This is a genomic window from Streptomyces sp. NPDC059850, from assembly GCF_042731515.1.
Taxonomy (GTDB): domain Bacteria; phylum Actinomycetota; class Actinomycetes; order Streptomycetales; family Streptomycetaceae; genus Streptomyces.
The window spans coordinates 1-103,291 of sequence record NZ_JBHWJI010000032.1 but is presented as its reverse complement, the minus strand read 5'-3'; the positions used below and the strand labels follow the sequence as shown (position 1 = coordinate 103,291).

The 103,291-nt window shown below is 72.8% G+C and carries 31 protein-coding genes and 1 pseudogene; 13 read left to right on the top strand and 19 right to left on the bottom strand.

Annotated features, from left to right (window positions below; all coding sequences use genetic code 11):
- A pseudogene (locus ACFV9T_RS25220) lies at positions 1 to 525 on the top strand (transposase); the annotation flags it as partial.
- Between the two features lie 18 nt (positions 526 to 543).
- Here ACFV9T_RS25220 and ACFV9T_RS25215 read toward each other — a convergent pair.
- Positions 544 to 777 (bottom strand): hypothetical protein, encoded by a 234-nt coding sequence (locus tag ACFV9T_RS25215; RefSeq protein ID WP_385444125.1) that lies wholly within the window; start codon positions 775 to 777, stop codon positions 544 to 546.
- Positions 778 to 1,091: 314 nt separating this feature from the next.
- Between ACFV9T_RS25215 and ACFV9T_RS25210 the strand changes: the two genes are divergently transcribed.
- The 7 genes from ACFV9T_RS25210 (at position 1,092) to ACFV9T_RS25180 (ending at position 6,679) form a co-directional block, all read left to right on the top strand.
- A complete protein-coding gene (locus tag ACFV9T_RS25210; RefSeq protein WP_385444124.1) occupies positions 1,092 to 1,787 on the top strand; it encodes a thioesterase II family protein in 696 nt (231 codons plus the stop codon).
- Between the two features lie 341 nt (positions 1,788 to 2,128).
- Positions 2,129 to 3,034 (top strand): thiamine pyrophosphate-dependent dehydrogenase E1 component subunit alpha, encoded by a 906-nt coding sequence (locus tag ACFV9T_RS25205; protein ID WP_385444122.1) that lies wholly within the window; start codon positions 2,129 to 2,131, stop codon positions 3,032 to 3,034.
- Entirely contained in the window at positions 3,034 to 4,014 is a 981-nt protein-coding gene (locus tag ACFV9T_RS25200) for an alpha-ketoacid dehydrogenase subunit beta (RefSeq protein WP_385444120.1), read from the top strand. Before ACFV9T_RS25205 ends, ACFV9T_RS25200 begins: the two co-directional genes overlap by 1 nt.
- A gap of 2 nt (positions 4,015 to 4,016) precedes the next feature.
- A complete protein-coding gene (locus ACFV9T_RS25195) occupies positions 4,017 to 4,259 on the top strand; it encodes a biotin/lipoyl-containing protein (RefSeq protein ID WP_385444118.1) in 243 nt (80 codons plus the stop codon).
- Between the two features lie 30 nt (positions 4,260 to 4,289).
- A complete protein-coding gene (locus ACFV9T_RS25190; protein WP_385444117.1) occupies positions 4,290 to 4,535 on the top strand; it encodes a phosphopantetheine-binding protein in 246 nt (81 codons plus the stop codon).
- Positions 4,532 to 5,467 (top strand): ketoacyl-ACP synthase III, encoded by a 936-nt coding sequence (locus ACFV9T_RS25185; RefSeq protein ID WP_385444116.1) that lies wholly within the window; start codon positions 4,532 to 4,534, stop codon positions 5,465 to 5,467. The genes ACFV9T_RS25190 and ACFV9T_RS25185 overlap by 4 nt, the downstream gene beginning before the upstream one ends.
- Positions 5,468 to 5,524: 57 nt before the next feature.
- Positions 5,525 to 6,679: a zinc-binding alcohol dehydrogenase family protein gene (locus ACFV9T_RS25180; RefSeq protein ID WP_385444114.1), complete on the top strand. Its 1,155-nt coding sequence runs from the start codon at positions 5,525 to 5,527 to the stop codon at positions 6,677 to 6,679.
- A gap of 81 nt (positions 6,680 to 6,760) precedes the next feature.
- Here ACFV9T_RS25180 and ACFV9T_RS25175 read toward each other — a convergent pair whose 3' ends face one another.
- From ACFV9T_RS25175 to ACFV9T_RS25150, 6 genes are all read right to left on the bottom strand, one after another.
- Complete coding sequence (locus ACFV9T_RS25175) at positions 6,761 to 12,931, bottom strand: type I polyketide synthase (RefSeq protein ID WP_385444112.1); 6,171 nt, start codon at positions 12,929 to 12,931, stop codon at positions 6,761 to 6,763.
- A gap of 47 nt (positions 12,932 to 12,978) precedes the next feature.
- Positions 12,979 to 33,009 (bottom strand): type I polyketide synthase, encoded by a 20,031-nt coding sequence (locus ACFV9T_RS25170; protein ID WP_385444110.1) that lies wholly within the window; start codon positions 33,007 to 33,009, stop codon positions 12,979 to 12,981.
- Positions 33,010 to 33,119: 110 nt separating this feature from the next.
- Positions 33,120 to 48,716 (bottom strand): type I polyketide synthase, encoded by a 15,597-nt coding sequence (locus tag ACFV9T_RS25165; protein ID WP_385444108.1) that lies wholly within the window; start codon positions 48,714 to 48,716, stop codon positions 33,120 to 33,122.
- A 56-nt stretch (positions 48,717 to 48,772) separates the two neighbouring features.
- The gene (locus ACFV9T_RS25160; protein ID WP_385444126.1) at positions 48,773 to 64,852 is read right to left on the bottom strand and encodes an SDR family NAD(P)-dependent oxidoreductase; all 16,080 of its coding nucleotides are present in this window, start codon (positions 64,850 to 64,852) and stop codon (positions 48,773 to 48,775) included.
- A gap of 71 nt (positions 64,853 to 64,923) precedes the next feature.
- Positions 64,924 to 81,336: a type I polyketide synthase gene (locus tag ACFV9T_RS25155; RefSeq protein ID WP_385444106.1), complete on the bottom strand. Its 16,413-nt coding sequence runs from the start codon at positions 81,334 to 81,336 to the stop codon at positions 64,924 to 64,926.
- Positions 81,337 to 81,791: 455 nt separating this feature from the next.
- On the bottom strand, positions 81,792 to 82,079 hold the full coding sequence (locus ACFV9T_RS25150) for a YiaA/YiaB family inner membrane protein (protein WP_385444104.1): 288 nt from the start codon (positions 82,077 to 82,079) through the stop codon (positions 81,792 to 81,794).
- Positions 82,080 to 82,414: 335 nt separating this feature from the next.
- Here ACFV9T_RS25150 and ACFV9T_RS25145 point away from each other — a divergent pair, with 335 nt between their 5' ends.
- Positions 82,415 to 82,969: a hypothetical protein gene (locus ACFV9T_RS25145; protein ID WP_385444102.1), complete on the top strand. Its 555-nt coding sequence runs from the start codon at positions 82,415 to 82,417 to the stop codon at positions 82,967 to 82,969.
- Positions 82,970 to 83,020: 51 nt separating this feature from the next.
- Here ACFV9T_RS25145 and ACFV9T_RS25140 read toward each other — a convergent pair whose 3' ends face one another.
- Positions 83,021 to 84,226: a PucR family transcriptional regulator gene (locus tag ACFV9T_RS25140; RefSeq protein ID WP_385444101.1), complete on the bottom strand. Its 1,206-nt coding sequence runs from the start codon at positions 84,224 to 84,226 to the stop codon at positions 83,021 to 83,023.
- A gap of 165 nt (positions 84,227 to 84,391) precedes the next feature.
- On the bottom strand, positions 84,392 to 85,801 hold the full coding sequence (locus tag ACFV9T_RS25135) for an MFS transporter (protein WP_385444099.1): 1,410 nt from the start codon (positions 85,799 to 85,801) through the stop codon (positions 84,392 to 84,394).
- Positions 85,802 to 85,955: 154 nt separating this feature from the next.
- Here ACFV9T_RS25135 and ACFV9T_RS25130 point away from each other — a divergent pair, with 154 nt between their 5' ends.
- Positions 85,956 to 86,825, top strand: a complete 870-nt coding sequence (locus ACFV9T_RS25130; RefSeq protein ID WP_385444097.1) for a helix-turn-helix transcriptional regulator — start codon at positions 85,956 to 85,958, stop codon at positions 86,823 to 86,825.
- A 27-nt stretch (positions 86,826 to 86,852) separates the two neighbouring features.
- On the opposite strand, the gene ACFV9T_RS25125 is transcribed toward ACFV9T_RS25130, so the two are convergent.
- The 3 genes from ACFV9T_RS25125 to ACFV9T_RS25115 form a co-directional block, all read right to left on the bottom strand.
- Positions 86,853 to 87,179, bottom strand: a complete 327-nt coding sequence (locus ACFV9T_RS25125) for a nitroreductase family protein (protein WP_385444096.1) — start codon at positions 87,177 to 87,179, stop codon at positions 86,853 to 86,855.
- Positions 87,180 to 87,300: 121 nt separating this feature from the next.
- Entirely contained in the window at positions 87,301 to 88,173 is an 873-nt protein-coding gene (locus ACFV9T_RS25120) for an ABC transporter permease (RefSeq protein ID WP_385444094.1), read from the bottom strand.
- Entirely contained in the window at positions 88,170 to 88,778 is a 609-nt protein-coding gene (locus ACFV9T_RS25115; RefSeq protein ID WP_385444093.1) for an ATP-binding cassette domain-containing protein, read from the bottom strand. The genes ACFV9T_RS25120 and ACFV9T_RS25115 overlap by 4 nt, the downstream gene beginning before the upstream one ends.
- Before the next feature lie 151 nt (positions 88,779 to 88,929).
- On the opposite strand from ACFV9T_RS25115, the gene ACFV9T_RS25110 reads away from it, so the two are divergent.
- On the top strand, positions 88,930 to 91,245 hold the full coding sequence (locus tag ACFV9T_RS25110) for a polyprenyl synthetase family protein (RefSeq protein WP_385444091.1): 2,316 nt from the start codon (positions 88,930 to 88,932) through the stop codon (positions 91,243 to 91,245).
- 229 nt (positions 91,246 to 91,474) lie between these two features.
- Here ACFV9T_RS25110 and ACFV9T_RS25105 read toward each other — a convergent pair whose 3' ends face one another.
- Positions 91,475 to 91,915, bottom strand: a complete 441-nt coding sequence (locus tag ACFV9T_RS25105) for a hypothetical protein (RefSeq protein WP_385444089.1) — start codon at positions 91,913 to 91,915, stop codon at positions 91,475 to 91,477.
- Positions 91,916 to 92,465: 550 nt separating this feature from the next.
- On the opposite strand from ACFV9T_RS25105, the gene ACFV9T_RS25100 reads away from it, so the two are divergent.
- Entirely contained in the window at positions 92,466 to 93,350 is an 885-nt protein-coding gene (locus ACFV9T_RS25100; protein WP_385444087.1) for a DNA/RNA non-specific endonuclease, read from the top strand.
- Between the two features lie 147 nt (positions 93,351 to 93,497).
- Positions 93,498 to 93,989 (top strand): hypothetical protein, encoded by a 492-nt coding sequence (locus ACFV9T_RS25095; protein ID WP_385444085.1) that lies wholly within the window; start codon positions 93,498 to 93,500, stop codon positions 93,987 to 93,989.
- A gap of 37 nt (positions 93,990 to 94,026) precedes the next feature.
- Here ACFV9T_RS25095 and ACFV9T_RS25090 read toward each other — a convergent pair whose 3' ends face one another.
- From ACFV9T_RS25090 to ACFV9T_RS25065, 6 genes are all read right to left on the bottom strand, one after another.
- A complete protein-coding gene (locus ACFV9T_RS25090; protein WP_385444083.1) occupies positions 94,027 to 94,794 on the bottom strand; it encodes an SDR family NAD(P)-dependent oxidoreductase in 768 nt (255 codons plus the stop codon).
- 20 nt (positions 94,795 to 94,814) lie between these two features.
- Entirely contained in the window at positions 94,815 to 95,843 is a 1,029-nt protein-coding gene (locus ACFV9T_RS25085; RefSeq protein ID WP_385444081.1) for an NADP-dependent oxidoreductase, read from the bottom strand.
- 65 nt (positions 95,844 to 95,908) lie between these two features.
- On the bottom strand, positions 95,909 to 97,885 hold the full coding sequence (locus tag ACFV9T_RS25080) for an NAD(P)-binding protein (RefSeq protein ID WP_385444079.1): 1,977 nt from the start codon (positions 97,883 to 97,885) through the stop codon (positions 95,909 to 95,911).
- A 29-nt stretch (positions 97,886 to 97,914) separates the two neighbouring features.
- Positions 97,915 to 99,555 (bottom strand): GMC family oxidoreductase, encoded by a 1,641-nt coding sequence (locus ACFV9T_RS25075; RefSeq protein WP_385444078.1) that lies wholly within the window; start codon positions 99,553 to 99,555, stop codon positions 97,915 to 97,917.
- Between the two features lie 135 nt (positions 99,556 to 99,690).
- Positions 99,691 to 102,942 (bottom strand): fused isobutyryl-CoA mutase/GTPase IcmF, encoded by a 3,252-nt coding sequence (icmF, locus tag ACFV9T_RS25070; protein WP_385444076.1) that lies wholly within the window; start codon positions 102,940 to 102,942, stop codon positions 99,691 to 99,693.
- A gap of 145 nt (positions 102,943 to 103,087) precedes the next feature.
- Positions 103,088 to 103,291, bottom strand: a 204-nt coding sequence (locus ACFV9T_RS25065) for an electron transfer flavoprotein subunit alpha/FixB family protein (protein WP_385444075.1), incomplete at its 5' end; no start/stop codon positions are given.

The window sequence follows — 103,291 nt, the reverse complement described above, 5'->3', positions numbered from 1 at the left end:
CCAGCGCGGTGGCCTGTAATGCCGTATCGGAGGCCGCTTCCGCACCTACGCCGTGGCTTTGGTCGCTGACGGCCCCGGCGAGGGCAACGCCGAGGATGGCTGAGAGGCTGGTCGAGGAACTGCTGGAGGCTCACCCTCTTTCGAAAGTCCTGACGTCCATGCCCGGCATCGGCGTCAGGACCGGAGCCCGCATCCTGATCGAGGTCGGCGACGGCAGCACCTTCCCGACCGCAGGCCACCTCGCCACCTACGCTGGTCTCGCCCCGGCAACCCGCAGTTCCGGTCCTCCATCTGCGGCGAACAACCCTCCAGGAGAGAAACAAGCAGCTCAAACGAGCCTTCTTCCTCTCCGCATTCGCCGCCCTGGGCGACCCGGCATCCTGGGGCTACTACGAGAAGAAAATCGCCCAGGGATAGCACCACACCCAAGCCCTGCTCTGCCTCGCCAGGCGCCGCGCCGACGTCCTCTTCGCGATGCTCCGCGACGGAACCTTCTACGAGTCCCAACCCGCCGTGGCCAGGTGAGGAGTTCAGACCGATCAGTCAGTCCACCGGCCGAAGCCGCCGACGAGCGGCCTCAAGCCGCTGGTCATAGTCAGGCGCGAACAGCTCAGGAAGCGCTTTGTCCAGCGTTCCGGCAATCCGATGGATCGGTGTCCAGACCGCCGGATCGTCGACAACGCGACTGAGGTCCGTCATCTGCAGCTTCTCCAGCCAGTGCGACAGCACCAGCGCTTCGTCACTCGTGAGCTTGATCGTGACCTGGCTATCACCCATGCACACCCCTACAGCTCGGCTCGGCCCCCACCCTCAACCACACGAACCTACTGGTCTTCGACCTTGACCAAACCGAGAGGGGCCCCCGCCGACCGGGTGACGCGCCACGTCCCGCATCGAAAGCCCTCTTCTCGTGACCGCCTTGAGTGAGACGGGCACGCTCACAGCGGACGCGCAGGGAAAAGTTGTGGATCATTATGGTCGGTGTGAGGCAACCTCAGGAACCGAGGAGTGACATGACCGCGGCCAGCAGTACCCCCAACTCCCCTTGGATTCGACGGTACTCGCCCGCGCCTGACGCACCGGTTCGGTTGGTGTGCCTCCCGCACGCGGGCGGTTCGGCGTCCTTCTACGCCGGGCTGGCCAAGGCGCTCGGCCCACGGATCGACACCCTCGCCGTGCAGTACCCGGGGCGGATGGACCGCCTGCACGAGCGGCTGCTGACTCGGATCGACGATCTCGCCGAGGGGCTGGTCGCCGAGCTGACGCCATGGAGCGACCGAGGGATCGCCGTATTCGGGCACAGTCTGGGAGCGGTGCTGGGGTTCGAGGTGGCGCGGCGCCTCCAGGCCATGGGCCGTCCGCCGGTCGCGCTGTTCGTGTCCGGGCGGGGCGCTCCGTCCCGCCATCGGCGGGAGTTCAGCGAGCGCCCGGATGACCGGACGCTCATCGAGCAGGTGCGGCAACTGGGCGGCACCGACCCGCGCGTCTTCGACAACGAGGAACTGGTCCAGCTCGCGCTGCCGGTGATCCGCGCCGACTACGAGGTCGTGGAGAGCTATCAGTACCGTCCGGGTCCGCCACTGAGCTGCCCCGTGATCGCGCTGAACGGCGAGGACGACCCCAAGGTGCCGGACGGGGACGCCACCGCGTGGGCCGAGCACACCACTGGCGCGTTCGAGGAGTTCACCATGCCGGGTGGCCACTTCTATCTTCTGGACCGGCGGGCCGAGGTGACCGGCATCGTCGCCGACCGGCTGGCGCGGCTGACTCCCACCCAGCCTGTCTGAGCAACATCTTCGGGCGACCCTCGCTACGTCACCCGGCACAGTTTAGGTAGTGTGCGGTACAGCGTGGGCGCGAGTTGCCCATGCGACGGGGGAGGAATTCGCGTGACTGTTCAGTGCTTGGTGTCTGGCCGATCCGTGCCGCCGATGACGGGCCGTGTGCCCGCCCGGCCGCCCAGACAGCCGTAACGCGACTTCGGCAGTCGTCCTCACCACACGACACACACCAGCGCCGGGTTCTGACGCGCGTTCGCCCACTCCCCCGTCGAGGGTCCGATCGCGACATCGGCCGAAGCCACCCACTGACCGGCAACGCACCCAAGAGACACGGGGGTTCGAACGTGATGACCTTAAGATCGCAACCCGAGCAGGGGCTGGACGACGGTACGAAACGGTCCCTGCTGCACCACATGCTGGTGGCACGGGGCATCGACGAGGAGGCCCAGCAGCTCCAGAAACAAGGAGCGCTCGACCTCTGGCTGTCCTGTCAGGGCCAGGAGGCCGCGCAGGTGGGCTCCGCCCTGGCCGTGGGAGCGGAACCCGCCATCTTTCCCAGCTACCGTGAACACGCGGTGGCTCTCCTGAGGGGTGTGGCCCCGAACGAACTGCTGGCGCAGTGGGCCGGGCGCACGTTTTGCGGCTGGGAACCGTGGCAGCGGCGCTTCTTCCCCTACACGCTGGTGCTGGCGGCGCAAACCCTGCACGCCGTCGGCTACTCGCTGGGGCAACGGCTCCAGGGACGGGACGACTTCGTCGTCGTCTACGTCGGTGACGGAGCCACCAGCGAGGGCGACATGTCCGAGGCGATGAACCTGGCCGCCGTCGAATCCGCCGCCGTGCTGTTCGTCTGCCAGAACAACGGCTGGGCCATCTCCAAACCCGCCGGCGAGCAGATGCGCACCTCCGTCGCCGAACGCGCCCGGGGCTTCGGCATCGAGTCCGCCGCGTTGTCCGGCCGGGACCCGGAGGCCGTCTTCACCGCCTGCTCCCGCGCCGCCCGGCACATACGTGAGTCCAAGTCGCCGTATCTGGTGGAGATCTCGGTGGGACGCGTCCACGGCCATTCGACGTCCGACGCCCAGGAGCTGTACCGCAGCCGGGACGACATCGCGAGGACCCGGGAGTCGGACCCCGTGACCGCCTACGCGGACCGGCTGACCACCGAGGGCGTGGTGGACGCCGCCTGGCGGGAGTCCGTCGACGCTGAGGTGCGGGAGCTGCGGAGCCAGCTGATGAAGGGGTACGCGTGATGGCTCTGGAACGGCCCGCCAGCATGGCGGAGACGATCAACGCGACCCTCGCCGACCTGATGGAGCGGGACCCGAAGGTACTGCTGCTCGGCGAGGACATCGGACGGCTGGGCGGGGTCTTCCGGGTCACCCGGGGCCTCCAGCAGCGGTTCGGCAAGGACCGGGTGCGGGACTCGCTGCTGGCGGAGTCCACCATTGTCGGCCAGGCCGTCGGGATGGCGATCAGCGGGCTGGTACCGGTGTGCGAGATCCAGTTCGGCGGGTTCGTCTATCCCGCAGTGAACCAGCTGATCACGCAGGCGGCCCGGATCGGCCACCGCTGGAACGGGCAGATCAGCCCGAGTCTGGTGGTGCGCATACCGTCCGGTGGCGGCATTCGCGGCGTCGAGCACCACAGCGAGTCCAACGAGGCGCTGTTCGCGCCCGCCTCCGGTATCTCGGTGGCGTATCCGTCCACAGGCGAGGACGCCGACCAGATCCTGCGGTACGCGGTGGGGCTGGGGTCGCCCGTGGTGATGTACGAGCCGATCCGGCTCTACTGGCGCCGGACCGCGCCCCCGCGCAGCGACCCGCCGGCGACGTCGCCGACGGCCGCCCGGATCGTCCGGCCGGGCACGGACGTGACCGTGGTGACCTTCGGCGCGGTCACGAACGAGGTCCTGGAGGCGGCGCACGCGCTCAGCCCGACGGTGGACGTCGAGGTGGTGGACCTGCGCTGGGTGGCGCCGGTGGATATGGACACGGTCCTTCGGTCCGTGGCCCGGACCGGGCGGCTGCTGATCGTGCACGAGGCGACGAAATACGCGGGCATCGGTGCGGAGGTCGCCGCCGCGGTGGCCGAGCACGGCTTCGACTCGCTGCGCTGCCCGATCCGGCGGCTGGCCCCCGACCGCCGCGCGTATCCGCCGGCGGATTTCGAGAACGACTACCTGATAGGCGTGCGGGAGATCACGGATGAGGTTCTGGTGATGATGAAGTGAGCGTGGAGCACATTGACTTCCGGGTCCCCGGCTTCGGGCACGGCCTCGCCGAGGCGCTGCTGGTCGAGTGGGTCGTCGCCGTCGGCGACCGCGTCGAGCGGGGGGACGTGGTCGCGGTGATGGAGACCGACAAGGCGAGCACCGAGATCGTGGCGGAGCGCGGAGGCCGTGTCGCCGCGCTGTCCGCGACGGTCGGCACCGTTCTCCAATCCGGTGACGTGCTCTACCAGTTGGCGGCCTACTAGCCACCGCCCCAGGGCTTTCAAGGAGAAAAAATGAACGACATCGAACACCGGATAGCGGACATCATGCTCACCAAGCTGAGGGAGCGGGACCCGTCCCTGGGTTACGACGACCTGGAGCGGCCGGTGGGCGACCTCGACCTGGACTCGCTCGACATCGTCGAGCTGACCCAGCTGATGGAGCGGGAGTTGCAGGTCAAGGCCGATCTGGCGGAGACGGCGGGCTTCGGTCTGCTCCAGGACTTCACCGCCTACTTCGTGAAGCTGGCCGACCAGTGACGAGTGCGGGCATCGTCGATCTCGCCACCGCGAAACCGGGCCGGACCATCGACAACGCGCACTTCGACGCGATCGGCCTCACCGACGAGTGGATCAGGCGCCGCAGCGGGATCGCGTCCCGCGGCTGGCTCGACGACGACATCCCGCTGGCGGAGGTGGCGGCGGAGGCCTGCGCGCCGGTCGTGGGCCGGATGGCCGACCCGTCGTCCGTCGGCGCCCTCGTCCTGGTCTCCACGTCCGTACGCCAGCGCGTCCCGGGCATCGCGCAGAAGGTGGCCGAGCTGGCCGGGCTGCCCTCGTCGGTGCTGGGCTTCGATATGAACGCGGCCTGCTGCGGCTTCGTCTACGGGCTGGTCACCGGGCTGTCGCTCTGTGACGCCGGGCAGGCGTCGTCGGTCCTGGTGTGCTCGGTGGAGGCCATGTCCCGGCTGGTGGACCGGACCGACCGGCAGACCGCCTGCCTCTTCGCCGACGGGGCCGCCGCCGTCCTGCTGGAGCGGCGCGAGGAGTTCGCGCGCTTCCACCATGTCGCCGGGAGCGACGGCTCCGGCGAGGGGCTCATGCGGGAGACCGACGCCGGCGGCATCCATCTCGACGGGATGCAGGTGTACGACCGTGCGGTGCGCCGGATGTCGGAGTCGGCCCGGTATCTCGCCGAGCGGGAGCCCGCGCCGACGGTGCTGGTCGGCCACCAGGCCAACGGCCGCATTCTGGAGCAGGTCCGTACGTTCACCGCCGACCTCGGCGTGCCCTTCGTGAACCGTATCGCGCACTTCGGCAACACCTCCTCGGCGTCGGTCCCGCTCGCGTTCGCCGACGAGCTGGACTCGGGCTCCCTGCCCGCCGAGGGCCGTCTCGGGGCCGTCGCCTACGGCGCGGGTGAGGCTTGGGGCGGGGTGTCGGTGAACTACCGGGTACCGGTGGCCCGGTAGCCGGGCATGGGGAAGTCCTGACTTTAGGAGGTTGTCATCTATTCGCCAGAAGCCTGGGTGCTTCGCTCTGGTTCGCTGGTCGGCACGCCCGACGGCGGCCCGGGCGGCGCACTGCGACGTGATCTGTTCACCTTCGGTCCGCTGGAGGAGGGTGAGGCACTGGTGGAGCCGATCCTCGGTTCCTGGGAGGCCAATGTCGATCACGCGCTGGCCCGTTCGCCGATCGATGTGTGCAGCAGCCGCGGTGAGGACTCCGTGGTCCTCGGCAACCTGGGGGTGGTACGCGTCCTCAAGGTGAACGCGGCCGACCGGGATGTCCAGGTCCGCGAGGGGGACCTGTGTCTGCTGCTGCCGTTCGGCAAGTGCGACCGGTACGGCTACGCCGAACTCGCCTACGCCTACGACGCCCCGAACACCATCGGTCTGCTGACCAAGCGGTCGAAGATGGACACCCGGGTGCTGCTGCCCATCCCGGCCGACACCGCCTACTCCCTGCCCCAGTGGGCCACCTACGGCCGGTACTTCACGGCATGGGACAACTGGCAGAAGGCGTACGGCTGCTGGCGGACGCAGATCGCCGACGACGACCCGTCCAGCCATCTGGTCTTCGGCTGGGGCGGCGGGGTCGCGTTCGCCGAGCTGATGCTGGCCCGGCGTGCCGGGTTCCGGGTGGCGATGACGGCGGGCTCGGACGAGCGTATCGCCTTCCTGCGCGAACACGGCATCGTCCCGGTGGACCGCCGGCTCTACCCTGATCTCTCTCTTCCGCCCCGCCAGGCCAGGGCGGACCGGGAACGTCAAGCCCGCCGACGGCAGTCGGTGTCCGACTTCCTCGGAGTGGTAGACGAGCTGAGCGACGGCCAGGGCGCCGCGATCTTCGTGGACAACATCGGCGAACCGCTGTACGACGTCACCGTGAAGGCCCTCGCCCGGGAGGGCGTCGTCACCACCTGCGGCTGGAAGGCGGGCATGCGGCTGTCCCATCTGCGGGGCGCCGAGTGCATCAGCAGGCACATCCATGTGAATACGCATGTGTGGCGGCTGCCGGACTCGCCGGTCATCCGGGACTTCCAGGAGGCGGGCGGCTGGATGGCTCCCGAGGGGTCGACCGTCACCTACGACTTCGACGAGGTGCCGAAGCTGGCCGACGACTACGCCGCGGGCCGGATCGCGTCGTACTTCCCGCTGTACAGCGTGAACCCGCTCTCGTGAGCTGAGCCGGTCAGAGCGCGTGGGCTCCGCCCCGACGTCCGTACGGCGTCGGGGCGGAGCCTTGTCGTGGTGCCCGGGGCGTCAGTCCGGAGCCCGGTCGAGCCAGTCCACGACCGGCCGGGCCGTGGCGGCGGACTGTCCCTCCATCATGCTCCAGTGGTTCCCCGGCACCTCGACCTCGGTGTGCGGCAGCCGCCAGAAGGCCTGCGGGGCAGGGGCACCGGACCCCTCGCCCGGGGCGATCCGCTCACCGGCGCGGACGAAGAGGGTGGGGGCCGCGATCTCGGCCGGTTCCCAGTCCGCGAAGAGCCGGAAGTAGCCGCCCATCGCGGTCAGCCGGGTGAAGTTCACGCCGTCCACCAGCCCCTCCCGGTCGAACATGCTGTCCATGAAGACCGAGGCGAAGCCGTCGACGACGTCGTTTCCGGGCAGATAGGTGTCCAGCAGCACCACACCGGCGGGCACCACGCCGACGCTCTCCAGGTGTGCGGCCACAGCGTGCGCGAGCCATCCGCCGGAGGAGTGCCCGACCAGCACCACCGGTCCCCCGTCGGCGCAGGCCAGTGCCGCGTCCGCCTGGGCGGCGACGGCCGCCTCGACCGACCGTGGCAGCGCCTGGCCGTCGGAGAAGCCGGTCGGCACCAGCACCGACACGTCCCTGACGTCGTGGAAGGCCGTCGCGAACCGCGCGTACTGGTGGGCGCTGGACAGCGCCACCGGGGCGGCGAAGCAGACCAGCGACGGCCGCCTCGGTCCGTGGGAGAGGCGCACCGGCTTCGGCGCGAGCGTGGCCGCGTCCGCCGCGTCGAAGGCGGGACGGACCCGGGAGGCCACCATCAGCAGCTCCACGCCGTCCTTGTACTGGCCGCTCTCGCACGCCTGCCGGAACAGCGCCTCCACGGAACCGGCCGGTGAGGGCGCGCCGACGGGCAGCGCGGTCTGCGGTACGGCGTCCTCGGCGACGGCCGTCGCCAGCAGCCCGCGCAGCTGCGCGGCGACCGCGGCCGGTGTCGGATGATCGAAGATCAGCGTGGCGGGCAGCGGGACGCCGCCCGCGGCGGTGAGCCGGTTGCGCAGTTCGATGGCGCCGAGCGAGTCGAAGCCCATGTCCGTGAACGGCTGGCCGGCGTCGATCACCGCTCCGGAGGAGTGGCCGAGCACCGCCGCGACCTGGTCGCGCACCGCCGTGTCGAGGAACTGCTCCCACGCGTCCTGCGGCACCTGAGCGAGTGCCCGCCGCAGACCGCCGGTCTCGGTGGCGGGCCGCGTCCGGCGTGTCGGGGCCTGGACGAGGTCCCGCAGCAGCGGAGGCAGCAGATCACCCGACGACTCCCCACCGAGGCCGCTGGGGTCGAGCCGCATGGGGACGAGCGTGGCGTCCTCGCCGGTGCTCGCCGCGTCGAAGAGCGCCAGCCCCTCCTGGTCCGACAGGGCGCCCAGGCCCGCCCGGTGCAGCCGCTGCAACTCCGCCTCGCCCAGTCCCCCGGTCATTCCGCTGAGCCGCGCCCACATGCCCCACGCCAGGGAGACCGCGGGGCGGCCGCTCGCCCGCCGGTGCACGGCCAGCGCGTCCAGGAAGGCGTTCGCCGCGGCGTAGTTGCCCTGCCCGGCGCCGCCCAGCGTGCCGGCCAGCGACGAGAACAGCACGAACAGGGAGAGGTCCGCGTCGGCGGTCAGTTCGTGCAGATGCCAGGCGCCGTCCACCTTGGGCCGGAGCACGGAGGCCAGCCGCTCCGGGGTCTGCGAGCCGATCACGCCGTCCGCGACCACACCGGCCGTATGCACCACACCGGTCAGGGGATGTTCCCGTGGTACGGCTGCCAGTACCTTGCCCAGCGCCTCCCGGTCGGCGACATCGACCGCGGCGACGGTCACGGACGCGCCCAGTTCGCGCAGCTTCGCGACCAGATCGGCGGCTCCCGGGGCAGCCTCGCCCTGCCTGCTGGTGAGCAGGAGCCGCCGTACGCCACGTTCGGCTACCAGATGTCGCGCCACCAGGGCACCCAACGCTCCGGTGCCTCCGGTGACGAGGACCGTGCCGTGCGCCCGGGGCGCGGCCTCGACCGGGCCGGTGACCGCCGCCCGCGCGAACCGGGCCGCCGACACCGTGCCCTGACGGATGATCAGCTGTGGTTCGTCCGTGCCGAGGGCGGCGAGCGCCGCGGCGCCGGACTCCTCGGCGCCGTCGAGGTCCAGCAGGACGAATCGGCCGGGGTGCTCGGCCTGCGCGGAGCGCACCAGTCCCCAGACGGTCGCCGCCGCCGGATCCGCGAGGGGCGGTGCCGCCGCGCCCCTGGTGACCACCGCCAGCCGGGCTGAGGCGAACCGCTCGTCCGCCAGCCACGACTGGAGCAGGCCGAGGATGTCCCGCGCCAGCCGGTGCGCGCGCTCCACCGAGCTCTCGTCACCCGCAGGCTCCGGTACGCCGACCAGGACCAGGTCCGGAACCACCGCGCCGGGCTCCCGCAGCCGGGCCCCGAGCGCCGTGAGGTCCGAGTGCGCCTCCACGGCACCGCCCGCGTCCGTGAGCGCGCGGCGCAACCCGGTGTCGTCGGTGCCCAGCAGGGCGCAGCGGGCGGCGCGGGCCTCCCCGACCGCGAGCGGCGTCCACTCCAGCCGGAACAGCGACCTCCGGTAGGCCCCGGCCCGCAGCTGCTCGGCGCTGACCGGCCGCAGTACCAAGGCGTCCACGGACGCCACCGGGGCGCCCGAGGCTTCGACGGCCGCGAACGACACGGTGTCCGGCCCCGCCGGGGCCAGCCGTACCCGCAGTGTGGTCGCGCTCGCGCGGTGCAGCCGCACCCCGTTCCAGGAGAACGGCAGCCGCCCCCGGCCGTCGTCCGCCAGCAGTCCTCCGAGGTTCAGTCCGTGCATCGCCGTGTCCAGCAGCGCCGGGTGAAGCCCGAAGCCCTCGACGGAGTCCCCCACCGACTGTGGCGCCTCCACCTCCGCGTACACCTCGTCGCCGAGCATCCAGGCGGTCCGCAGCCCCTGGAAGGCGGGTCCGTACTCCAGTCCGCCGTCGGCCAGCCGCTCGTACAGCCCGTCCACCCGCAGCGGCTCGGCCCCGGGCGGCGGCCACTCCCCAGGTGTCCACGGGAACGCGGCGTCGGGGGAGGCGGAGAGCAGGCCCTCCGCGTTGAGCGTCCACTCGGCCTCACCGTCGGCGCCCGCCGCACGCGAGTACACCCTGACGAGTCGGGAGCCGCGCTCGTCCGGAGCGCCCACGACCAGCTGGAGGATGACCGCCCCCTGCTCAGCGGGGAGGGCCAGTGGCACTCGCAGCGTCAGCTCGCTCAGCTCGCCACAGCCCAGGCTCTCCCCGGCCCGCAGCGCCATATCCACCAGAGCCGTACCGGGCAGCAGTACGACACCGGCCACGGCGTGGTCGGCCAGCCAGGGGTGGGCCTCGGCCGAGAGCCGGCCGGTGAACAACAGCCCACCGGTGTCGGGCAGTTCCACCGCCGCGCCCAGCAGCGGATGGTCCGCTGTGCCCAGACCGGCGAATTCCACGTCCCCGGTCAGGAGTCCGTTGTCCAGCCAGTAGCGTTCGCGCTGGAAGGCGTACGTGGGCAGCTCGACCGCCCTGGCACCGCGCCCGGTGAAGAACGCCGCCCAGTCGACGGGGACTCCCCGGACATGCGCCTGGGCGACTGCGGATGTGAGGGTCTGCGCCTCCGGGCGGTCCCTGCGCAGGGCGGGCACGAAGAGGGCGTCGGTGCTCTCCTGGCCCATCGCGGACAGGACACCGTCCGGGCCCAGCTCGATCAGGGTCCGTACGCCCAGCTCGTCCAGGGACATGAGCCCGTCCGCGAACCGGACCGCTTCACGGACATGCCGCACCCAGTACTCCGGAGTACACAACTCCTCGGCGGTAGCCACCCCACCGGTCAGGTTCGAGACCACAGGGATGCGCGGCGCATCGTAGGACAGCTTCTCGGCCACCTGACGGAACTCCGCCAGCATCGGCTCCATACGCGGGGAATGGAAGGCGTGCGAGACCGTCAGACGCTTGGTCTTACGACCCTGCTCCGTGAATACGGCCGCGACCTCCAGCACGGCGTCCTCGTCACCGGATACAACGACGGACGCCGGTCCGTTGACGGCGGCGATCGATACCGTGTCCAGGCCGGTCAGGGCCTCGGCGACCTCGGTCTCGCTCGCCTGCACCGCCACCATGGCGCCCCCGGAGGGCAGCGCCTGCATCAAACGCCCGCGCGCCGCCACCAGCGCACACGCGTCCTCAAGCGACCACACTCCCGCCACATACGCGGCGGCCAGCTCACCGATGGAGTGTCCGAGCAGGACATCCGGTGCCAGGCCCCACGACTCCAGCAGCCGGAACAGCGCCACTTCCACAGCGAACAGACCGGTTTGTGTGTAGACGGTTCGGCCCAGTGCGGCAGCGTCCTCGAAGACCACCTCCTTCAGCGGCCGGTCCAACTCCCCCTGGAATCCGGCGCACACCGTGTCGAAGGCCTCGGCGAACACGGGGAACGCCGCGTACAGCTCACGGCCCATTCCGGCGTGCTGCGCCCCCTGCCCCGTGAACAGGAACGCGGACTTGCCCCGGCGGGAGACCACCCCTCGCACCACGCCCGGCGCCTCCCCGCCCTCGGCGAGTGCGGTCAGACCGGCGGCGAAGGTGTCCCGGTCCGCGGCCACGACGGCGGCGCGGTGGTCCATGGGCGTGCGGGAGGTGGTCAGGGACAGGCCGATGTCCTGAGGTGTGCTCTCCGGGTGGGTGTCGAGGTGGGTGCGCAGGCGGGTGGCCTGGGCGCGCAGCGCTTCCTCGGACTTGGCGGTCAGTACCCAGGGCACCGTGGTGGTGCGGACGGTGGGCTGGGCGAGGTCGGCGGGGTCGGCGGCGGGTGCCTGTTCGACGACGGCGTGCGCGTTGGTGCCGCTGATGCCGAAGGAGGACACGGCGAAGCGCCGCGCGTGCCCGGTCTCCGGCCACTTCCGCGCCTCGGTCAGCAGCTCCACCGCGCCCTCGGACCAGTCCACCTGCTGTGAGGGCTCGTCCACGTGCAGAGTGCGCGGCAGTACGCCGTGCCGCATCGCCATCACCATCTTGATGACGCCGGCGACACCGGCGGCCGACTGGGTGTGGCCGATGTTGGACTTCACCGAGCCCAGCCACAGCGGCCGGTCCTCGGGCCGGTCCTGGCCGTAGGTGGCCAGCAGGGCCTGGGCCTCGATGGGGTCGCCCAGCCGGGTGCCGGTGCCGTGGGCCTCGACCGCGTCGATCTCGTCGGTGGAGAGCCGGGCGTCGGCAAGGGCCTGTCGGATGACGCGCTGCTGGGAGGGGCCGTTGGGGGCCGTCATACCGTTGGAGGCGCCGTCCTGGTTGACGGCGGTGCCGCGTACGACGGCCAGGATGGGGCGGCCGTTGCGCCGGGCGTCGGAGAGCCGTTCCAGCAGCAGCATGCCGACGCCCTCGCCGAGTCCGGTGCCGTCGGCGGCGGCGGCGAATGCCTTCACCCGGCCGTCCGGTGCGAGGCCGCGCTGCCGGGAGAACTCCAGCAGGGTCACCGGGGAGGACATCACGCAGACACCGCCGGCCAGGGCCATGGTGCACTCCCCGGAACGCAGTGCCTGCACGGCGAGGTGGAGGGCGACCAGCGAGGACGAGCAGGCGGTGTCGAGGGTGACCGCGGGGCCTTCCAGCCCGTAGGTGTACGCCAGCCGTCCCGAGGCGATGCTGCCCGAGTTGCCGTTGCCGATGTACCCGGCGACATCGTCGGGTACGGAGCGCAGCCGGGCGGCGTAGTCGTGGTACATCACTCCGGCGAATACGCCGGTGCGGCTGCCCTTCAGCGCGGACGGGGCGATTCCGGCCCGTTCGAACGCCTCCCATGAGGTCTCCAGCAGCAGGCGGTGCTGGGGGTCGGTGGCCAGCGCCTCGCGCGGGGAGATACCGAACGGGGCGGGGTCGAAGTCCGCGGCGTCGTACAGGAAGGCGCCTTCGCGGGCGTACGCGGTGCCGATGTGGTCCGGGTCGGGGTCGTAGAGGCTGTCCACGTCCCAGCCACGGTCCTCGGGAAGGCCGGACACGGTGTCGGTGCCCTCGGAGACCAGCCGCCACAGGCCCTCCGGGGACCTGACGCCGCCGGGGTAGCGGCAGGCCATGCCCACGATGGCGATCGGTTCCCGGCTGCCGGACTCCAGCTCGCGCACGCGCAGCTTCGCCTCCTGCAGGTCGGCGGTCACACGGCGGAGATATCCGAGGAGCTTTTCCTCATTCATCACGTACTCGTCGCTCCTCGCGAATCGTCGTCAAGGGTGCAGGGCATCTGTCACAGCTCCCCGAGCTCGCCGTCGATGAAGTCGAACAGCTCGTCGGCGGTGGCCTTCTCCAGGCTGCGCGTGGTCTGCGCGGGCTCCGGCTCGGTGCGGAAGCGGCTCCACTTGGCGAGCAGTGTCTGAAGCCGCACGGTGACCTCCTCGTAGGCGGTGTCGTCCGGGACGGCCTCGGCGAAGGCGTCCGGGGTGATCGTGGAGAGGGCCGACTCCATCCGGGCCAGCTCGGCGAGCAGCGGTGCCGCCGCCGTGGGCTCTTCCAGGTCCAGGTCGGCGAGGAGCTGGTCCGCGAGCCGGTGGGGGCTGGGATGGTCGAAGACCACGGTCGGGGTGAGCCGCAGCCCGGTGACCTGGTTGAGCCGGTTGCGCAGTTCCACGGCGGTCAGCGAGTCGAAGCCGAGTTCGCTGAAGGCCTGGTCGGGCTCGACGGCGTCCGCGGAGGTGTGTCCGAGGACGTCGGCGACCTGGCCGCGGACCACGTCGAGCAGCACCCGGGCACGGTCCTCGGCGGGTACGCCCAGCAGCCGGTCGCGCAGCGCGGTGCCGTCCGTGTCGGCCTGTTCCTGTGGGGTGGGCCGGGTCCGGCCGCGGACCAGGTCGCGCAGCAGCGGCGGTACGGCGCCCGCGCCGCCCGGCGCACGGTCGAGGCGGGTCGGCACCAGCAGGGCCTCGTCCAGGGTGTCGGCGAGGTCCAGCAGGGCCAGGCCCTCCGGCGCGGACAGGCCGGTCATACCGGAGCGGGTCATACGGCGTATGTCGACGTCTCCGATGGTGTCGGCCATGCCGCTGTTGACGCCGGTCTCGTCGGCCCACAGGCCCCAGGCGAGGGAGGTGGCCGCCAGCCCGAGGGCCCGGCGGTGGTGGGCCAGGGCGTCCAGGTAGGCGTTGGCCGCCGCGTAGTTGCCCTGGCCGGGGCCGCCGAAGACGCCGGCCGCGGAGGAGAAGAGGACGAACGCCGACAGCTCCAGGTCCCGGGTGAGGGTGTGGAGGTGCCAGGCGGCGTCCACCTTGGGGCGCAGCACCCGGTCCACCCGCTCGGGGGTGAGGGAGCCGATCACGCCGTCGTCGAGCACACCGGCGGCGTGCACCACGGCGGTCAGCGGATGCTCCTCGGGAATGCCGGCCAGCAGTGTGGCCAGCGCCTCCGGGTCGGCGGTGTCGCAGGCCGCGATCGTCACGCGGGCGCCCAGCTCGGTGAGTTCCGCCGCCAGTTCGGCGGCGCCGTTGGCGTTCGGGCCGCGCCTGCTGGTGAGTAGCAGGTCGCGGACGCCGCGGGCGGTGACCAGGTGGCGGGCGACCAGGCTACCGAGGGCGCCGGTGCCGCCGGTGATCAGGACGGTGCCGTCGCGGCGGGCGGCGAGGCCGGTTTCGGTGCCGTCCGCCGGGGTGTGCGCCCCGGCCGGGTCCGGCGGCGAGGCGGTGACCCGGGTGAGGCGGGCGGCGTGCGCGGTGCCGTCCCGCAGGGCGAGTTGGGGTTCGCCGGTGGCGACGGCGGCGGGCAGGGCTCGCCAGGAGGGTTCCCGGTCGTCGAGGTCGACGAGGACGAACCGGTCCGGGTTCTCGGTCTGTGCCGACCGGATGAGTCCCCACACGGCGGCTCCGGCGAGGTCCGGCACGCTGTCGTCGGGGTGCGCGGCGACGGCGCCGCGGGTCACCACGACCAGCCGGGCGGTGGCCAGGCGCGGGTCGGCGAGCCAGGTCTGGGCGAGGTCCAGCGCGTCGTGCGCGGCGCTGTGCACCGCGTCCGGCTGCTGGGCCTCCCGCGCGTCCGCCTGTTGCGGTGTCCGTGCACCTCCGGCGCCCACCAGGATCACCTCCGGCACCGGGGCGCCCGCGCCGATGGCTTCGGCGAGCGCGGCCAGGTCGGGGTAGGCGCCGGGCGGGGTGCCCACGGCCTTGAGGTTCTCGGCGAGGCGCAGCTCGTCGGTGCCGAGGACCGCCCAGGCGCCCGGCGTCACGGCGGGGAGGGCGGTCGGCTCGGGTACGGCCGCCCAGCCGAGCCGGAACAGGTTGTCGTGGTGCCCGGCGCGTGCGCCCGCGAACGTCTCGGCCGTCACTGGGCGCAGCACCAGCGACTCGACTGCGGCGACCGGTGCGCCGGAGGCGTCGGCGACGGTGAGGGACACGGTGTCCGGGCCGGCCGGTGACAGCCGGACGCGCAGCGCTCCCGCGCCGGTCCTGTGCAGCGACACGCCGGCCCAGGAGAACGGCAGCCGGATGCTGTCCTGGTCGGTGAGGAGTCCGCCGGGGCCGATCGCGTGGAGGGCGGCGTCCAGCAGTGCCGGGTGCAGCCCGAAGTGTGCCGCGTCGGCGCTGGTCGGCTGGTCGAGGGCGACTTCGGCGAGTACGTCCGTACCGTCCTGCCAGACGGCCCGCAGGCCCTGGAACGCCGGGCCGTAGTCGACGCCGTCGACCGCCAGCCGCTCGTACAGGCCGTCCACGGGGACGGGCACGGCACCGGCGGGCGGCCAGATTCCCGTCCCGGCGGGGGCGGGCGCGCCGCCGGTGGCGAGCAGACCGGCGGCGTGGCGGGTCCAGGGTTCGCCGGTCGCGGTGTCCTGGTTGCCCGCCGCGCGGGAGTGGACGGTCAGCGGGCGGCGGCCGGTGGTGTCGGTCTCGCCGACGGTCAGCCGGACCTGGACGGCGCCGTGTTCGGGCAGCACCAGCGGGGCTTCGATGGTGAGTTCGTCCAGCCGGTCGCAGCCCACGTGGTGTCCTGCGCGGACGGCCAGCTCGACGAAGGCGGTGCCGGGTACCAGCACCACTCCGGCGACGGCGTGGTCGGCGAGCCACGGGTGGGTGTCGAGCGACAGCCGTCCGGTGAACAGCAGGCCGCCGGAGTCGGGCAGTTCCACGGTGGCGCCGAGCAGCGGATGGTCGGCGGCGGCCAGCCCGGCCGCGGTGACGTCACCGGCGGTCTGCCGCGGCAGCCTGGGCCAGTAGGACTGGTGCTGGAAGGCGTACGTGGGCAGGGGCACCCGGCGGGCGCCCCTGCCCGCGAAGACCGGCTGCCAGTCGACCGGCAGGGCCGCGACATGCGCCTCGCCCAGGGAGGCGAGGAAGCGGTCCAGGCCGCCCTCCCGGCGGCGGATCGTGCTGATCACGGTCGCGTCGCCGTCGATCTGCTGGACCGCGATCGTCAGCATCGGGTGCGGGGAGCTCTCCAGGAACGTGCCGTACCCGTCCGCCAGGAGGCGGCGGACGACGGGCTCGAACAGCACCGTGCCGCGCATGTTGCGGTACCAGTACTCGGCGGTCAGCTCGGCGGTGTCGACGATCCCGCCGGTCACCGTCGAGTAGAACGGGATGTCCGTCGACCGGGCGATCACCGGGGCGAGCTGTGCCAGCAGGGGTTCGCGCAGTGGCTCGACCTGCGGGCAGTGGCTGGGCACCGAGGCGGGGATGGACCGTACCCGGATGCCGTCCGCCTCGCATTCGGCGACCAGCTCGGCCAGCGCCTGCTCGTCTCCGGCGATGGTGACCGCCTTGGGGCCGTTGACGCCGGCCACGGAGAGGGCTCGGCCCCAGCGGGCGACGCGGCGGGCCGCCTCCTCGCTGGAGATCATCACGGAGGCGACACCGCCCCGGCCGGCCAGGTTCTCGGCCAGCATGCGGCTGCGCAGCGCGACCACGCGGGCCGCGTCCGTCAAGGACAGCGCGCCCACGAAGCAGGCGGCGGCGATCTCGCCCTGCGAGTAGCCGACCACGGCGGAGGGCCGCACGCCGTGCGCGCGCCACAGTTCTGCGAGCGACACCATCACCGCGAACAGCACCGGCTGGACCACGTCCACCCGGTCGAGGTCCGGTGCCCCGGGCACGCCGCGCAGGACGTCCATCAGGGACCAGTCGAGGAACGGGGCGAACGCGGCGGCGCATTCCGCCATCCGCTCGGCGAACACCGGGGAGGCGTCGAGCAGTTCGAGCCCCATGCCCGGCCACTGGGTGCCCTGGCCGGGGAAGACGAACACCGGGCCGTTGCGGGTTCCGGCGCCGGGCCCGCCCCGGACCACGCCGAGCGGCTCCCGGCCGTCGGCGAGGGCGGCCAGCCGTTCCAGGAACTCGGCGGGTTCCGTGCCCACCACGACCGCGCGGTGGTCGAACACGGTACGTCCGGTGAGCAGCGAGTGGCCCACGTCCAGCGGGCGCAGCCGAGGGTGCCGCTCCAGGTGGGCCCGCAGCCGGGCGGCTTGGGCACGTACTCCCGCCGCGGTCCTGGCGGACAGCGGCCAGGGCACGACGGGTGCCGTGTCCTCGGCGGGCCCGTGGTCGGCGGGGTGCCGGGCCACGGGGGCGGGTTCCTCCAGGATGATGTGGGCGTTGGTGCCGCTGACGCCGAAGGACGACACGGCCGCCCGGCGCGGCCGGTCCAGGGCGGGCCAGTCGCGTGCCTCGGTGAGCAGTTCCACCGCCCCGGATTCCCAGTCGACCTGCGAGGTCGGCGCGCCGATGTGCAGGGTGCGCGGCAGCGCTCCGTGGCGCAGCGCCATCACCATCTTGATGATTCCGGCGGCGCCCGCGGCGGCCTGGGCGTGGCCGATGTTGGACTTGATGGAGCCGAGATACAGCGGTTCGGCGTCCGCCTCGCGCCGCCCGTAGGTGGCGAGCAATGCCTGTGCCTCGATGGGGTCGCCCAGCTTGGTGCCGGTGCCGTGCGCCTCCACGGCGTCGACGTCCGCCACGGACAGACCGGCGCTGTCCAGCGCCTGACGGATCACCCGCTGCTGGGCCGGTCCGTTCGGCGCGGTGAGCCCGTTGGACGCGCCGTCCTGGTTGACGGCGCTGCCGCGCACGATCGCCAGGACCGGGTGTCCGTTGCGGCGGGCGTCGGAGAGCCGCTCCACGAGCAGCATGCCGACGCCCTCGCCCCAGCCGGTGCCGTCGGCGTCGTCCGAGAAGGACTTGCTGCGCCCGTCCGGGGAGAGCGCACGCTGCCGGGAGAATTCGACGAAGGTGCGCGGGGTGGACATGACGGTCACGCCACCGGCGAGGGCCATCGAGCACTCCCCCGACCGCAGCGCCTGAGCGGCCAGGTGCAGGGTGACCAGCGACGAGGAGCAGGCGGTGTCGATGGTGACCGCCGGGCCTTCGAGGCCGAGGGTGTACGACACCCGGCCGGAGGCGACGCTTCCGGAGCTGCCTGCGCCGCCGACGTCGCCTTCGGTGTCCTCGTCGGAGCCCTGTGCCAGGAGCACACCGTAGTCGTGGTACATCACCCCGGCGAACACTCCGGTACGGCTGCCCTTGAGGGATGTGGGGTCGATACCCGCGTGTTCGATGGCTTCCCACGAGGTTTCCAGCAGCAGCCGCTGGTGCGGGTCCATCATCAGGGCCTCGCGCGGGCTGATGCCGAAGAAGGCCGGGTCGAACTCGGCGGCGCCGTAGAGGAATCCGCCCTCGTTGGTGTACGAGGTGGCGGGGCGGGACAGCTCCGGGTCGTACAGCGACTCGACGTCCCAGCCGCGGTCGGCGGGGAAGACGTCCACGCCGTCGGCGCCGGTGGCGACCAGCTGCCACAGTTCGTCCGGGGAGGTCACCCCGCCCGGGTAGCGGCAGGCCATGCCGACGATCGCGATGGGCTCGTCGGCGGCCGGCGCGGCGACGCCGGTGGGCGGCGCGGTCTCGGTCCGCGCGCCGACGAGTTCGTCGCGCAGCATTCGGGCCAGCGCCAGCGGCGTCGGGTAGTCGAAGACGAGGGTCGCGGGCAGTCGCATTCCGGCGGCCTTGGTGAGCCGGTTGCGCAGCTCCACGGCGGTCAGCGAGTCGAACCCCGCGTCCCGGAAGGCCTGTTCGGCTTCGACGGCGGCCGCCGAGTCGTGGCCCAGTACCGCGGCCACCTGGGTACGGACCAGTTCCAGCAGCCGGTGCTCCTGCTCCGCCGGGTCGAGTCCGGCGAGCCCCTGGGCCAGTGCCGAGCCGGTGGCGGACTCCTCTGCGGCGAGCCGCCGCCGGGCGGGCCCGCGCACCAGGCCCCGCAGCAGGGCGGGTACGTCGGCGGTTTCCGCGGCGGTGCCCGGGTCGCCGAGGCCGAGGTGCATGGGCACCAGGACGGGCTCGTCGACGGCGGCCGCGCGGTCGAACAGCGTGGTGCCCTGCCGGGCGGACAGCGGGTGCAGGCCCGAGCGGGCCATCCGCTGCCGGTCGCTGTCGGTCAGCGCGTCCGCCATGCCTCCGGTCTCGTCCCACGGTCCCCAGGCCAGGGACCGGCCGGGCAGGCCGGAGGCGGTACGGAGCTGGGCGAGCGCGTCCAGGAAGGCGTTCGCCGCCGCGTAGTTGGCCTGTCCGGCGCCGCCCATGACGCCCGCCACGGACGAGAACAGCACGAAGGAGGTGAGGGGCGCGTCGCGGGTCAGCTCGTGCAGGTTCCACGCGCCGTCCACCTTGGGGCGCAGCACGGCCGCCATCCGCTGCGGGGTCAGCGCGCCGACCACTCCGTCGTCGGTGACACCGGCGGCGTGCACCACTGCGGTCAGCGGGTGCTCGGCGGGTATCCCGGCGAGCACCTGGGCCAGCGCGTCGCGGTCCGCAACGTCGACGGCGGCGACCTGTACGGAGGCGCCCAGCCCGGCGAGTTCGGCCACCAGCTCGGCCACGCCCGGCGCGGCATCGCCGCGCCGGCTGGTCAGCAGCAGCCGGCGTACGCCGCGCTCGGTCACCAGATGCCGTGCGAGCACCGCGCCGAGGGCGCCCGTACCACCGGTCACCAGTACCGTGCCGGCGCTCTCCGCGGCGGCCGGGGCGGTGTCGGCGGGGGCCGTCACCCGGGCCAGCCTCGGCACCACGACCCTGCCCTCACGGACGGCCAGCTGGGGTTCGTCCCCATTGAGCGCCCCGCTCAGGGGCCCGGCGGGGACGGCGTCCTCGTCCAGGTCGAGGAGGACGAGACGGCCGGGGTTCTCCGACTGCGCCGAGCGCACCAGGCCCCATACGGCCGCGCCCGCCAGGTCGGACAGTTGGTCCCCGACGGCGCCCCGGGTCACCAGGACCAGCCGCGAGGACGCGAACCGCTCCTCGGCCAGCCACGACTGCACCAGCGTCAGGGCGACGGCGGCGCCCTCGTGCACGCCGCCGGCCGTGGCCTCGCCGCCGGTGACGCAGGCGAACACCACGTCGGGCAGCGGCCCGTCGAGCGCGTCCAGATCCGGACGGACATCGAGACCGGGCCCGTCCGGATCGAACGCGGCGGCGACACCGTACGTATCGTCGCCCACGACGGCCCAGGAGCGGGCCGCGTCCTCCACCGGCTGCTGCCGCTCGGGCAGCGGCACCCACTCGACCCGGAACAGGGACTCCCGGCCGCTGCCCCGGGCGGTCTCCAGCTGACCGGCCCGCACCGGGCGCAGGGACAGCGTGTCGACGCTCGCCACGGGGACACCGGCCCGGTCGGTGACCGTCAGGGCCACCGTGTCGGCGCCGACCCGGGACAGCCGCACCCGCACCGCCCGCGCGCCCTCGGCGTACAGGCTCACACCCGACCAGGCGAAGGGCAGCCGGGCCTGGCCAGCCGCCTCGACCAGTTCACCCAGCCCGACCGCGTGCAGCGCCGCGTCCAGCAGAGCCGGATGCAGCCCGAACTCACCGGCCGCGTCCGCGACCCCGTCGTCCAGGGCGACCTCGGCGAACACCTCGCCGGGTCGCGTCCACACCGCGCGCACGCCCTGGAACGCGGGCCCGTACTCCAGCCCCGCGGCGGCGAACGCGTCGTACAGTCCCTCGATCGCCACGGGAACGGCGTCCGCCGGTGGCCACACGCCCGGCTCGGCCGATGGCACCGGCCCGGCCGGTGCCAGCCGTCCACTGGCGTGCCGCGTCCAGGCCCGGCCCTCGTGACGGGAGTGGATGCTCAAGCCCCGGGCGCCGGAGCCATCCGGTCCGCCGACGACCAACTGCACCTGCACCGAGCCGCGTTCGGGCAGCAGCAGCGGCGCCTCAAGGGTCAGCTCCTCCAGACGGCCGCAGTCGACCTGGTCGCCGGCCCGGATGGCCAGCTCCACGAAGGCGGTGCCGGGCAGCAGCACCGAGCCCATGACGGAGTGGTCCGCGAGCCACGGATGTGTGTCCAGCGACAGCCGGCCGGTGAACAGCAGCCCACCGGTGGCGGGCGTCTCCACGGCGGCACCCAGCAGCGGATGGTCCGCGGCGCTCAGGCCCGCCAGCTCGACGTTGCTCGCCAAGACCCCGGCCTCCAGCCAGTACCGCTGGTGCTGGAAGGCGTAGGCCGGCAGCTCCACCTGCCTGGCCCCCCGGCCCGCGAAGAGCGCCGCCCAGTCCACGGCGGCGCCCCCGAGGTGTGCCCGCGCGACGGCCGAGGTCAGCGTGTGCGCCTCGGGGCGGTCGGCACGGAGGACGGGAACGAAGAGAGCGTCGGCGCTGTCCTGCCCCATCGCCGAGAGGACACCGTCCGGCCCCAGCTCGACCAGGGTGCGGATGCCCTGCTCGGCGAGCGTCCCGACACCGTCCGCGAAACGGACGGCCTCACGGACGTGCCGCACCCAGTACTCCGGGCCGCACAGCTCCTCGGCGGTGGCCGGACGACCGGTCACATTCGAGACCACCGCGATACGCGGCGCGCTGTACGACAGTCCCTGCGCGACCCGGCGGAACTCCGCCAGCATCGGCTCCATACGAGGCGAGTGGAAGGCGTGGGAGACCGTCAGCCGCTTGGTCTTACGGCCCCGCTGAGCGAACCGCTCCGCGATTTCCAGTACCCCGGTTTCGTCACCCGAGATCACCACCGACTCGGGCCCGTTGACGGCAGCGATCGACACGGCGCCGGTCACCATCTCGGCGACCTCGGCCTCGGTCGCCCGCACGGCCACCATCGCGCCGCCGGGCGGCAGCGCCCGCATCAGACGGCCGCGCGCGGCAACCAGCGTGCACGCGTCCTCAAGCGACCAGACACCCGCCACATGCGCGGCGGCCAGCTCACCGATCGAATGGCCCAGCAGAACGTCAGGCGTGACGCCCCACGACTCCAGCAGTCGGAAGAGGGAAACCTCCAACGCGAACAGACCAGCCTGCGTGTAGACGGTCTCGTCCAGCGCGGCCGCGTCTCCGAAGACGACCTCCCGCAGCGGACGGTCCAGCTCCGCGTCGAACCGTGCGCACACCGCGTCGAACGCCTCCGCGAACACCGGGAACGCCGCGTACAGCTCCCGGCCCATCCCGACCCGCTGCGAGCCCTGACCCGTGAACAGGAACCCGACGCGCCCGTCCTCACCGGCGACGCCCTCGAACAGTGTCGCCGAACTCCCCTCCTCGGCCAGCGCGTTCAGGGCGGCGAGAAGTTCATCCCGGTCCGTGGCGACCACGGCGGCCCGGTGTTCCAGGGCCATCCGGGAGGTGGCCAGGGTCAGCGCCACGTCGAGCTGCCGCAGCTCGGGCCTCTCCACCAGGTGCGCGTGCAGGCGCGCGGCCTGGGCGCGCAGGGCCGTGGCGGTCTTGCCGGACAGGACCCAGGGGATCACCGGGGAGCTGACAGTGGCCGTGTCCGGCTCGTCGGCGGGCTCGCTCGGCGGTGCCTGTTCCAGAACGACGTGGGCGTTGGTACCGCTGATGCCGAAGGAGGAGACACCCGCGCGGCGCGCGTGCCCGGTCTCCGGCCACTCCCGCGCCTCGGTCAGCAACTCCACGGCGCCCGCGGACCAGTCGACCTGGTGGGACGGCTCGTCCACGTGCAGGGTGCGCGGCAGCACACCGTGCCGCATCGCCATCACCATCTTGATCACACCAGCCACACCGGCGGCGGCCTGGGCGTGTCCGATGTTGGACTTCACCGAGCCGAGCCACAGCGGCTGTTCCCGCTCCTGGCCGTAGGTCGCGAGCAGCGCCTGCGCCTCGATCGGGTCGCCGAGGGTGGTGCCGGTGCCGTGTGCCTCGACGGCGTCGACATCGGCGGTCGTAAGCCGCGCGTTGGCGAGCGCCTGGCGGATCACCCGCTGCTGGGACGGGCCGTTCGGGGCCGTGAGGCCGTTGGACGCGCCGTCCTGGTTGACCGCGCTGCCCCGTACGACCGCCAGCACCCGGTGGCCGTTGCGCTCGGCGTCCGACAGCCGCTCGACCAGCACGACGCCGACGCCTTCGCCCCAGCCGGTGCCGTCGGCGGTGTCCGCGAAGGATTTGCACCGGCCGTCGGCGGCGAGGCCGCGCTGACGGGAGAACTGGACGAAGGTACCCGCGGTCGGCATGACCGTGACGCCGCCCGCGAGGGCGAGGGCGCACTCCCCCGAGCGCAGTGCCTGCACCGCCAGGTGCAGGGCGACGAGGGAGGAGGAGCAGGCGGTGTCGACGGTGACCGCCGGGCCCTCCAGACCGAAGGTGTACGCCACGCGGCCGGACACCACGCTGGCCGAGGCGCCGGTCATGGCGTAGCCCTCGACGCTCTCCGCGGCGGTGTCGAATCCGGCGCCGTATCCCTGGTAGCCGCATCCGGCGAACACTCCGGTCCGGCTGCCGCGCAGGCCGACGGGGTTGATCCCGGCATTCTCGAAGACCTCCCAGGAGGCCTCCAGCAGCAGCCGCTGCTGCGGGTCCATCGCCAGCGCTTCACGCGGGCTGATGCCGAACAGACCGGGGTCGAAGTCGCCCGCCTGGTAGAGGAAGCCGCCTTCGCGGACGTACGAGGCCCCGGGCCGGTCGGGGTCCGGGTCGTACAGCTTCTCCAGGTCCCAGCCACGGTCGGCGGGGAACTCCCCGATGCCGTCCATGCCGTCGGCGACCAGCCGCCACAGTTCCTCCGGGGAGGACACGCCGCCGGGGTAGCGGCAGGCCATGCCGACGATCGCGATCGGATCGTCGGTGGTCCCGACCGCGGCGGCGGGGGTGTCGGACGCGGGCTCCGCGCCCACGCCGCGCAGTTCGCGGCCCAGGTGCTCGGCCAGGACCGCCGCGGTGGGGAAGTCGTACACGAGTGTGGAGGGCAGGGTGAGCCCGGTCGCGGCATTCAGCCGGTTGCGGAACTCGACGGCGGTCAGCGAGTCGAAGCCCAGCTCCTTGAACGGACGTTCGGCCGCCACATCGTCCGGCGCGGCGTGGCCCAGTACCCCCGCCACCTCGGTACGGACCAGTTCCAGCAGCGCCCGCCCGCGCTCCGCCTCGGAGAGGCCGCGCAGTCGGCGCGCGAGCGCGGAGTCCGCGAGGTCCGCGTCGTGCGGGCGTTCCTCGTCCAGCACCGCTCGGACGGCCGGCAGGTCGCCGATGAGCGGGCGGGGCCGGGCGACGGCGAAGCCGGGCAGGAACTGCTCCCACTCCACGTCGGCGACGGTCAGGGCGGTGTCGTCGGCGTCCATGGCCTGCTGGAGGGCGGCGATGGCCGACTCCGGCGCCAGCGGCAGCAGACCGCCCCGGCGCAGCTGTGCCTCACCCGTGGCGTCCGCTGCTGCCAGGCCGACCTCGGCCCAGGGTCCCCAGGCGAGCGCGGTCGCGGGCAGTCCGGCGTCCCGGCGCTGCTGGGCGAGGGCGTCGAGGTAGGCGTTGGCCGCGGCGTAGGCTCCCTGACCGCCGCTGCCCCAGATGCCGGAGACGGACGAGAACAGGACGAACGCGTCCAGGGGCGTGTCGAGGAGCAGTTCGTGCAGATGTCGGGCGCCGGCGACCTTGCCGGTCACCACGCGCGTGAACTCCTCGGCGTCCATGTCGGCGAGCGGGGTGTACTGGCCGACGCCCGCGGCGTGCACCACCGCCCGGAGCGGCCGCTCCGGGGGCAGGGCCGCCAGCAGGTCCACCAGCGCCTCCCGGTCCGCGATGTCGCAGGCCGCCACCGTCACCTCGGCGCCGAGCCCGGTCAGCTCCTGGCGCAGTTCCCCGGCGCCGGGAGCCTCGAGGCCCCGGCGGCTGGTGAGGATCAGGTGCTCGGCGCCGTTGCGGGCGAGCCAGCGGGCGACTTCACCGCCCAGCGCACCCGTACCGCCGGTCACCAGCACGGTGCCGCGCGGGCGCCACGGGGCACTGTCCGCCGTACGGCGAGGAGCGTGGGCGAGCCGTCGGACGAACACGCCCGAGGCCCGCACCGCGATCTGGTCCTCGTCGCCGCTCCCGGCCAGTACCGCGAGCAGCCGCCGCAGCGCCTGCTCGTCGGCCGTCTCCGGTACGTCGACCAGACCGCCCCACCGGTCGGGGTGCTCCAGCCCCACCACCCGGCCAAGGCCCCAGGCCTGCGCCTGGGCGGGGCTGGCCAGCCGGTCGGACCGGCCCACCGACACCGCGCCCCGTGTCAGGCACCACAGTGGTGCCGTGACCTCCGCGTCGCCGAGGGCCCGTACGAGTTCCAGGGTGGACCCCAGGCCCTCGGTCACTCCGGGGTGCTGAGAGCGAACGGTCTCGTCCAGCGCGAGGAACGACAGCACGCCGTTGACGGGCCCCTCCTCCTCAGCCAGTTCGGACAGCCGCCGGGCCAGCCGCGCGCGGTGGTCCCCGTCCGCGCCGACGGTCAGGAGGACGGTCCGTGCCCCCCGTCCGTCCATCGCGGACAGGACGGCGTCGGCCCATTCGTCGCCGCGCCGCCCCTCGGGCACGACCACGAGCCAGGTCCCGGTCGGAGCGACGGCGCCGCTCTCCGGCACCGGCTTCCACGTCACCCGGTAGCGCCACGAGTCGGCGACCGACTCCGTGCGGTGCCGCTTGCGCCAGGCCGCCAGCACCGGCAGCGCCGCGCTCAGCGCATCCCGCTCGGCCGCACCGACCCGCAAGGTCTCGGCGACTCGCGCCACATCGGCCCGCTCCACGGCCTCCCAGAACGCCCGGTCCACCGGATCGACCCTGTCCGTGGCCCCCACCGGTTCCGACACCGTCCAGTAGCGCTCCCGCTGGAAGGCATACGTCGGCAACTCCACCGGGCGCGTGCCCCAGCCCGCGAAGAACGCCGCCCAGTCGACAGTGGCTCCGCGGACGTGGGCCTGGGTGACGGCCGTGGTCACGGTCTGCGCTTCGGGCCGGTCGGCGCGGAGGGTGGTCGCGAAGAGGGCGTCGGTGCTGTCCTGGCCCATCGCGGAGAGCACACCGTCCGGGCCCAGCTCGATCAGGGTGCGTACACCCTGATCGTCCAGGGCCTTGACCCCGTCCGCGAAGCGCACCGCCTCACGGACGTGCCGCACCCAGTAGTCCGGATCGCACAACTCTTCGGCGGTCGCGAGCCGTCCGGTCAGATTCGAGACGACGGCGATACGCGGCGCTTCATACGACAGGCCGTCCGCGACCTGGCGGAACTCCGTCAGCATCGGCTCCATACGCGGCGAATGGAAAGCATGCGAAACCGTGAGCCGCTTGGTCTTACGACCCTGCTGAGCAAACCGCTCGGCCATCTCCTGTACGGCGTCCTCGTCGCCGGAAACAACGACGGAGGTGGGTCCGTTGACGGCGGCAATCGAGATCGTGTCCAGGCCGGTCAGGGCCTCGGCGACCTCGGCCTCGCTCTCCTGCACCGCCACCATCGCACCACCAGCGGGCAGCGCCTGCATCAACCGACCGCGTGCCGCCACGAGTGTGCACGCGTCCTCCAGCGACCACACCCCCGCCACATACGCGGCGGCCAGCTCACCGATGGAGTGTCCGAGCAGGACATCCGGTGCCAGACCCCACGACTCCAGCAGCCGGAACAGCGCCACTTCCACAGCGAACAAACCCGCCTGCGTGTAGACGGTCCGGTCGAGCGCGGCCGCGTCCTCGAAGACGACCTCCCGCAGCGGGCGGTCCAACTCCGCGTCAAACCAAGCGCATACGGTGTCGAACGCCTCAGCGAACACCGGAAACGCCGCGTACAGCTCACGGCCCATCCCGACCCGCTGCGAGCCCTGACCGGTGAATAGGAATCCGACCCTGCCACCGTCACCGGCCGACCCGTGCACGAGCCCCGGCAGGCGCTCGCCCTCGGCCAAAGCCGCCAGTACGGCCAGGAATTCGTCCCGGTCTCCGGACACGAGCCCTGCGCGGTCCTCCAGCGCCGCTCGCGAGGTGGCCAGCGCGTGGCCGACATCGACGAGGGAGGACTCGGGGTGCGCTTCCAGCCAGTCCTTCAGTCGCCGTGCCTGGCCGCGCAGGGCGGCTTCGGTACGTCCGGACAGCACCCAGGGCACGACCGGCGATGCCACGACCGGTGTCCGCGGCGTGGTCGTCGGGGTGTCGGGGGCCTGCTCGATGATGGTGTGGACGTTGGTGCCGCTGATACCGAAGGAGGACACGGCGGCCCGGCGCGGTCGCCCCGACTCAGGCCACTCCCGCGCCTCGGTCAGCAGCTCCACCGCGCCCTCGGACCAGTCCACCTGCTGTGAGGGCTGATCCACGTGCAGGGTCCGCGGCAGCACACCGTGCCGCATCGCCATCACCATCTTGATCACACCAGCCACACCCGCGGCCGCCTGCGTATGCCCGATGTTCGACTTCACCGACCCCAGCCACAAGGGCTGTTCGCGGTCCTGCCCGTAGGTGGCGAGGAGAGCCTGCGCCTCGATCGGGTCACCCAACGTCGTCCCCGTACCGTGCGCCTCCAGCGCATCCACGTCGGCCGCCGTCAGCTGTGCGTTCGCCAGCGCCTGCCGGATCACCCGCTGCTGCGACGGACCATTCGGCGCCGTCAACCCATTCGACGCACCGTCCTGATTCACCGCACTGCCGCGCACCACCGCCAACACCCGGTGACCATTGCGCTCCGCGTCCGACAGCCGCTCCACCAGCAGCACACCGACGCCCTCACCCCAGCCGGTGCCGTCCGCCGCGTCCGCGAAGGACTTGCAGCGACCGTCGGCGGCGAGCCCGCGCTGCCGGGAGAACTCCACGAACGTACTGGCGGTCGGCATCACGGCGACGCCACCGGCCAGCGCGAGCGAGCACTCCCCCGAGCGCAACGCCTGCGCGGCGAGATGCAAGGCGACGAGGGAGGACGAACAGGCGGTGTCGACGGTCACCGCCGGGCCCTCCAGGCCGAGGGCATAGGCGATACGGCCGGAGGCGACGCTGGTGGAGATGTCGGTGAGGGAGTATTCGGCCGGGTCGTCGCCCTGGCCGCCGCCGACGCCGTAGCCCTGGTAGCTGGAGCCGACGAACACGCCGCAGGGGTGGCCCCGGAGTGCGGTCGGGTCGATGCCCGCCCGCTCCACGGCCTCCCAGGAGGCCTCGAGGAGGAGTCGCTGCTGCGGGTCCATCGTGAGGGCCTCACGCGGCGAGATGCCGAACATCCCGGCGTCGAAGTGGCCGGCGTCGTAGAGGAATCCGCCTTCACGGGTGTACGAGGTCCCGGGGTGCTCGGGGTCGGGGTGGTAGACCGCGTCCGGGTCCCAGCCACGGTCGGTGGGGAACTCCCCGATGCCGTCACCGTCAGCGGCCACCAGCCGCCACAGTTCCTCCGGCGACGAGACGCCTCCGGGGTAGCGGCAGGCCATGCCGACGATCGCGATCGGATCGTCGGTGGGCGCGGTGCTCGCGGGGAGCGCCGTGTGGACCCGGCCCGCGGCGCCGACCAGTGCGTCGCGGAGGTGTCCGGCCAGGTCGACGGGGGTGGGGTGGTCGAAGACGAGGGTGGCCGGGAGGACCAGCCCGGTGTGGGTGTTGAGCCGGTTGCGGAGTTCCACCGCGGTGAGCGAGTCGAAGCCGAGTTCCCGGAAGGCACGGCCCGCTTCCACCACGTCCTGGGAGGCGTGGCCCAGTACGGCGGCGGTCTCGGTGCGTACCAGGTCCAGGAGCAGGCGCTGCTGCTCGGCTTCGGAGAGCGCGGCGAGGCGGCGCGGCAGTTCCGCGTCGGCGTCGTCGTCGGGCGCCTCGGTGACCAGGGCGCTGCGCACCTCGGGCAGATCACCGAGGAGCGGGCTGGGGCGTACGGCGGTGAAGCCCGCGACGAAGCGGTCCCAGCCGACGTCGGCGACGGACACGGCCACGTCGTCGTGCTCGACGGCCTGCCGGAGTGCGACGACGCCCAGTTCGGGGGCGAGCGGGCTCAGGCCGCGGCGGCGCAGATGCCCCTCGGCCTCGCCGTCGGCCATGCCGCCGCCGCTCCACGGGCCCCAGGCCACCGAGGTGGCGGCCAGTCCCCGGTCGCGGCGCTGTTCGGCGAGGGCGTCGAGGTAGGCGTTGGCGGCCGCGTACGCGCCCTGGCCGCCGCTGCCCCAGACGGCGGAGATGGAGGAGTAGAGGACGAAGGCGTCCAGAGGGGTGTCGCCCAGCAGTTCGTCCAGGTCGCGGGCTCCGGCCACCTTGGCGCGCAGTACGTCGGCGAGTTCGGCCGGGGCGGTGTCGGCGACGGGCGTGAACTGGCCCGCGCCCGCGGCGTGCAGCACCGCGCTGAGCGGCGTCTCGGCGGGTATCTCGGCGAGCAGCCTGGCCAGTGCGTCCCGGTCGGCCATGTCACAGGCCGCGACGGTGACCGTCGCACCCAGCTCGGTCAGTTCCCGGCGCAGTTCCTCGGCGCCGGGAGCCGCGAGGCCCCGGCGGCTGGTGAGGATCAGGTGCTCGGCGCCGTTGCGGGCGAGCCAGCGGGCGGCTTCGGCGCCCAGGGCGCCGGTGCCGCCGGTGACCAGGACGGTGCCGCGCGGGCGCCAGGGGGTGACCGGCGACTCGGAGCGGGGGGCGCGGGCGAGTCGTCGTACGAACGCCCCGGAGGCGCGCACCGCGATCTGGTCCTCGGTACCGTCCTCGGCCAGCACGCGCAGCACCCGGGCCAGCGAGCGGTCGTCCAGGGTTTCGGGCAGGTCGAGCAGTCCGCCCCATCGGTCGGAGTGCTCCAGGGCCACGGTCCGGCCGAGCCCCCAGGTCTGCGCCTGTGCCGGGCTCGCCGGGCGGTCGGACCGGCCGACCGAGACGGCGCTCCGGGTCAGACACCACAGCGGCGCCGCGATGTCCGCTTCTCCGAGGGCCCGCACCAGTTCGAGCGTGGCGGCGAGTCCGGAGGTCACCTCGGGGTGCTCCCGGAGCGGGGTCTCGTCCAGCGCGAGGAAGGACAGCACACCGGCGACCGGCGCCGAGTCGGCGACCGTGTCCCGCAGTCGGGGCAGCAGCGCGGCCACGGTGCAGTCGGCCGCGTCGACCTCGACGGGGACCGGCTCGGCGCCGGAGGCGTCTAGCGCGTCGATAACCGCGGCAGCCCCCGCCGACCGGCCCTGTGGCAGCAGCACGATCCAACGGCCCGTCAGCGGCCGCCCCGGCTCGGTGGCATGCGACACCGGCTTCCAGACGATCCGGTAGCGCCATGAGTCCACTGCCGACTGCGTGCGGTGCCGTTCGCGCCACGAGGCCAGCATCGGAAGCACCGTGCCAAGCGAGGACCGCTCCTCCTCGCCGACCTCCAGCGTGCCCGCGAACGCCGCCACGTCCCCGCGCTCCACGGCCTCCCAGAAAGCGGCGTCCACCGGGTCGGCGGAACCGGTGCCCTCGCTGATCTCGGGCCAGTAGCGCTCGCGCTGGAAGGCGTAGGTGGGCAGGTCGACCGTCCTGGCGCCGCGCCCGGCGAAGAACGCCGCCCAGTCGACGGCCACTCCCTCAATATGGACTCGGGCGACAGCGGTGGTCAGGGCCTGGGTCTCGGGCCGGTCGGCGCGGAGGGTGGGCACGAAGAGGGCGTCGGTGCTGTCCTGGCCCATCGCGGAGAGCACACCGTCCGGGCCCAGCTCGATGAGCGTCCGTATGCCCTGTTCGGCCAGCGCTTGCATTCCGTCCGCGAAACGCACCGCTTCTCGGACGTGCCGCACCCAGTACTCCGGACTGCACAGCTCGTCGGCGGTGGCTGGACGACCGGTCACATTCGAGACGACCGCGATACGCGGCGCCTCGTACGACAGCCCCTCCGCGACCCTGCGGAACTCCGCCAGCATCGGCTCCATGCGTGGCGAATGGAAGGCGTGAGAAACCGTGAGCCGCTTGGTCTTGCGACCCTGCTGGGCGAACCGCTCCGCGATCTCCAGCACAGTGTTCTCGTCGCCGGAAACAACGACGGACGCGGGCCCGTTGACGGCGGCGATCGATACCGTGTCCAGGCCGGTCAGGGCCTCGGCCACCTCGGCCTCGCCCGCCTGCACCGCCACCATCGCACCGCCCTCGGGCAGCGCCTGCATCAAACGACCGCGCGCCGCCACCAGCGCACACGCGTCCTCAAGCGACCACACACCCGCCACATACGCAGCAGCCAACTCACCAATCGAGTGGCCCAGCAGTACATCCGGCGTGACGCCCCAGGACTCCAGGAGCCGGAACAACGCCACTTCCACAGCGAACAGTGCCGCCTGCGTGTAAACCGTCTGGTCCAGAGCGGCCGCGTCCTCGAAGACGACCTCCCGCAGCGACCGTTCCAGCTCCGCGTCGAATCGCGCACACACCGCATCGAACGCCTCCGCGAACACCGGGAACACCGCATACAGCTCACGGCCCATCCCGACCCGCTGCGAGCCCTGACCCGTGAACAGGAACCCGACCCGGCCAGCCTCACCGGCCGAGCCTCGTACGAGCCCCGGCGCGCCCTCGGCCAACGCGGCCAGCCCGGCGATGAGTTCGTCCCTGTCTCCCGAGACGACGGCAGCCCGGTGTTCCAGGTCGGACCGGGACGTAGCCAGGGAGAAGCCTGTGTCGACGAGTCGCAGGTCCGGCGTGTCCAGTAGGTGGGTGTGCAGGCGGGCGGCCTGGGCGCGCAGGGCGCTGTCGGTTCGGCCGGAGAGCAGCAGGGGTACCGTCGGCGAGTCGACCGTCACGGTCTCCGGTTCGCCGACCGGTTCCTCCTGGGGTTCTTCCTCCAGCACGACGTGGGCGTTGGTGCCGCTGATGCCGAAGGAGGAGACGCCCGCGCGGCGGGGTCGCCCGCTCTCCGGCCACTCCCGCGCCCCGGTCAGCAGCTCCACAGCTCCGGCGGACCAGTCCACCTGCGCGGTGCGCTCGGCGGCGTGCAGGGTCTGTGGCAGTACGCCCTGCCGCATCGCCATGACCATCTTGATCACACCGGCCACACCGGCAGCCGCCTGTGTGTGCCCGATGTTCGACTTGACGGACCCCAGCCACAGAGGCTGTTCGCGGTCCTGTCCGTAGGTGGCGAGGAGGGCCTGCGCTTCTATCGGGTCGCCCAACGTCGTCCCCGTACCGTGCGCCTCCACCGCGTCCACATCGGCCGCCGTCAGCCGCGCGTTCGCCAGTGCCTGACGGATCACCCGCTGCTGGGACGGGCCGTTCGGCGCCGTCAACCCATTCGACGCACCGTCCTGGTTCACCGCAGTGCCGCGTACGACCGCCAGCACCGGATGACCGTTGCGACGGGCGTCCGACAACCGCTCCACCAGCAGCACGCCCACACCCTCGGCCATGCCCATACCATCAGCGTCCGCCGAGAACGCCTTGGACCGGCCGTCGGCGGCGACGCCACGCTGGCGCGAGAACTCCACCAGCGGGCCAGGCGTCGCCATGACCGTGACGCCGCCCGCGAGGGCGAGGGTGCAGTCGCCCTTGCGCAGGGCGTGGGCGGCGAGGTGGAGGGCGACGAGGGAGGACGAGCAGGCGGTGTCGACCGTCACCGCCGGGCCTTCAAGGCCCAGGGTGTAGGCGACGCGACCGGAGAGGACGCTGCCGGAGTTGCCGGTGCCGACATAGCCTTCGGCCTCGCCGGGGGCGGTGCCGAAGAGGGCCGCGTAGTCCTGGCCGCTGATGCCCGCGAAGACGGCCGTTTTGCTGCCCTTGAGGGAGGCCGGGTCGATGCCCGCCCGTTCCAGGGCTTCCCAGGAGGTCTCCAGCAGCAGCCGCTGCTGCGGGTCCATGGCCAGCGCCTCACGGGGGCTGATGCCGAAGAATCCGGCGTCGAACTCGGCGGCCTCGTGCAGGAATCCGCCGCCGCGGACGTAGGACCTGCCCATGGCGTCCGGGTCCGGGTCGTGCAGGCTCTCCAGGTCCCAGCCGCGGTCGGCGGGCAGGGGCGTGATGGCGTCGATGCCGGATGCGAGGAGCCGCCACAGTTCCTCGGGGGAGCTGACACCTCCGGGGAAGCGGCAGCTCATCGCCACGATCGCGATCGGCTCCTGCTCCTTGTCGGTGACCTCCCGCAGGCGGTCGTGCGCCTCGTCGAGTTCGGCGGTCACTCGGCGGAGATATGTGCGAAGTTTGTCTTCATTCGCCATGGGAGCAGCATCCATTCAGACTTGCGGGAAAACGGCGGGCACGTGGCAGGGCGGGATGTCCGGTGACGTGGTCACCCTTTTCCGAATTTCTTGTCGATGTAGTCGAAGATGTCGTCGTCCGCGACCGAGTCGACTGTGTGCGGGACGGTGTCGCCCAGCACCTCGGCACGGGTCTCCCGCCACGTGGAGAGCAGGGACTGCAGTCGTTCCGTGATGCCGTCGAGCGCGGCGTCGTCCATGTCCGTCCCGGCGATCGCGTCGGGGGTGAAGGCGGACAGCGCGGACTCCAGCTTCCCGATGTCCTCCAGGAGAGGGACGGCCGGTGCCGCGAGCGCGGGTGCGAGTTCCGCGAGCAGGTGGCGGGCCACGGCGGCCGGGGTCGGAAAGTCGAATACCAGGGTGGCGGGGAGCCGTTGGCCAGTGGCGGCGTTCAGGCGGTTGCGCAGTTCGACGGCGGTCAGGGAGTCGAAGCCGGACTCCTTGAAGCTCTGGCCGGGGCCGATCGCCTCCGGTCCGCTGTGGCCGAGGACGGTGGCGACATGGGTCCGTACCACGTCCAGGACCAGGCGCTCGCGCTCCTTGTCGGGCGTTGCCTCAAGGCGTTCGCGGAGGGTTCCGGTACCGGTCGGGGTCTGCTCGGGCAGCGGCAGGGCGGGGCCGCGGACCAGGTCGCGCAGGATCGCGGGGATCGGGGTTCCGGCGGCCTGGGCCTGGCGGCGCAGGGTGCCCGGTTCGAGCCGGGTCGGCACCAGTACGGCGTCGGTCCGCTGGAGGGCGGTGTCGAACAGGGCGAGGCCGAACTCGGCGGGCATCGGGGCGACTCCGCCACGTGCCATGCGGGTGCGGTCCACTTCGTCCAGGCGTCCACCCATGCCGTCGCTCTGCGCCCACAGGCCCCAGGCCAGTGAGGTCGCGGGCAGCCCTTGGGCCGCGCGGTGCCGGGCGAAGGCGTCCAGGAAGGCGTTGGCGGCGGCGTAGTTGGCCATGCCGGGGCTGCCGAGCGTGCCGGAGAAGGAGGAGTAGAGGACGAACGCCGCCAGGTCCAGATCGCGGGTCAGCTCGTGCAGGTTGAGTACCGCGTCGACCTTCGGGCGCAGCACCCGGTCCAGCCCGTCCGGGGTCAGCGTGTCGATCACGCCGTCCTCGGTGACACCGGCCGTGTGGATCACGGCGGTGAGCGGGTGGGCGGCGGGGATGCCGCCGAGCAGGCGTCCGAGTGCGTCGCGGTCGGCGATGTCGCAGGCGGTCAGGGTGACCTGGGCGCCGAGTTCGCCCAGCTCGGCGCTCAGTTCGGGCATGCCGTCGCCGGCCGGGCCGCGTCGGCTGGCCAGGACCAGGTGGCGGACTTTGTGCTCGGTCACCAAGTGGTGGGCGAGCAGCTTCCCGAGGCCCCCTGTGGCGCCGGTGATCAGGATGGTGCCGTCCGGGTCGAGCGGGGCGGGCGTGGCGGTTCCGACCGGGGTTCCCGCTTCGGCGGTGTTCGCCCGGCTCAGCCTGGGCACCAGCGTCCTGCCCGCGCGCAGGGCGAGTTGGGTCTCGTCCTGGTCCGGGTCGAGAGCGGCCGCGAGGGCGCGCGGGAGGGCCCGGTGGGAGTCCGGGTGACCGTCGGTGTCGATCAGCACGAACCGGTCGGGGTGCTCCGACTGCGCCGAGCGCGCCAGGCCCCACACGGGCGCTCCCACCAGCCCGGGCACGTCGTCGCCCGGGGCGGTGGAGACGGCCGCGCTGGTCAGCAGCACCAGCCGGGAGTCGGCGAGGCGGGGGTCGGCCAGCCAGGTCTGGAGCAGTTCCAGGGCCCGGCGGGTGGTCGTACGGGCCGCTTCGGCCCGGTCCGTGACGCCGGCCGGGTGGGCCGGGATCGCGGCGACGACGACCGGGGGGACCGGGGTGCCGGTCTCGTGAGCCGCGGTGAGGGCGGCCAGGTCGGGGTGGGTGGCGAGGGTCGTGCCGGTCGTGCGGAGCGCGTCGGTCAGGGCGGCGTCGGGCTCGCCGAGGAGGGCCAGGGTGTGCGGGGCCGTGCCTGGTCGCGGGTGCGCGGGCAGTGCCTTCCAGTCGAGCCGAAGGAGCGCGTCGCCGGTCGCGGCGTCCGGGAGTTCGGCGTGGGAGACGGGCCGGGAGATCACCGCGTCGACCTCGGCCACCAGGGTTCCGTCGGCGTCCGCCACGCGCACCGACAGGGTGTCGGGGCCGGCCGTGCCGAGGGTGACCCGCAGCGGGCCGGTCGTGCCGGGCGTGTGCACGCGGATGCCGCGCCAGGAGAACGGGCGGCTGGCCCGCAGCTCGCCCTCCGGGGCTCCGGTGAGCGCGACGGCGGCGGCTGCCTGGAGGGCCGCGTCGAGCAGGACGGGGTGCAGGGTGAAGCCGTCGGACCGGATGGCGTCGGGCAGTTCGACCTCGGCGTGGATCTCCGCGGGGGCCGCCGGGTCGGACGTGTCCGCGGGGGTGCTTCGCCAGACGGTGCGCAGGCCTTGGAAGGCGGGCCCGTAGACCACGCCGGTGTCGGCCAGTCGCTCGTGGAAGCCGTCGAGAGCCACCGGTTCGGCCCCGGCCGGTGGCCAGATGCCGCCCACGGTGCCGGGCCGTGGCCCGGCACCGATGGTGAGCAGGGTGCCTTCGGCGTGCCGGGTCCACGGGGTGTGGGGGTCGGCTCCGTCGGGCCGGGAGTGCAGCGTCAGGGTCCGGCGTCCGGACTCGTCCGGGGCGGCCACGGTCAGCCGGAGCACGACGGCGCCGTGCTCGGGCACCAACAAGGGTGCCTCCAGGGTGAGTTCCTCGACCAGTGCGCAGTCGGCCTGGCGGGCGGCGCGCAGCGCCAGTTCCACGAACGCCGTGCCGGGCAGCAGCGCGGAGCCCAGCACCAGGTGGTCCGCCAGCCAGGGATGCGTGTCCAGGGAGAGCCGACCGGTGAACACCAGCCCGTCGGAGTCGGGCAGTTCGAGGGCGGCGCCCAGCAGCGGGTGGCCGGTGGCGCCGAGACCGACCCCGGCCACGTCGCCCGCCCCGGCCGGGGCGGCCTGCGGCCAGTAGCGCCGACGCCGGAACGCGTAGGTCGGCAGGTCGACGCGCCGGCCGGGCCGTCCCGCGAACACCGCGTCCCAGTCCGGGGTGGCGCCCTGCACCTGGGCTTCGGCCAGCGACCGCAGGAAACGGTCGGTGCCGCCCTCGTTCCGGCGCAGGGAGCCGACCGCGCGGGCGTCGCAGCCGAACGCGTCGAAGCTGTCCTGGAGCCCGACCGTCAGCACGGGATGCGGGCTGGCCTCGACGAACAGGGCGAAGTCCGCGTCCACGAGCCGCCTCGTGGCCTCGTCGAGGCGAACCGGCTGCCGCAGGTTGGTGTACCAGTACTCGGCGTCGAGCCGTTCGGTGTCCAGCCAGTCGCCGGTCACCGTCGACAGGAAGGGCACCTCCCCGGAGCGCGGGCTGATCGGGGCCAGCTCGGCGAGCAGTTCCTCGCGGATGGCCTCGACCTGGGCGGAGTGGGAGGCGTAGTCCACGGGTATTCGGCGGGCCCGGATCTCCTCGGCGGCGCAGTCGGCCATCAGCCGGTCCAGCGCGTCCGGTTCGCCGGAGACGACGATCGAGCTGGGGCCGTTGACCGCGGCGATGGACACCCGGCCGTCGAACGGCTCCAGGCGTGCGGTCAGCTCGTCCAGCGGCAGCGCGATGGAGACCATGCCGCCGCGGCCGGTCAGCGCGCCGAGCGCCTTGCTGCGCAGCGTCACGACCCGGGCCGCGTCCGGCAGGGACAGGGCGCCCGCGACGCAGGCGGCGGCGATCTCGCCCTGGGAGTGGCCGACGACCGCGGCGGGGTGGACGCCATGGGCCCGCCACAGCTCGGCCAGCGAGACCATGACGGCGAACAGAAGTGGCTGCACGACGTCCACCCGCTCCAGCGGGGGCGCGCCGGGCGCGCCGCGCAGCACGTCGTACGGCGACCAGTCGACGTACGCCTCGACGGCGCGGGCGCAGGCGGCGAACCGCTCTTCGAACAGCGGTGAGGCGTCGAGGAGTTCCGTCGCCATGCGGGGCCACTGGGAGCCCTGGCCGGGGAACACGAACACGGTCCGGCCCTCGGCGGCGACGGTTCCCTCGACGACGGCGGGGTCGCTGTCGCCCCGGGCCAGGGCGGTCAGGGCCCGGCGGAAGCCGTCCCGGTCGGCGGCGAGCAGCACCGCCCGGTGCGCGAACGCGGCGCGGGAAGTGGCCAGGGCGTACCCGATGTCGGCGGGGTCTGCCTCCGGGTGGGCGTCCAGGTGGGCGCGCAGCCGGGCGGCCTGCTCGCGCAGCGCTTCGGGGGTCTTCGCCGACAGGGGCCACGGCAGGGTCGTGCCGTCGGGCCGTACGTCGGGGTCGGGCACTGCGGGCTCGGGACCTGTGGGCGCCTGCTCGACGATGACGTGGGCGTTGGTGCCGCTGACACCGAAGGAGGAGACACCCGCCCGGCGGGGCCGTTCGCCCTCGGGCCACGGCACACTCTGCCTCAGCAGCGACACCCCGCCCGACGACCACTCCACATGCGCGGACGGCTCATCGACATGCAGGGTGCGCGGCAGCTCACCATGGAGCATCGCCATCACCATCTTGATCACACCAGCCACACCCGCGGCCGCCTGGGTATGCCCGATGTTCGACTTCACCGAACCCAGCCACAGAGGCTGTTCGCGGTCCTGCCCGTAGGTGGCGAGAAGAGCCTGCGCCTCGATCGGGTCACCCAACGTCGTCCCCGTACCGTGCGCCTCCACCGCATCCACCTCGGCGGCCGACAGCCGCGCGTTCGCCAGCGCCTGCCGGATCACCCGCTGCTGGGACGGACCGTTCGGCGCGGTCAACCCGTTCGACGCACCGTCCTGGTTCACGGCACTCCCCCGCAGCACGGCCAACACCCGGTGGCCGTTGCGACGGGCATCCGACAGCCGCTCCACCAGCAGCATGCCCACACCCTCGCCCCAGCCGGTGCCGTCCGCCGCGTCCGCGAAGGCCTTGCAACGGCCGTCAGGAGCCAAACCGCGCTGCCGGGAGAACTCGACGAAGGCCCCGGGGGTGCTCATCACGGAGACGCCGCCGGCCAGCGCCAGGGAGCACTCCCCCGAACGCAGGGCCTGGGCCGCCAGGTGCAGCGCCACCAGCGAGGAGGAACAGGCGGTGTCGACCGTCACTGCCGGGCCCTCGAAGCCGAAGGTGTAGGCGAGCCGTCCGGACACCACGCTGGCCGAGTTGCCGGTGGCGAGGTATCCCGCCAGGTCCTCGGCGGAGTTCAGCAGCAGGGAGGCGTACTCCTGGCCGTTGGTTCCGACATAGACGCCGGTCCGGCTGCCGTGGAGGGTGTCGGGGTCGATGCCCGCCCGTTCGAAGGCCTCCCAGGAGGTCTCCATCAGCAGCCGCTGCTGCGGGTCCATGGCCAGCGCTTCACGCGGGCTGATGCCGAAGAACCCGGCGTCGAAGTCGGCCACGTCGTGCAGGAATCCGCCTTCGCGGACGTACGAGGTCCCGGGCCGGTCGGGGTCCGGGTCGTACAGCTTGTCCAGGTCCCAGCCACGGTCGGCGGGGAAGTCCCCGATCGCGTCGGCGCCGTCTCGCAGCAGGCCCCACAGCTGCTCGGGCGAGTGCGCGCCGCCGGGGAACCGGCAGCTCATCGCCACGATGGCCAGCGGTTCGTCGTGCGCTCCCGTGGCGCCCGCCCCGGTCTCTTCCGTCCGCACGTCGCCGAGGAGTTCGGCGGTCAGGTGGACGGCCAGGTCGCGCGGGGTGGGGTAGTCGAAGACCAGGGTCGCGGGCAGGGGCAGGCCGGTGGCGGCGGTCAGCGCGTTGCGCAGTTCGAGCGCGCTCAGCGAGTCGAAGCCCAGCTCGCGGAAGGCGGTGCGCGCCGGTACGGCGCCCTGGGCCCGGTGTCCGAGCACGGCCGCCACCTGGTCGAGGACCAGTTCCCGCACGAGGCGGGGCCGTTCGTCGATGGGCAGGGCCATCAGCCGCCGTACGAGGTCGTCGGCGCCTCCGGCCGGGGTCCGGGCCGTCGCCCCGCCACCCCGGCGCATCTCGGCGAGGTCGGCCAGCAGTGTGTGCTGCCGGGGGTGGGCCGGGTGGGCCGTGAACCGGTCCCAGTCGATGTCCGCGACGACGCTCCCGGCCGTGTCCTGCTGCCAGCAGCGGGCCAGGGCGGCGAGCGCGGCCTCGGGGTCCATGGGGGTCACGCCGCCACGGGCGAGGTGGTGGGCGGTGTCCTCGGACTCGGCCATTCCGGCCTCCGCCCAGGCGCCCCAGGCGATGGACACGGCGGGCAGTCCGTCGGCCCGGCGCTGCTCGGCGAGAGCGTCCAGACAGGCGTTGGCGGCCGCGTAGTTGGCCTGGCCGGCGCTGCCGACGACACCGGCCAGGGAGGAGAACAGCACGAACGCCGACAGGTCCATGTCGCGGGTCAGGCGGTGCAGGTTCCGGGCACCGTCGGCCTTGGCGCGCAGTACGGCGGTGAACCGGTCGGGCGTGAGCCCGTCGAGGACCCCGTCGTCGAGGATGCCGGCCGCGTGGACGACGGCGGTCAGCGGCCGGTCGGCCGGGATGGCCGCCAGTACCTCGGCCAGCTCGTCGGGGGCGGCGATGTCGCAGGCCGCGAGGGTGACCTCGGTGCCGAGTCCGGTCAGTTCGTCGCGGAGTGCGGCCGCGCCCTCGGCCGCCGGGCCTCGGCGGCCGATGAGGAGCAGGTGTTCGGCGCCGTGGCGGGCCAGCCAGCGGGCGGTCCGGGCGCCCAGCGCGCCGGTGCCGCCGGTGACCAGGACGGTGCCGGACAGGCGCGGCGCTGTCGCGGGCCCGGCCGGGCGGGGCTCGTGGACCAGGCGTCGTACGAACACGCCCGCGGCCCGCACGGCCAGTTCGCTCTCGTCGCCGGTGCCCGCGAGCAGGCCGGTGAGACGGGAGGCGGATCGTTCGTCGAGGTGTTCCGGAAGGTCGACGAGGCCGCCCCAGCGGTCCGGGTGCTCCAGCGCCGCGACGCGGCCCAGGCCCCAGATCCGGGCCTGCTCCGGGTGCGCGGGGCGATCGGAGCGGTTTACGGAGACCGCGCCGCTCGTCAGGCACCACAGGGGTGCCGGGATGCCCGCGTCGCCCAGTGCCTGGATCAGTTCGACGGTGCGCAGAGCGCCGCGCTCGTCGTCGGCGGCGAGCAGCGAGAGCACGCCGTCGACCGGCTCGCGGTGGCCGGCCAGCCGTCCGGCCAGTTCGGTACGGCCGCCCGCGCCCGCCTCGACGACGTCCACGCGAGCGCCGTGAGCGCGCAGGGCGTCCGTGGCGGCGGTGGTCCACTGCGGCGCGGGCACGGTCTCGGCCTCGGTCTGGGGCTCGGTCTGGGTCTGGGTCTCGGTCTGGGTCTGGGTCTCGGGGACGATCGCCAGCCAGCGTCCGGTGAGCGGCGGGGCGGCGGGGTGGGTGGTGGGCCGCCAGGTGACGCGGTAGCGCCAGGAGTCCGCGGTGGAGCGCGCGCGGTGCCGCTGCCGCCAGGAGGACAGGGCGGGCAGCACGTCGCTGAGCGAGGTCCGCCGGTCCTCGCCGACCTCGAGGGCGTCGGCCACCGCCGTCACGTCGGTGCGCTCGACGGCGTCCCAGAACGCGGCGTCCGCCGGGTCCGTGGTGGGCTCCGGGGCGGCGGGCGCCGGGGCCTGCGGCCAGTACCGTTCGTGCTGGAAGGCGTAGGTGGGCAGTTCCACCGGTCGTGCGTCCCGGCCGGTGAAGAAGCGGGCCCAGTCCACGGGCACGCCCCGGGTGTGCGCGCCGGACAGCGCGGCGACCAGGGTGTGGGCCTCCGGGCGGCCCTCCCGCAGGAGGGGCAGGGTCACGGTCTCGGGGCGGTCGGCCGGGGCGTCCTCGTCCAGCGTCTCCCGCGCCATGGCGGACAGCACGCCGTCGGGGCCCAGCTCGATCAGGGTGGTGACGTCCTGCCCGGCCAGGGCGCGGACCGTGTCGGCGAATCGGACCGGCCTGCGCACCTGGCGTACCCAGTAATCGGGCGAGCACAGGTCCTCGGCCGTGGCGGGCTCGCCCGTCACGCCGGACATCAGCCCGATCCTCGGCGGATGGAACGTCAGGCCCGCCGCGACCTCGCGGTACTCGGCCAGCATGGGTTCCATGCGCGGGGAGTGGAAGGCGTGCGACACCGTCAGCCGCCGGGTCTTGCGGCCCTGTCGGGCGAGATCGGCGGCGATCTCCAGGACGACGTCCTCGTCGCCCGAGACGACCGTGGCGGCCGGACCGTTGACGGCGGCGACCGACGCCCGGTCGGTCCGCCCGGCCAGCGCGGCGGCGACCTCCTCCTCGGTGGCCTGGACGGCGACCATCGCACCGCCGGCGGGCAGCGCCTGCATCAGGCGGCCGCGGGCGGCGACCAGCGTGCAGGCGTCGTCGAGGGACAGCACGCCCGCCACGTGGGCGGCGGACAGTTCGCCGATGGAGTGGCCCACCAGCCGGTCCGGGGTGACGCCCCAGGACTCCAGCAGCCGGTACAGGGCCACTTCGAGCGCGAACAGGGCCGCCTGGGTGTAGCGGGTCTGGTCGAGGGCGGTCGCGTCGGCGAACAGGACCTCCTTCAGCGGACGGTCCAGCCGCCCCTCGAAACGCGCGCACACCGCGTCGAGGGCCTGCGCGAACACCGGGAACGCGGCGTACAGTTCACGCCCCGTTCCGACGCGCTGGGCTCCCTGCCCGGTGAACAGGAAGCCCACCCGGCCACGACCGCCCGCCACGCCCCGCAGCAGGCCGGGCCCGGTGCGTCCGGCGGCCAGCGCGGCGAGCCCGGCGATCAGGTCGTCGCGGTCGTCGCCGACGATCGCCGCCCGGTGCTCCAGGGCCGTGCGCGTCACCGCCAGGGACAGGCCGACGTCGGCGGGGCGCGCGTCGGGGCGGGTCCGCAGATGGGCGTGGAGCTTCCGTGCCTGGGCGCCGAGCGCCGTCTCGGTACGGGCCGAGAGCAGCCACGGCAGCGGCGCCGCCGGGCCGTCCGCGTCCGCGGCGACGGCGGGCGCGGAGGCCGGGTCGTCGGGGGCCTGCTCCAGGACCAGGTGGGCGTTGGTGCCGCTGATGCCGAAGGAGGAGACGCCCGTGCGGCGCGGCCGGTCGAGGGCCGGCCATTCCCGGGCCTCGGTCAGGATCTCCACGGCCCCGGCGGACCAGTCCACCTGCCGCGTCGGCTCGTCCACGTGCAGGGTGGGCGGCAGCACGCCGTGCCGCATCGCCAGCACCATCTTGATGACCCCGGCGACACCGGCGGCGGCCTGGGTGTGCCCGATGTTGGACTTGACGGTTCCCAGCCACAACGGCCGGTCCTCCGGCCGGTCCTGGCCGTACGCCGCGAGCAGGGCCTGCGCCTCGATCGGGTCGCCGAGCGTGGTGCCGGTGCCGTGCGCCTCCACCGCGTCCACGTCGGCCGGTGTCAGGCGTGCGCTGCTCAGGGCTTGGCGGATGACACGCTGCTGCGCGGGGCCGTTGGGCGCGGTCAGCCCGTTGGACGCGCCATCCTGGTTGACGGCGCTGCCCTTGACGATGGCCAGCACCTGGTGGCCGTTGCGCCGGGCGTCCGACAGCCGCTCCAGGAGCAGCAGGCCCGCGCCCTCCGCGAGGCCGGTGCCGTCGGCGCCGTCCGCGAACGCCTTGACGCGTCCGTCGGGGGCGAGGCCGCGCTGCCGGGAGAACTCCACGAAGGTGGAGGGCGTGGCCATCACGGTGACACCACCGGCCAGCGCCATCTCACACTCGCCCTGCCGCAGCGCCTGGGCGGCCAGATGCAAAGCCACCAGCGACGACGAACACGCCGTGTCGACGGTCACCGCCGGGCCCTCGAGACCGAAGGTGTAGGCGACCCGGCCGGAGGCCACGCTGATCGAGTTGCCGGTGCCGAGGTAGCCCTCGTCGCCGTCGACAGCGGCGGCGATCTGCGTGTCGTAGCCCTGGTGCATGGCGCCGGCGAAGACGCCGGTCCGGCTGCCCTTCAGGGTGGCCGTGTCGATGCCGGCGCGTTCGAAGGCCTCCCAGGCGGTCTCCAGGAGGAGCCGCTGCTGCGGGTCCATGATGCCCGCCTCGCGCGGCGAGATGCCGAACAGCGCGGGGTCGAAGTCACCGGCATCGTAGAGGAATCCGCCCCCGGAGGTGGAGGAGGTGCCGGGCGCGTCGGGGTCGGCGTCGCGCAGGAGCCGCTCCAGGTCCCAGCCGCGGTCGGCGGGGAATTCGCCGGTGCCCTCCGCGCCGCTGGCGACCAGCTGCCACAGGTCCTCCGGTGACCGCACGCCGCCGGGGAAACGGCAAGCCATGGCCACGATGGCGATCGGCTCGCCGGAGCCCGTCACGGCCACCGGCCCGGTGGTCTCCTCGGCGGCGCCGAGCAGTTCGGCGTCCAGGTGCCGGGCCAGGCCGCGCGGGCTGGGGTGGTCGAAGGCCAGTGTGGGAGGCAGCCGCAGGCCGGTGGCGGTGCTGAGCCGGTTGCGGAGTTCCACCGCGGTCAGCGAGTCGAAACCGAGGTCCTTGAACGCCTGGTCGGGCTCGATGGCCGCCGGAGAGACATGGCCGAGGACCGCCGCCACATGGGTGTGGACCACATCCTCCAGGGCGCGTGCGCGTTCGGCCGGGGACAGTCCGGCCAGCCGCCGGACGGCCTCCGGCAGGGTGCCGTCCGGCTGGGCGGCGCGAGCCGAGCTGGGGCGGGCCGGACGGGGCAGCAGTGCGCGCAGCAGATGCGGCGGTTCCCCGGCGGCGGGCAGGCGGGCCGGGTCCAGGTGCATCGGCGCGAGGACGGGGTCGCCCCACGCGCCGGCCATATCGAACAGCGCCATGCCTTCGGCGGCGGTGAGCGGGGCCATGCCCCGGCGCCGGATGCGGGCGAGGTCGGCGTCGTCGAGGCGGCCTGCCATATCGGAGCCGTCTTCGTCCCACAGGCCCCAGGCCAGGGACCGGGCCGGCAGTCCGGCCGCCCGGCGGTGCTCGGCGAGCGCGTCCAGGGCACTGTTCGCGGCGGCGTAGCCCGCCTGACCGGCGGCGCCCAGCAGGCCCGCGGCGGAGGAGAACAACACGAACGCCGACAGGTCCAGGTCGCGGGTCAGTTCGTGCAGATGCCAGGCCCCGTCCGTCTTGGGACGCAGGACGCCGGTCAGCCGGTCGGGGGTGAGGGAGGACAGGACGCCGTCGTCGAGGACGCCCGCTGCGTGCACCACGCCGGTCAGCGGTCGCTCGGCCGGTATCCCGGCCAGCACCTCGGCCAGCGCCTCCCGGTCCGCCACGTCCACGGCGGCGACCCGCACGGAGGCACCCAGCGCGGTCAGTTCGGCCACCAGTTCCGCCGCCCCCGGCGCGGCCTCGCCCCGCCGGCTCGTCAGCAGCAGTCCGCGTACGCCGTGCTCGGCCACCAGGTGCCGGGCCACCAGCTTGCCGAGTGCGCCGGTGCCGCCGGTGATGAGGACGGTGCCGTCGGTGGGGAAGGCGGGGCGGGTGGTGGGGTCTGCCGGCGCGGTGGCGCGGGTGAGGCGGGCCGCGAAGGCGGTGCCGGCGCGTACGGCGAGCTGCGGCTCACCGGTGGCGATCGCGGCCGGGACCGCGCCGGGCGACGCGGCGTGCTCGTCGAGGTCCAGCAGGACGAACCGGTCCGGGTGCTCGGCCTGCGCGGAGCGCGCCAGGCCCCACACGGCGGCGGCCGCCGTGTCCGGCACGGTGTCCCCGGACTCGGCGTTCACGGCGCCACGGGTCGCGATGACCAGCCGCGACGCCGCCGTACGCGCGTCCTCGGTCCAGGACCGCAGCAGGGCGAGGGCCCACTGCGCGGCCCGGTGGACGGCTTCGGCACCCGTGCCGCAGTCCGGCACCGGCGCCAGCACCACATCCGGAGCGGGGTCGGCGGCGCTCGTACCGTCGTACGACCGCACGGGGACGCCCAGTTCCTCCGTCAGCCCGAAGCGGTCGTCCAGCACCGCGTACGAGGCGGCCTCCTGCTCGTCGGACGGGGGCCGGGCCGGTGCCCACTCCACGCGGAACATGGAGCCCCGCAGCGGGTCGTGGGCGGCGCCCAGCGTCTCCGGGGCCACCGGGCGCAGCGTCAGCGACTCCACCGTGGCCACGGGCGCGCCGGTGAGATCGGTGGCCGTGAGCGAGACGGTGTCCGCGCCGAGCCGGGTCAGCCGTACCCGCAGCGCCGACGCCCCGCCGGTGTGCAGGCTCACACCCGTCCAGGAGAACGGCAGCCGTACCCCGGCGGGGTCGTCGTGGTCCGTCAGGAGGCCGGCGGCGCCGATGGCGTGGAGGGCGGCGTCCAGGAGTGCGGGGTGCAGCCCGTAGCGCTCGGCGTCGGCCTCGGTGTGCTCGGGCAGTGCCACGTCGGCGGCCAGGCTGTCGCCGTCCCGCCAGAGACCGCGCAGCCCCTGGAAGAGCGGGCCGTACTCCAGGCCGGTGTCTGCCAGGCGCGGGTACAGGTCTTCGAGGGGTATCGGTCGCGCGCCCGCCGGGGGCCAGGCGGTCGGGCCGTCCGAGGCGGGTGCCGCGCTGTCGGCGAGGACGCCGTCCGCGTGCAGGGTCCACGGCTCGTCGGTGGCGGCGCCCGCACGGCGGGCGTGCACGCTCAGCCGTCGGTGTCCGTCCGTGTCGGGTGCGCCGACCAGCAGCTGGAGGTCGACCGGGGCGGATTCGGCGAGGGGCAGCGGGGCGTGCAGTGTCAGTTCCGCGACCCGGCCGCAGCCGACCTGGTCGCCCGCGTTGACCGCCAGTTCCACGAAGGCGGTACCGGGCAGCAGGACCGCGCCCGCGACGGCGTGGTGGGCGAGCCAGGGGTGGGTGGACAGCGACAGGCGTCCGGTCAGCAGGAAGCCGTTGCCGTCAGCCAGGGTGACCGCCGCGCCCAGCAGCGGGTGGTCGGCCGAGCCGAGACCGAGACCGGCGGTGTCGCCCGGACGGCCGGACCCCCGGAGCCAGAAGTGCTCCCGTTGGAAGGCGTAGGTGGGCAGTTCCACCCGCCGCGGGTCACGGTCGGCGAACACCGGCCGCCAGTCGACGCCGACGCCCTGGGTGTGGGCCTCCGCGAGGGAGACGAGGAAGCGTTCGAGGCCGCCCTCGCCTCGGCGCAGGGTGCCCAGGGCGAAGGCCGCGCCGTCGATGCCGGACAGCACTTCCTGCATCCCCATGGTCAGCACGGGGTGCGGGCTCACCTCGATGAACACGGCGCGGCGGCGCTGCGACAGGGTGCGTACCGCTTCCTCGAAGCGGACCGTCCGGCGCAGGTTGCGGTACCAGTAGGCGGCGTCGAGCGCGGCGGTGTCGATGGGTTCGCCGGTCACCGTGGAGCACAGCGTCACCTCGGCGGTGCGCGGCGCGATCGGCGCCAGGGCCGCGAGCAGCCGCTCCTCGATGGCCTCCACGTGGGCGGAGTGGGAGGCGTAGTCGACGGAGACACGGCGGGCCCGGATCTCCTGGGCCGCGCACTCGGCGAGCAGTTCGTCAAGGGCCTGGGTGTCGCCGGAGACGACGACGGAGGCGGGGCCGTTGATCGCGGCGACGGACAGCCGGTCCGCCCAGCGGGTGAGCCGCTTTTCCAGTTCGGCGACGGGCAGCGCCACGGACACCATGCCGCCCTTGCCGGAGAGTTCGGTCAGAGCCTGGCTGCGCAGGGTGACCACCCGGGCGGCGTCCTCCAGGGTGAGCGCACCGGCCACCACGGCGGCGGCGATCTCGCCCTGGGAGTGGCCGACCACCGCGGTGGGCTTGACCCCGTGGGCCTCCCAGAGGGCGGCCAGGGACACCATCACCGCGAACAGCACCGGCTGGACCACGTCGACCCGGTCCAGGGACGGTGCGCCGGGCACGCCGCGCACGACGTCGAGCGGCGACCAGTCGGTGAAGGGTTCCAGGGCGGCCGCGCATTCGCGCATCCGGGCCGCGAACACCTCGGAGGTGTCGAGCAGTTCGATGGCCATACCGGCCCATTGGGAGCCCTGTCCGGGGAAGACGAAAACGATGTCCTCGGCGCCGCCGGTGGCCGCACCGCGCACCACTCCGGCCGGCTCGGTGCCCGCGGCGAGGCTGTCGAGTCCGGCGAGCAGCCGTTCGCGGTCGGTGCCGACGACGACGGCTCGATGCTCGAAGAGGGCACGTGTGGTGGCGAGGGAGTGGCCGACGTCGGCCGGGCGCAGCGCGGGGTGGTCCCGCAGATGTGACGCGAGCCGGGTGGCCTGCTCGGACAGGGCAGCCGGGGTGCGGGCGGACAAGGCCCAGGGCAGTGCGCCGTCCGCGTCACTCTCGGGAGCGGCGCCCCCGGGAGCGGTGTGCTCGGCGGGCTCCGGCTGCTCCAGGATCACATGGGCGTTGGTGCCGCTCACTCCGAAGGAGGACACGGCGGCGCGGCGCGGGGCGCCGGTGCGGGGCCAGGGCGTGTTCTCGGTGAGGAGTTCGACGGCGCCGGCCGTCCAGTCCACCTGGGGGGTGGGTTCGTCCACGTGCAGGGTGCGCGGCAGCACGCCGTGCCGCATCGCCAGCACCATCTTGATGACCCCGGCGACACCGGCGGCCGCCTGGGTGTGCCCGATGTTGGACTTGACGGAGCCCAGCCACAGCGGCTGCCCGTCCCGCCGCTGCCCGCCGTAGGTGGCGAGCAGGGCCTGCGCTTCGATCGGGTCGCCCAGCGTCGTTCCGGTGCCGTGCGCCTCGACGGCGTCCACGTCGGCGGGGGTCAGCCGGGCGTTGCTCAGCGCCTGCTGGATGGCCCGCTGCTGGGCGGGCCCGTTGGGGGCGGTGAGCCTGCTGCTGGCGCCGTCCTGGTTGACGGCGCTGCCGCGCACGACGGCGAGCACCGGGTGTCCGTTGCGCCGGGCGTCGGAGAGCCGCTCCAGCAGGAGCATGCCGACGCCCTCGCCCCAGCCGGTGCCGTCGGCGGCGGCGGCGAACGGCTTGCACCGCCCGTCGGGCGCCAGTCCGCGCTGCCGGGAGAACTCCAGGAAGGTGGCCGGCGAGGACATCACGGTGACGCCGCTGGCCAGGGCGAGGGAGCATTCGCCCTCGCGCAGCGCCTGGGCGGCCAGGTGCAGGGCCACGAGCGACGAGGAGCAGGCGGTGTCGATGGTGACGGCCGGCCCTTCCAGGCCGAGCGTGTAGGCGACGCGGCCGGAGGCGATGCTGCCCGCGCTGCCCTGGCTGAGGTAGCCCTCGAACTCCTCGGGGACGTCGTGCAGCCGGGCGAGGTAGTCGTGGTACATGACGCCGGCGAAGATGCCGGTGCGGCTGCCGCGCATGGTCTTCGGGTCGATGCCGGCGTGTTCGAACGCCTCCCAGGAGCTTTCCAGCAGCAGCCGCTGCTGCGGGTCCATGGCCACCGCTTCGCGCGGCGAGATGCCGAAGAACGCGGCGTCGAAGCGGGCGGCGTCGTGCAGGAAACCGGCCTCGCGGACATAGGAGGTGCCGGGGTGGTCCGGATCGGGGTCGAACAGTCCGTCCAGGTCCCAGCCACGGTCGTCCGGGAAGCCGGAGACGGCGTCCGTGCCGGAGTCGACGAGACGCCACAGGTCCTCCGGAGACCGCACGCCTCCGGGGTACCGGCAGCTCATTCCCACGATCGCGATGAGCTCCGGCTCGTGGGACTCGGCCTCGCGCAGCCGCTGCCGCGTCTCGTGCAGCTCCGCGATGGCTCGCTTGAGGTAGTCCCGAAGCTTCTGCTCATTCTCCACTTGACGTTGGCTCCTCATGGCGTGCGGAAAGCGTGGGGTTTCGTTCACCTGGCGACTCATGAGAGGCCGAGGTCTTTGTCGACCAAGTCGAAGAGTTCGTCGTCGGTCGACGATGCGAGCCGATCGGCCAGGCTGACGGCACCGGCCGCCGGTCCGGGTTCCGGACGCGCGTCGCTACGGCCGCCGCCCAGCTTGGCCAGCAGGCTCTCCAGACGCAGCGCGACCCGGGCGCGCTGGTCCTGGTCGTCGGCGAGCACGGCGAGGGCCGCTTCGATCTGGTCGAGTTCCGCGTCGACCGACGGCGCGGCGGCCGGGGCCGGTGCGAGCAGGGCCCGCAGGTGGCGGGCCAGTTCGAGCGGTGCCGGATAGTCGAAGAGCAGCGTGGCGGGCAGGTGAAGACCGGTGAGCGAGGCGAGCCGGGTGCGCAGTTCCACGGCGGTCAGAGAGTCGAAGCCGGACTCCATGAATCCGCGTTCGGGGTCGAAGACGCCGGGGGCGCGGTGGCCGAGGACCGCCTCGGTCTCCTCGCGCACCCACTGGAGCACGGCGCGCTCCTGCTCGCTCTCCGACAGCCCGGCCAGCTGCTCGACGAGTCCACTCGGCGCCGCCGGACCGTCCTGCGTGGCCGGGCGGGCGGGCGCGGGCAGCAGGCCCCGCAGCAGGGCCGGTACGGCGCCGCCCCGGGCAGCCTGGTTCCGCATTCCGGTCAGGTCCAGCCGGGCCGCTACGGGCACGGGCTCGTCGGCGGCGTGCGCGAGGTCGAACAGGGCCAGGCCCTCCGCCGGGGACAGCGGGGACATGCCCAGCCGTTGGACCCGCGCGAGGTCCGCCTCGTCGAGGCCACCGGCCATGCCGGTGTCGTCCTGCTCCCACAGTCCCCAGGCCAGCGAGGTCGCGGGCAGGCCCTGGTGGCGCCGGTGGTGGGCGAGCGCGTCCAGGAAGGAGTTGGCCGCGGCGTATCCGGCCTGGCCCGCACCGCCGAAGACCCCGGCGGAGGAGGAGAACAGGACGAACGCCGACAGGTCCAGGTCACGGGTCAGCTCGTGCAGATGCCAGGCCGCGTCCGCCTTGGGCCGCGACACTTCGGCCAGCCGGTCCGGTGTCAGCGAGGCCACCACGCCGTCGTCCAGCACGCCCGCGGTGTGCACCACGGCGGTCAGCGGACGCTCTGCGGGGATCTCCGCGAGAAGGCGTGCGAGGGCGTCCCGGTCCGCGGTGTCCACCGCGGCAACCCGCACCGACGCACCCACGGCGGCGAGTTCGGTCACCAGCTCCGCCGCACCGGGCGCGGCCTCGCCCCGCCGACTGGCCAACAGCAGGCCGCGGACGCCGTGTTCGGCCACCAGATGCCGGGCTACCAGCTTCCCCAGCGCCCCGGTCCCGCCGGTGATCAGCACGGTTCCGGCTCCGTCCCAGGCCCGACCGCCCGGCTCCGCGCCGGTCATACGCTCCAGCCTCGGCACATACGCGGTCCCGGCACGCAGTGCGACCTGCGGCTCGCCGCTGACGGCACAGGCCGTCAACTGCCGCCGGGAAGCCTCGTCCTCATCGATGTCCAGCAGCACGAACCGGTCCGGATGCTCCGACTGCGCGGAGCGCACCAGCCCCCAGACCGCCGCCTGAACCGGGTCCGGCGCCCCCTCGCCCGGCGCCCCCGTGCCCACCGCGCCCCGCGTCACCAGCACCAGCCGCGCCCCGGTCGCGCGCTCTTCGGTCAGCCAGCGCTGTACGACGGCCAGCGCGGTGCCGGTGGCCGCGGCGACCGCGCCCGGGGTGTCCTGCCCCTGGCTCCCCGGGCCCGAGCTGTCGAAGAACACCAGCTCGGCCCCTTCCTCGAGGGCGTCCCGCAGGCTCTCCGGGTGGGCGGACACGGCGACACCGCCCGCTCGCAGCCCGTCGGCAAGTCCCAGGCTGTCCGGGCCCACCACGGCGCACGCGGCGGGTCGTACGGTGCTCACGGGGGCCGCCACGGTCCAGTCGAGCCGGAACAGCGCGTCCCGGTGGCCGCCCCGGGCCGCCCTGAGCTGTTCCCCGGTCACCGGGCGCAGCGTCAGCGACGCCACGCTCGCCGCCGGAAGCCCGTTCCGGTCGGCGACGTCCAGTGCCACCACGTCGTTCTCCGCGACCGACAGCCGCACCCTCAGGGCGCCGGCGCCAGCGGAATGCAGCCGGACCCCGGACCAGGCGTACGGCAGCCGCGCGCCGTACGCGTCGTCCGCGCCGTCCGCGATCAGCCCGAGCGTGTGCAGGGCCGCGTCCAGCAGCGCCGGATGCAACGCGAACGCCTCGGCACCTGCCGTGGCATCGTCCGCAGGCTCGACCTCCGCGAACAACTGGTCGCCGAGCCGCCAGGCGGCCCGCAGCCCCTGGAACGCCGGACCGTATCCGAACCCGGCCCGTGCGGCACGGTCGTAGAAGGTGTCGGCCGCCAGCGGCGTCGCCCCCGCCGGAGGCCATACGCGCAGCTCGGCGGGCGGGGCCGCGCTGCCGGTGAAGGGAACCAGCACGCCGGTCGCGTGCCGGGTCCACACCTGCTCGTCCGTCGCCCGCTCCGGCGTCGCGTGGACGCTGAACTCGCGCCGTCCGCCCTCGCCCGGCCCGCTCACCAGCAGCTGGAACCGTACGCCGCCCCGCTCCGGCAGGATCAGCGGCGCTTGGAGGGTCAGTTCCGCGACCTCGTCACAACCGCAGGCGTCGGCCGCCCGTACGGCCAGCTCGACGAACGCCGTGCCCGGCAGCAGCACCGAGCCCATCACGGCGTGGTCCGCGAGCCACGGATGTGTCTCAAGCGACAGTCGTCCGGTGAACAACAGCCCGCCGGTGTCCGGCAGTTCCACCGCCGCACCCAGCAGCGGATGGTCCGCTGTGCCCAGACCGGCAAGTTCTACGTCCACAGTGGGCTGGCCACGGCCAAGCCAGTAGCGTTCGCGCTGGAAGGCGTAGGTGGGCAGCTCGACGGCCCTGGCGCCGCGCCCGGCGAAGAACGCCGCCCAGTCGACGGGGACTCCACGGACATGCGCCTGGGCGACGGCGGATGTGAGGCCCTGCGCCTCCGGGCGGTCCGCGCGCAGGGCGGGCACGAAGACGGCGTCCGTGCTCTCCTGACCCATCGCGGACAGGACACCGCCCGGGCCCAGCTCGACCAAGGTCCGTACGCCCAGCTCGTCCAGGGACCTGACCCCGTCCGCGAACCGGACCGCCTCACGGACATGCCGCACCCAGTACTCCGGAGCGCACAACTCCTCGGCACTGGCCATCCCACCGGTCAGGTTGGAGACCAGAGGAATGCGCGGCGCATCGTAGGACAGCTTCTCGGCCACCTGACGGAACTCCGCCAGCATCGGCTCCATACGCGGGGAATGGAAGGCGTGCGAGACCGTCAGACGCTTGGTCTTGCGACCCTGCTCCGCGAACCGCCCGGCTATCTCCCGTACGACATCCTCGTCGCCGGACATCACCACGGAGGTGGGCCCGTTGACAGCGGCGATCGACACCGTGTCCAGGCCCATCAGCGCCTCGGCGACCTCGGCCTCGCTCGCCTGCACCGCCACCATCGCGCCCCCGGAGGGCAGCGCCTGCATCAAACGCCCGCGCGCCGCCACCAGCGCACACGCGTCCTCAAGCGACCACACACCCGCCACATACGCGGCGGCCAGCTCACCGATCGAATGCCCCAGCAGGACATCCGGTGCCAGGCCCCACGACTCCAGCAGCCGGAACAACGCCACTTCGAGGGCGAACAAACCGGCCTGCGTGTACGCCGTCTGATCGAGCGCGGCCGCGTCCTCGAACACGACTTCCCGCAGCGGCCGGTCCAACTCCGCGTCGAACCGCGCACACACCGCGTCGAAAGCCTCCGCGAACACCGGAAACGCCGCATACAGCTCACGGCCCATCCCGACCCGCTGCGCCCCCTGCCCCGTGAACAGGAACCCGACCCGGCCAGCCTCACCGGCCGAGCCTCGTACGAGCCCCGGCGCGCCCTCGGCCAACGCGGCCAGCCCAGCCAGGAGTTCGTTTCGGTCCCCGGAGACGACAGCAGCCCGGTGTTCCAGCGCCGCCCGCGTCGTGGCCAGCGACAGGGCGATGTCGGCCGGTGCCTCCGCCGGACGGGAGCGGACATGCTCGGCCAGACGCCGGGCCTGGGCGCGCAGTGCCGCATCCGTGCCTCCGGACAGCATCCAGGGCACAACCGGCGAGTCGACGTTCACCGTCTCCGCCGAGTCGACCGGTTCGTCCTGCGGGACCTGTTCCAGGACCACGTGCGCGTTGGTACCGCTGAGCCCGAAGGAAGACACCCCGGCCCGCCGCGCGTGCCCGGTCTCCGGCCACTCCCGCGCCTCGGTCAGCAGCTCCACCGCGCCCTCGGACCAGTCCACCTGCTGCGAGGGCTCGTCCACGTGCAGGGTCCGCGGCAGCACACCGTGCCGCATCGCCATCACCATCTTGATGACCCCGGCCACACCCGCGGCCGCCTGCGTATGCCCGAGATTCGACTTCACCGAACCCAGCCACAGAGGCTCTTCGCGGCCCTGCCCGTAGGTGGCGAGGAGGGCTTGCGCCTCGATCGGGTCACCCAGCCGGGTCCCCGTACCATGCGCCTCCACCGCGTCCACGTCAGCGGCCGACAGCCGTGCGTTCGCCAGCGCCTGACGGATCACCCGCTGCTGCGACGGACCATTCGGCGCCGTCAACCCATTCGACGCGCCATCCTGGTTCACGGCACTCCCCCGCACCACCGCCAACACCCGGTGACCGTTGCGACGGGCATCCGACAGCCGCTCCAGCAGCAGCATGCCCGCGCCCTCGCCCCAGGCAGTGCCGTCCGCCGCGTCCGCGAAGGACTTGCAACGGCCGTCGGCGGCGAGCCCGCGCTGGCGCGAGAACTCCACGAAGGTGTTCGGCGTGGACATCACGGAGACACCACCGGCCAGCGCGAGCGTGCACTCGCCCTGTCGGAGGGCCTGCGCGGCGAGGTGCAGGGCGACCAGCGAGGACGAGCAGGCGGTGTCCACGGTCATGGCCGCGCCTTCCAGCCCGAAGGAGTAGGCGACACGCCCCGAAGCGATGCTGCCCGCGTTGCCCGAGCCCAGGTAGCCGTCGACGCCCTCGGGGACGGTGCCGGTCTGGGAGGCGTAGTCCTGGTACATGATTCCGGCGAAGACACCGGTACGGCTGCCCTTGAGGGTGCCGGGGTCGATGCCCGCCCGCTCGAACGCCTCCCAGGAGGTCTCCAGGAGCAGCCGGTGCTGCGGGTCCATCGCCAGCGCCTCGCTGGGGACGATGCCGAAGAGTCCGGGGTCGAACAGGGCCGCGTCGTAAAGGAAGCCGCCCTCGCGGGCGTACGAGGTACCGGGATTGTCCGGGCTGGGGTCGTACAGCTTCTCCAGGTCCCAGCCCCGGTCCGTGGGGAACCCGCCGATGCCGTCACCGCCACCGGCCACCAGCCGCCACAGGTCTTCCGGTGACAGGACGCCGCCGGGGTAGCGGCAGGCCATGCCGACGATCGCGATCGGTTCGTCGGCCCCGGCCACCGTCGTCGCCGAAGTGTCCTCCGCCTCGTCCTCGCCCAGCAGCTCGGCCCGGAGGCGGTCGCCGAGCGCGGCCGGGGTCGGGTGGTCGAAGATCAGGGTCGCGGGCAGCTGGAGGCCCGTGGCCGCGGTCAGGCGGTTGCGGAGTTCCACGGCGGTCAGGGAGTCGAAACCCAGCTCGCCGAAGGCCCGCGAGGCGTCGACCTGTTCCCCGGAGGCGTGGCCGAGCACGGCCGCGACCTCGGTACGGACCAGCTCCAGCAGCGTACGGGTGCGGTCGGCCTCCGCCAGGGCCCGCAGCCGTGCCTGCGGGGAGAGCGCGCCACCGCTGGTTCCCGCCCGCCTCCTGACCGGCCTGCGGACCAGGCCGCGCAGCGGCGCGGGAACCGCCGCGGCCGGTTCCGCGGGCAGCGCGGAGGTGTCCAGGCGCAGCGGTACGAGGACGGGCTCACCGGTCTGGCACGCGGCGTCGAACAGGGCCATGCCCTGCTCGGCGGACAACGGGTTCATCCCGGAGCGCCGCAGCCGCTCCAGGTCCTCGGCCCCGAGCGTTCCCGCCATACCGTCCGGCTGCTCCCACAGGCCCCAGGCCAGGGACCGGGCGGGCAGCCCGGCGGCGTGGCGGTGCGCGGCCAGCGCGTCCAGGAAGGCGTTCGCGGCGGCGTAGTTGGCCTGTCCGGGGCCACCGAGCACTCCGGCGGCGGAGGAGAACAGCACGAACGCGGACAGGTCGAGGTGCCGGGTCAGCGTGTGCAGATGCCACGCGCCGTCGGCCTTCGCGCGCAGGACGCGTGAGACGCGCTCCGGCGTCAGCGCCGCCAGCACGCCGTCGTCGAGGACACCGGCTGTGTGCACCACGGCGCGCAGCGGATGCTCCGCCGACACCTCCGCCAGGGTGCTCGCGAGCGCGTCCCGGTCGGCGACGTCGCAGGCGGCCACGGTCACCCGTGCGCCCCGCCCGGTCAGCTCGTCGCGCAGCTCGGCGGCGCCTGGCGCCGCCGGCCCCCGGCGGCTGGTCAGCAGCAGGTGTCGTACGCCGTGTTCGGCCACGAGATGCCGGGCCACCAGGGCGCCGAGCGCGCCCGTACCCCCGGTGACGAGCACCGTGCCCTCGGCGTCCCACACCGGTGCGGTGGCCGGGGGCGAGGAGACCTCTCGGGTGAGCCGTGGCACGCGTACGACACCGGACCGCACCGCGGCCTGCGGCTCACCGGCGGCGAGCAGCGCCGCCAGCGCTGTCGCCGTACCGGAGGCCGGGGCCGCGTCGAGGTCGGCCAGGACGAACCGCTCCGGCTGCTCGGACTGCGCCGAACGCACCAGTCCCCACGCGGTGGCAGCGGCGGGGTCGGGCACGTCCTCGCCCGCCTCGACGGCCACCGCGCCACGGGTGACCAGGACCAGACGAGAGCGGGAGAACCGCTCCCGCGACAGCCACTCCCGCACCAGCTCCAGCGTCCATCGAGCCGTCTCGTGCACCGGCTCGGTGTGGCCGTCGCCGCCCGCTTCGCCGAACAGCGCGCCCGAGCGGTCGGGCACGGCCGCCACGACCACATCCGGTACTCGCCCGTCCACCGCCGCCAGCTCGGCGAGGTCCCGGTACGACGGCACCGCGACGCCCTCGTCACCCTCGCCGCCCAGCAGCGTTGCCACGCCGGTGGGGTCGGTGGGGTCGTCCAGCACGGCCCAGGCGCCCTCCACGGCGCCCGACGGTGCCATGGGCGGAGCCGTCCACTCCACACGGAACAGCGACCCGTCGTGGCCGGTGCCGCGGACGGCGTCGAGCTGCTCGCCGCGCACCGGCCGTGCGGTCAGCGCGTCCACGGTGGCGACCGTCTCGCCCGAGGGGTCGGTGAGCGTCAGCGAGAAGACGTCGGTACCGACGGGATTCAGCCGTACCCGCAGCTCGGTGGCGCCGGTCGCGTGCAGGCTCACCCCGGCCCAGGAGAACGGCAGCCGCGCCGCACCGGCCTCCTCGGCCGGTGAGACCAGTCCGACCGTGTGCAGCGCCGCGTCCAGCAATGCCGGATGCAGGCCGTACCGTCCGGCCGCGTCCGCCATGGCCTCCGGCAGCGCGACCTCGGCGAACACCTCCGCGCCCCGACGCCACGCGGCCCGGAGCCCCTGGAACACCGGCCCGTAGGCCAGGCCCAGGCCCGCAAGGTCCTCGTACAGGCCGTCGACCGCCACCGGCTCGGTGTCCACGGGCGGCCAGACCGACACCTCTGCCGTGGGGACCGTGTTCTCCGGGGCCAGCAGACCGCCGGAGTGCCGTGTCCAGGTGCCGCCTTCGGACGCGTCCGCCGGACGCGAGTACACGCTCAGCGCACGCCGCCCCGCCTCGTCCGCGTCCCCGACCACCACCTGGAGCTGTACGGCGCCCAGCTCCGGGAGGACCAGCGGGCTGTCGGCCGTCAGCTCCACGGCCCGCCCGCAGCCGACCTGATCACCCGCCCACACAGCCAGGTCCACCAGAGCGGCACCGGGCAGCAGGACCGAGCCCAGGACGGCGTGGTCCGCCAGCCATGGCTGCTCCTCCAGCGACAGCCGACCGGTGAACAGCACACCACCGGTGTCCGGCAGTTCCACCGCCGCGCTGAGCAGCGGGTGACCGGCAGGACCGAGGCCGCCGAGTTCCATGCCACCCGCGAAACGGCCGCCAGCCAGCCAGTACCGCTGGTGCTGGAAGGCGTAGGTGGGCAGGTCGACCGTCCTGGCGCCGCGCCCGGCGAAGAACGCCGCCCAGTCGACAGTGACTCCGCGGACGTGGGCCTGGGTGACGGCCGTGGTCACGGTCTGCGCCTCGGGCCGGTCGGCACGGAGGGTGGTCACAAAGAGGGCGTCGGTGCTGTCCTGGCCCGTCGCGGAGAGCACACCGTCCGGGCCCAGCTCGATCAGGGTCCGCACACCTTGTTCGGTCAACGTCCGCATGCCATCGGCGAATCGCACCGACTCGCGCACATGCCGTACCCAGTACTCCGGGTCGCGCAATTCCTCGGCGCCCGCCGGTGCACCGGTGACATTGGATACGACGGCGATACGCGGCGCCTCATACAACAGGCCTTCCGCGACCTGGCGGAACTCCGCCAGCATCGGCTCCATACGCGGCGAATGGAAAGCATGCGAAACCGCGAGCCGCTTAGTCTTACGACCCTGCTGAACGAACCGCTCCGCGATCTCCAGTACGACGTCCTCGTCACCGGACACCACAACGGACGCGGGCCCGTTGACAGCGGCGATCGAGACCGTGTCCAAGCCCGCCAGGGCCTCGGCGACCTCCGCCTCGCTCGCCTCCACCGCCACCATCGCGCCCCCGGAGGGCAGCGCCTGCATCAACCGACCACGCGCCGCCACCAGCACACACGCGTCCTCCAGCGACCACACCCCCGCCACATACGCGGCAGCCAACTCACCGATCGAGTGGCCCAGCAGGACATCCGGCGTCACACCCCAAGACTCCAGAAGCCGGAACAACGCCACTTCGAGAGCGAACAAACCCGCCTGCGTGTAAACGGTCTGATCGAGCGCGGCCGCGTCCTCGAACACGACCTCCCGCAACGGCCGGTCCAACTCCACATCGAACCGCGCGCACACCGCGTCGAACGCCTCCGCGAACACCGGAAACGCCGCATACAACTCCCGGCCCATCCCGACCCGCTGCGCCCCCTGCCCGGTGAAGAGGAATCCGACCCTGCCACCGTCACCGGCCGATCCGCGCACGAGCCCCGGCAGGCGCTCACCCTCGGCCAAAGCCGCCAGTCCCGCGCGGAGTTCGGCCCTATCCGCGGAGACGACCGCGGCCCGATGCTCCAGCGCCATCCGCGCAGTGGTCAGCGACAGTGCCACATCGCCAGGTTCGACCTCCGGGTGACGGTCCAGGTGGGCAAGGAGGCGCGCTGCCTGGGCGCGCAGGGCGGGTTCGGCCGAGCCGGAGAGCACCCACGGCACGACCGGCGAGGTCACGGTCCGTACCGGCTCCTCGGCCGGGACGGTGTCCGGTGCCTGCTCGATGATGGTGTGGACGTTGGTGCCGCTGATACCGAAGGAGGACACGGCGGCCCGACGCGGTCGCCCCGACTCAGGCCACTCCCGCGCCTCGGTCAGCAGCTCCACCGCGCCCTCGGACCAGTCCACCTGCTGCGACGGCTGATCCACGTGCAAGGTCCGCGGCAGCACACCGTGCCGCATCGCCATCACCATCTTGACCACACCAGCCACACCCGCAGCCGCCTGGGTATGCCCGATGTTCGACTTGATGGACCCCAGCCACAGGGGCTCTTCCCGACCCTGTCCATAGGTGGCGAGGAGGGCCTGCGCTTCGATCGGGTCACCCAACGTCGTGCCCGTGCCGTGCGCCTCCACCGCGTCCACGTCGGCCGCCGACAGCCGCGCGTTCGCCAGCGCCTGACGGATCACCCGCTGCTGCGACGGACCATTCGGCGCCGTCAACCCATTCGACGCACCATCCTGATTCACCGCACTGCCGCGCACCACCGCCAGTACCGAATGCCCGTTGCGCAGGGCATCCGACAGCCGCTCCACGAGGAGCACACCGACGCCCTCGCCCCAGCCGGTGCCGTCCGCCGCGTCCGCGAAGGACTTGCAGCGACCGTCGCGTGCCAGGCCGCGCTGCCGGGAGAACTCCACGAAGGTACCGGGCGTGAACATCACCGTGACACCGCCGGCGAGGGCGAGCGAGCACTCCCCCGACCGCAGGGCCTGCACGGCCATGTGCAGGGCGACCAGGGAGGAGGAGCAGGCGGTGTCGACGGTGACGGCCGGGCCCTCCAGGCCGAAGGTGTAGGCGATCCGGCCGGATACCACGCTGCTCGACGTGCCCGTGCCGATGAAGCCTTCGACCTCGTCCGGGACGGTGCTCAGCCGGGCGCCATAGTCGTGGTACATGACCCCGGCGAACACACCGGTGCGGCTGCCCTTCAGCGAACCGGCGTCGATGCCCGCCCGCTCGAAGACCTCCCAGGAGGCCTCCAGCAGCAGCCGCTGCTGCGGGTCCATCGCCAGCGCCTCACGCGGGCTGATCCCGAACAGGCCGGGGTCGAAGTCGCCCGCCTGGTGGAGGAAGCCGCCTTCACGGGCGTACGACGTCCCGACGCGGGCCGGGTCCGGGTCGTACAGGTTCTCCAGGTCCCAGCCGCGGTCGGTGGGGAACTCCCCGATACCGTCGGCGCCACCGGCCACCAGCCGCCACAGGTCTTCCGGTGACAGGACGCCGCCGGGGTAGCGGCAGGCCATGCCGACGATCGCGATCGGCTCGTCGGCCCCGGCCACCGTCGTCGCCGAGGTGTCCTCCGCGTCGTCCTCGCCCAGCAGCTCGGCCCGGAGGCGGTCGCCGAGCGCGGCCGGGGTCGGGTGGTCGAAGATCAGGGTCGCGGGCAGCTGGAGGCCCGTGGCCGCGTTGAGGCGGTTGCGGAGTTCCACGGCGGTCAGCGAGTCGAAACCGAGGTCCTTGAACGCCTTGGCGGGCGGCACCTCGTCGAGTCCGGCGAAGGCGAGCGCCGCGGCGGTCTCCGTGCGGACCAGGTCGAGTATGAGCCGTGCCTGTTCGGCTGCGGGCAACCGGGTCAGACGGTCGGCGAACGCTCCGGCGGCGGTGTCGGGGCCGACGGTGTCCACCGCGCGCCTGGCGGGACCTCGGACCAAACCGCGCAGCAACGGGGACGGGTTTCCGGTGCGGCGCAGGGCGGCCGGGGCGAGGCGGACCGGCACGGGCGCGGCGTCGGCCCCGGCGCAGGCCGCGTCGAACAGGGCGAGCCCTTCCTCGGCGGTGAGCCCGACCATTCCGGCGCGGCGCATCCGGGCGAGATCGCCCTCGTCGAGGCTGCCGGTCATACCCGTGTCGCCCTCCCACAGGCCCCAGGCCAGGGAGGTCGCGGGGAGCCCCTGGGCGCGGCGGTGTCGGGCCAGGGCGTCGAGGAAGGCGTTGGCGGCGGCGTAGTTGGCCTGACCGGGGCTGCCCACGACGCCCGAGACGGAGGAGAAAAGCACGAACGCGGACAGGTTCAGGTCGCGGGTCAGTTCGTGCAGGTGGACCGCGCCGTGCGCCTTGGGCCGGAACACCCGGTCGAGGCGCTGCGGGGTGAGTGTGTCGACAAGGGCGTCGTCGAGTACGCCTGCCGCGTGCACCACGGCGGTCAGCGGGTGTGGGGCGGGGATTCCGGCCAGCAGCGCGGCGACGGCGTCGCGGTCGGCCATGTCGCAGGCCGCCAGGGTCACCGTGGCGCCCAGCGCGGTGAGTTCCGCCGCCAGCTCCGGGGCGCCCTCGGCCTGGGCGCCGCTGCGGCTGGTCAGCAGTAGGTGTCGTACGCCGTGCCGGGTGACCAGGTGCCGGGCGAACCGGCCGCCCAGGGCGCCGGTGGCACCGGTGAGCAGGACCGTCCCGGCAGGGTCGGGCACCAGGCCCGTGACGGCCTCGTTCTGCGGCGCCCTGGCCAGTCGGGGTATCAGCAGGTCGCCACCGCGGACGGCGAGCTGCGGTTCGGCGGACCGCACGGCCGCGGTCGGCAGTGGGGCGCCGGGCGTCGCCGGGTCGGCGTCCAGCAGCACCAGTCGGCCGGGGTGTTCCGACTGCGCCGAGCGCACCAGGCCCCACACCGCTGCCGCCTCGGGGGCGCGCACGTCCCCGTCGCCGGTCGCGGCGACGGCGCCGGTGGTGATCAGCACCAGCCGGGACGCGGTGAACCGGCTGTCGGAAAGCCATGCCTGGAGCAGGTCCAGTACGGCACGGGCGGCGTCGTAGCCGACGTCGGCGAGGGAGCCGGTGTTCGCGGTGCCGGTGGTGACACGGTGGATGACCGCCTCGGGGGCGGGCCGACCGGTGTCGACCGCTGCGGCGAGCGCGCCCAGATCGGCGTACCGCTCCCCTCCCCCGCCCGGCTCGCCGGACGCGGTCTCCTCCGCGATCAGCTCGACCCAGTCCCCGGTGGAGCCGGACGGCGGCTCCTCCGTGGTCGGAAGCGCGGTCCACTCCACCCGGAACAGGGCGTCGTGTCGGCCGACGCGGGCCTGGGCCAGCTGCTCCCCGGTGACCGGTCGCAGGGCCAGTCGGTCCACGGATGCCACGGGCCGGTCCAGGGAGTCGGCGATGTCCAGCGCGACGCTGTCGGCTCCGGCCGAGGACAGCCGGACCCGCAGGGCCGCCGCGCCGGAGGCGTACAGCGAGACGCCTCGCCACTCGAACGGCAGCTGGACCCGGTCGGGTTCCGCCACCAGGTCGGCGAGCCCCAGGGCGTGCAGGGCGGCGTCCAGCAGCGCCGGGTGCAGCCCGAACCGGGCGGCGTCCCCGGCCGCCCGCTCCTCCAGCGCGACCTCGGCGAACACCTCCCCGTCACCGCGCCACACGGCACGCAAGCCCTGGAACACCGGGCCGTAGTCGAGGCCCAGGGCGGCCAGTCGCTCGTAGAAGCCGTCCAGTTCGACCGGCTCGGCCCCGGTCGGCGGCCATACCCGGCCGACGGGCTCGGCGGGCGCCACCTCCCGCGCAACGGCGGACAGCACGCCGCTCGCGTGCCGGGACCACGGCCGGTCGTCGGAGACGGCGGGGCGGGAGTGCAGGGTCACCGGCCTGCGGCCGGACGCGTCGGCCGCGCCCACTTCGAGCTGGAGCTCCACCGCGCCCTGTTCCGGCACGATCAGCGGCGCCTCGAGGGTCAGCTCGTCCAGCCGGTCGCAGCCGACCTGATCGCCGGCCCGCAGAGCCAGCTCCACGAACGCCGTGCCGGGCAGCAGCACCGAGCCCAGCACCGCGTGGTCCGCGAGCCACGGCTCGACGTCGACGGCCAGCCTGCCCATCAGCAGCAGCCGGTCCTCGCTGGCCAGGGTGACGGCGGCGCCCAGCAGCGGATGGTCCAGCAGGGCCACGCCACCGGGCAGTTCGCCCGTCCCCGGCAGCGGCTTGGTCCGCAGCCAGTACCGCTCGTGCTGGAAGGCGTAGGTCGGCAGGTCGACCGGCTCGGCTCCGCGCCCCGCGAAGAATGCCGCCCAGTTGACGGCGGTGCCCCGCACATGAGCCGCGGCGACGGCGGCGGTCAGTGTGTCGTCCTCCGCACGTCCGCCGCGCAGCAGGGGCACACCGAGCACGTCGGCGTCGTCGGGCAGACACTCCTGCCCCATCGCGGAGAGCACACCGTCCGGGCCCAGCTCGATGAGGGTGCGTACACCCTCCGCGGCCAGCGCTCGCATCCCATCCGCGAAGCGCACCGCCTCACGGACGTGCCGCACCCAGTAGCCCGGATCGCACAACTCCTCGGCGGTCGCAGTCCGTCCGGTCACATTCGAGACGACCGCGATACGCGGCGCCTCATACGACAGCCCCTCCGCGACCCTGCGGAACTCCGCCAGCATCGGCTCCATACGCGGCGAATGGAAAGCATGCGAAACCGTGAGCCGCTTGGTCTTACGCCCCTGCTCCGCGAACCCGGCCGCGATCTCCAGCACAGTGTTCTCGTCACCGGACACCACAACGGACGCGGGCCCGTTGACGGCGGCCATCGACACCGTGTCCAGGCCCGTCAGGGCCTCGGCCACCTCGGCCTCGCTCGCCTGCACCGCCAGCATCGCACCACCAGCGGGCAGCGCCTGCATCAACCGACCACGCGCCGCCACCAGCACACACGCGTCCTCAAGCGACCACACCCCCGCCACATACGCGGCAGCCAACTCACCGATCGAATGCCCCAACAGGACATCCGGCGTCACACCCCAAGACTCCAGAAGCCGGAACAACGCCACTTCCAGGGCGAACAAACCCGCCTGCGTGTACACCGTCTGGTCCAGCGCGGCCGCGTCCTCGAACACAACCTCCCGCAACGGCCGGTCCAACTCCACGTCAAACCGCGCACACACCGCGTCGAACGCCTCCGCGAACACCGGAAACGCCGCATACAACTCCCGGCCCATCCCGATCCGCTGCGCCCCCTGACCCGTCAGCAGGAAACCGAGCGTGCTCTCTCCCGGGGCTGCTCCGCGGCGCAGTGCGGGGGCCTGCCGGTCCTCGGCCAATGCCTCCAGTGCGTCCAGGAGTTCGTCCCTGTCCCCGGAGACGATGGCAGCCCGGTGTTCCAGGGCCGACCGGGACGTGACCAGGGAGAGTGCGATGTCGGCCGATCCGTCCTCGGGCCGGGAGCCCACGTGCTCGGCCAGGCGCCGGGCCTGGGCCCGCAGGGCTGCCTCGGTGCGACCGGACAGCACCCAGGGCACCACGTCCGTGCGGACCGGGGCGGTCTTTTCGGGCTGGGTGTCGGCGGGGCCCGGTTCCGGGGCCTGTTCCACGATCGTGTGGGCGTTGGTGCCGCTGATGCCGAAGGAGGACACGGCGGCCCGACGCGGTCGCCCGGACTCCGGCCACTCCCGCGCCCCGGTCAGCAGCTCCACAGCGCCCTCGGACCAATCCACCTGCGCGGTGCGCTCGGCGGCATGCAGGGTCTGTGGCAGTACGCCCTGCCGCATCGACATGACCATCTTGATCACACCAGCCACACCCGCGGCCGCCTGCGTGTGCCCGATGTTCGACTTCACCGACCCCAGCCACAGGGGCTCTTCCCGGCCTTGCCCGTAGGTGGCGAGAAGAGCCTGCGCCTCGATCGGATCGCCCAGCCGGGTCCCCGTACCGTGCGCCTCCACCGCGTCCACTTCGGCCGCCGTCAGCCGCGCGTTCGCCAGCGCCTGACGGATCACCCGCTGCTGGGACAGGCCGTTCGGCGCCGTCAACCCATTCGACGCACCGTCCTGATTCACCGCGCTGCCCCGCACCACCGCCAACACCCGGTGACCGTTGCGCTCCGCGTCCGACAGCCGCTCCACCAGCAGCACGCCCACACCCTCGGCCATGCCCATACCGTCCGCATCCGCCGAGAACGCCTTGGAACGCCCGTCGGCGGCAAGGCCACGCTGACGCGAGAACTCCACCAGCGGGCCAGGCGTCGCCATCACGGCGACGCCACCGGCAAGGGCGAGCGTGCACTCCCCCGAGCGCAACGCCTGCGCGGCGAGGTGGAGAGCGACGAGGGAGGACGAGCAGGCGGTATCGACCGTCACCGCCGGGCCTTCAAGGCCCAGAGTGTAGGCGACGCGACCGGACAGCACACTGGTCGCGCTGCCGGTGAGCAGATGTCCCTCGACGCCTTCAGCCGGTTCGTGAAGCCTGGGACCGTAGTACTGGTGGCTGGCCCCGGCGAAGACGCCGGTGCGACTGCCCTTGAGGGAGGACGGGTCGATGCCCGCCCGTTCCAGGGCTTCCCAGGAGGTCTCCAGCAGCAGCCGCTGCTGCGGGTCCATGGCCAGGGCCTCACGGGGGCTGATGCCGAAGAGCCCGGGGTCGAAGTCTCCGGCGTCGTGGAGGAATCCGCCCTCACGGACATAGGTGGTGCCCGAGGTCGCGGGGTCGGGGTCGTACAGGCTCTCCAGGTCCCAGCCGCGGTCGGTGGGCAGTCCGGAGATCCCGTCGCCGCCGGAGGTGACCAGCCGCCACAGGTCTTCCGGGGAGGCGACCCCGCCGGGGTAGCGGCAGGCCATGCCCACGATGGCGATGGGGTCGTGGGCGGCCGCCGCGAGTTCCCGGTTCTGCTGCCGCAGACGCTCGGTCTCCTTCAGGGACGCTCGCAGCGCTTCAACGACCTTGTCGGTGGATGCAGTCATGTCCTTGCCTCACACTTCGAGCGTCATCAAGAGTCGGGGGTGTCGAGCGCCAGCTGGACGAGCCCGTCGATGTCCATCAGGTCGATCTCGCCGGCCGTGCCCTCGTCCTTCGGCTCGGGCGCTGTCCCCTCGGCGATGTCGGTGCCGTCCGCCAGCTTCAGCAGGGTGTCCAGCAGACCGGCCTCCTGGAGGCGGGCGAGCGGGATGGCGGTGAGCAGGCGGCGGGTCTCCGCCTCGTCAACCGGCACCTCGGACACATCGGGTTCCGCCTGTGTGCCCAGGAGTTGGTCGCCCAGGAACGCCGCGAGCACCGTCGGTGTCGGATGGTCGAAGACGGCGGTGACCGGCAGCCACAGCCCGGTGGCCTCGTTGAGCCGGTTGCGGAGTTCCACCGCGGTCAGCGAGTCGAAACCCACGTCCTTGAACGGCCGGTTCACGTCGACGGCTTGGGGGTCGTCGCGGCCCAGCACGGTCGCGACCGCGTCGCGGACCAGGCCCACCAGGGCCCGCTTGCGCTGGGCGGCGGTGAGCCCGGCCAGGCGCCGCCGCAACGGGCTGCCACCGTGTTCGTCGCTGTCCGGTGCGGCGTCAGCGGCGCGCAGGGCGCGCACCTGTGGGATGCCGTCGAGCAGCGGGCTGGGGCGGGCCGCGGTGAAGGCGGCGGCGAACCGGTCCCAGTCGACGTCGGCGACCACCGGGAAGGTCTCGTCCCGGTCCAGGAGCTGTTGCAGTGCCTCGATCGCCAGCTTGGGCGGCAGCAGCGGAAGTCCACGCCGGTCGAGGGTGCCTTCGGCGACATGGTCGGCGACCATGCCGCGTTCGGCCCACGGCCCCCAGGCCACCGAGGTGGCGGCCAGTCCGCGCGCCCGGCGGTGACCGGCCAGCGCGTCGAGGCAGGCGTTGGCGGCCGCGTACGCGGCGTGTTCGGCGCTGCCCCAGACTCCGGCGATGGAGGAGAACAGCACGAACGCGTCGAGGGGGCGGTCGTGAAGGAGTTCGTCGAGGAGGGCGGCGCCACGGACCTTGGCGCCGACCACCTGGGCCAGCTCGGCGTGCTTCAGTTCCTCCAGGGTGGACAGGCGGTTGACGCCCGCGGTGTGGAATACGGCCGTCAGCGGGTGGTCGCGTTCGACGTCGGCGAGCAGCGCGGCCAGGGCTGTGCGGTCGGTGACGTCACAGGCGGCCAGGGTCACCCGGCAGCCGAGGTCGGTCAGTTCGGTCTCCAGCGCGCCGGCGTCCGGGGCGGCGCGCCCGGCGCGGCTGACCAGGACGACATGGTCGGCGCCGGTACGGGCCAGCCAGCCCGCGACCTGGCTGCCGAGGGCGCCCGTACCGCCGGTGACGAGCACGGTTCCGGAGGGCCGCCAGGGTCGGCCGTCGGCCGTGCCGGTGGCGGGGACGAGCCTGCAGGCGTGGGCGCCGGAGGGGCGGATCGCCAGCTGGTCCTCGTCGCCCGGGTCGGCCAGGAGGCCGCGCAGCCGGGTGCGTACCCGCTCGTCGAGCGGGTCGGGCAGGTCCACCAGGCCGCCCCAGCGCTTGGGGTGCTCCAGGCCCATCACCCGGCCCAGGCCCCAGGTCAGCGCCTGGAGCGGGGCGGCCACCGGGTCGGACGGGTCTGCTTGGACGGCGCCACGGGTGGCGCACCACAGCGGTGCGTCGACGCCCAGGTCGCCGAGTGCCTGGATCAAGGACACGGTGAGGACCTGGCCCAGCGGCAGCTCGGGGTGGCGCGGGTGGGCGGTCTCGTCGAGGGCGAGCAGCGACAGCACGCCGTCGACCGCGTCGTCCTCGGGCAGCGCTTCCCGTACCCGGGCGGCGAGCGCCGCACGGTCGCCGTCCCGGTCGGTGACGGTCACCTGGACCGTACGGGGCGCCAAGTCGGCGAGGGCGTCCGCGGCGCGCCGTGCCTCCGGTCCCGGAGGCACGAGCAGCAGCCAGGTGCCGGTCAGCTGGCGCGGGGACGGTTCGGGCAGGCGCTGCCAGTCGACCCGGTAGCGCCAGCCGTCGACGGTGGTGCGCTCCTGGCGCTGTCGTCGCCAGGACGACAGGACGGGCAGCATCGCGCCCAGCGCGGAGCGGTCGTCGGTCTCCCCGACACACAGCGCGTCGGCGAGTGCCACGAGGTCCTCTTGTTCGACGGCCTCCCAGAAGCGGGCCTCGGTCGGATCGGCCGCGGTCGCCGTCACGGGGGCGGCGGGTGTGGGCCAGAAGCGTTCCCGCTGGAAGGCGTAGGTCGGCAGGTCAACGCGCTGCCGGGCGGGTCCGCCGAGCACGGTCGGCCAGTCGACCGCGGTACCGCGGGCGTAGGCCTCGGCGAGCGAGGTGAGGAAGCGGTCCAGGCCGCCCTGGTCGCGGCGGAGTGAGCCCACCACCGTGCCGTCGCGCACCGGGTCGTCGCCCTCGTCGAGGGTTTCCTGGAGGGCCATGCCCAGCACCGGGTGCGGGCTCATCTCGATGAACGCGCGGTGCCCCGAGTCGAGCAGCGCGCGGGCGGTGTGGGCGAACCGCACGGGCTGCCGCAAGTTGGTGTACCAGTACTCGGCATCGAGGCCGGTGGTGTCGATGCGTTCGCCGGTCACCGTGGAGTGGAACGGCACACGGGACGCGACCGGCGCGACCGGGGCCAGCAGCTCCAGTAGTTCGGCGCGGATCGCCTCGACCTGGGGGCTGTGCGAGGCGTAGTCGACCGGGACGCGGCGGGCCCGGATGTCGGCGGCGGTCAGCTCGGCGTGCAGCCCGTTCAGGGCGTCGGGGTCACCGGCGAGGACGACCGAGCCGGGCCCGTTGAGCGCGGCGACGGCGAGCCGGTCGCCCCACGGCGCCAGCCACGGGCCGAGTTCCGCCTCCGGCAGCGCCACGGACATCATGCCGCCCCGCCCGGCCAGCGTCACCAGGGCGCGGCTGCGCAGCGCGACGACGCGCGCGGCGTCCTCCAGGGTCAGCGCCCCGGCCACGTGGGCGGCGGCGATCTCACCCTGGGAGTGGCCGATCACCGCGTCGGGGTGCACACCGCAGGAGCGCCACAGCGCGGCGAGGGACACCATCACCGCGAACAGCACCGGCTGCACGACGTCGACACGCTCCAGAGAGGGCGCGTCATCCTTTTCGCCCAGTACGTCCCCCAGGGACCAGTCGACGAACGGTGCCAGCGCCTCCTCGCAGGCCAGCAGCTGCTCGCGGAACACGTCCGAGGAGGCCATCAACTCGCGGGCCATACCGGCCCACTGGGCCCCCTGCCCCGGGAAGACGAAGACGACCTTGCCGCCCGGTCCGGCGGTGGCCCGGACCAGGTTCGGGGCGGTGCCGCCGTCGGCGAGGGCGCGCAGGCCCGCGAGGAAGTCCTCGTACCGCTCGGCCACGACCGCTGCCCGGTGTTCCAGGGCGGCCCGGCCGGAGAACAGGGCGTGCGCCACGTCGGTGGCCGCAGGAGCCGGTTCGTCGCTCAACCGGTTCAGTAGGCGTTCGGCCTGCTCGCGCAGCGCAGCGTCGTCGGCGGCGGACAGCAACCACGCGGTCGGCCGCTCCTGCGGCTCCGGCTCCGGCTCCGGGTGGTCGTCGGCGGGCACTGCGGGCTCGGGGCCTGTGGGCGCCTGCTCGACGATGACGTGGGCGTTGGTGCCGCTGACACCGAAGGAGGAGACACCCGCCCGGCGGGGCCGCTCGCCCTCGGGCCACGGCACACTCTGCCTCAGCAGCGACACCCCGCCCGACGACCACTCCACATGCGCGGACGGCTCATCCACGTGCAGGGTGCGCGGCAGCTCACCGTGGAGCATCGCCATCACCATCTTGATCACACCAGCCACACCCGCGGCCGCCTGCGTGTGCCCGATGTTCGACTTCACCGACCCCAGCCACAGGGGCTGTTCGCGGTCCTGCCCGTAGGTGGCGAGGAGCGCCTGCGCCTCGATCGGGTCACCCAACGTCGTCCCCGTGCCGTGCGCCTCCACCGCGTCCACTTCGGCCGGGGTGAGCCGCGCGTTCGCCAGCGCCTGACGGATCACCCGCTGCTGCGACGGACCATTCGGCGCCGTCAACCCATTCGACGCACCATCCTGATTCACCGCACTCCCCCGCAGCACGGCCAATACCGGATGCCCATTGCGCTCCGCGTCGGACAGCCGCTCCACGAGGAGGACGCCGACGCCTTCGCCCCAGCCGGTGCCGTCCGCCGCGTCCGCGAAGGCCTTGCAACGGCCGTCAGGAGCCAAACCGCGCTGCCGGGAGAACTCGATGAACAGGCTGGGCGTGGACAGAACGGTCACACCGCCCGCGAGCGCCAGGGAGCACTCCCCCGAACGCAGGGCCTGGGCCGCCAGGTGCAGCGCCACCAGCGAGGAGGAGCACGCGGTGTCGACGGTCACCGCCGGGCCCTCGAAGCCGAAGGTGTAGGCGACGCGTCCGGAGAGCACGCTGCCCGCGCTGCCGGTGCCGATATAGCCCTCGGCGGCGTCCGTCGAGGCACTGGACAGGACGGCGTAGTCCTGGTTGCTGATACCGGCGAAGACGCCGGTCTGGCTGCCCTTGAGGGCGGTGGGGTCCAGGCCCGCCCGTTCGAAGACCTCCCAGGAAGTCTCCATCAGCAGCCGCTGCTGCGGGTCCATGGCCAGGGCCTCACGCGGACTGATGCCGAACAGTCCGGCGTCGAAGTCGGCCATGTCATGCAGGAATCCGCCGGAGCGAGTGTAGGAGGTGCCCTGGTGATCGGGGTCCGGGTGGTAGAGGCCGCTCAGGTCCCAGCCACGGTCCGTCGGGAAGCCGGAGATCGCGTCGGCGCCGTCCGTGACCAGTCGCCACAGCTCTTCCGGGGAGGCCGCTCCGCCCGGGTAACGGCAGGCCATGGCGACGATCGCGATCGGTTCCGTCTCGGCGACGGCGACGGCCTGCGGCATGGGCGCGACGGTCGCGGAAGCGGCCGACTCCGCCTTCAGGAATCGGGCCAGGGCGGTCGGAGTGGGGTGGTCGAAGACCAGGGTGGCGGGCAGCCGCAGACCGGTGACCTGGCCGAGCCGGTTGCGCAGCTGGACGGCGGCCAGCGAGTCGAAGCCGGTGTCCTTGAACGCCTTGTCGGCCGGGATCGCCGCCGCCGAGGCGTGTCCGAGGACAAGGGCGACCTGCTCGCGGACCAGTTCCAGGAGGGCGGGTTCGCGTTCGTCCTCGGGCAGCGCGGCGATCCGCAGCCGCCACTCGGCGGCCTGGTCCGTGACCGGCCCGCCGCTGCCGGTCAGGTCCTCACGGGCCTCGGGGAGGTCGCTCAGCAGGGCGCTCGGGCGCTGTGCGGCGAACACCCCTGCGAACCGGGCCCAATCGATGTCGGCGACCGCGGTCACCGCCGCCCCGCCCTCGAGGGTCCGGCGCAGCGCCTCGACGGCGGTGTCCCGGTCCATGGGCGCGAGCCCGATGCGGCGCAGGCGGTCGCCGTCCGGGTCTTCGGCGGCGGCCATGCCTGCCCCGGCCCAGGGGCCCCAGGCGATCGTGGTGGCGGGCAGTCCGTCGGCCCGGCGCTGCTCGGCGAGGGCGTCCAGGTAGGCGTTGGCGGCCGCGTAGTTGGCCTGCCCGGCGTTGCCCAGCGTGCCCGCCACGGAGGAGAACAGCACGAACGCCGCGAGGTCGTGGTCCGCCGTCAGCTCGTGGAGGTTGCGTGCCGCGTCGGCCTTGGGCCGCAGCACTCGTGCGAACCGCTCGGGCGTCTGCCCGTCCAGCACACCGTCATCCAGCACTCCGGCCGAGTGGATCACCGCGGTCAGCGGCTGTTCGGCGGGCACGGAGGCGAGCAGGGCGGCGAGGGCCGTCCGGTCGGCCGCGTCACAGGCCGCGATCGTCACGTCGGCACCGAGCGCGATCAGTTCGTCGCGGAGTTCGGCGGCGCCGTCCGCCGCCGGACCGCGCCTGCTGGTGAGCAGCAGGTGTCCGACCCCGTCGCGGGCCAGCCAGCGGGCGACTTCGGCGCCCAGCGCGCCGGTGCCGCCGGTCACGAGCACGGTCCCCCGCGGCTGCCACGGCGTGGCGTCGGCGCTCCCGCGCGGGGCGCGGGTGAGGCGTCGTACGGCCAGCCCCGAGGCACGTACGCTCAGCTGGTCCTCGGAAGCCAGGCCCGCGAGGGCGACCGTCAGACGGGACAGGGACCGCTCGTCCGGGTTCTCGGGCAGGTCCACCAGGCCGCCCCAGCGGTCCGGATGCTCCAGCGCCGCGACCCGGCCCAGACCCCAGATCTGTGCCTGCTCGGGATGGGCGGGGCGGTCGGCGGGGCTCAGGGAGACCGCGCCGGTCGTCAGGCACCACAGCGGCGCCGCCACTTCGGCATCGCCCAGCGCCTGTACGAGGGCGAGGGTTGCGGCGAGGCCCTGAGAGACGGCCGGCTGCTGTGCGGACGGTGCCTCGGCGAGCGCCAGCAGTGAGACGACACCGCTGATGGGTCCGTCCGCCTCGGCGACGGCCGAGGCGATGCGCTCGGCGAGCGGCGCGCGTTCGCCGGTAGCCGTGCCCACCACGACCGGCAGCGTCCGGGCACCTCGTACGGTCAGCGCCCGCAGGCATCCGGCCGCCCACGGGTGGTCCTCCAGGCCCTGCGGGAGCACCACCAGCCAGGTGCCGCTCAGCACCGGTTCCGGTCCGTCCGCCAGGGGCTGCCAGGTGATCCGGTACCGCCAGGAGTCGGCGGCGTGCCGGGTCCGGTGCCGCCTGCGCCAGGAGGCCAGCGCGGGCAGCGCCGCTGTCAGCGACGCCCGGTCGTCCTCGGCCAGTTCCAGCACCTCGGCGACCGTAACGGCGTCGGCGCGCTCGACGGCGTCCCAGAACGCGGCGTCCGCCGGACCGTCGGTGTCCGCCGTCACGGTGGGCTCGGGCCAGTACCGCTCCCGCTGGAAGGGGTACGTCGGCAGCTGAACCGGCCGCGCCCCGCGCCCGGCGAAGAAGGCCGCCCAGGCGACGGGGACTCCCCGGACATGGGCGTGCGCGACGGCCGCGGTCAGGGTCTGTACTTCGGGGCTGCTGTATCGCAGCGCGGGCACGAATTCCGCGTCGGCGCTGTCCTGACCCATCGCGGAGAGCACACCGTCCGGGCCCAGCTCGATGAGCGTCCGCACACCTTGTTCGCTCAACGTCCGCATGCCATCGGCGAATCGCACCGACTCGCACACATGCCGTACCCAGTACTCCGGGTCGCGCAATTCCTCGGCGCCCGCCGGTGCACCGGTGACATTGGATACGACGGCGATACGCGGCGCCTCATACAACAGGCCTTCCGCGACCTGGCGGAACTCCGCCAGCATCGGCTCCACACGCGGCGAATGGAAAGCATGCGAAACCGCGAGCCGCTTAGTCTTACGACCCTGCTGAACGAACCGCTCCGCGATCTCCAGTACGACGTCCTCGTCACCGGACACCACAACGGACGCGAGCCCGTTGACAGCGGCGATCGACACCGTGTCCAAGCCCGCCAGGGCCTCGGCGACCTCGGCCTCGCTCGCCTCCACCGCCACCATCGCGCCCCCGGAGGGCAGCGCCTGCATCAAACGACCACGCGCCGCCACCAGCACACACGCGTCCTCAAGCGACCACACCCCCGCCACATACGCGGCAGCCAACTCACCGATCGAGTGGCCCAGCAGGACATCCGGCGTCACACCCCAAGACTCCAAAAGCCGGAACAACGCCACTTCGAGAGCGAACAAACCCGCCTGCGTGTACACCGTCTGATCGAGCGCGGCCGCGTCCTCGAACACAACCTCCCGCAACGACCGGTCCAACTCCACATCGAACCGCGCACACACCGCGTCGAACGCCTCCGCGAACACCGGAAACGCCGCATACAACTCCCGGCCCATCCCAACCCGCTGCGCCCCCTGCCCGGTGAACAGAAAAGCAGTCCTGCCCGGCTCGGAGGCGACGCCTCGCAGCACGCCGGGGGCGTCGCGGCCCTCCGCGAGGGCGGTCAGCGCGGTGAGGAAAGCGTTCCGGTCGTCGGCGACGACGACGGCGCGGTGGTCCAGCGCCGCGCGGGCGGTTGCCAGCGTGAGGGCGACGTCGGCCGGTTCGGAGGTGTCCGCCGCCCTGGTGTGGGAGAGCAGTCGCCTGGCCTGATCCGCGAGTCCCGACGCGGTGGCCGCCGACAGCAGCCACGGCACGACCGGGGTGGTGACGCGGGCCGGGACGGTGGCGGGTTCGTCGGCGGGCGGTGCCTGTTCGAGGACAGCGTGGGCGTTGGTGCCGCCGATGCCGAAGGAGGAGACGGCCGCCCGGCGCGGCCGGTCGAGGCCCGGCCACTCGCGGGTCTTGGTGAGCAGTTCCACCGCGCCCATCGACCAGTCGACCTGAGGGGTCGGTTCGTCGACGTGGAGCGTACGAGGCAGCACTCCGTACCGCATCGCCATGACCATCTTGATCACACCGGCGACACCGGCGGCGGCCTGCGTGTGCCCGATGTTGGACTTGACGGACCCCAGCCACAGCGGGCGGTCCTCGGGCCGGTCCTGGCCGTAGGTGGCCAGCAGCGCCTGGACCTCGATGGGGTCGCCGAGCCGGGTCCCCGTGCCGTGCGCCTCGACCACGTCGACATCGGCGGCGGGCAGGCCCGCGCCGGACAGGGCCTGGCGGATGACCCGCTGCTGCGAGGGACCGTTGGGTGCCGTGAGGCCGTTCGACGCGCCGTCCTGGTTGACGGCCGAGCCGCGGAGCACCGCGAGCACCCGGTGGCCGTTGCGCCGGGCGTCCGACAGCCGCTCCACGAGGAGGACGCCGACGCCCTCGGACCAGCCGGTGCCGTCCGCGTCCCTGGCGAAGGACTTGCAGCGTCCGTCGGGGGCGAGGCCGCGCTGCCGGGAGAACTCCACGAAGGTGGAGGGCGTGGCCATCACGGTGACACCGCCGGCCAGCGCCAGTTCACACTCACCCTGCCGCAGCGCCTGGGCCGCCAGATGCAACGCCACCAGCGAGGACGAACACGCCGTGTCGACGGTCACCGCCGGACCCTCAAGACCGAAGGTGTAGGCGACCCGGCCGGAGAGCACACTGCCCGCCGTGCCGGTGACCGTGTAGCCCTCGGCCTCGCCAGAGAGTCCGGCGGAGTGGACGGCGTAGTCGTGGTACATGAGCCCGGCGAAAACACCGGTCCGGCTGCCCTTGAGGGCGGTGGGGTCGAGGCCCGCCCGTTCGAAGACCTCCCAGGAGGTCTCCAGCAGCAGCCGCTGCTGCGGGTCCATCGCCAGCGCCTCACGCGGGCTGATGCCGAACAGTCCGGCGTCGAAGTGCCCGGCGTCGTACAGGAATCCGCCGGAGCGGGTGTAGGAGGTGCCGTGGTGGTCGGGGTCCGGGTGGTACAGGCTGTCCAGGTCCCAGCCGCGGTCGGCGGGGAATTCGCCGGTGCCCTCCAGCTCGGAGACGACCAGCCGCCACAGTTCCTCGGGGGAGTTGACGCCGCCGGGATAGCGGCAGGCCATGCCGACGATGGCGATCGGCTCGTCCGTGTCCGCCGCCTTCGCCTGCTGTGGCGCGGTCTCCGGTGTACGGTCGCGCAGCAGTTCACCGTGCAGGTGGCGGGCGACGGCGAGCGGGGTGGGGTAGTCGAAGACCACGGTGGGTGGCAGCCGCAGGCCGACCGCGGTGCCCAGCTGGTTGCGGAGTTCGATCGCGGTCAGCGAGTCGTAGCCGAGGTCCTTGAAGGTCTGCTCGGCTCCGACGGCGTCGGCCGACCCGTGGCCGAGGACCGCGGCCACTTGCTCGCGCACCAGGGTGAGCAGGGTGCGGTGCCGTTCCGCCTCGGGCAGGGCCGCGAGCCGTCCGGCCAGGGAGCCGGGAGCATCGGCGGCGTCGGGTGCGGGGGGCCGCACGAGGTGCCGCAGCAGGGCGGGTACGGGCGTGGTGGCGGCCTGCGCGCGCAGTCCGGCGAGGTTGAGGCGGGCGGGCACCAGCAGGGCGCGGTCGTGGCGTACGGCCGCGTCGAACAGGGCCAGTCCCTGCTCGGTGGGAAGGGGCTGCAGGCCGGAGCGGGCCATCCGGTGCAGGTCGGTCCCGGCGAGTTCGCCGGTCATGCCGGAGGCCTCCTCCCACAGTCCCCAGGCGGGCGCCGTGGCGGGCAGGCCCTGGGCGCGACGGGTGTGGGCGAGGGCGTCGGTGAAGGTGTTGGCAGCGGCGTAGTTGGCCTGGCCGGGGCCTCCGAGATGGCCGTTGACGGAGGAGAAGAGCACGAACGCGGCGAGGTTCGCGTCCTGGGTGAGCTGGTGGAGGTTCCACGCGCCGTCCGTTTTGGGGCGCATCACCTGGTCGACGCGTTCGGGCGTCAGGGTCTCGATGACGCCGTCGTCGGTCAGACCCGCGGTGTGCACGACGGCGGTCAGCGGGCGCGCGGCCGGGAGCGGGTCGAGCAGTGTGGCCAGGGCGTCGCGGTCGGCGATGTCGCAGGCGGCGATGGTGACGTCGGCGCCCAGGGCGCGCAGTTCGTCGCGGAAGCCGGGCATGCCCGGCGCGTCGATGCCGCGGCGGCCGGTGAGGAGCAGATGCCGGGCCCCGTGCTCGGTGACCAGGTGGCGGGCGACGAGCCGTCCGAGGACGCCGGTGGCGCCGGTGACGAGGACCGTGCCGTCCGGGTCGAGGAGCGGAGTGCCGGGGTCGGTGCCGGTCGGCGGGGCCGCGGTGAGCCGCGGGGTGGTGAGGGTGCCGCGGCGCAGGGCGATTTGGGGCTCGTCGGAGGCGACCGCCGTGGGCAGCGCCATGGTCGATCGGGCGTCCGTGTCGAGGTCGACGAGGACGAATCGGCCGGGGTGTTCGGTTTGCGCGGAGCGGATCAGGCCCCACAGCGGCGCGTGCGTCAGGTCGGTGACGGGTTCGTCGGGTCGGGTGCCGATCGCGCCACGGGTGGCGACCACGAGCGTGGTCGCGGTGAGCCGGGTGTCGGCCAGCAGTTCCTGGACGAGTGCCAGCAGGTCGGCGGTGGCGGCACGGGCCCCGGTGGCGGGTCCGGCACCGGTGTCCGGGTGCCCGTCGGCGGTGCGCAGGGTCAGCAGGACGTCCGGCGGCGGGGCGCCGGAGTCGAGGGTCTGCCGCAGGACGGCGAGGTCAGGGTGGCTCGCCACCGTCGCGTCGGCCGCGGCGAGGGCGGTGCCCAGGTCCTCCGGCACGGGGCCGAGGACGGCCCAGGAGGCGGGGGCCCGGCGTGGGGCCTCGGTCTGCGGCGGGGTCCACTCCACCTGGTAGAGCGAGCGGGTGGCGGCGGAGCGCAGCCGGTCCGCGGCGACCGGACGCATCACGAGCGAGTCGATCACGGCGACCGGGCGGCCCAGCGGGTCGGTGGCGGTGACGGTCAGCGCGGCGCCGTCGGCACCGTCGGCGCGGTCGTCGGACGCGATGCGGACACGGAGGGTGTCGGCCCCGGTGGAGTGCAGGGTGACGCCGCTGAACGCGAAGGGCAGCCGCGGGGCCGTGCCGTGTGCGTCGGCGTCGTCGCCGACGCTGTCGAGCAGGGCGGCGTGCAGGGCGGCGTCCAGCAGGGCGGGGTGGATGCCGAAGCGACCGGCCTCGGCGCGCTGCGCCCCTTCCAGGGTGACCTCGGCGAACACCTCGGTACGCCCGGTGGTGCCGGTGTCCCGGCGCCAGGCGCCGCGCAGCCCGCGGAAATCGGGTCCGTAGGCGTAACCGAGGTCGGCGAGCCCGGTGTAGAAGCCGCTCAGCGGGACGGCGGTGGCGTCCTGCGGCGGCCACGGGGCGGGCGGCGCGGCGAGGGTGCCCGGCGCGCTGCTCAGCAGCCCGGTGGCGTGCTGGGTCCAGGGGGCGTCGGCGTTCTCCTGCTCAGCGCGGGAGTGCACGCTGACCGGTCGGTGGCCGGTGGCGTCCGGGGCGGCGACGGCGACCCGCAGGCGTACACCGCCGTGCTCGGGGAGCACGAGCGGGGCCTCGACGGTGAGTTCGGCGATGTGGTCACAGGCCGCGGCGGTCGCGGCGTGCAGGACCATGTCGACGAAGGCGGTGCCGGGCAGCAGGGGCTGGCCGAGGACCTGGTGATCGGCGAGCCATGGGTGGGTGTCCAGGGACAGCCGACCGGTGAAGAGCAGCCCGTCGGAGCCGGGGAGTTCGGCGGCGGCCATCAGCAGCGGGTGGTCACCGTCCAGCAGGCCCGCCGCGCCGACGTTCCGGTCCGTGGTGCCGGGCAGCAGCCAGAACCGCTCGCGCTGGAAGGGGTGGCCCGGCAGCGGCACCCGCTGGACATCCCGGGCGGTGAACGCCTGCGCCCAGCGCACCGGTACGCCCGCGACATGTGCCTCGGCGAGCGACGTCAGCAGCCGGGCGGGGCCGCCGTCGGCGCGGCGCAGGGTGCCGATGACCCGGGCGTCGTCCGCCTCAGCGGCGGCGAAGGTCTCCTCGAGCCCGACGCTGAGCACCGGATGCGGACTGGCCTCCACGAAGACGCGGTGGCCGTCGGCGAGCAGGGCGCGTGTGGTGCGCTCGAACTCCACCGGGTGGCGCAGGTTGCGGTACCAGTACGCGGCGTCGAGTTCGGCGGTGTCGAGGCGTGTGCCGGTCACCGTGGAGTAGAACGGCACCTCGCAGGCGCGTGGGGTGACCGAGGCCAGCTCTGCCGACATCCGTTCGCGGATGGCCGCGACCCCGGCGGTGTGCGACGGGTAGTCGATCGGCACGCGGCGTGCGCGCAGATCCCGCTCGGCGCACTGGGCGAGGAGTTCGTCGAGTGCCGCCGGGTCACCGGCGACGACGGTGGAGGACGGCCCGTTGACGGCCGCGACGGTGAGCCGGTCGGACCAGGCGGCGATCAGTTCGCGGGTGCGGTGCTCGGGCAGCGCGAGGGAGACCATGCCGCCGGAGCCTGCGAGGCCCAGCAGTAGTTGGCTGCGCAGCGCCGCGATCCGGGCGGCGTCGGTCAGGGAGAGGGCGCCGGCCACGCAGGCGGCGGCGATCTCGCCCTGGGAGTGTCCGACGACGGCCGCGGGGCGCACTCCGCAGGAGCGCCAGACCTCGGCCAGGGCCACCATGACGGCGAACAGCGCGGGCTGGACGACGTCGTCGCGGTCCAGCGCGGGCGCGCCGGGGGCGCCGCGCAGGACGTCGGTGAGGGACCAGTCGACGTGGGGGGCGAGGGCGTCGGCGCACTCCTGGACGCGGCGTGCGAACACGGGTGAGGAGTCCAGGAGTTCGGTGGCCATGCCCGGCCACTGGGAGCCTTGGCCGGGGAAGACGAACACGGCTTCGCGGTCGGCACCGACGGTGGTGGTGCCGCGGACCAGTCCGGGCGCGTCCCGTCCCTCGGCCAGCGCGCTCAGCGCGGTCAGGGCCTCGTCGCGGTCTGCGGCCACCACCACCGCGCGGTGCGGCAGCTGCGACCGGCCGGTGGCCAGGGTATGTGCCACGTCGGCGGTGCGCAGCCCGGGCCGGGCTTCGAGGTGGGCACGCAGCCGGGCCGACTGCTCACGCAGCGCGGCCTCGGAACGCGCGGACAGCGACCAGGGCAGTGCGGACCGGCCGGTGGCGGCTTCGGCGTCCCGCACGCCGTGGGCGCCGGTGGCCGGAGCGGCGTCGGCACCAGCAGGGGCGTCGGCCGGTGTCGGCTCCGATTCGATGATCACGTGCGCGTTGGTGCCGCTGATGCCGAACGCGGAGACCGCGCCACGCCGGACGGCACCGCTGGCGGGCCAGTCGACGGTGTCGGTCGGCAGCTCGATGTGGCCTGCGGACCAGTCGACATGGCTGGTCGGTCGGTCCATGTGGAGGGTGCCGGGCAGCCTGCCCTGCCGCAGGGCGAGCACCATCTTGATGATGCCGGCGACTCCGGCGGCGGCCTGCGTGTGCCCGATGTTGGACTTCAAGGAGCCGAGCAGCAGCGGCTGTTCGGTGGTGTGGCCGCGCCCGTAGGTGGCGAGCAGCGCCTCGGCCTCGATGGGGTCGCCGAGCCGGGTGCCGGTGCCGTGTGCCTCCACGGCGTCTACGTCCGCCGCGGTCAGCCGGGCGTTGGCCAGGGCCTGGCGGATGACACGCTGCTGGGAGGGGCCGTGGGGGGCGGACAGGCCGTTGCTGGCGCCGTCCTGGTTGATGGCGGTGCCGCGGATCACGGCCAGCACCTGGTGGCCGTTGCGGCGGGCGTCGGAGAGCCGTTCCACCACAAGCAGCCCGACGCCCTCGGCCCAGCTGGTGCCGTCGGCGGCATCGGCGAACGGCTTGCACCGGCCGTCCGGTGCCAGTCCGCGCTGACGGCTGAACTCGGCGAACATCCCGGGGTTGGGCATGACCGTGACGCCGCCGGTGACGGCGAGGGTGCAGTCGCCCTGACGCAGCGCCTGACCGGCCAGGTGCAGGGCGACCAGGGAGGAGGAGCAGGCGGTGTCGACGGTGACGGCGGGGCCTTCGAAGCCGTAGGTGTAGGCGATACGGCCGGAGGCGACGCTGGCGGTGTTGCCGGTGAGCAGGAAACCCTCGACGCCGTCCGGCGCCTGGTGCATGCGCGGGCCGTAGTCCTGGGTCATGGCACCGACGAACACACCGGTGCGGCCGCCCTTGAGCGAGCCCGGGTCGATACCGGCCGCCTCGAAGGCCCGCCAGGAGGTCTCCAGCAGCAACCGCTGCTGCGGGTCCATGGCGAGCGCCTCGCGGGGCGGAATACCGAAGAAGGTGGCGTCGAACTCGTCGGCGTCGTGCAGGAATCCGCCTTCGCGGGTGTACGACGTGCCGGGGTGGGCGGGGTCCGGATGGTACAGCTTGTCGAGGTCCCAGCCGCGGTTGGTGGGGAAGCCGGTGATGGCGTCGCCTCCGGAGAGCAGCAGCTCCCACAGCTGTTCGGGACTGTGTACGCCGCCGGGGAAACGGCACGCCATGCCGACGATGGCGATCGGCTCGTCGTCGGCGGTGTCCGGCGCCACCGGCTCCGCCACGTGCTCGGCCTCGGTGCCGCGGACGGCCGCACTCAGCCGTTGTACCAGTGATTCCAGGGTGGGGTGGTCGAAGACCACGGCGGCGGGCAGCCTGAGGCCGAGGGCGGCGACGAGCCGGTTGCGCAGCGCCACCGCGGCCGAGGAGTCGATGCCGAGGTCACGGAAGGCACGGCCCGAGTCGGCGCCGACGGCGGCCTGGTCGCCCAGGACCGCGGCGAGTTCGGTGCGCACCAACCCGGCGAGTTCTCGCGGCAGTTCGGTGTCGGACAGTGCGGCGAAGCGGGAGACGGCAACGGCCCGGTCCGGCTCCTGCCGCACGCCGGGGTCGGGTGCGGGCAACTCGACGGGGCGCGGGTCCGTCCCGGCGAACGCACCGGCCCAGTCCACGCTCCCGCCGTGCGCGTGGACTTCGGCCATGCTGGCCAGGCACCGTGCGCGGCCGCCGTCCTCGCGCCGCAGGGTGCCGACGACGGCGGCCACACTGCCGGCGTCGTCCAAGGTCTGCTGGACGCCGAGGGTCAGCACGGGGTGCGGGCTGATCTCGACGAAAGCCGTGGGCCGATGGGTGAGCGCGGCCCGGACAGCGGATTCGAACAGGACGGTGCCACGCACCATCCGGTACCAGTACTCGGCGCCGAGCCGGGTGGTGTCGTAGCGGCCGCCGGTGAGTCCCGAGTAGAAGGGGATGGTCGAGGGGCCGCCGGTGATGGGGGCCAAGTCCCGTAGCAGTCGGTCGCGTACGGAGACGATGTGCGGGGAGTGGGCCGCGTAGCCGACGGAGATGAGCTGGGCGCGCACGCCGTCGGCGACGAGTTCGGCACGCAGGGCGGCCACGGCCTCGGTGTCACCGGAGACGACGGTCCACGAGGGGCTGTTGACGCCGGCGATCGCGATGCGGGAGCCCCACGGCTCCAGGCGCGGGCTCAGCTGATCGACCGGGAGCAGGACGGAAAGCATCTCGCCGTGGCCGACCAGGGACATCTGAGCACGGCTGAAGGCGGCGACCGCGTGCAGCGCGTCGGGGAGGGAAAGCGCCCCGGCGACGTGGGCGGCGGCGAACTCGCCCATGCTGTGGCCGACGACCGCGCCGGGTTCGATTCCGGCGGACCGCCACAGGGCGGCAACAGAGATCATCACGGCGACGAGCGCGGGCTGGGCGACGTCGGGCCGCGCCCACAGGGCAGAGTCCTGATCGCCCGTCAGAAGGTCTTCCAGGGACCAGTCGACGTGCGGCTTCAGCGCCTCGGCGCACGCTGCCAGGGAATCCCGGAAGACGGGCGAGGAGTGCCGCAGTTCACGGGCCATCCCGGGCCACTGGGGACCTTGTCCGGGGAACAGAAAGACCGGCGGTGCGCCGTCGTGAGCCGTTCCGGTGACGAGGTTGGGCGCGGCCGTACCGTCCGCCAACGCCCGCAGCCCGAAGTCCTGTTCCTGGCGGTCGGCGCCTATGAGGACGGCCCGGTGCGGTCCCGTGGTGTCGTCCGCGAGGAGCGCGTGTCCGATGTCGGCGACGGCCCACTCGGGCCGGGTATCGAGATATTCCCGCAGCTGCCGCGCCCTCGCGCGCAAGGCCTTTTCGGTTGGCGCGGAAACGACCCAAGGTAACGTCGGCGAATGACCGTTCGCGCGTCGCCAGGAAAGCGATTCCGACATTCCCCGTCCCCCGTAGCCGATTGATATCTCAACGGTTTTACAACAGGGTCGGGGGTCGGCTGTACGCAGGGGAAAACGATCAGAAATATGCCGCAAAGGCCGACGCGGTAAAGAACATACCGCCAGCCGCCCCCGTGCGCATCACTTACATCCCCCGTGCTGCACGGCGCACACAATCCCCCGCGCCCCGTGATCAACTCGCCACCTAGCTAATACCGTGACTCGGCGGACTGTCAAGCGAGATCATCCTGTGACGAACCACGAGGAGTGACGACTGAATACGCCGAGTTGTTCCGGTGGCGCACCCCGGTGGCAGGTGGCGGGTGGTGGTGCGGCATCTGCTACCCGCCGTCCTGCCGCAGGCCGAGTGCTCACAGCTTTTCGAAGGGGTCGTGCTCGGCGAGGAGCTTATCCACCCGCGCCTGGTCCACGCGGCTGACGATCTGCCCGGCCTCCTGCCGGTCCCGGATGACCTTGGCCAGGGTGAACGCGGAGGTCACCAGGTAGAGCACCGCGATGGCCAGGAAACCTCGTACCCAGGCGTCGGCGTTCAACCGGAAGATGCCGATAGCGGTGGCCGCCATGGCGATGGAAAAAGAGGCGACCGCCTGACCATAGAACGCAGTCGTGCCCTGCTGCTTGACCGGTGTCTCACTCATGGGCAAAGAATCGGCGGCCGCCACCGCTCCCACATCCGCCCAGATACTCAGGTACGTACTCACATCGTTTCGCACGGCGTCCGCGGGACCCCGCCCAGCGCGGACCGCCCCGGGGTGGCGGCCGGTCCGGCAGTCCCAGGCCGTGGATCAGCGCCGCTCGCTGCGTGTCCAGGGCGGGGGCGCAGAGGTTCCGGCCCGGAGGCCCTTGCGCGGGTTCACAGTCCGGCGCCCATCGCGGACCGGTGTTTTCTCCCTGGTTCACGAAGACGCGCCGGGTGGGCGGGCGGAAGGCTGGGCGGCGTCACTTCGTACCCCCTTCCGAGGAGGAACACCGAATGACCCGACACGGAATCAGACGCCTCACCGCGCTGCTGGCCTGCACCGCGGCCCTCACCGGCGCCGCGCTCGGCGCCGGTGGGGCGGCTCAGGCGGCGACCTCGGCGAAGGCGCCGACGCTTTCGGCGGCGAGCACCTGTACCGACCCCAAGACGGGCGTGCCGTTCACCGCCACGATCGAGGGGGACAAGAACGCCAACGCGATCTGGGGCACGCCGGGCAGCGTCGTCAATGCCTTCTCGGGGGACGACTGGGTCTTCTCCGACCTGATCAGCACCTCCGCCGTGGTCTGCCTCGGTGACGGCTCGGACAACTTCAACCCCAGCGACCCGACCGATGTGTCGGTGGGGACGTACTTCGGCGTGAGCGGCCAGAACGGCAATGACAACATCACGGGAGGCACGGGGAACGACTACCTCTTCGGCGACAGCCCCGACAACGCCTCCCACTCCGGCAATGACACCCTGATCGGCGGCCCCGGCTACGACATCGCCAACGGCGGTCCCGGGATCGACCGGTGTGACGCCGAAGTCGAGATCAACTGCGAGCTCTGAGGACGGGTGCCGGGGGCCTCGTAGGGCACACATCCCTTCGGCACGCCGGGCTCATGTCGTCCAGGCGCCGGAGGAGGCCCTGGCGACCACGGCGGTCAGGATGCGGACGCCACGGGCGGATCCGGGGTCGACATCGGTGAGTTGCCGCACCCGCTGGAGACGGTAGTCGAGGGTTCGCGGGTGGATGTTCAGCGCGGCGGCGGTGTTCCTGCGGTGCATGTCATGGGCGTAATACCGCTCCAGGGTGACGAGCAGTTCGGGTCCCCGGGCGAGGCTTTGGGCTATGCCGGACAACCAGGTGTCGATCTCGCGGTCTTCGGCGACGGCCAGTTCGACGAAGACATCGGCCAGGGTGTGCAGGCGACGGGGTACGGGCTGGAGCGGAGCCGCCAGGCTGATGCGCCGGGCGCGCGCGTACGCGTCGGTCAGCGCGCGGACGCGGCCCGTACTGGCGCCGACCGCGCAGGGCAGCGCCACCGCCTGGCCCGCGTCGCGGAGGAAGGCGAGCGCCCGGTCCCGCGCGGACCGGGCGTGAACCGGCCGGGCCGTGCCAGGGGCGCGGTCCTGGTCGGCGGGTATCAGGGCCACCAGCTCCTCCGCCCGGGGCCAGGCCATCGGCACCCGGTGGTGGGCCAGGAGGGATTCGACGATCCCCTCACGTCCTGCGGCGGCCAGGGCGGGACGGCCGGGGACGTGGACGACCACCACCTCGTACGAAGCGGCCAGGCTCATCCCGACGGCGCGGGCGAGGCCAGGGGCCAGGGCGTCGTCGGCGAGGAGGGCCCGGGCGAGCGCGCCCACCCGGGCCGCGAAGGGCAGGCGGCGCTTCTGCTCCGCCGCGTGGCCGCGGGTATAGGCGTCGATGCCGCGGGTGCCCTGTGCGGTGAACCAGACCATGAGCCGCATCAGTTCATCGGTGTTCTCCGGGCCGGAGGCCTCCTGGATCTCCCGGAGCATGAGGTTGGTGTGCAGACCGAGAACCCGCCGCCGGGACGCGGCGGACATCCCCGTTCTGGCCCGCGACGCGCCCATCGACGCGATGTGGTCGAGATCCTCGGGGGTGAGGGGAGTGCCCTCGGGGGCTAACTCCAGGGTGCGGCGTCTGAGCCAGACCGCGTACTCCAGCGCTTCGGCTCTCAGCCGGCCGTCGTCCTCCACGAACCGGTACTCGGGGATCTCCCGTCCGTAGACCTCGACTTCATGGCGTGCGTCGTCCAGAGTGCGCCGGGACAGTGCTGCGAAGAGGTGACTTCCCATCGGTCGGTGCCTCCGTCAGTCTCTCGGGAACTCCCGCAAGACCGCACGGGGACAGCTACACGTACAGCTACACGCAGGGGGCGGTGCTCCACGCGGCGTTCCCGATGTCGGATGGGTCGAAGCCGAGCATGCCACCATTCGAGCTCCCGTGCCGGGGCATGGGGGTCAGGATCCGTGTCGGGCGCTGGTCATTCGGATGGCGGCGAGCGCGGCGACCAGCGCTACGGCGGCGGTCAGGAGGAGGCTGGCGCGCAGCCCGTACTCGAAGCCGTCCGGGGCGGAGATCAGGGCGCCGAAGACGGCCACGGCCAGGGCGCCGCCGATCTGGCGACTGGTGTTGAACACCCCGCTGGCGGTGCCGGTCTGGTGGACGGGCACGTGCTCCAGCAGCAGGGCGGTGGTCGGGGGCATCACCAGGGGGCCCGCCAGCCCCACCGGGATCAGCAACAGCGCGCTGCCCCACACCGGCGTCGAGTCCGGCACCAGGGCCAGCGCGACGGACCCGGCGGTCATCAACGCGAGGCCCGCGATGATCGGTACGCGCGGACCGGTGCGCTCCGCGATCCGTGCCGCGAACGGGGTCAGGCAGGCGCTGAGCAGCATCATCGGCAGGAACGCGATCCCGGCGGCCAGTGCGGACAGGCCGTGCTGCTGCTGGAAGGAGAGGCTGAAGAGGAACGGCAGTCCGTAGAAGCCGACCATGAACGCGAATCCGATGCCGGTGGCGATCACCACTGTCGTGGCGCGGAACAGCTCCAGCGGCACCATCGGGTGCGTGCCCTTGGCCTGCGCGGTCACGAACGCGGCGGACGACAGCACGGCCAGGCCGAGCGCCCCGAGGACCTGCGGCGCGGTGAACCCGGCCTCCCCGGCCTCGATCGCGCCGAAGGTCAGCCCGCCCATGGCCAGGATCCCGGTGATCTGCCCGATCCAGTCGAACGGCGCCGGGCGGGTCGGCGAGTGCGGGGTGCGGGAGAGGAGCAGCAGGGTGATGACGCCGACCGGCAGGTTGCTCCAGAAGATCATCCGCCAGGAGAGCAGGCTCAGCACGCCGCCGAGCACCGGTCCGGCCGCCGCCGCCATGGCACCGCCCATCGCCCATACCCCCACGGCGTGTGCCCGGCGGGCCGGGTCGGGGAATGCCTGGCGTACCAGCGCCATCGAGGTCGGCATGGTGACGGCCGCGCCGATGCCCTGCACCACGCGCGCGGCGACCAGTATCGGCAGCGAGGGGGCCAGCCCGCACGCCACTGAGGCGAGCACGAACAGGACCAGCCCGCCCGCGAAGGCGCGGCGGGCACCGATCCGGTCCGACAGTGCTCCGGCCGACAGCAGCAGCGCGGCGAACATCAGGGTGTAGCCGTCCACGACCCACTGCAGGCCGGTGATGCCGCCGCCGAGCGCGTCACGGATCGAGGGCAGCGCGACGTTCACGATCGTCGCGTCCAGGGTGATCACGAAGAAACCCAGGACGGCGGCGGCCAGCGTCACCACCGGGCGCCGGTCCGTGCCCGGAGTGTCCGAGGCCGGAGTGTCCGAGGCCGCTGACCGGCGCAGAGAAGCGGGGAGGGACATGTCCGTGCGTGGTCCTAACGGGAGGTGCGGATGCCGGGTCCTCATTGCCCGGCCACGTATTCACGGAACCACGCACCCCCGCTGACCAGGGAGTCCTGGCTGGGAGGGGTACTGGCGGGGACCCCCTCGACAGCACACGTCCTACGCTGGAACGGTGCCAGCCGACACCGTCCGCGAAGACATCCGCAACTTCCTCACCAGCCGCCGGGCCCGCCTCACCCCGAAGGACGCGGGCCTGCCCGACGTCGGCGGGCGGCGCCGGGTCAGCGGGCTGCGGCGCTCGGAGGTGGCACAGCTCGCCGCCATCAGCGTCGAGTACTACACCCGGCTGGAGCGCGGCAACGTCCGTGGCGTCTCCGAAGCCATCCTGGCCAGCCTTGCCACCGCCCTCCGCCTCGACGATGTCGAACGCGCCCATCTGGCCGCCCTCGTCCGCGCCGCCAACGCCCCTCACCGCGCCACCGACCGCGACGGCGGAGCGTCACACGTACGCCCCAGCCTCCAGCAGCTCCTCGACGCGATGACCGGCGCCGCCGCCTTCGTCCGCAACGCCCACCTGGACATCCTCGCCACCAACCAGCTCGCCCGCGCCCTGTACCAAGAAGCCCTCGACACCGAGGATCAGCCGCCCAACCTGGCCCGCTTCGTCTTCCGCGACCCGCGCGCCCGACGCTTCTACCGCGACTGGGAGGGCATCGCCCACGACGCGGTAGGCAGCCTGCGCGCCGAAGCCGCCCGCACCCCGGACGACCCGGACCTCACCGGCCTCATCGACGAACTCGCCACCTGCAGCATCGAGTTCGCCGAGCGCTGGGACGCCCACGACGTCGACTACTACCGCAGCGGACAGCAACGCTTCCACCACCCCCACGCCGGTGATCTCGACCTCGACTACGACGCCCTCGAAATCCCCGCCGACCCCGGCCTCACCATCGTCACCTACAGCCTCTCCCCCACCGCGCCCCATGCCCCCGCGTTCCACCGGCTTCGACAACAGCGCCCGCGGGACCTCACCACCACCTGACCTCCGTGAAGGCGTCACCCCCGCCGGTCAGTCGTGGAATGTCGTGGTCTCCCGCAGCGCGGCACGTCCGGTGTCGATGTGGTTCACCGGTGCGGCGTCGTCGGCGTATCCGAACGAGATGCCGACGAGCAGCTTCCCCACGGGACCGTCCAGCTCGGCGCGTACCTCGTCGGCGTAGAAGCTCAGCAGTCCCTGCGGGCAGCTGGCCTCGCCGTACGCGGTCATCGCCAGCAGCAGCGTCTGCATGTGGGCGCCGACGTCGCCCGATCTGGTGGCGGAACTGGGCTGCCGTGAACCCGTCGCGCTCGCCGAGCAGCTGGTGCCCCTCCCGGACGGAGCGGCAAGCCGCGCCATGGCGCTGAACCAGGCGGTCTACGGCAGGCACGCACGCGCGGCCGCGGAGATCCTTCTGGAACGGGCCCCGCCGAAGAGCACGCGTAGGCTCTCGCGGTCCCCCGGTCCCCCGGTCCCCCGGTCAACGGTCTCGGCGTCCCCAGGAGCGCTGGCCGGCCATGGGGACGGCAGGGGTGATGTCAGGGGTGGGCGGCGCGATGGGGTGCGGTTGTGGGTTGCTGAGGCTGTTCCGGGTTCGGATGTGGAAGGCGAGAAGGCCGACGAGCGCGGCGGCTGCGAACCATCCGGCCTGGATGGCCAGGTATTTCGGCAGGGGCGTGGTGGAGAACCCCGCACCCGTGGCGGCCTGCATCGCGCCGTAGGACGGCAGATAGCGCACGATGCTGCCATTTGAACTGGAGCTGTAGAGGGGGTTTTGGAGGGCGAGGTCGATAACGCTGGTCATCACGACGGCGAACATGCCCTCCACTTCGCGTCGCAGCAAGGAGCCGAAGGCGACGCCCAGGGCGCCGTAAGTGATCCCGGCGAGGAAGAGCGCCGCGGCGAGCAGGGCTGGTTGCTCGGGTCTCCAGAGCGCGCAGGTGAGTGCTGTCGTGTAGGCGGCCACGGCCGCGGAGGCCAGCGTGAGGGAGGTGAGCTTGGCGAGGACGAGATGGGTGCGGGGGTAGCCGGACAGGGCCAGCCGTCGGTCGAAGCGGCCGCCCGCGAAGGAGGCCGCGAACATCATGAAGCCGATGATCAGGGTGACGGCGTTGAGGGCGCCGGTGATCTCGGTCAGCTGGTTGCCGTGGGGCGTGAGCAGATCTCCGGTGGCGCGCAGCCGGAAGCGGGTGCGGGTGTCGGGGACGGACCAGAAGGCCAGCGCGGTCCACACCGGGATGAACAGGGCCATGAGCACCATGGCGAAGCGGTTGCGCAGGTGCTCGGTCAGCGCGTAGCGGGCCGCGGTCGTGAAGAGCGTGCGATGGCGGCGACCGGGGTGGCGGGGCGTCATGCCGCACGCTCCGGGAGCTGCTGGTGCAGAACGCCGTCTTCGAGGCGCCACAGCACGTCGAGGCGTTCCGCGTCGTAGGCGAGGTGGGAGACCAGGAGCACCGATCGGCCGTCGCCGCGCAGCCACGTCGCCAGGTCCCAGAACCGCTGGTAGGTCTCCCAGTCGAAGCCCTGGTAGGGCTCGTCCAGGAGCAGGGTGTGCGGGTCGTGCATGAGGGCGAGGGTGAGGTTCAGCTTCTGCCGGGTCCCGCCGCTGAGGACTCCGGCCCGCTCGTCCGCGTACGCGCTGAACCGCAGTGTCTCCATGACCTCTTCGGCGCGCCCCAGGTCGGCTATTCCGTAGGCGACTTTGAAGTAGTCCAGGTGCTGGCGAACGGTGAGCGCGTCGTTGAGAACGGCCGCCTGCGGGCAATACCCGAACCCTCCGTCATGGATGACCGCGCCCCGGTCGGGGGCCAGTTCACCCGAAAGGATCTTCAACAGGGTCGACTTGCCCGCACCGTTTTCCCCGACTATCCCGGCCAGGACTCCCGGTCGCAGCCGTAGGTCGATACCGCACAATACCTCACGTCGGCCGTAGGCGTGGTGCACGCCCTTTACCTCCATCGAGGGCCTCCTCCCCTTGGCGTTCCGCTCTAACGAGCCGGGAGCGAAGAGGGCACGGCACCTCCGTTATTACAGCCAGACATTCATCCGATCTGATGATCTGGTGGTCAGTGGTCATTCAGGGGAGACGACGGACATCTAGCTTCTTGGCATGACCACATCCTCCCGCCCTGGGGCGCGGGTCCCTTCTCAAGCAGCGCGCCATCACGCCACGGTCTCGGTGCCGTTCGGCTCACCGCACCCTTCCGCCGGTGCCGAGGCGTGGTACCTCAACGGTCATCTGCGCGATGAGGACGGCGGCACCTACACGTGGATGATCAGCATGCTGCGCCACCACGACGTACGGGACGATGCCGCCACCCCCGGCTATGCCCTGGTGTCCATCTGCTCAGGCCCGAAGGGCGTGTCCCACGGCGCGTGGCTCTCGCCCACCATGCACGACGCGGTGCGCGACGCGCTCACCGGCGACACCGCGCAGGATCACCGGGTCCGCGAAGCGCTGACGCAGGCCCTGGCCGAGGGCCCCCTGCTTCCGGACCGGCTGCTGGCCGACTCCGTGGCCGAGTCGGCCGAGACCCTGGACCTCTCCTTCGGTGACCTGGCGGCGCTGCGCCGGGAGGAAGACGGCGGCTACCGGCTGAGCTTCCGTGACGGGGACCGCTTCGACCTCGTCCTCACCCCCGGCAAGAGCGCGGCCCCGCAGTTCGACGCCACAGGGCGTCACCCGGGGCGGCTTCCCACCGACGCGGACGCGATGACCTCGTACTTCGTACCGCGACTGCACGCCCACGGGACGGTGCGCCGCGAGGACGGAAGCCAGGGGCGGCTGGAGGGGCACGCCTGGTTCGAGCAGGACTGGGGCGCGACCTACTACGACGTGGAGCGGGCTCCGGGAACACCGGACCACACCTGGGAGTGGGCCGGTATCCAGCTGGACAACGGCTGGGAGATCAGCTGCATCCACTCCCGCACCAGCGATCCCGCCACCGGCGCCACCGGGCTGGAATTGACCCGTGCCACAGCGGTCGACCCGGACGGCAACGTCAGCTACCACGACCTGACCTGGCGGCCCCTCACGCACTGGACCTCACTGGCCACCCTCAACACCTACCCCACCACGGTGCAGGTGAGCGTGCCCGGCCTCGGCCTGGACGCCGAGATCACCGCGACGATCGCCGAGGGCGAGGTCCGCACCCTGGTCGTGGGCCGCGCCATGTGGGAGAGCCCCGCAGCCGTCCACGGCACCATGGGAACCACGCCGGTCAGCGGCACCGCCTTCCTGCAGACCCTCCCGACCAACACCATCGGCGACATCGAGCACTACATGCGCCGTACCCACGACATCGCCGGAGCGGAAGCCGCGGCCCTGTACTCCCCCGACCCGGCGGACGACGCCGCGCTCGGGCTCCTCACCGGTACCAGCGGCCTGACCGGCCTCGACACCGGCACTCGTACCCGTCTCCATCAGGCGGTCGCCGCTCCTCTCCTGCACCTGCTGGACAACCCGGGACGCTCCTGGCGCCCCTACGTCGCCGCGGCCGTCCTCTGCCTTCTCGACACCGACCCAGAGCCCTACCGGCCTCTCACCGCGATCACCGAACTCCTCCACCTCTCCGCACTGGTCATCGACGACATCCAGGACAACTCGCCGACACGGCGCGGCCGCCCGAGCGTCCACGAGGTCTTCGGCACCGCTCCCGCCATCACCGCCGGCACCCTCGGCTACTACACCTTCGACGCCCTCATGCAGCGGGTCCCGCAGGCCGCCCCGGAAACCATGCTCCGCATCTACCGGCTCTACCTGCGGGACCTGCGCGCCGCCCACGCCGGCCAGGCCCTCGACATCGCCGGGCACCACGCCGCGTTCGACGAGGCCGTCACCAGCGGTGACGCCCGCCCGCTCCTGGACGAAGTCCGCACCGCGCACCGGCTCAAGACAGGGATGCTCGTCCGCAGCACCGCCGAGGTGTCCGCGATCCTCGGCGGCGCCGACGAGCAGCAACTCGATGCCATCTGCCGGTACTTCGAAGCCGTCGGAACCGCCTACCAGATCACTGACGACGTCGCCGACCTGTACGGGCTGGTGACCGCCCAGGAACATCAGCAGGGCATCACCACACGCTCCCCCGCGGAAGACCTGCGCAACGGCGAGGTCACCTATCCCGTGGCCCACGCTGTCGGGCTCCTTGACGCGACCGGCCGCCAGCACCTGCGCGATGCGCTCCGGCAGCGTTCCGACGCCGGGGCGCGCACAGCATCCGAACTCCTCGTCCGCAGCGGCGCCCTCGAGGCGTGCATGACCGAAGCGCGCGACCTCGTCGACGAAGCGTGGGACAGCCTCGCCCCTCTCCTGCCGCCCACCCCGCACAAGGCCATGGTGCGCGCCCTGGGCTGGTACGCCGCCCAGCGCGAAACCGACCACGTCCTCAGCGGGACCGGTGAGCCCCCGGCTGCGACGCGGACGTGACGCCCTCGACGCTCCCGGGGCGGCAGCCGATCTCTCCAGTGGTTCCCGAGCCGCCGCGGCCTCGGCCGAGAACGCGGCCAACGAGAGTGCGGAGGCGTGAGGCGTGGGGGCGTGGGGTTGGCTGCGAGCGAGGGGCTCGCGTCAGACCTCGACACCATGCGACAACGCGGGGGCAACCGGACCTTGCCGATTGCCCCCGCGTCACTGGCCGCTAGGGTGCGAGCACGGCTTACGGTGTCAACGTGTCACCCGGCGTCGGGGTCGCGCGCTGAACCCAGGTGCCGCAGAACGTGATCACCGACCCCATGCGGTTGCAGGTGATGCCGTGCACGGTCCCGGATGTGGTGATGACGTCGATGAAAATGTCACTGCCGGGGCCGCCGGGACCGACGTCAATGGACACGCCGCAGGCGCCCACGGGTACCGCTCCCCCCTCGTCGGAGAGGTCGTCCCAGTCGATGTCCCCGCCGGGGCCGGACTCGTCTCCGACGTAGGGGATGCCGAAACTGACGGCCGCGTAGAAGGCTCCACCGCCAGCGCCTTCCTGACGAACGGTGTCGATGTCGAAGCACCCGTTGGCCCCCGGCCGCGGAGGCTTCGGCTTACCCGGATAGCCGGCGTCGGAGACAGGCTCGGGGTCCGCCAAGGAGAAGACCCGGTCGGTGGACATGACGGTCGAAGTCGACTGTGCTTCCACTCCGAGGCCTTGCGCCTCTGCGGGCAGCGCACCCAGTACACCTACCAGCGAGACGGCGGCCAGTGAGGTAAGGCCGCCGAGCGCCAGCCGTGTGGGCCGCCATGAACACCGCACCCGCGGTGATGTGGCCCTGCTTTGAGAACGCATTCAGTACTCCCTTGGGACGCGAGCCGGGGAATTCCCGGAAGAGGTTTTCTTGCCTTGATCTTCTTTCCACCTACGTCCCGGCATTTATGTGATGAATCATTCGAACAGCCTAATTCTCTGTAAGGCGATGCACCCAAACGGATTTCGTCCCTCCACCCACTGCCGCGCCACGGACGAACGCTCCCCTCCCGCTGTGGTGACCTGCCATCATGGCTGGGAAGGGATCGCGCCCCGCCCGGATTTCATGCCGGACGGGGCACTCCCCTGCCCAAGCGGCCAGCAGCACGTTCTCGCGGTCGAACTTTCCTTCGACCATCCAGGTGAGTGCGCACGCCGTGCCAGCGTGTGGGCCAAGGCGGCGCGGTACGGCTCCAGCATGGCCACTCACCCCGAACCCCAGCCGAACACGGAAATCGCCGGCCGCCATTCCCTGACGGACCGCAAGGGCTACGACGAGCGCTTCCTGGGCCCGGCCCTGCCGCTGCCCCTGCCAACCGACTCCGGCGCAGAAACGATTACCCTCCCCTACACCCACTTCACCGTCGTCTTCCGCCCGGACCGACGGCTGGCCGCGGCCACCGCCGTCACGATCGACGGCGCGCAGCTCATCGATGTGCCACGCGAGGACGAGTGGCGCTTCGACCCCCGCCTCCCCGAGGCCCAGCAGGCCGGCCACCCCATCTACCAGGACAACCCGCTGGACAAGGGACACCTGGTCCGCCGCATGGACCCCGTATGGGGTCCCGACGCGCCCACGGCGAACGACGACACCTTCCACTACACCAACGCCGCGCCCCAGATGAACGTCTTCAACCAGGGCAAACAGCTCTGGCAGGGGCTGGAGAACTTCTTGCTGGACCACGCCGAAGACTTCGACCGCAAACTGACGGTCTTCACCGGGCCGGTGCTCGAGGACTCCGACCCGCCCTATCGGGGCATCCGGGTACCGCTGCGCTTCTGGAAGGTCGCCGCGTTCATGCAGGACGGGGATCTCGCGGCCACCGCCTACGTACTCGACCAGAGCCCCGACCTCACCAAAGACGCCGCCGCCCAAGCCATGGCAGAGGCCGCGCGAGCAGGGGATCCTCCCCCGCTCGGTGCCTTCCGCACCTTCCAGGTGCCTGTGGCCGACATCGCCGACCTCACCGGCCTGGACCTGGGCCCACTGCCGGCCGCCGACCGGCTCCCGACCGGAGTGCGGGCAGAACGGCGCTGGACCCTCCTGGAGTCCTACGACGACATCACCATGCCCAACTCGTAGAAGACGCATGAGGGCGCGACCGAGCCGTGGACAACACCGTTGGCGGGCACACAGGTTTTGACGCGGCCCCGGGCGCGCCCCGGCGTTGCCCCGACAGGCGTAACGCGGCGTGATCGAATCCGCGCGTCGCGTTCGTACAGTGGCCCCATGTGGCGCCTCCCGCAAGCCGGTACCCTCGCCGTCCTCAAGCTCCCGGCCACCCTGCTGCTGGTCACCCTCGCGCTGATGGGCTTCGGCACGCTCCTGTCGGCGGGTGGTCTGACCGTGCTGACGGTGCATCCCACGCGGACCGTCACGCCGACCCCCACCGACACGGACACCACCTCCGGCCCGCCGACCTCGCCACCCACCACGCCACCCACCACGCCGCCGACCTCGCCCGTCACGTCTCCGCCCACCTCCCCGCCATCCGCGCCCGCCACGTCCGGCCCCGCATCGGGCCCACTGGCCCAGGGCACACAGGAGGTGATGGCCAATTCGGCGGCGCTGCTCACCTCCTGGATCGGGCTGATCAGCCAGGTGCTCGGGCTGCTGACGGCGATGATCGGCTTGGCCGCCGCGGGCCGTCGTCCGGCCGCCGAGCCCGCCGACGACGGTAGGTCCGATCCGCCGGGGGACCGACGACCTCGTCACCAGTGACTGCCGTAATGGTCCCCTCATGCCGTCGGCGTCGTCCTTACCGCGCGGTGTATCCGCCGTCCGCGTAGACCTCCGAGCCGGTCATGAAGGTGGAATCGTCGCTGATCAGGAATGCGACGACGGCTGCGATCTCCTCCCCACGGCCCAGCCTTCCGATCGGGGTGCCGTCCAGCATGGCCTCGTGGCGGGCTGTTCCCTCGTACCTTTCGAGCAGCTGCCGGGTCCCGATGAAGCCGGGGTGCAGGGAGTTGACGCGGACTCCGGATTCCGCCCAGTGCAGCGCCGCGTTCTTGGTGAGCGTGCGGACGGCGCCCTTTGCCGCGTGGTAGGCCGCGCTGTTCCCCATGCCGCCCACCGTGCCGAGGATCGAGGAGAGGTTGACGATCGATCCGCCGCCCGAGGAGGCGATGAGCGGGCCGAGGTGTTTCATGCCGAGCCAGACCCCGGTGGAACCGATCGACATAACCGCCTCCCAGCGGTCGACCGTCTCGTCCTCGACCGTGGCGATGCTGCCGATGGCGGCGTTGTTGATCAGCCCGTCCAGTCGGCCGTACTCACTCCGGATGAAGCTCGCCACGTCGACCCACTGGGACTCCTCGGCCACATCGAGCCGCGCCGTCACATGCCGTCCCGGCGTGCCGTCCAGCTCGGCGGCGAGGGTGGTGCACGCCTGCTCGTCGAGGTCGGTGAGCACCAGGTGGGCGCCCTCCTCCGCGAGTCTGGCGGCCGTGGCCGTGCCCAGTCCCCCGGTGGCGCCGGTCAGGCACACGACCTTGCCTCTGATGCGTTCGTCTATCGCTGGCACCGCAACCCTCGTTCATCGGGTCAGCCGAGGCTGACGAGCGTCTTTCCGGTCGTCCGTCCGGCGATCATCTCCGTCAGCGCGTGCGGAGCCGACTCCAGGCCTGTGAACACGGTCTCGCGGTAACGCAGGTCGCCGCTGCGAAGCCACTCGGCCATCCGGTGTCGCATCTGCCCCATGAGATGCAGGTGGCTGCTCCCCCGGAACCCGCGGAGGGTCAGGTCCTTGGACACCGCGAGGAACAGGTTGCGTGGCCCGGCCGGGCCGGACTCGTACTCCGAGATCGAGCCGCACATCGCTACGCGGCCGCCCCTTCTGAGGTGTGACAGGGCGGCTTCGAGATGGGTCCCCCCGACGGAGTCGAAGTAGACGTCGATCCCGTCGGGCGCGAGGTCGGCCAGCGTTGCTTCGAGGTTTCCTGCCCGGTAGTTGAAGGCGTCGGCGCCGACGTGGTCGCGCAGCCAGTCCACCTTGTCGTCGGTGCCCGCGCTGGCCACTACCCGGTTGCCCGTGAGGCGCGCGATCTGCACGGCCAAGCTGCCCACCGCTCCCGCGGCCGCCGAGACCCAGACCGTTTCCCCGCCTCGGAGCGCGTCCACGACGTGCAGACCGGCGTAGGCCGTCAATCCCATACCGCCGAGCGGGCCGAGATACCACCGGGGCTCGCATGCGTCGACGTCCAGGCGCGTCAGGGTGCCGAGTCCGCTGAGCTGCTCCGCACCCGCGTCCACGACGGCGTACTCGCGCCAGCCCTGGGCGTGCCACACGACGTCACCCGGGGCGAAGCCCTCGGCCCGGGACTCCGCCACCTCCCCCACGGTCATGATGCCGTCCATGGGGCGGCCGGGGGCGAAGGCGGCGAAGTAGCCGGAGGGCGCGTCGGGACGCAGCCGGAGCCGAAGGCCGGGGTCGACGGATGTCCATGTGTTGCGTACGAGCACCTGCCCCGGCCCGGGCCGGGGCACGGGAACCTCGGCCACCTCGAAGTCATCCGGGCTGACGCTCCCGGCCGGGTATGTCCTGACCCGGATCTCGCGTCCGGTCCGCGTCATGCCAGTTTCACGACCTTTTCGCTGTCATCGTCCACGCACATCGCTTGGACCACATTGAACCAATATCAGTTTGGTTTGGCCAGGGGCAAGGGTGCAGCGGGTCTTCGCGGCATACGGTGTCCTCCGGCGGTGGCGATTCTGGCGGCGGCCTCCCGCCCCTCGGCGATCGCGTGCGCCACACGGCGCGGAACCACGGCGTCGCCAACCGTCAGTACCAAGGGGGCGGCGCAGTCCAGGGGGCCGTGGGGGCGGCGTTCCCCCACCACGACGACACGGTCCGCGGGCACGGTGGTGGCCCGGCCGGAGGTGCGGTGGGCGAGCGTGACGCCCTCGGGGCCGATGCCGGTCGCCGTGCACAGCGGCAGGATGTCGAGTTCGCAGGTGCCCGACAGGCGTTCCAGCAGTTGGACGCGGCTCTCGGGCGGGATCGCCCCGGCGAAGGCCGTTCCCGGGGTGACGAGGGTGATGCGGGGCACTCCTGCGGCCACGGCCAGTTCTACGACGTCGCACCCCGGCCACCAGCCGAACCCGTCGTCGGCCACGAGCACATGGGCGGCGCCTGCCAGCGACGGAATGCCCCGCGCCAGCACGGCCGACGAGGCCATGGCCCCGGTTTCCAGCAGCGGTGAGGTCTCCGCCGCGCCCGTGGCCAGAACGACGGCGCCGAATTCTTCGAGTTCAGGCCCTGCGGTCTGCCCGAGACGTACGTCGACACGCGCGGCGGACAGCCCCTGTTCGTAGAAGCCGAGCAGCGCGGCCCAGCCGGTGCGGTGGGGCGCCGAAGCCGCCGTGGCGAGCTGTCCGCCCAGCCGGTCGGCGGCCTCGTAGAGGACGACATCCGCCACCCCGGCGTGGGTGAGACTCAGCGCGCACTCCAGGCCCGCGGGTCCCGCCCCCACGACGGCGACGCGCTGCGCGGTGGCGTGCGCCGGGCGCCACGCACGCACCAGCGGTGCGGCGGGGCGACGCGGTTCGCCGGGCGGTGCGAGGTCAGGGTTGACCACGCACAGCAGCACCGGGTCGAACGTCCGGCAGTCCTCGTTGCAGGCCACGCAGGGCCGGACCTCCGTCGCGCGTCCTGTGAGCACCTTGTGCGGCAGGTCCGGGTCGGCGATGAGTGCGCGCGCCATCCCCACGAGGTCGGCTCCGGCCGCCAGGGCGTCGCCGATCGAGGCCGCGGTGCGGAAGGCGTGGGACGCCACGAGCGGCCGGGTGACCAGTGGCCGCAACTGGGCCAGATCGTCCAGCACCGGGGGGCGTTCGGTGGCCATGTCACGGACGTACGTGGTCCGCACCCCGACGGTGACGTTGACGTAGTCGACCAGCGGATCCACGGACGGCAGCAGCGCGGCCAGCTCGTCCGGCGTCAGCGCCACGTCCTCCGAGGCGTCGACGCTGAAACGGATGCCGAGCAGCGCGTCGGCCGACAGCCCGCGAATCGCGGCGATCACCCGCTCCAGTACCGCGAGCCCGTCACCGCGCGGGTTCGTGCGCGGGGAGAGGAACTGCTCCAGCAGATAGGCGTGCGCGGCGTGCAATTCGATGCCGTCGAACCCCGCCTCCAGAGCGTGGGCGGACGCTACCCGGAACGCCTCCACCACCTCGTCGATCTCGCTGCCGAGCAGAGCGCGCGGCGCCGTCGGCTCACGGGGAGAGCGCACGGCCGCGGGAGCGACCGGTGCGTAGTACGACTGCGCACCGAGCGTCTCGCGGCCCAGATGGACAAGCTGGCAGACGGCGACCGCGCCTTCGGCGTGGATGGCCTTCACCCGCTCCCGCAGCGGTCCCACCGCCTCCGGACGATGGAGCTGAAGGATGTTTCCCTGCCGCGGCACGGACTCCGGCGCCACCGTCGTACCGCCGCAGACCAGCAGCGCCGCGCCACCGGCCGCCAGACGGCCCCAGTACTCGGCGTCGCCGCGTATCGGCAGCCCATCACGTACGTAGCCGCTGGCGTGGGCCGTGGCGACCATTCGGTTCCGCAGCGTCGACGCACCGACGACCAGCGGCGCGGCCGCCGCCGGAAGAGGTGATGCGGTCATGCGACCTCCGGCATCGGTCATGATCGTGACTACGGTTGAGGGACAGCGCCCGCGATGGGTGCGGCGCGGCGTCCTCGGATGAGGTCGGACAGCCGTTCCGCGGCGGCGATGGTCGGCAGGTTGGTGTTGGCCCGTGGCACTTCCGGGAACACGGAGGCGTCGGCGACCCAGAGCCCGTCGAGGCCGAGGACGCGGCCGGTCGGGTCGACCACCGCGCGGGGGTCGTCGGGTGCGCCCATGCGGCAGGTTCCGCAGATGTGGCCGGTGTCGCCGATGGTCTCCATCAGCCAGCGGTCGATCGCCGCGTCGTCGGACAGCGCGTCGAGGCTTCGGCCGGTGATGTCGATGGCGATGTGCTCGAAGGCGGTGTCGAACGGTCCGCTGCGCAGCAACTCCACGCACCTCTTGACGCCGTCACGCATCCGGACGAGGTCCGAGGGGTCGCTCAGCAGGTCCTGGTCGATCACCGGATGCACGTCGGGGTCGGCGGAGGCCAGGCGCAGCACGCCGCGCGAGAACTGCTGGTTCGCCCACAGGCAGAGCAGGCCGGGACCGCCCGCCACGTGGCCGCCCCCTACGCCGCCCCAGGTTCCGCCGGTGCCTTCCGCGACGAGGTGGGAGTCGCCGGGGTTCGGCAGGGCGAGCGTCTGGTTGATCGAGGTGATTATCATGTCGTTCTCGCCCGCTCCCGCCAGTCCGGAGGAGTAGCGCAGACAGCAGTTGGCGTGCCGGGCGTCGATGTCGGGCTGCTGTCCGGGCCAGGCGTACAGCCAGAACAGCGCCAGCGGATGTTCCTGCATCCCCTCGCCGACCGGGAGCGCCGCCACGGGGCCGTTCGGCCCGATGCCGGACCGCAGCAGAATCGCCGGGGAGTGCACCGCTCCGGCGCACAGGACGACGTGCTGGGCACGGACTTCCGTCCAGTCGTTCCCCCGGCGTACTCGCACCCCCACCGCCCGGCCGCCCTCGATGAGCACCGTGTCCACCGTCGCGCCGCCGAACACCCGCAGATTGGGGCGCTGTCGGGCCGGTTCGAGGTAGCCGTCGTTGGTCGTGACGCGCGCACCGTCGCGGGAGCTGATGGCGTACGGCGAGACACCGGTCCCCGTGGGCCCGTTGTGGTCGTCGCACCACGGGTGGCCAAGCCCGAGCGCGGCCTCGGCGAGTGCGTGGTCGGCGGGGCCCCAGTCCTCGCGGCCGAGCCGCTGTACGGGTATGGGCCCGTGGTCGCCGTGGTGAGGGCGGTCACCGAAGTCCGCGTCGCTCTCCATGCGCCGCAGGTACGGCACCATGTCCGCGTACGACCAGCCGGGACAGCCGTACGCCGCCCACCGGTCGTAGTCGTCCGGCATGGCGCGGAAAGCGATCATGCCGTTGACCGACGACGAGCCGCCGAGGCCGCGTCCGCGCACATGCGTCCGCGGCGCCTGGGCGCGGCTGCGCCGTGACGTAAGGCCCGGCCACTGGAACTCCGCGCAGGCCGTCTCGTCCAGCGCCCGCCAGCCGTTCATGCTGCGCAGCTGCGGTGGGGCGTCGGCGGACCGCCAGTCGCGCCCGGCCTCCAGCAGCACGACCTCGCTGGCCGGATCCTCGCTCAGCCGCGCCGCCAGCACGCTCCCGGCGCTACCACCGCCGACGACCACCCAGTCGGCCTCCACTGCTGGCGTCATGGTGCCCCCACCCTTCATCCGCGCGCTGGACGACAGAGATTGAATTGACTTCAATTCTGCGGGGAGCGTACTGCCCTGAACGGAACAGCGGCAAGGCTCGTGACGGGCGTGGGGCACCGAGACAGCCGCTCGTGGTCAGACGTTGCGCCGGTACTCCCCGCCGACCTCGAAGAAGGCCTCGGTGATCTGCTGCAGGGAGCAGACCCGGGCGGCGTCCATCAGCGCCGCGAAGACGTTGCGGCCGCTGATGGCGGCTTCCTTGAGGGTGCTCAGGGCGGCGGGTGCCTGCTCCTGGTGGCGGTCCTGGAACTCGTGGACGCGCTTCAGCTGGGACTGCTTCTCGTCCTCCGTGGCGCGGGCCAGCTCCACGGCCACCTGGCCCTGTTCGGTGTCGGCGTCGGGGTGGCGGAAGGTGTTGACGCCGATGATGGGCAGGGTGCCGTCGTGCTTGCGCTGCTCGTAGAGCATGGACTCGTCCTGGATACGGCCGCGCTGGTAGCCGGTCTCCATGGCGCCGAGCACACCTCCGCGCTCGCTGATCCGCTCGAACTCGACCAGCACCGCCTCCTCCACGAGGTCGGTGAGCTGGTCGATGACGAACGAGCCCTGCAGCGGGTTCTCGTTCATCGCCAGGCCCCACTCCCGGTTGATGATCAGCTGGATGGCCAGGGCGCGGCGCACCGAGTCCTCGGTGGGCGTGGTGACGGCCTCGTCGTAGGCGTTGGTGTGCAGGCTGTTGCAGTTGTCGTAGATGGCGATCAGCGCTTGCAGGGTGGTGCGGATGTCGTTGAAGTCCATCTCCTGGGCGTGCAGGGAGCGTCCGGAAGTCTGCACGTGGTACTTGAGCTTCTGGCTGCGCTCGTTCGCCCCGTAACGTTCCCGCATGGTCACCGCCCAGATGCGGCGGGCCACCCGGCCGAGCACGGAATACTCCGGGTCCATGCCGTTGGAGAAGAAGAACGACAGGTTGGGGGCGAAGTCGTCGATGCGCATGCCACGGGCGAGGTAGGCCTCGACGTAGGTGAAGCCGTTGGCGAGGGTGAAGGCGAGCTGGCTGATCGGATTGGCCCCGGCTTCGGCGATGTGGTAGCCGGAGATGGACACGGAGTAGAAGTTGCGCACCTCCTTCTCGATGAACCACTCCTGGATGTCGGCCATCATCCGCAGGCTGAACTCGGTGGAGAACAGGCAGGTGTTCTGGCCCTGGTCCTCCTTGAGGATGTCGGCCTGCACCGTGCCGCGAACGCTGCGCAGCACATGGCCCCGGATCCGCTCCGCTTCCTCGGGGGTCGGCTCGCACCCGTGCTCGGCGGTATGGGCGTCGAGCTGCTGGTCGATCGCGGTGTTGAGGAAGAACGCGAGGATCGTCGGTGCGGGCCCGTTGATCGTCATGGATACCGATGTGGTGGGCGAGGTCAGGTCGAAGCCGTCGTACAGCGCCTTCATGTCCTCCAGGGTCGCCACCGACACACCCGAGGTGCCCACCTTGCCGTAGATGTCGGGGCGCAGGCCCGGATCGCGGCCGTAGAGGGTGACCGAGTCGAAGGCGGTGGACAGCCGGGTGGCCTCGCTGTCCTCGGAGAGGTAGTGGAAGCGGCGGTTGGTACGGAACGGATCGCCCTCCCCGGCGAACATCCGGGCCGGGTCCTCGCCCTCCCGTTTGAACGGGAACACTCCGGCGGTGAACGGGAAGAATCCCGGCAGGTTCTCGGAGCGGAGGAAGCGCAGCAGTTCTCCGTGGTCGGTGTAGCGCGGCAGCGCCACCCGGGGGATCCGGCTGCCGGACAGCGACTCGCGCACCAGGGTGGTGCGCAGCTCGCGGTCGCGGATGGTCACGACCAGCTCGTCGCCGGAGTAGTCGCTCACGGTCTGCGCCCAGTCGGCCAGCGGCCTGCGCGCTTCGGGTGCGAAGACCTCCTCGGCGTCCTTCAGCAGCTTTTCGACGTCATCGGTGTGCGCTCCGGCCGCCGCGAGTTCGTCGCGGACGGCGGCCAGGCGCTGGATCCGGCGGGCCTGCCCGGCCAGGTCGTCGGTTCGCTCGTGATAACCGCGCACCGTGTCGGCGATCTCCGCCAGGTAACGCACCCGGGACGGGGGCACGATCTGGGTGGCGCCGCTGGAGTGCCGCAGCGTCACCGCCGGAAGCGCTCCGGGCCCCACCGGCAGGCCGCGTTCGGCGAACAGGTCCCGCAGATGCTGGTAGAGCGCGGTGACCCCGTCGTCGTTGAAGGTCGACGCGCTGGTTCCGAACACCGGCATGTCTTCCGGCCGCTGCCCGAACGCCTCCCGGTTGCGCACCAGCTGACGTCCCACGTCGCGCAGCGCGTCCTTGGCTCCGCGCCGCTCGAACTTGTTGATGGCCACCACGTCGGCGAAGTCGAGCATGTCGATCTTCTCCAGTTGGGAAGCCGCGCCGAACTCCGGCGTCATCACGTACAGCGACAGGTCCACGTACGGGACGATCGCGGCGTCCCCCTGCCCGATGCCCGGCGTCTCCACGATCACCAGGTCGAAACCGGCCGCCTGACAGGCCGCGATGGCATCCGCCAGCCCCTCGGGGACCTCGCGTCCGCCGCGGGTGGCGAGCGAGCGGAAGAACACCGTGTCGCCGTCGAGGCAGTTCATCCGGATCCGGTCGCCCAGCAGGGCCCCGCCACCGCGCCGCCGGGTCGGATCCACCGCCAGCACCGCCACCTTGAGCCTGCCGCCCTGGTCGATGCGCAACCGGCGGACCAGCTCATCGGTCAGCGAGGACTTTCCCGAGCCGCCGGTGCCGGTGATGCCGAGGACGGGTGTCCGACGGGACACCGCGGCTTCGCGCACGACGCGCAGCTCCGCGTCGGCCACCGCACCGGCCTCCAGGCCGGTGAGCAGCCGGGCCAGTGCCTGCCTCTCCCCCGCCAGGACCCTGTCCGGGGTGGCCGGGTCCAGCTCCCACAGGGCGGTGTCACACGTCTCCACCATCGAGTTGATCATCCTGGCCAGGCCGAGGCGCTGGCCGTCCTCCGGGGAGAAGATCCGCACCCCGGCGCGGGCCAGCCGTGCGATCTCGTCCGCGACGATGACCCCGCCGCCCCCGCCGAAGACCTTCACATGCCCGGCGCCACGCTCGCGGAGCAGCTCCACCAGGTACTCGAAGTACTCGACGTGTCCGCCCTGGTAGGAGCTGACGGCCACGCCCTGGACGTCCTCCTCCAGCGCCGCGGTCACCACCTCGTCGACCGAGCGGTTGTGTCCGAGGTGCACCACCTCGGCCCCCTGGGACTGCAGGATGCGGCGCATGATGTTGATCGCCGCGTCGTGCCCATCGAACAGGCTGGAGGCCGTGACGAACCGGACCGGGTGCTTCGCTCGGTAGAGGGGCTCGGTAGGGACGGCAGCAGACACGGTGTCCTCCAAGTGGCCGCCGACAGGCGGTACGACAGCGAGATCGAGGTCATTACTCAACGTGAGGTACTAGGAAGACCTAGTAAATCTGCCGACGGTGATCCGCACAAGCCGAATCCGGTGTGCGTCTGCTCTCGCCGCCAGATCAGCTCTCGCGGGTCTTGACCTCTTCGGTGAGCTGTGGGACGACCTCGAAGAGGTCGCCGACCACGCCGTAGTCGACCAGGTCGAAGATCGGGGCCTCGGCGTCCTTGTTGACGGCCACGATGGTCTTCGAGGTCTGCATACCGGCCCGGTGCTGGATCGCGCCCGAGATACCGGCCGCGATGTAGAGCTGCGGGGAGACGGT

Coding starts and splice junctions, on each gene's coding strand:
- ACFV9T_RS25115 (WP_385444093.1), bottom strand. CDS start 88,778: ATGGAGGTAAAGGGCGTGCACCACGCCTACGGCCGACGTGAGGTATTG.
- ACFV9T_RS25105 (WP_385444089.1), bottom strand. CDS start 91,915: ATGTCCACCGACCGGGTCTTCTCCTTGGCGGACCCCGAGCCTGTCTCC.
- ACFV9T_RS25205 (WP_385444122.1), top strand. CDS start 2,129: ATGACCTTAAGATCGCAACCCGAGCAGGGGCTGGACGACGGTACGAAA.
- ACFV9T_RS25110 (WP_385444091.1), top strand. CDS start 88,930: ATGACCACATCCTCCCGCCCTGGGGCGCGGGTCCCTTCTCAAGCAGCG.
- ACFV9T_RS25085 (WP_385444081.1), bottom strand. CDS start 95,843: ATGACGCGGACCGGACGCGAGATCCGGGTCAGGACATACCCGGCCGGG.
- ACFV9T_RS25190 (WP_385444117.1), top strand. CDS start 4,290: ATGAACGACATCGAACACCGGATAGCGGACATCATGCTCACCAAGCTG.
- ACFV9T_RS25125 (WP_385444096.1), bottom strand. CDS start 87,179: ATGGCGCGGCTTGCCGCTCCGTCCGGGAGGGGCACCAGCTGCTCGGCG.
- ACFV9T_RS25100 (WP_385444087.1), top strand. CDS start 92,466: ATGGCCACTCACCCCGAACCCCAGCCGAACACGGAAATCGCCGGCCGC.
- ACFV9T_RS25140 (WP_385444101.1), bottom strand. CDS start 84,226: ATGGGAAGTCACCTCTTCGCAGCACTGTCCCGGCGCACTCTGGACGAC.
- ACFV9T_RS25135 (WP_385444099.1), bottom strand. CDS start 85,801: ATGTCCCTCCCCGCTTCTCTGCGCCGGTCAGCGGCCTCGGACACTCCG.
- ACFV9T_RS25120 (WP_385444094.1), bottom strand. CDS start 88,173: ATGACGCCCCGCCACCCCGGTCGCCGCCATCGCACGCTCTTCACGACC.
- ACFV9T_RS25095 (WP_385444085.1), top strand. CDS start 93,498: ATGTGGCGCCTCCCGCAAGCCGGTACCCTCGCCGTCCTCAAGCTCCCG.
- ACFV9T_RS25075 (WP_385444078.1), bottom strand. CDS start 99,555: ATGACGCCAGCAGTGGAGGCCGACTGGGTGGTCGTCGGCGGTGGTAGC.
- ACFV9T_RS25215 (WP_385444125.1), bottom strand. CDS start 777: ATGGGTGATAGCCAGGTCACGATCAAGCTCACGAGTGACGAAGCGCTG.
- ACFV9T_RS25200 (WP_385444120.1), top strand. CDS start 3,034: ATGGCTCTGGAACGGCCCGCCAGCATGGCGGAGACGATCAACGCGACC.
- ACFV9T_RS25150 (WP_385444104.1), bottom strand. CDS start 82,079: ATGAGTGAGACACCGGTCAAGCAGCAGGGCACGACTGCGTTCTATGGT.
- ACFV9T_RS25080 (WP_385444079.1), bottom strand. CDS start 97,885: ATGACCGCATCACCTCTTCCGGCGGCGGCCGCGCCGCTGGTCGTCGGT.
- ACFV9T_RS25145 (WP_385444102.1), top strand. CDS start 82,415: ATGACCCGACACGGAATCAGACGCCTCACCGCGCTGCTGGCCTGCACC.